This is a genomic window from Ornithinibacillus scapharcae TW25, assembly GCF_000190475.1.
Classification (GTDB): Bacteria; Bacillota; Bacilli; order Bacillales; family Amphibacillaceae; genus Ornithinibacillus; species Ornithinibacillus scapharcae.
Genome location: NZ_AEWH01000050.1, coordinates 1 through 115343 on the forward strand (window position 1 = coordinate 1; position 115343 = coordinate 115343).

The following is a 115343-nucleotide window of genomic DNA, read 5'->3' on the forward strand; positions in this document are numbered from 1 at the left end:
GCAAAATCTTAGTAGCTGTTTTTGCAACAGCTTTTATATAATATCATGTCGTTCGTTTATCGTCAACAACTTTTTTAAAAACTTTTTTCATGTAAGTTGCTTCTTAAATTAGCGACTTGATTAATATATCATGTTTGACCGTTTCGTGTCAACAACATTTTCAATATATTTTTATAGAACTTTTGTCGTTAAATAAACAAGGTTATTTAAGCAACGTATTACACTTTATCACGGTAACAACATTATGTCAACACCTAAATTCTATAAAAAATACTCTGTCGCTTAATCATGCATATCGACTGACTCTATATTCACATCATGCAAGGTTTGTTTCTACTATATATGAATATGTACATCTAAATGAAAACGATTCTACTGATAAGATAAATTATGCTATACTATCTTTGTAAAGATTAAGGAGGACAAGTAAGCATGGCTCAACTAGTTTATTCCAGTAAGATTAATAAGATACGTTCATTTGCTCTAATACTGATTTTCGCTGGAATCGGTTTAATGTACATAGGTTTACTTTTAAAGAAAATTGAATGGTTAATGGTAATCTTCTTTCTCCTAGGAGTTATCTCTATAGTACTAAGTACTGTAGTTTATTTTTGGATTGGAATGCTTTCCACCAAAGCCATTCCAATTATTTGTCCATCATGTGAGAAACCTACAAAGATGTTAGGACGTGTGGACGCATGTATGCATTGTAAACAACCATTGACACTAGATAAGAATCTAGAAGGTAAGGAATTTGACGAAAAATATAATTCTCGTAAATACCGCAGAGAACTAAAAGACAACCAAGATAATCAGTAAACAAAAAACATCTGCCTTAAGGTAGATGTTTTTTTCTGCAATAAAATCAAGAAAAGAGGAATTTGCAATGATTCTAGTTATAGATAATTATGATTCATTTACTTTTAATTTGGTTCAGTACCTATATCAACTTAATAAAAAAATAATCGTCAAACGTAATGACGAAATTAGTATAGAAGAAATTCGTGTGATAAATCCAACTCATATACTACTTTCCCCTGGACCTGGTAACCCTGAAACAGCTGGAATCTGCCTTAAGGTTGTACATACACTCTATCAAGAATATCCTATCCTAGGAGTCTGTTTAGGTCATCAAGTCATCGCGCAATCTTTTGGGGGGAATATTGTGAAAGCAAAAGAACCAACCCATGGGAAAGTATCTTTTATAAAGCATGATGGTCAAGGAATGTTTCATGATTTACCTAATCCATTACCAATCACCAGGTACCATTCTCTTATGGTGAGTCATCAGGGTTTACCAGAATGCCTAGAGGTTAGTGCAATAACTGAAGCTGGTGATATCGCTGCAATTAGACATAGAGAATATCAGGTTGAAGGAATACAAGGACATCCAGAAGCGATATTATCAGAAAATGGACCTCAGTTATTAGGAAACTTCTTTCAGGAGAAAGGGGGTTGTATAAATGACATACCTTCAATTTGACTTTCATAAGAAGACAAAGATATTTGCAAGTCCTGACCGGATTATTCAAGCATATACAATAGAAGATGTAATTCCTGCACTAACTGAAGTTCAAGAAGCTGTTCATTTAGGTTATTATGCAGCTGGTTATCTCTCTTATGAATCCGCACCCGCTTTCGAGAATGTGATGGTTGCTCATTCTAATAATAAAATGCCGCTCCTTTGGTTTGGTATTTATTCAGAAGTGAAGATGGGATCAAAATATCATAAAATGGATTCTTTCCATAAATCAAACTGGTATATGGATACTGAAAAGCATCATTATGACAATGCTATCAAGTTTATAAAAAACCAGATCGAGCTAGGGAACACCTACCAGGTTAACTACACCATTCGTATGCATTCTGAATTTAAAGGCGATCCTTTCTCGTATTATCAACAGTTAGCAAATTCACAATCTGCTTATTACAGTGCTTACTTGGATCTCGGGGAACACAAGATACTTTCTGCTTCACCAGAATTATTCTTTCATCTAAAGGAAGGTAAAATCAAAACAAAACCGATGAAAGGTACTATCGCAAGAGGCAAATCCGACATGGAGGATCAAGAAAATAGTAGATGGCTTTATCACTCCGAGAAGAATCGTGCAGAGAATGTGATGATTGTTGATTTACTTCGTAATGATTTAGGTATAATTTCTAAACCTGGTTCCGTAAAGGTGCCTGAGTTATTCTCAATTGAACAATATCCAACCGTCTACCAAATGACCTCAACGGTTACTGGTGAAATTGCTGATAATAAAGATATTGTAGATATTTTTAAAGCACTGTTTCCATGTGGATCTATAACAGGAGCACCAAAAATTAACACGATGAAAATCATCAATCAATTGGAAACCTCACCTCGCGAAGTATACTGTGGTGCAATTGGTTATATTACACCTGATCAGGAAGCAATTTTTAATGTTCCGATTAGAACAGTTATAATCGGCGAAGACGGGAAAGCAAGTTATGGAGTTGGGGGAGGTATTACGTGGGATTCGGATGCAGAGGATGAATATCATGAAGTGTTAACGAAGGCGAAAATTCTCTCTAATAGTAGGAAGGAGTTCCAATTAATTGAAACAATAGGATTAAAAAGCGGGAAGCTGATTGTTTTAGACGAACATTTAGAACGCCTAAAGAATTCCGCAAATTATTTTGGGTTTAAAGTAGATGTTAATAAATTGCGATATGACTTACTAAGACTAGGAGAACAACACAGTGAAGGAGATGGGAAAATCAGAGTACTCCTGGATTCAAACGGCAATATAGTAAAGGAAGTATTACCATTACAGCCCATATCGATTGAAAAACAAAAAGTGTCTCTAGCTAAAATTCCTGTTTGTAAGCAGGATATCTTCCTTTATCATAAAACTACCAATCGTGCAGTTTATGAGCAAAGACTACAAGAAAGCCCGGATGTTTTTGACGTTCTATTATGGAACGAACAGGAAGAAGTAACAGAGTTTACGCGCGGAAATATCGTTGTTGAATTAGATGGTGAACGATACACACCTCCTGTTTCATCGGGGTTATTGGCTGGAACCTATCGAAAATCATTACTTCAACAAGGAAAAATTAAAGAACGTATCATACCCAAGAATCAATTGCCTAGGTATGACCGTATCTGGTTTATTAATAGTGTAAGAGAATGGATAGAAGTTGAGTTCATATAAGAGTACACGAAACAAAAACCCTGTTACATCTAAATGCAACAGGGTTTTCCTTTAATGTCTACTACTTTCTTGTTGTTGACAACTTTCACATGTTCCATATACTTCCATACGATGATGACTTACTTCAAATCCAGTAACCTTCTGTGCTAAGGATTCCACTTCATCTAAAGAAGGATAGTGGAAATCGACAATCTTCCCACAAGATTCACAGATAATGTGGTAGTGATCGGAAAAATTACATTCAAACCGACTGGATGAATCACCATATGTTAATTCACGAACTAAGCCATTTTCACGCAGTACACGTAGGTTATTATAAACAGTCGCGACACTCATATTGGGAAATTTTCCTTCTAGTGCCTTATAGATTTCGTCTGCAGTAGGATGTATAACTGCATTCATTAAATAATCAAGCACCGCATGACGCTGTGGTGTTATTCTTACCCCTGACTCTTTTAGCGTATCAATTGCTTTTTGTAGTCTATTTTCAGCCACGTCATGCACCTCGCTTTCATGGTAATTTCAAAAACTGATACAATTATTAGATTATAATCTTTATAATTAGTTTACGCTTATCCATTGATTCTTGTCAATCTTAGTATATTACTATATAGGAATTATTATAACTTAGCCCACTACTACAGTACCCATCCATATATTAAACATCTGTATTCAATGGTAACTCTTGACCATTCATCGCTTTATTAACATATCGAGCGGCGACAAATAAGAAATCCGATAATCGATTAAGATAAGAAACGACTAATGGGTTAGGTAATTCCTCTACTAATCCTACTGCTAGCCTTTCCGCTCTACGTGTTACTGTTCTCGCAACATGGAGTGCACTAGATGCCGGATGGCCAGATGGCAAGATAAACTGTTTTAATGGTTCTAAGTGCTGGTCCCATGCATCAATTTGCTTCTCTAATTCTTCGATATGTTCTTTCGTTAATTTCCAAGCAACTTCTTTATCAGATGGCGTTGCAAGCTCTGCTCCAACATGAAATAATATCGTTTGGACCCGATGGATTTGTTCTAGAAATCTCTCCTTATCCGCCCAGTTCTCTCCAGCCACTAAACTAGAAGCTAGGCCAATCATAGAGTTTGCTTCATCACAAGTTCCATATGCTTCTACTCGTAAATCATTTTTTGGTACACGTTTTCCATATACTAAAGACGTTAAACCTTTATCACCCGATCTTGTATAAATCCTCACAACTAATACCCCCTCTTTGGATCTACTATATTCTGATAATCCGTTTCACCTTTTTGGAATTTATCCAAGTTATCTTGAAAAATATCAAGTGCTCGCGACATATAGTTAGGTGAGCTACCAGAGATATGTGGTGTCACGGTAATATTAGATTCTTTCCAAAATGGACTATCTGCCGGTAGTGGTTCTTGTTCAAAAACATCTAATATAGCATGTGCTATTTGTTTTTCTTGAATAGCGTATAATAGGACATTGCTGTCTACAAGGTCACCACGTCCAATATTGACAAAGACTGCACTATCTTTCATTCGTATAAAGTGCTCTTCTTTAAGTAAATATCTTGTTTCGTAAGTACTAGGAAGGACCGAAACCAGAAAATCCGCTTCTGGTAATTTCTTATTTAATTCCTCCATTGTATGTACTTCATCAAAGTACTCTACTGGTCTACCGCTTCTGGACACCCCAATTGTTTTCATCTGAAAAGCTTTTGCAATCCGGGCTATCTCCTGACCAATAGCACCAGTTCCAAGTACTACTAATGTCCGACCAAATATTTCATTCGGGCGAACTGACTTATCCCATTTACTATGTTTTTCCGATTCTATAAAATGCTTTTCTTGCCTATACACTTGAAGAAGCATCGAGATCGTATATTCCGCCATCTGGATTTTATGAATACCCCGAGAATTCGTAACGAGAATATTTCTTTCTGCAATTTGTTTAAATGGTAATCTCTCTACACCAGCAGAAAGGACCATAATCCAATTTAAATTAGTTGCTTTAGCCAAATTATCATCATTTAAATCCTCACCATAGGTCACAAGTATAGATGCCTGTCCAAGATGTGCTTCTGCTTGTTCCATACTTTCCGTAAAAATAAACAACTGATTTGGATAGTTTTCTTGTAAAGCCTGTTGATGCTTATCAGATACTTTGGCAGAGAATAATATAGTCAAAACAATGCCCCCTTTGTATTGTTCGAAAAATACCTATCTCCATAATAAACACAATCAAAGAATTCAACAACTGAAAGTGCCAGATATACGATACATGACGTAGTATATCTGGCACTTTTATTACGTTCTACTTTTCAGTGTTTGTTTCGATGCCTGAAATAAGATTTTGGCATCTAATTTATAGGAACAATTTTGTGTGTAATATAAATCATAAGTGATCTTCTTCCCATGATTATCATTAGTAATGCCTTTTATTTGCGCATAACCTGTTATACCAGGTTTTACCTTTAACCGGTTCATCTGGTGTCGATTATAGTAATCTGCTATTTCTGGACGTTCTGGGCTTGGCCCTACTAAGCTCATATCTCCTCGAAGCACATTCCATAATTGTGGAATTTTCTCCAATCCGTATTTTATTAACCAAAGTCCTGTATCTGTATAGGTAACTGTCTTATCTTGGGTTAGTTTGAAATAATCTGGCACACCTTTTTCCCATGTACTTGGAAATGGATATGGCGGCAACCGACGTATAACCCTTGATCCATTGGTCATCGTACGGAACGAAATCATGGTAAAGATACTATTATTTTTGCCTACCCTAAGCTCGCGATAAAAAATCGGATTACCTTCCTTCCTAGCTATCCGGTAGCAAATGAATAGGAAGAGTGGTGCTAGCAGAATCAGTAATACGACACTTAGCAAAAGGTCTAGCATTCTTTTAAAGAAAAAATAAAGATTGATATGAAAAAAGTAATTCGATTTTGATTTAGCAGACTCTAGCATTCCCATATGATATACACCTCTTTTAAGTTGTACATACTTAATTACTTCATATTATTCAAGTTATTGGGTGTATATAACTACGTAACAAAAAAGTAATATTACGTTGCCCTGTCTCATAAGGTATAACCCCTTCTAAATTCCAATAAAAAGACCAAACACTTTAGATTTCCACCTAAAGTGTTTGGTCTTTTTCACTTATACTAGATTTTCACGAATGAACTGTAACGCATCTTCCACATGTCCGTCCACTTTTACTTTTCGGTATTCTTTCTGTAGATTTCCTTCCTTATCGATAATAAAAGTAGAACGTTCCACACCGTAATATTCCTTACCAAAGTTCTTCTTCAACTTCCATACATCATAGGCTTCTGCAACTTCATGATTCTCGTCTGCTAACAGCAAGAATGGTAAGTCATGTTTATTTATAAATTTTTGGTGACTTTCAACTGGATCAGGGCTAATGCCAATAATCACTACATCAAGTTCTGCAAAGCTTTCATGGTTATCACGGAAATCACATGCTTCTGTCGTACAGCCTGGTGTCATATCCTTTGGATAGAAATACAGAACGACATGTTTTCCTTTATAATCTTCTAAACTTACTTCCTTTCCCTCCTGATTCGGAAGTGTGAAGGAAGGAGCTAGTTTTCCTAGTTCGAGACTCATCGTATTACCTCCAAACATTTATGTTACCTTCACTATATCATTACAAAAGCTAAGATTGCTAATCTCTTGCCCTATCCTGTTGATTCGTAACAATTTGAATCACGAAAGCGGTTGGTAACACATAACCAATTAACGCCTCTATTAATGCTATCAGTCTTCCGATTCCAATAGGTGTAATGTCACCATAGCCTATCGTTAACATGGTTACTCCACTGAAATAGAAAGAATGAATCATCGAACCAACTGGATTAACCTGTCTGAGTTCTCCACCCTCTACTAGATAGATACCTTCAAACGATAGAATAAAATAGATTAAACCAAATCCAATAATAACGATTGTATAGGTGATCAATAAAGAGGAGAACATTTCCATCGAAAATCGTCTCTCCTGCATTCGGACTCCTAAAATTTTTCTTTCCCCTAAAACAAAGCCATAGATGCTTCTAGCAATAATATAACTAACTACCAGAACCAATAGCCATGGTATGATTCTCATAATATCTTCCCTTTTCTAAATAGTCATTATTATAGCTTATGCACTTCTTTGTGAGTGCTTGTCATTTTATTTTTTATTCGCATACGGTACAATAGGTATCGGTATTTAGAAAGCAAAGACGCTTTTTTACATAGGAGGAAATGACATGAACTTTTCAAAATCAGAAGCGCTTCATGAAGAAGCACAACAGCATATTGTCGGTGGTGTAAATTCACCTTCACGCGCATATAAGGCGGTAGGTGGTGGTGCACCAGTTTATATGGAACGGGCCAAAGGTGCTTATTTCTGGGATGTTGACGGGAATAAATATATTGATTACCTTGCTGCATATGGTCCGATTATTACCGGTCATGCACATCCACATATCACATCAGCTATCCAAAAAGCTGCTGAGAACGGGGTGCTATACGGTACTCCTACACCACTTGAAAATAAATTCGCCAAAATGCTGAAAGAAGCTATTCCATCATTGGAGAAAGTCCGCTTCACCAATTCCGGCACAGAAGCTGTTATGACAACCATTCGTGTTGCAAGAGCATATACTGGCCGTACAAAAGTAATTAAATTTGCTGGAAGCTATCATGGACATTTTGACGCGGTACTAGTTCAAGCTGGTTCTGGACCTTCAACATTAGGTACTCCAGACTCTGCCGGTATCCCAGAATCTGTTGCTCAAGATGTTATCACTGTCCCATTTAATGATATTGAAGCATACAAACATGCTTTAGATCATTGGGGTGACCAAGTTGCTTGTGTTCTCGTTGAACCGATTGTTGGTAACTTCGGAATAGTTGAACCAAAAGAAGGTTTCCTACAAGCTGTTAATGACTTAACTCATGAATACGGGGCACTAGTAATCTATGATGAGGTCATTACTGCTTTCCGCTTCACTTATGGAAGTGCGCAAAAGGTGTATGGAATCGAGCCAGATATGACTGCTATGGGTAAAATTATCGGTGGTGGACTGCCAATCGGTGCTTATGGTGGTCGTAAAGATATTATGGAACAAGTTGCTCCATTAGGACCTGCATACCAGGCTGGTACAATGGCTGGAAATCCAGCATCCATGGCTTCTGGAATTGCTTGCTTAGAAGTACTGAAGCAAGATGGTGTATATGAAAAACTTGATCAATTAGGAGAACGCTTGGAAAAGGGCATCTGGGAAAAGGCAAAAGAACATGGTATCACCATTTCCATTAACAGATTACGAGGTGCTCTAACTGTTTACTTTGGAAGCGATGATAAAGTTACAGATTATGCTGGGGCCGAAAATAGTGATGGTGAATTATTCGGTAAGTTCTTCAAACTAATGTTAAACCAAGGTATTAACCTTGCTCCATCTAAATATGAAGCTTGGTTTATCACGACCGAGCATACGGAAGCTGATATTGACCAAACAATTGAAGCTGTAGGTCATGCGTTTGAGGAAATGAGTAAATAATCCATTATTGGTAAACAAAAAGGTTACGTTGCAGATGATAACGTAACCTTTTGTTATTTAGTTAATCAGCGGAATCAAATAATCAAATGTTTTTCCTTCCATACTAGTATATCTCTCTAGTTTATTAGCTTCAGGACGAAGACCATACCGAATAACCATTTGTAGATAGGAAAAACAAAGAAGTGAATCTTCAACATTGCAATCATACTTTATTGCGAATATAGTAGGTGGTAGCTCTTCATATCGTAAGCCAACAATTCCTCTCATACAATGCTTGTCTAAAATTTCGAATCCAACTTCCCCTATTATTTTATTTCCATTGATACGTTCTGTTCTAACATAAACTTCTTTCGAATGTTGAATTCCTATTTCATCCAGCCTTTTTCTCGTTATCTGGAAACAATCTTTAAAAGGATGTGGTTTCCTTTCTACCTCAAATTTTTCCCATATGAAGCTTTTGGGCTTTTCCCATTTTGATAACATAATGGTTGGAGGTTCTTCTGGACTTAATCCTCTTATATAACTCCTAGCTGCAGTAAGTACCTTTAATTGTTTATCTAATTCTAATTTCCATCCATCCAACAGGAGATTTCTTTCTGAAAAAGTAGCTTCTTGAAATTGTTTAATTTCCTGAATCTTTATGTTAGCCTGCCTTAGCGAATCTATCATTTTTGCATCGTATATCTGTTCGATTGAATAGGCTCTATATCCATTTTCTAACCTAGCGGAAGGTACTAAAACTCCTTTTTTATCATAAAATCGTAATCTACTAGGAGATAGTCCAGTCCTTTTTGAAAAATTTTGAATGGTAAGGTGCATATATACCTCCATTGAACTTAATTAGATTTATATGACCAAACATTTATCCGATTATGATCTGGATCATAGAAATGGAACCCGCCCCAGCCATTTATTGGATCACCTGCTATCTCAGAAGGTTTTATTCCACTTTTTATTAGTTTGTTATATTCTTCAAAGAAAGTCTCTGGGCGTATATCATAATACGTTCTTGCTTTATTATCGTTTGGAATATTTACGGACTGTGAACTGCTCAATAACCAAATATTATCGAGAAAACGTTCACCTAGAACATTTCTGTCATATGCATCCTCAGTTTGTAAATGAGCATAACCATTATCCTCACTAATTTCAACAATTTCAAATCCTAAATAGTTCTCATACCATTTAGCAGAGATTGCAGGGTCTTTCACATGAATAATGGTATTCACCTTTCCAAAACCAATAATTCCAGAAGCAGGGTATACGTTATCATCACCTTCATTCGGTTCCTCTACAATCGTTAATTTTGTTTTATCAAAGGCTATTATTTCACAAAACCTTTGTCCATTTGGTAATTGTTTTGTTTCTGTGAGCTGTACATCTACTCCTTCCAGATATTTTTGTGTCTTATGTAAATCATACGTTACAAAAACTAATTTAACATTCCCCTCTACCTCTGATGGCTCGAAATGTTCGTATTCCCCTTCAAAAGATTTAATTGTAACCATGCCAGACCTTGGAAGTTTCATAAATGCCTTTCTACCAACCCAAGTAGTAATTCGATCTACACAATCCCACCCTAAAATATCTTGATACCATTGAACCCCTATTTCAAATTTTTCTGGATCAACCATGATAAATCCTCCATCCCAACGATACATACAAACACTCCCTATGAATTTATTTACAACTAAAATAATAAAGGTTAAACCTAGTTTAAGGTCAATACATTTTATACTATTTTAAAAATTATATTATTAAAATAGTATACTATATTATGTTCAGCATTTAACATGCTATAATTTACATATAAAAGGAAATTGTTTCCACCTCAAACAATTGGAGGGAAATTTATGGTGATACAAGATGACAAGAAATTAAGTAAGATTGCTTTCTATGTAATTCAAAAGCTTTCTGCCGCTGGTTTGCTAATTAGTATCTTTGCAATTTTTATCCTGACTTCTAGTATGGAATTATATGATTTTAGTGAAAGTATGTCTTACTGGTTTTTGTGGACAATGATATTTGGATATGGAATACTTTCTTCCATGGTTATTGACTGTGTAAAGATTATATTTCACAATGTACCAGTATTCATAGAAATACTTCTATATTTAATAGCAGGTTTTGTACCTTTTATTTTCATCATGGAACCTCCATACATCCTATTCGCTGGGGGTGTTGGGTCCTTTAGTGCGCTACTATTTCTAGCTGGCCTTCAATTTATAAAACGCAAAGTAACGAAGGTATTATTTGCTTTTATCATTCCGATAACCTTCCTAGTTATGGCAAACATTGATTTTACCTCTAAACAGAATTGGCGTGAGGAAACTACAGATTCTTCTTATAGCGTAACTTTCGATTACTTTAACGGAAAACACCATATACCAATTGAAGCTAAGTCCGGAGAGAAAATCATCTTTTCTGTGGACTTCACCAATGTAAACTATGGTGGATATGGATATTCCATACTTAATGAAAACAAGGATTTAATTGGTATGGTAGAACATACAGAGAATAGAGGAACAGCAATTGTACCTGAAGACGGAATATACTTTATCGAGATTAGAGGAGATAACCTGAAAGGAAAAATAGAAGTTGATTGGAAAAGACATAGATAATGCATATCTGTACAATAAGTAAAGCCGCCTAGAAATCATTTCTTAGGCGGCTTTTATTTTAATTACTTTGTTCTTTCTTATGAGCTAGGTAAATCTTTTTAGAGATTAATGTCTGAATAATTACCATTACACCTCCAACTGTCCAATACAACGGTAAGGCAGCCAATGTGTTCCATGATATAATACCAATCATGATTGGTGACATTAATCCAAGCAAAGCCATTTGCTTTTTCATTTTTGGATCTAGTCCAATTTGCGAAACCTTATATTGGATAAAATAAACCAACACAGCAATTCCCACTAGCAATAAGTCTGTCTCTCCAAGGTTAAACCATAAAAAGGCATGGCTAGCAATTTCCGGTGTTTGGCGAATAGCTAAATAAAATCCTATTAAAAAAGGAAACTGAATTAACATCGGTAAACAGCCACTGAGGGAAGCAAATGGATTAAAGTTATGCTTTTGATAAAATTGCATCAGTTCCTGTTGCATTGCTTTTTGGGATTCAGGATCTTTTTTATCCTTATACTTAGCTTGAATCTTATCCATTTCTGGTTTTAGTTCTTTCATCTTATCTTGAACTACCAGACTATTTTTCGATTGTTTTATCATAAATGGCATGATGATTATCCGAAGTAGAATCGTAATGATAATAATCGATAGTCCATAATTATCATTAAAAAATACAGCTATACTTTTGATAAGAGCGGAAAAGCTATCAACAAATATTGAATCGAACCATCCAGATGATTCTGTTGAACTCCCTCCTGAACATCCAGCTAGAAGTATCGTTAAAATAAAAGTTCCAAATAGACTCGTTCTCTTAAAGCGTGTGAATACAGATTTTTTTTGCATGTTGTTCCTCCTCGTTTTTTCAATAAGCGTTTAAAAAACGAGAAAGATGCTTCTTCTTCATCATCTGGTACTTCCACACGCTTGGCTATTACTGCTAACCAATTACGTTTTTCTACCATTTCTATGTTTGCATCTTGAATTGGTACGTGAATTCTTTCCAGCCTTTGTAGTCTTATATCAAACTTTCTTTTGGAATAGATTTCAAATTGTGATACGTAACGAATCAAACAAAAACCAGAAAATAAAATACTTACGTACATATATACCGGGGTTAAATCGGTAAGGAAATCATATAAAAATTCCAGTAACATCTGTATTCACCCCCTTTGACGTTCAATATATTTTATATACGATGATGAACCAATAAAGGTTTCACTTTAATCATCTAAATGTTGAACTTGATACAAGTCGTAATAGCTGCCTTTCTTCTCCATTAACTCATTATGGGAACCAACTTCTGTGATTTCGCCATTTTCAATGACGACAATTCTATCCGCATGGGTAATGGTCGCAAGTCTATGTGCCACAATAAACGTTGTCCGATCTGAAGCAAGCTTTTCCATTGCTTCTTGAATCATATGTTCACTTTCTAAATCAAGTGCTGATGTAGCTTCATCAAAGATTAAGACTGGTGGGTTCTTTAAGAATACACGAGCAATGGCAACACGCTGTTTCTGTCCCCCGGAAAGTTTTACACCACGTTCGCCAACTAATGTATGATATCCTTCAGGCAATTCCATGATGAAATCATGGGCATTAGCTGCTTTAGCCGCTTCGATCACTTCTTCATCAGTGGCTTCAGGATTTCCCATACGAATGTTCATAGCCACGGTATCTCCAAATAAAATATTATCTTGTAATACCATTCCTATATTGTCCCGAAGTGAATGCAATTGAAAATCTCTTATATCAATACCGTCTAGTTTAATGGAACCACCAGTTACATCATAGAAACGTGGTATTAGACTTATTAGTGTCGATTTTCCTCCACCACTCATTCCAACAAAAGCAATGGTCTCCCCCTGCTTCACATTTAGATTGATATGTTTTAGTACATCTAGCCCGTCATCATACTGGAATGAAACATCTTGAAAATGAATCTCTCCATTAACTCGTTCAGGTTTAATTGCAGTTGGTTTATCAACAATGTCATATGGCTCGTTCATAAACTCAAACACACGGTCAATCGATGCAATAGATTGCACTAGTACAGTTGAGGAGTTAATTAATCTTCTGAGCGGACTATATACTCTCTCTAAATAGGCAAAAAAAGCAACCATGGTTCCAAGTGTTAGGTTTCCACTTATTACTTGGTAACCCGAGTAAGTGATGACTAGTAATGGTGCAAGATCTGTAATAGTATTAGTTGCTGCGAATGTTTTAGCATTCCAAATCGTATGTTCAATCGCTTTATCTAAAAACTTTTTATTTTGCTGATTAAAGTGAATTTGTTCATGTTCCTCTAAAGCAAAACTTTTAGTGACAGAGATTCCTTGGACACGTTCGTGTAAATGTCCTTGTACTTCGGCTAGTGCTTGTGAGCGTTCCTTGGTAAGAGATCGCAACCTCCCAAAGAAGTATTTAATAGTGAATCCAAATAGCGGAAATAGGATAATAGAAACAATTGATAGCCAAAAGTCCATCGACATCATGATCCCAATTGCGATTAATATCGTAATTAAGTCGAGCCAAATGTTCATTAACCCTGTAATAACGAAATTCTTAGTTTGTTCGACATCATTTATTACCCGGGAAATTATTTCGCCGGTTTTTGTCGTTGAGTAATACCTTAAGCTCAATTTTTGCATATGTTCAAACAGCCTAGCCCTTATATCATAAAGGATTTTATTGCCGACCCATTGAGCAAGGTACTGTCGAATATATTCAATTGGCGGGCGTAAAATAAGGAATACGAGAAATGATATACCCATTATCCAAAACAGATGGGTTATTTTTTCTTCACTATTCCATGTATCATGTCCAATTATGTCATCTATTACATATTTTAAAATCAATGGTATCAATAAAGGTATAGCAAATTTGATAATACCGATAATAATTGTCCAGAAAATCTTCCATTTATACGGTTTTACGTATTCCATGTACTGTTTAATACTACTCATTTACATCAACTTTCTATCTGTTTTTTGCTAGCTATATTATTCCCTATGCACCCTTTATATTTCCTCATGTTGAGGAAAGTTCCCATACTGTCCACCTGTTAAAAAAGTAAAAGCCTTGCTACACTTGTAACAAGGTTAGAGCTTCTCCACTACCACCGATAGGTCAAGAACCGTTCATACCACTGATCAACAAATCCAGGGGAAAAAGGTCCTTTACGTTGTTGAACCCATCGTTGCAAATCCGAAATATTATTATACAAAATCCTATCTAATACTCCTGGATATTTCATTTCATCACGATGAATCTCGTATTCATCTTCATCTAATAAATCATAAGTCATATCTGGATAGACTTTTAAATCTAGATCATAATCGATATACTTGATGGAATTTTCTTCATACACGAATGGCGAGCTGATATTGCAGTAATAATGGATTCCATCGTCTCGAAGCATTCCAATTACATTAAACCAGTGTTTTGCATGAAAATAACAAATGGCAGGTTCTCTTGTTATCCAAGTTCTCCCATCACTTTCTTGAACTACTGTTTTATCATTTGCCCCGATTACAACCTGTTCTGTTCCTTTTAACACAATTGTACTTTCCCATGTACGGTGCAAATTCCCATTGTGTTTATAGCTTTGTATTTTTATATTTGTTCCAGCGTTCGGAGCAACCATTAAATCCCTTCCCATTCTATTATGAGACGTTCGTTTCGAATGTCTAATTTGCACTATGTAGATATGGTTTTCATTTATATTTGTCTACAAATAACGACATTATTGTCCAATTGTTTTTATCTATTATAAGGGGAAAATATTAAAATATAAAGAGTTATGCAACTAAATATACCTAAAATAACAAAAAGAAGAGCTCCCGGGAGAAAGGGAGCTCTTCCATAATTCGAGGGTAGGTAGTTTATTTTTTCTTAGCCTGAGATTGTTGGTTTTGCTGTCTTACTTCTTGTACATTTGTTTCAGAAGCAAATTCTGTACCAAATTGACCTTGACCAGCTTGAGACTGAGCGTTTTGCTTTCTTACTTCTTGTACATTTGTTTCAGAAGCAAATTCTGTACCAAACTGACCTTGTCCAGCTTGAGACTGAGCGTTTTGTTGTCTTACTTCTTGTACATTTGTTTCAGAAGCAAACTCTGTACCAAACTGACCTTGTCCAGCTTTGGACTGAGCATTTTGTTGCTTAACTTCTTGAATGTTAGTTCCCGCAACAGTTTTGTTAGCGTTTTTAGCCATTGTTATCACCTCCGACAGTTATAATTTCTCCATTTAGCAAGTTGTTATCCTCTTTATTTAATATGAAAAACTAGCATTTAATGGAAAACTATGGAAGTGAGGTTCCTTACAAATACTGCATCATCTTTTGATGAGAAACAGGAAATGGATATGCCGCTAGCTCTTTGTCATCCACAAACTTTAATTTACCCTCGGGAATTTCCTGTTCGCCATTTAAAACTGCTTGGTATATATCCAGTTCCCAGGTAATATGAGAAAACACATGTTTTAGTGCACCACTCTTTTGTCCAAGTATGATGTTAAGATTATAGGCCGATGAAAACCAGCTTTCCACCAAGTCTATAGCCAAATCCTCTGTGGGTACCATTGGAAACTGAAAAAGGTTAGCTAATAATCCTTCCTCTGGCCTTTTTTCAATCGCAATTTTTCCGTTCTCGTTTCGAAGGAGAAGAACGACATATTTCATTTTTTTATTCTTTTTGCCCTTTGATTTAATTGGTAGTTGTTGTTCGACACCCAATTCAAAGGCTTGGCAATGTTCTTTAACTGGACAAATTAAACAAGCAGGTGATTTTGGCGTACAAATTGTAGCACCCAAATCCATAATAGCTTGATTAAATGCTGAAGGATCTTCATGAGATATTACTTCTCTTGTAATGGTTTCAAACAATTTCTTTGTCTTTGGTTGCGCAATATCTTCATCGACATTCATCACACGCGAGAAAACTCGCATCACATTACCATCCACAGCTGGTTCTGGCTGATTAAAGGCAATGGAAAGTATTGCCCCTTTTGTGTAGGAACCAATCCCTTTTAACTTTTCTAATTCTTTTGGAGAATTCGGGACCTGACCCCCGTATTGTTCAACTACTTCCCTTACAGCATATTGAAGGTTTCGAGCTCGGGAATAATAGCCTAATCCTTCCCATGCCTTTAAAACTTCTTGTTCTTCTGCTGCTGCTAAATCATAAACCGTAGGAAACTTCTTGAGAAAGTTATAAAAATATGGGATAACCGTGTCCACTTTTGTTTGTTGGAGCATGATTTCAGAAACCCATATTTTATATGGATCTTGGTCCTTTCTCCAAGGCAAATCTCGCTTATTTGCTTCGTACCAATCAAGCAAGTCCGATTGAAACTTAGAAATATTAAAATTCTGTAACGTTCTATTATAATCCGTCATATAAACACTTCCTTTATGGTACACTAAGTACACACTTAAAAACATGGAGGAGGTTTCCTCCACCTAACAACTTCTATATTAAAATACTTAGGAGGAATTCAATTAATGGATACTGGAACCCACATCGTTATGGGGGTTGCAATTGCAGGCCTATCCACATTGGATCCGGTAGTCGCTAATGACCCAGTATTATTCAATGCTGTTTTAGTAGGTACCGTTTTAGGCTCCCATGCACCTGATTTTGATACGATTCTAAAATTACGGAACAACGCAACCTATATTAGACATCATCGCGGGGTAACCCACTCTGTCCCAGCAGTGATATTCTGGGGAGTGTTAATTGCCAGTTTAATTCATCTATTTGTTCCTACCGTTGATTTCTGGCATTTATGGGGCTGGATTGCTTTTGCAGTGGTACTCCATGTTTTTGTAGACATTTTTAATGCCTATGGAACGCAAGCATATCGCCCTTTCACAAATAAGTGGGTAGCTCACGGATTTATAAACACATTTGACCCGTATATTTTCACACTGCACTTGGCTGGGATTGTTGCTTGGATATTAGGTGCGCATCCAGGATATACTTGGCTTACCATCTATGCAGTAATCTTATTATATTACATCAAACGCTATATGGATAAGAAAGAGATTGTGAATAGTATCAAGGAATATTTTCCGGACACCTGTGAAGTAGCAACATCTCCTACCATCAAACAAAATTACTGGAGAGTCGCCATTACAACAAGTGACCGATTCTATGTAGGAACAGTAGTAAACGGACATATTGAAATTGTCGACGAGTTTAAAAAGATTCCACTTCCTAAATCGCCGATAATCGATATTGCTACAAAAGATAAAAATATCTCTGCTTTCTTATCGTTCTCTCCCGTTTATAGATGGGAAATAAATGAATTCGATGACTATACGGAAGTTCGTTTTATTGATTTGCGTTACCGTTCGAAAACTTTTTACCCATTTGTTGCAGTTGTGCAAATCAACCCTGACATGGAAATTATCAGCTCCTATACAGGGTGGATATTTTCAGAACACAAATTGCAAAGTAAGCTATATGTTGGAGATAATTTAGTATAAATGAGTTCGAAACAGACAAAAAACTAGAGAGGCTATTTGCGCTTCTCTAGTTTTTTTTCCAGAATTCAATCTCATCTTTACTTGTTATCCAACTTTTACTTGTTCTGAAGCTTTCTTTTTTGAAGACTTCACATTGGGATTGGTGCTGTTTTTTGTAAAGAATGAGCTAATAAACCCTAATACAGCTATTGCTGTAATGAAATAGAAGGCAAACTTTACTCCAGCTGCAAGTACCTCTCCTTCAGAAGCACCAGGAAAATCAGTCATATGACCATTTTGCCCCATAGTAAAAATGGTCATTGCAATGGCGGTACCAGTTGCACCAGCAACCTGATTCAATGTGTTCATCGCAGCTGAACCGTCTGCATACATATGGCGTGGCAATTCGTTCATGGCATTTGTCTGTGAAGGCATTGTAACCATGGTTAAACCAACAAATAATATCATAAAGGCAACTACTATTTGCCATACAGGTGTTGTAGAAGAAATTACAGTTACAAACATGATATTTCCTAATATAACGAATACCGAACCTATCATGACAAAATAACGCGCGCCCCATTTATCAAATAAAGTACCAACGATTGGAGATAAAATAAGATTAACCGCATTACCTGGTAGTAGCATAAGTCCAGCAGCTGCTGCACTTAGTAATAATACATCTTTTAAATATAATGGTAATAAAATTGCTGTGGATAAAATGACTAATATACTTAAAAACATCATGAATGTTCCTAATGTAAACATTGGATATTTAAACACACGTAAATTGATCATTGGTTCTTCCATCTTGAATTGGCGAACGCCAAATAATATAAGTGCAACAATTCCTGCTAAAAGTGGTGCCCATACTATTGTAGCCGTGATGGATTCTTCAGCCATTGTACTAAATGCATAAATGATTCCACCGAATCCTATTGTTGATAATAAAATTGATAAGATATCGATTTTTGGTTTTGTATTTTCCGATACATTTGAAATTACCATGATAGCTCCAATTACTAAAAACACATATAGTACGGCACTAATCCAAAATATAAATGGCCATCCTAGTGTCGAAATAATTACCCCTGAAAGAGTTGGTCCTACAGCCGGGGCAGTAGTGATTACTAAACCTACGATCCCCATGACTACTCCCCGCTTTTGAATAGGGAATATTAGCAATACAACCGTAAGCATGATTGGAAGAATAAGACCTGTACCAACGGCTTGTACTATCCGACCTGCTAGTAACATTGGGAAGTTAATCGATAATGCTGCTAGTATTGCTCCAGCAAGTGATATAACTATCCCACTGATTACTAATTGTCTCGTCGTAAACCATTTCATAATTAGTGCTGTTATTGGTACTAGAATACCTAATGTTAATAAATACCCTGTTGTAAGCCACTGGGCTGTAGCAGGTTTAATTGTAAATTCATCCATGATATTGGTTAATGCCATATTTAACGCTGTTTCTCCAAATAATCCTAAAAAAGCACCTAACATTAATATAAATGCCATTGCCTTAGGTTTTCTAACTTGAATTTGTGTTTCCATAACTTCTCCTTCTAACAACCTAAACTAACCTTGGTAAAACCTGTGTAATATTTATTAACGGATCACTCGATTGTATTGTTGAGCTAAGCATAATGGCTCCTTCAATACTAGCTGTCATCAGCCATGACATGGAATTAGCTTCATCTGTGGATATACCATCCTCTTGTAATTTAATAGAATAAATCTTCTGTATTTCCGCATAAAGACTCGAACAGGCAGTACGAACAGGTTCACTCATAGAATCCATCCCGCTTACGATGCTACTAAATGTATAACCGGTAATCGTACCTTTTTGGTTAAAGTCGACTACTAATTTCTCTATCATCGCTTCGGCTGCTTCTTGAGTAGTTTGATGTTTTTTAAATATTTCTTTGATGCTTTTCGTAATCGCCTCATTCATGGTGTTTAGACAAGCGATTAATAATTCCTCTTTTCCATTTGGAAAGTGATAATAGAGTGCACCTTTTGTCAGATTACATGATTTTAGAATTTCACTTATGCCTACACCCTGATATCCTTTTTGTTGAAAAAGATTCGTCGCTATTTCGATTATTTGCGATCTAGTATCCATTTCCGTAGCACACCTCCACATACCGACCGGTTTGTTTACTATACCAAAAATTTTTACAGGATTTCTAGTGTTTTTTTTATTAATTTTTAGGAGTTTTCCATAAATCCCATAACCATCATGATTAAAACGATTACACTGTTCGTGTTTTAAATAAAACAAAAAGAGCTAGTTTTAGAAACTCGCTCTTCCCCAAAAATGTTTATTGTTCTAATTTTTTTCCAAGCAAAGAGATTGGAATAGCTTCTTCCTTCTCATAAACTTCATCAAGTAGATTAATTCGATGTCCCCAAGCAAAAACACCTTCTAAATAGTTGATTTTAAATCGGTGACCAGGGTCATGTCGAAATTCGTACGTACTACCTGGTCTAAAGTCTCCAGGATTTAATGTATATGCTAGAGCTAACTGCATCTTTCGTTCGTATATTTCAACTTCACTAATATTTCCTAACTGCTCAGCTTTTTGTGCTTTCTCTTTAAATTCAGCAACTAGGTTAAGTAATTGTTCCACAGATAAATCACTATACCGATAGTTCATGTGCTAGTCCCCCTTCAACTCACTTTACATTTTATCAACAATCGTGGACAATTAAAATGATTACACATGAAAAATTGACAAAAGGTGGTACTAGATTTATGCCTACAGTTGCGATTACAGGTGCTGGAACTGGTCTTGGTAAAGCATTAGCATTAGAATATGCCGAAAATGGCTATAAAGTATATTTATTAGGAAGAAGAAACGATCCTTTACAACTCGTACAGCATCAAATATCCCAAAAAGGGGGACAAGCAGAGGTTGTACTATGTGATGTAAGAGAAATAGCATCGGTTCAAATCGCGTTCCAACGTATCGGAGAATTAAACGTCTTCATTAACAATGCTGGGATTGGTACATTTGGCCCTGTCGATAAATATTCCGTGGAGGATATTGATCACATTTTAGACACCAATGTGAAAGGAACCATACTTACGGTACAATCTGCCCTTCCGTTAATTCGTGAAAGTAATGGAAGAATTTTAACAATCATCTCCACTGCTGGATTACGTGGTAAAGTGAATGAATCGCTATATTGTGCTAGCAAATTTGCTGTACGCGGGTTCACTGAATCCTTACAACAAGAATATGCCAATGAAGATTTCACCATAACTGCAGTATATATGGGTGGTATGAACACACCATTTTGGAATAACACTAGTCATGTTGATGATCCATCTCGTCTTAAAGGACCTGATGTTGTGGCCAAACAAATTTTCGCAGAAGATGATGGTCGTAAGGAAATTGTCATTGATCGATAGAATTAGGGGATGCGCTTTTAGATGAGCGTGTCTTTTTTTTGTGCTGTGATTGTGAGTTATCCAGGGTTTTCTTCAAGCCAGGGTATATGTTCTTTCCGCGGGGACTATGTTCTCCATACCCAGAACAATACTTTCTGGATAAGGGATTCTCCACACCTAGGATCTTGTTCTCCGGCTACAACACTATATTTTGCTGGCAGTCTACAATGCCCCATAATCTTCTCCCTATACTTCCCGCTCTAATCCCCTGCAACATCCTCTATAAACTTATTAATCAAGTCAATTTGAAATCCCTTCCTGTACAAGGCTTCCTTTACTTTCATATTCAATTCATATCCATTGTATTTAGAAGAATATTTTCTAAAAAACTTCTCCCCTTGGTATACCACTGATTCCCATTCTGCAGAATCATCCCGATTATCGGATACAGATGCTAGAACGTCGCTTATTACATCTGAAGTAAAACCTTTTTGCATTAAGGTTATCCTTAGTTGTTCCAGTTTCTTATTAAATGAATCCTTTTTGCTTGAGCCTAGTTTTTTATTAACCCATTTCAATGCTTTTTCAAATTGTGTATCATAGGTATATAGAGCAATAGCGTTATCAGCAATATTAGCTGATACTCCTTTTTCTATTAACTCTCGTTTAACTAATTGAGGTCCTTTGGATGTAGTATTAATTCTTGTATTGGTAAAAGCTTCGGCAAACTGTTCATCGTTGATTAAACCCTCTCGCGTTAGTCGGTCAATAATAACATCAATATGCTCATGCTCTACTTCTTTCTTTACCAGATAATCATAGATTTCTTTCCTAGTTCGCATACGGTAACTTAAGTAATTGATTGCGGATAAATATGATTTTTGTATCGTATCTTTCTGAATTAAGAGCTCGACCGTTGCTTGATCTAACTCAAGACCCTTGCGTAGTCCAAATTCTACCAAAATTGCTTCATCAACACTAAAGGCATAGCGATCACTTTCACCCTCGACTACATAAATATTGTATCGTTGATTACTTTTTTTCTGTGTAGTAATTCGACTAATCCTTGTTAGCAACTTCTTCACTCCTTTTGTCCATCATACATGATATATAAAAATTAGATTACCAGAATAGAGGCGATTTTTCATGAATTACCTTATAACAGGCGGAACTGGATTTATTGGAAAAGAGCTAGTTAAAAAGCTAACTTCCCAGCTGCACCATGTATACATCTTAACACGAACTCCATCAATCTACTTTAACTCAGAATTCGTAACTTATCTTAGCTTTAACGAAATCAATAATCTACCGAAACTCGATGCGATTATTAATCTCGCAGGTGAGTCAATCTTCGGGTATTGGACTCAGAAGAAAAAACAGAGAATATTAAAAAGCAGATTAGAAATTACACAATTGTTAATTGAGTATATGAAAAAATTAGAGCAACGACCAAGTGTTTTTATTAGCAGTTCGGGAATTAGTTACTATGGTTTTTCCGATGAAGAAATATTTACCGAGGCAACCACTACTCCTGGGAATGATTTTTTAGCGAATGTCGTTATGGATTGGGAGAGCATCGCAAACCAAGCAGAGGCATTAGGAGTTAGAACCGTACTTACTCGTTTTGGTTTGATTTTAGGAAGTAATGGCGGTGCACTTCCCCTCATGTCTCTTCCTTCAAAATTGTTTGTCGGTGGTCCACTTGGAAAGGGCGAACAGTGGACATCCTGGATTCATATTGATGATGTAGTTGAATTGTTAGTATTCGCTATCCAAAATCCTAAGATTACTGGAGTGCTAAACGTTACCGCACCAAAACCTATTCGGAATAAGGATTTTAATCAAATCTTAGCAAATACCTTGAATCGCCCATATTGGTTTCCAACGCCAAGTCTTTTAATTAGAGTTGCAACTGGAGAAATGAGTCAACTCGTATTAAAAGGTCAATATGTACTACCAAATAAAGCACTTGAGAATGGTTTTACGTTTACTTATCCAACGTTGGAAAGCGCGCTGGAACAGTGTTTTCCCCATGTAAAGAAATTTTAACTTTTTTGTCGATTATTTTGTAAAAAAAGTAGTTCCATTTTGAAGAAAAACATAGTATTATATGTATTGTTACAAATGACAAGTCAAAAAATCAAATAGGGAAGGCAAATGGTGCGCCACCAGTTTTACTGGTTCTAGTGGGTTCGATTCCCACCCCGAATTTTTGTTGATCTTAATAAAAATTCGCGGGTAGGGCTTCCTACTAGTTTCCTATGTTTACGGAACCCTCCTGCGCAAATAAGGAGGGTTTTTTATGCTAAAGAAGCGTGATTTACATGAGGTGCCAGTATTGTTTGAACTGATGTCACACCCAGAAGTATTTCCATATGTAAGACACAAAGCATCTACAACAGATGAGTTTTATTTCCTTACGAAGAAAACAATTGAAGCAGAAGAAAATGGTGAGTTAATCTCTAGGACGATTCTAGATGAATACCAGCAGCCAATCGGTACCATAAACCTATTTGATATCGAAGAAAATCACGGTTTTTTGGCAACTTGGATTGGCCAACCTTATTTTGGAAAAGGATATAACAGACTGGCTAAGGAGCAATTCTTTGATGAGTTATTCTACACTCATGGTATCGAAACGATCTTCATGAAAGTTAGAAAAACCAACATCCGTTCCACGAAAGCCGTCCTTAAACTTCCTTATGTTGCGCTTGGCAACACTATTTACCCAGAAATCTACCAAAAAGTGAATCAATCCGAAGAAATTTACGATATTTTTGCGATTTCAAAAGAACATTATCTTTCTTATCAACAATTTGCCACTATTAAAGCAGATGCTGATAATGAAGTAGTATAATATTGTTTAAATATGACAGGTTTGGTTATCCTAAACAGTAGAGTAATCCTTGGGGTTGCATACCCCCTACCTACGTTAAAAAGTGAGGGATAATTATGTCAAAGGAAAAACGCGAAGTCAGGGATAAGTATTTAAATAAAACACAAGAGGTCCTTTACCAAAAGGAATTCAAACGTGCAGATCGTGCAAGACAGCGAACAGATCGAAGCTAAATGCTTCGGTCTTTTTTTTTTGGCAGTTAACGGAAATATCTAATATAACATCCATAATTTATTAACACTTATCTGTTAGTAACTATTCACAACCGCCTGTGGATATTGTGGATAAAAACTATTAATCCTATTCTTAAAGCCTAAGGGTTGTGGACAAATATGTGATTTAATATGCTATTGACTTCTTGTTCTAACTGTTATACTATGAATATAACAGTTAGAACAATGAAAGGGGTGTACGATATGCTTATTAATTTAGATTTCGAATCCGATGAACCAATTTATCAACAGCTAGTTCATCAAATTATTGATGGCATTGCTCGAAAAGAATTGCAACCTGGCGATAGTTTACCCTCTGTACGCTCGCTTGCTTCTGATATCGGCATCAACCTTCATACCGTAAATAAAGCCTATCAACAATTAAAACAAGAAGGTTTTATCCAGATTCACCGACAAAAGGGTGTTGTTATTCATCCAGAGGGCGTTCCTAAGGCTGATGAAGATTATAAGAAACGACTTATCCACCATTTACGCCCTTATGTTGCAGAATCTATCTGCCGTGAAGTTAGTGAGGCAGAATTTGTCGAACTTTGTAAATCGATTTATAAAACTTATCAAGGAGGTCACTCGTAGATGAATATGATCCTTTTATTTACCATTTTACTTCCAGCATTTATCTCAACTATGTTTATCCCCTACTGGACAAGAAGAACAGAAAGCTTTGGTGTAACAATCCCAGAAGCAATCTATTATACCGACAAGCTTAAGCAATTGAGAAAGCGCTATGTATCAATAACAGGATTAGCTAGTATAATCGTGGCTATTCTATTCTTTCTGTTTAACTCGTTCCATTATAATGACAATGTAATTGCCATCCTTTTTTCCGCTCTTATATTTCTGTATATCCTGGCAACATTTTTCGTTTATCTATACTTTCACCAAGTAATGAAAAGGTTAAAGCTGCGTGAAAACTGGGGAAAGGAAAAGTCTCAGCAAGTATTTGTATCAACAGATTTCCGAAAACAAAAACTCACGCATTCAAATCTTTGGTTTGGAGTATCATTTCTTATTACATTTGCTACTATCGCTATTACACTTAGATACTTTGATCATATTCCTAATCAAATTCCAATTCAATATAACTTTGATGGTCTAGTTACGAACTGGGCAACAAAGTCCGTTCGTTCAGCACTCGCTATGCCAATAATAAGTCTATACTTAAGCCTATTATTTATGTTTTTAAACGCAATGATTGCCAAAGCAAAACAACAAATAAGTGCTGAGAAACCTGAAGAGTCCATGCAACAAAATATTGTTTTTCGAAGAAGATGGTCTGCCTATTTAATTGGTACTGGAATAGGCGTTACCTTACTATTCTCATTCATTCAACTAACCATTATTTTCTCTATAAATTCGCAGTTAATTAATTTAGTTACAGCAATATTTGTCATTGTATTAGTAGGTTGGGCGATTATTCTGTCCATTACGACCGGACAGGGTGGAAGTCGTGTTAAAGTTGCAACTGGTTCAAATGGAGAAATAATAGACCGTGATGATGATAAGCACTGGAAACTTGGTATGTTTTACTTTAATAAGCAAGATCCTGCAATGTTTTTAGAAAAACGCTTTGGAGTTGGTTGGACAATTAATTTGGCAAGACCACTAGCTTGGATTATCTTTATTGTGATTATTTTATTAGCGGTTGGAATACCCACACTTCTTGGCATTTAAATTATGATTGGAGTGGTTTTATGTTAGATATTAATTGGGCATTATTGGCCCCTTTACTCATTATTCAATTCATACTTGTAGTTGTAGCACTAGTGGACTTAATAAAAGCGAGCGATACAAACGGCCCAAAATGGCTTTGGGCATTTATAATAGTCCTTGGTAACATTCTTGGACCTGTTCTCTACTTTATTATTGGAAGGAGGAAGGATTAATGACATTAGTAACTGTTAAGAACCTAACGAAAAAATACGGATCAAAAATAGTAGTAAATAATATTAGCTTTGATTTTGGATATCAAAAATGTATTGCATTGATTGGTCCAAACGGCGCTGGGAAGACAACAACATTAAGAACGCTTGCGGGACTTTTAAAGCCAACAGAAGGTACCATTCAATTCGAATCTAGTACGACAAATCAGGATATTCGAAAGTGGATAGGCTATCTCCCCCAATATCCTGCCTTCCATTCTTGGATGACTGGTAGAGAATTTTTAATCTACAGCGGAAAATTAGCGAAACTAACGAAAGAAGAAGCGACGAAGCGAGCAGCTGAACTATTAGAGGTGGTTAACATTGCAAAGGAATCACAAGATGAACGAATTTCTCGTTATTCTGGTGGAATGAAGCAGCGACTAGGTATCGCTCAAGCAATCATCCACAAACCAAAACTACTAATCTTAGATGAACCAGTTGCTTCCCTTGATCCAATTGGTCGTCGAGAGGTACTAGGTCTTCTAGAAAAATTAAAGCAGGAAATCACAATATTGTTCTCCACCCACATACTTAATGACGCAGAGGAAGTTAGCGATGAACTACTTCTGCTCCATAAAGGTCAGATTATTGAATCAGGCTCATTACAGGAGTTACGAAATAAATATCAAACTACTGTTATGGCGTTACAAGTAGAAGATGAGATTCATGATTATCAGACTATAGTGGCTAACTTGAATCATGTTAGAAATACAAAAATCGAAAGAGGTACCCTTTATATTACCTCGGATAATGTAAAAAAAGTCCGAGAGGCCATTTTATCTTTAGCAGATCAGGAGAGATGGCCGATAACCTCATTCTCTATTGACCAAGCATCGTTAGAGGATATGTTTATGAAGGTGGTGAATAACTAATGCAGTGGATGACATTATTTCAAAAAGAGTTACTGGAAAACTGGCGAAATAAAAAGTGGATTTGGGTACCTTTAGTGATTATATTGTTATCTATAATGGACCCTTTGACAACCTATTACTTGCCCTACATCATTGAGGCTACAGGTGGTATGCCAAGTGGCGTTGTTATAGAAGAATTACCTGAGTATGCTCCATCAGAGGTTTTATTAATGACTCTTTCACAGCTTAGTATGTTAGGTGTTTTAGTAATTGTTCTTATTTCAATGGGTACGATATCCGGTGAAAGAAAAAGCGGGGTATCAGAACTTGTCTTAGTAAAGCCTGTTTCTTACATGAATTACATCACTGCTAAATGGGTTTCCTATTTATTATTAGTATGGGTATCTTTATTTCTTGGCATCTTAGTAAGCTGGTATTATATAAACATTCTTTTTGGCACGCTAAGCTTTGGTGATTTCGTAACAACATTTTTCTTTTATGGTATCTGGCTTACATTCGTTGTTTCTTTGACCATCTTTTATAATACGTTGTTTAAATCGAGTGGTTTGGTTGCATTCTTTTCCATTCTATCGATTATGGTGATGAGTATGATTACAAAGATTTTTCACCATATTCTAGATTGGAGTCCAAATAATATAACAGAATATATCATAGATACTATTTCAACTGGTGAGATTAGCAAAGATTTAATCCTTACTGGAATTATTACAACGGCACTGTCCTTAACCTTAATACTCCTTTCCAGTCAATTTCTCAAGCGAAAAGAAATGGCTGGTTAATTATTAAAAGGACATCTTCCGATTATGGAGGATGTCCTTCTCTCTTTAATGACGTCTTTCAATTGTAATCTTTCTTATAAATACAAAGGAGAATAGATATAAGAGCAATCCAATTCCGAACACTTGATAAAAGAATAGGATATCAAACTGTTTCACGATATCAATAATAAAGTTATAAATCCAGCCCTTTGCAACACCAATTAGGAAAGCTACAGCTAGAATCCCTGCTACGATACCTCCACCTGCAAAACCAAACTTATAGAATAGTAGACCCATTACAAACATAAATGTTAATAGGAAGAACATAACAAACGTATCAATAATAACCCGATTGATCCAATTATCGTCGACCAACATTGCAAAGTGTAAGAATATAAAACTATCTATGCCGATAATCTTATTAACTGATAATACAATTTCTTGTACAGTACTGGAAACCACGGCCTTTACAACAGAAAGACCTAAGAAAAAATGGCGATAGCAATATATATGTTTTTTCTGGTTGCACCCATTTTAATTGCAAATGGAATACTTTCCTTAACTGTAACAAAACCAGTGATAATACAGAAGAAATAAGTTGCAAAAGGAAATCCAAAAGCCATTTTCCCATCTTCAAACCCCAACAGAAAGTAAGCAAAAGTAACACTAACAACTAAAATGGATAATAAAATTGCCCAAAAGATTTTCATAGAATGACGAATATCAGTTACCAAATAATACAATAGCCCATTCATTTGCTTATTCATCCTTACGCTCCCTCCTTTTCCGTTAGATAGATCATTAAGTCTTGAATTGGTACTCCCTCAACAGACAACCCTGCAATTCTTGCTTCTTCCATGTGCCCGAACACATAAGCTGTCATCATACCAGCTAGCTGTTTTGTTGTAATAACTTCCTTGTCTAGAATAAATTTTTCTACTGCTTCTACTGTTCCCGATACAGCACAAGCCTTATTCCGTAACACCTCTGCATCTTCCTGAAGAGCTAATTTACCACCTTGTAGAATGATTACCTCCTCAAACATTAAGCTTACTTCATCGATTAGGTGGGTAGAGAAAATGATCGTACGAGGATTTTCCTCATACTCCCTTAACAAGATTTCATAAAACTTTTTACGAGCGGCAGCGTCTAGCCCAATATATGGTTCATCAAAGATTGTAATTGGTGCCTTGCTTGCTAGCCCAACTATGATTCCAAGAGCAGATTCCATCCCTTTCGATAAAGTCTTAACCTTCGCTTTAATATTGAGATTATATTCTTCAACAAGGCTCTGGGCTAAATCATCATCCCAAGTTGGATAGAAATAAGAACTGATTTTTAAGACATTTTTAATCGTTAATTCCCTTTTAAAGTTTTGTCCCTCTTTAATTAAACAGATTGATTCTGTCAGTTTTACATTATCAAATGGAGGCTCGCCATCAATTAAGATTTCCCCTTCTGTTGCTAATATCTGGCCAGCTAGGATTTCCATAAATGTGGTTTTTCCTGCCCCATTTCTACCAAGCAATCCATAAATTCTTGGCTCCTCTAACGAAAAGGTCACTGAATCTAATGCAAGTTTATTACCATAACGCTTCGACAAATCTTTAACCTCTATTATCATCCCCATCATCCCCTTTTAGCATATTCATTAAATCTGTATCACTAATTCTGAGTTTTTTTGCTTCCTCTTTTAAAGGCAAAATGAAATTATCAAAAAAAGTTTTCTGGCGCTTTTCAATTAAAATTTCTTTTGCATCCTCTGCAACAAACATCCCAACACCCCTTCGTTTATATAAGACTCCTTCCGCTACTAGCTCATTTATTCCTTTTCCGGCTGTAGCTGGATTAATATTATAAAACGTTGCAAATTCATTTGTGGATGGTACTCTTTCATTCGCCTTAATGGAGTCATTAATAATAGAGTCCTCTAGCTGCTCCTTTATTTGGAGGAATATAGGTTTGTTATCATCTAGATTATTTTTCATTTTTAACCTCCTTTGTTAAGTGGTTAATTACTTATGTAACTAACCATATAACAAGCTATTAATATTGTCAATAGAAAAAAATAAAAAAGAGTCCCAAATAGGACTCTTCGCTCAATTTTATCTCTCTAATATTCCTTGTAATGGAGACTTTTGCGGAAAGATTGAATAATGTTTGCCTTCCGTAGATATGACTAAATCACCATAGACAGCGGTTGAAAAAATATGTGTATCCATCTGAAAAAGCTTTTCAATAACACGGTTAACTGGATGACCATATTTGTTATATTTACTGTACGTAATAATCGCCACATCAGGATCAACCTGCTCCAGAAATTGACTAGAACTACTTGTTTTTGAGCCATGATGCGCCACTTTGACAATTTCTGCTCGTACATCATACGTTTTAGCTATCTTCTCCTCTTGGGCATCCTCAATATCTCCTAAAAATAAAAAGTCGACGTCATTATAACTTAACTTTAATGCGATGGAGGATTGATTATTGGTTTTATGTGCACTATAAGCGTTTAATATTCGAATATCCAATATTGTATCAACACGTATTTCTTTTCCTACCTTAGCAATGGTCATTGGAATCTCTTGATCTTTGACCGATTTAATATAGCTTGCATATGCTCTTGTCACATGTAACTTTCCGGAGTCGAGTAATTTTTTTACTTTGAATTCCTTTAGTACCGCTGGAAATCCACCAATATGATCACGGTCCGGATGTGTAGCAATGACTAGATCAAGTTTCTTAATCCCAAGCCCCTTTAGGTAACGGACTACTTTTTTTCCAGCTTTAGGCGGACCTGCATCGATTAATATATTTTTGTTATTTGGAGTGATGATAAAGATACTATCTCCTTGCCCTACATTTATAAAATGTACATCCATATGTTTGGATTGCTGACCATATGCAGGTGTAGTGTCAAGCGCCGCAAACATAACGAAAATTAATATCAGAAATAATACAATAGATTTGTATTGCAGCATGACGGATACATCCTTTATAGAAATCTTAATCAAATTCCAGTTAGAATAAATGGTTCTCAGTGAAACCTATATCTTATCTTTTCACGGTTTAGAGGAAATATTTATGGCACTTTTTTTGAAACCTTTTCAGTTAATTTACGTATATAATCTCCAAAGTTAACTTTAGGGGATGTTATATTTGTTTAAACGACTTACAGCATTTGGAAAGATATACTTTGGCTTCGGTATTATTTTCCTAGTGCTTGGAATCTTTCTATTTGTTGAAAACAATGTACCGATAAAAGAACAATATATATCGATTAGTTTCTTTTCCCTTGGGATTGCATCTATTTTAGCTGCCTACCTAGCAAAAAAACAATAAATTCTGTTACAAAGAGGGGACGACCTTTGAAATAGCGCAACCGTGTATACACCTGTGAATTAATACTAAAGAACATAAAATAAAGCCGCTGATTATTCAGCGGCTTGAATTATATTAACCTTTACTTACGACAACCTCACCATTTTTGACACAAACATGTACCTTGTTAACATGTTCTGATTCTAACAGTAAATCTGTTAGTGGATCTTCAATCTTATCTTGTATAACACGACGTAATGGACGTGCACCGAATTTTGGATCATATCCTTGTTTAACCAGTGCTTTTTTCGCATCATTTGTAATCGTAATTTCTATGCTACTTTCTTTAATTGTTTCTGTTAATTCTCCTAGCATTAAGTCAATGATGCGCATTAAGTTATCTTCAGTTAATTCGTTAAAGGTAATAATCGCGTCAAAACGATTTAAAAACTCTGGCTTAAAGTATGCACTTAAATTTTCTAATGTGGATACAGATTCATGTTTACCGTTATTGAATCCTACCGTAATCGGTTTAAATCCAGTTCCAGCATTACTTGTCATGATAATAACCGTATCTTTAAAGCTTACCTTTCTACCTTGTGAATCGGTTAAATGACCATCTTCCATGATTTGTAGGAACATATTTTGTACATCTGGATGTGCTTTTTCGATCTCATCCAATAATATAATGGAGTATGGACTACGACGGACACGTTCAGTTAATTGACCAGCTTCGTCGTGACCAACATATCCTGGAGGAGCACCGATAATTTTAGAGACAGAATGTTTCTCCATATATTCACTCATATCAAGACGAATCATCGCCTCACGAGTTCCAAATAATTCTTCTGCTAGTGCTTTCGTTAACTCTGTTTTACCTACACCAGTTGGCCCTACGAATAAGAAGGAACCAATTGGACGATGTTTGGACTTTAATCCTGCACGGCTACGTCGGATTGCTTTTGCTACCTTTCCAACTGCTTCATTCTGACCAATTACTTTCTTACCTAGATTCTCAGTAAGATTCTTCATTTTTTCTTGTTCATCGGCATGTAGTTTGGTGACAGGTATACCTGTTTTTTCTTCTACAATTAGTTGTATATCAGTAATATCTACATCAATTACTTGTTCTTCACCTTTTGCTTTCTCAAGCTGTTTTTGTAATTGAATTTCTTGGTAGCGTAGATTTGCTGCACGTTCATAGTCCTCTTCCTCTGCAGCCGCTTCTTTTTCCTTCACAATTTCATCAATACGACTTTGAATTGAGATGGAGTCATTTTGTGAATTAGCAAGATTTAAGCGGGAACCTACTTCATCCATCAAATCAATCGCCTTATCGGGTAAGAAACGATCTTGTATATAACGAGCAGACAAAGTAACAAACTCCTTAATTGCTTCCTCAGAATAGCGAACCTCATGGAATTTCTCGTAACGGTCTTTTATACCATTTAGAATCTGAATAGATTCTTCAATAGTAGGCTCTTTGACCATAATTGGTTGGAAGCGACGCTCCAATGCAGCGTCTTTTTCAATTTGGCGATACTCTTTTAATGTTGTCGCACCAATAATTTGTAGTTCTCCTCGTGCTAATGCAGGTTTTAAGATGTTTCCTGCATCCATTTGAGAACTCTCCGCAGTGCCAGCCCCTACTAATAGATGAATTTCGTCAATAAAGAGTATGGTATCTTGGCGATTCTGTAACTCTTTAATCAATTGTTTCATACGTTCTTCAAATTGACCTCTAATACCAGTGTTTGCTACAAGTGAAGCAACATCAAGAATATAGACTTCCTTGTTTATTAGTTTTGCAGGTACTTGACCTTCCACTATTTTTAGAGCAAGTCCTTCTGCAATTGCTGTCTTACCTACACCTGGCTCCCCAATTAGGACTGGATTGTTTTTTGTTCTTCTATTTAAGGTTTCGATCACTCGTTTCACTTCTTGATTACGACCTATTACTGGATCAATTTCACCAGTGCGCGCGGCATCTGTTAGATTTCTACCTAGTTGGTCTAGTAAACCTTTACGTTTCGTTTTCTTCGTTTGCGTTTTTGTCGTTGTATTTGAATTGGCTGAGCCATTCGCAAAGCCATGAAAAATGTCTTCCGTATTTTCTCCATCAAATGGATTAGAGAAAAATCCATTGGCGTTCATCATATTTTCTTGGATTTCACGGAAACATGAATTGCAAAGGTGCATCTGCATCTTTTCATGATTCATTTGCATTGCCATATTAATATTAGCTTCATTCACACCACATTTTTGACATTTCATTTTCCATTCCTCCTACTATTTAATAGTCAAACCTTTTAGTTTGACTTTGACTATCTTTGACCTTGTGATTTTATTATACTCTGACCTTTTTTGACTTTCAAGTGTTTTGATTAATTTTTTTGGGAAGGATTATTTTCTTTCGCATTGGGACTATTTCCTCCCGAACAGGGACTATATCCTCTACGCTAGCTAACTCTACCTTGATTATATGACAAAAAAAAGACAGCTTATCAGCTGCCTTTCACCTTTTATTAACTATTACTTCACATTCTTTGCCAATTCTTTGTTACGTAACTCCACCCTTCTGATCTTTCCAGATATAGTTTTTGGAAGTTCATCAATAAATTCTATTTCACGAGGGTATTTATATGGAGCAGTTAGGTTCTTCACATGATTTTGCAATTCCTGTATTATTTCCTGTTCTTCTCCTTTCGCATTGTCTTTTAATACAACAAAGGCTTTTACAATACTCCCACGTATTTCATCTGGACTTGCCACCACAGCACATTCTTGTACGAAAGGATGTTTTACCAATGCATCTTCAACCTCAAATGGGCCTATGGTATAACCGGAGCTGATAATAATATCGTCACTACGACCTTCAAACCAGAAGTACCCATCTTCATCTTTCCGCGCTTGATCTCCAGTGATATAATAATCTCCTCGTTTTGCTTTATTGGTCCGCTCTGGGTCCTTGTAGTACTCCTTAAACAAAGCAGGACTGTTTAACCGAACCGCTATATCTCCAATTTCTCCTGTCTCAACTGGTTCACCATATTGATCTATTATTTCTACATCATTACCCGGTGTAGGTCTTCCCATGGATCCTGGTTTTACTTCCATGTTTTTCATGACACCTAATAATAATGTATTTTCCGTTTGACCATATCCATCACGGACTGTTACATGAAAGTACTTACGGAACGTATCGATAACCTCTACATTCAATGGCTCGCCGGCTGACACAGCACTTTGTAGATGTGGAAGCTTATACTGACTCAAATCATCCACTTTTGCCATTAGTCGATATTCTGTTGGTGTACAGCATAAAACATTGATTTGATGTTCTTCTAGTAACTGAAGATATTTTTCCGCATGAAACTTTCCATAATATATAAAGCCTGTTGCCCCCATCCCAAGAACTGATAAAAACGGACTCCATATCCATTTTTGCCAACCTGGTCCTGCAGTTGCCCAAACTTTATCTCCTTTATTGACACATAACCAGTTCTCTGGCGCTGTTTTTAAATGCGCAAAGCCCCAGCCATGTGTATGCACAACCCCCTTAGGATTACCTGTCGTACCAGATGTATAGGAAATAAATGCAATGTCTTCACGGGTGGTGGCCGCTACTTCTAGTAACACCGACGCATCCTCCATTAATCCATCTAAATAATACCAGCCATCAACTGGCCTTCCGACTGCAAATTTTAGAAGTTTGTCATATTCATGTATATCCTTAAATTGTTCGGAGAAATCATGAAAACTAACCACCCCTTTGACTTCTCCATGACTAATGCGATATTGTAAATCTTTTGTTTTTAACATTTCAGAGCTAGGTATTACAATTATTCCTATTTTCAATGCCGCTAAATAAACTTCATATGCTTCAATACGTCGCGGAATCATCACAAGAAGCTTATCTCCCTTTTTTAAACCACTTTCTAGGAAAACGCTTCCAATTTTATTTACATTGCGCATTAATTGACCATATGTAATGTCTCTTCTTCTACCGACTTCGTCTTCCCAAATAAGTGCTTTACGTGACTCTTCATCTGTGACGTGTTTTTCGATTTCCATAACGATGTTGTAGTCTTTAGGAGCAATTAGGTCTTCTCGTTTCATCCTTTCAACTCCCTTACTATATTTAGCACTTATTATATCAATAATTAAAAAATTTTAGAATATACTTACGAGAAAATAGTCCCAAAAGAAGATAATATCCTCCTTTGAGACTACTTTTTAAAAACCGTAGATTGGTTGTCCCATTTTATCCTTTATGACAAAGTCATCCAAACTCTTGAAGGTGTAACCCTCTTTCTTTAAATCCTGGATAATCTTCTCTAATGCTGTTGCATTATCTTCTGAAACAGCATGTAATAAAATAATCGCACCCGGATGGATTTGGTTCATGACTTGGTCATACGCGTACTGCCAGCCCTTCTGAGCACCGGTATTCCAATCAATAATAGCAAGAGACCAGAATACATGAATATAGCCTAAATCATTTGCCCATTGAAGTGTCTGTTGATTAAACATCCCTTTAGGCGGGCGAACATACTTAATATCATCTTGCTTAGAAGCTTTTGCGACTGCATTCTCTAATGTCTCTAATTCTCGTTTCATGACATCCTTTGTTAGGATTGTAAAGTCAGGATGATGGTACGAATGATTCCCAATAATATGACCTTCATCAACCATCCGTTTAATTAGATCTGGAGCACTATTGACATAATGACCAGTCACAAAAAAAGTAGCAGGCACCTTTTCTTTTTTTAAGACATCCAATATCTCATCTGTAAAGCCCTGCTCATAGCCATTGTCAAACGTTAAGTATAGTGTTTTGTCTCCTGAATCATCTACATAGTAAGCACCGTTTTCCTTTAAGATTTCACGGTATTTACCGACATCTGGAATCTCATGATTCAGATTTTTTTTATATCCCCAACCAAAAGCTTCTACCTTTTCAGCTGAAAAACACAAAAAGGTAAGAGAAAAAATAATGGTAGTTGATAAAAGGAAAAACAATCGTTGCATATTACCCCACCTATTTTTTTCTTACCTTTTGCTAAATTAACCTTTTTTATTCACTTAGAGGAAAAGTGCAGCAGCCCAACCAAATATAAATAAAGGAATATTAAAGTGAATAAAGGTCGGTACACATGTATCCCATATGTGATTGTGCTTACCATCTGCGTTCAAACCTGAAGTTGGTCCAAGAGTACTGTCAGATGCAGGAGAACCAGCATCCCCAAGTGCACCAGCAGTACCAATTAATGCTGCCGTTGCTAGTGGAGAAAATCCTGCTGATAGACAGATTGGAACAAATAACGCTGCAATTATCGGAATCGTTCCGAACGATGAACCAATCCCAATCGTCACCAATAAGCCTACTAGTAATAATACAAATGCAATAAGTGCTTTATTATCTCCCAAAAAGCTAGAAGAAACTTCAACTAATGCATCAACTGCACCAGTTTCCTTTAAAATGTTTCCATAACCAGAAGCGACTAACATTACAAATGCAATGGTACTCATCATACTAACACCATCTGTAATAACCTTGTCGGTCTTTGAGAATGGAACAACAAGCAGTACTACCATTAGAATTAAACCTGTTAGTGCACCAATTACTAAATTCCCGGTAATAATTTGAACTACTAGTGCACCAATAATAGAAACTAATGTGAAAAGATGTTTCAGATTAAATGTTATTTCTTTTTCTTCTGCTTCTCCAACATTCTTGACACCATCTACATCTGGTAAAGGTGCTTTATCCTTACGATACGTAACAAAGATAGCAAACAGTAATCCAGCTACCATCCCTAGTCCAGGGATAATCATAGAAAGGGCAATTTCTCCCATTGTAATTTCAGCACCGTTTTGCACCATACCATCATAAATAATTCCATGGAAGATTAACCCGAACCCAGCAGGAATCATAATATATGGTGCCTTTAATCCAAAGGTTAATGCTACCGCTACTCCGCGTCGATCCACACGCATTTGATCAAATAACTTCAACAGTGGCGGGATTAATATCGGGATAAAAGCGATATGCACCGGCACAACATTTTGTGATAGAGATGCCACACCAGCGATGGCAAGTAATAACATCGTCTTTTTACCAGTTAAAATACGTATTAAGAAATTCACTAATATGGTTGTTATACCGGTATAACTAATTGCTACAGCAAATGCCCCAAGCAAAATATAACTTAAAGCTGTGTTCGCTTGACCACCCATTCCGAGCACAAGCATCTCAATAGATTCCACTATATCTAGTCCAGCCATTAAACCTGCTGCAACTGCTGCAATGATAATGGACACGATGACATTGACACGTAATAAACTTAAAATTGTCAGTAATAATACCGAAACAACGACAACCCATTCCATTTTTCTTCCCCCTAACCAACTTTAACACTTTACTATAATAAAGTATTAAAGCAATAAAATCAACCCTTTATTATTTTATTCTTATATTTTGTTATTCAAATTTATGTTAGAAAAACTCGTGTAATAAATTTTTCTTATACTAGCGAGATAGAATCTAACACTATCTTACCTGCCTAAAAAGCCCCAAAATCCGTATGATTTTAGGGCTTTAGAAACTATTTCAATTCGAATGAAAATGAGACATGATCCTGAATTGGAATCCATGCACCAATTCCTTGTTTTGTCACATTCTTAACAACAAGGTATTTCTTTGTTCCTTTTAATTGGATGTAAACTTCTCCAAACGTTACCTTTCCTTTTTCATTTACAGCTGGTGCAAAAGCGTGTAAATAACCGTACTTCTGACTAGGAACACTATAAGAATTTTCCTTTTTCGTTCCTGCGCCGATTGTAGTTGTATAAGAAAGTGGCAGTTTTGTTGCTTGTTTGGCAGTCATAATCATCATTTGCTTTACATCATCTGGGTTGGCGATTTTATTGGTTAAAGCTCCTTTTATTTCTTTTTGAGCCTGTTGATTATAGTTTAGCTTTTGATTTTCTTTACCACCAAAGTTATTTAATTCATTTACATTAATCTTCTGATACTCCCAATTAATATTTGTATCATCCGATTCATAATGAAGTGGCCATCTCCCTAGAAAAACCATTCCTCGATAACCAATACCGATTGGAGAAGGGTCTAAGGAAGTCTCATTCAACATCTTAATTAAATTCGGGTTTGAGATTGGCACATCCGTACTTTCCATTAATTCTTGGGTTAGCTCACTAGGCTCAATTACTTCCTCATCTTCTGTAGAATTTGGAAAGGTATTTTCTTTCGCTATATCCAGCACATGACTGGGTACTTCGTATTTGTCTTTGGCTTCCTTTTTCTCTGCCTCTTTTTCACCAAAGACAATAATCGGAGCTAGAATTGCGATTAGAAATGTAATTAATGCTATGATATATTTGTTGTTCATCTACCCATTCCTCTCTTTTTGTCTTATTTTTTGATTGGGTATTTAATTTTATACATAGGATTATTCACTTCTTCAGGGGGAAATGAAAATGATTTTAGATCGCTTCCGATTTTGGATACTAATATTACTAGTTATGATTTCAGGTTTATCGCAAGGAATGCTTATGCCATTACTAGCCATTATCTTGGAGCAGGCAGGGATTTCTTCCTCTATGAATGGATTACATGCAACCGGGCTATATATCGGTGTCCTAATAGCATCACCTTTTATGGAAAAGCCAATGCAAAAATATGGGTTTAAGCCCATTATCCTAGTTGGTGGTATATTGGTTATTATTTCTCTTGCATTATTTCCATTATGGGAGGCACTTTGGTTTTGGTTTATTTTACGTGTTGCCATTGGTATAGGCGATAATATGCTACACTTTGGTACACAAACATGGATAACCACAACTGTAGACCAGAAAACACGTGGGAGAAGTATCTCTTTATATGGGATGTCATTTGGGTTGGGATTTGCTCTTGGACCCTTATTTACAAGATTATTGGAAATTAATCAGGCTCTACCATTTATCTTATCTGCATTATTGAGTACATTAGTCTGGTCACTCATGTTGTTTGTCCGCAATAAATGGCCAAATGATGAAAGTGAAGTTGTTACTACTACGGCTTCGAATAATAGCTCTATTAAACGATTTATCCTGACAACAAAAATTGCCTGGATTGCTCTCCTTCCACCATTAGCTTATGGATTTTTAGAGGCAACCTTACATGCAACATTTCCAATCTATGGCCTTCGTATTGGACATGATGTTAATATGCTTTCCCTTATCATTCCTTGTTTCGCTGGAGGAAGTTTACTTTCCCAACTTCCACTTGGAATCCTTAGTGATAAAGTTGGCCGTAGAAAGATATTACTCGTTATAATGACACTTGGACTATTTTGTTTTATTGGAGCCGCTTTGTTAGAAGCATCCGTTACCGCGTTATTTATTTGCTTTACACTAGCTGGAGTTTTCGTAGGTTCTTTATACTCGTTAGGCATATCATACATGACCGACTTACTCCCTACTACCTTGCTACCTGCAGGTAATTTGCTTTGTAGTATAGCATTTAGTATCGGGAGCCTTGGCGGACCATATGTTGGTGGAATATTTATCGAGGTATTACCAGAGGTATCATTCTTCTATATGGTTGCCATTGTACTTGCTCTATTAGTGTTTGCGATGGTGCTAAAACGGGATTCAGTAAGGAATGAGGTTGGCGTTTAAAGACTTGTAAATGAGGCAGTTTTTTGTTCTGGATATATATCAGCTACATTTTCGCGGGTTTATTTGTTATTTTGCCTTTGAGAAGAGCTGTCAGCTACAGTTTAACGTGTTTCCGCCGCTATCATCCGGAGAAATGCAACTTGTTACAATACTGTGATTTCCGATACTTTATACAAAAAACAGGAGACCTGGTACCTACCGGGTCTCCTGTTTTATATATTTGCCGTATCTGACCTCTAGTCTATCTTGTAATATCGATATTGCAATTCCTATCGGCCAGTAGATTAATGCTGCTAGGATGTACATTGTCATGGAATCAAACGTACGGCCTGCAACGATTTGGGCATGTTGAAATAGTTCTGGCACCGTGATTATCGCTGCTAATGACGTGCCAAGCATAACACTTAAGAACACATTAGCCAATGGAGGAATGGCAATTCGAATCGCTTGTGGCAAGATAATAATTCGCATTGCTTTCCAGTAGCCAATATTTAGTGCTTTTGCTGCTTCCCATTGACCACGGTCGACACCGGATAGAGCTGCGCGGTAGATCTCTGCTATGTATGCTGCACTATTCAGACCGAAAGCAATACATGCAGCTAACACAGCAGTAAGGTTAATCCCTATAATCGGTAATCCATAATAAATTAAAAAGAGGAAAACGATAATCGGTGTACTTCGCATAAATGATATATACACACGAGATGGCCAGCGAAGTACAATATTATCCGAATTTCTTCCTAATGCTATAAAAAACCCTAGGATTAAACCTATTATCATACCAATAACTGCTAACATGATGGTCATTGGAACACCTTGAAGTAAGAAAGGTAGGCTCTCCCACGCTAACTGGAAGTCAAATAAATTCTGCAACTGCACATGATCTATTTGAAACATTCAATCACCTTATTCAACGCCTTCGATTTCTATGACTTCCTCTTCAGGTTCTTTTGAAACATCAAGACCTCCAAAGAATTCAGCTGAAATCTCTGTTAACGTACCGTCTTCCTTCATTTCTTTTATGACTTCATTCACTTTCTCTAATAGAACAGTAGCTTCCTTCTGCATTACAACATTATTAGTTGTTGGATGGAATCTTAATTCTGGATGTAATGTTATATTAAACTCTGGGAATGCAGTGATTGCTAATTTCTGTAAATAATAATCATTAATAACAACATCTGTACGTCCATTATGAACATCTCGTAAATAGGCGTCATTGGTAACATTTCCATAAGTAATTACTTCCGCACCAAATTTTCGTGCAATATCACTATATACGGTTGTTGCAGCTCCACCTGCTTTTTTGCCTTTTAAATCCTCTAGGGTATGAATACCAGATAAGTCATCTGCTCTAACTATCATCGTTGCATAGGAATATTTTACAGGCTCTGAAAAAGCAAACTTCTCTTTACTAGCTTCTCTAGGTCCTGCTTGAATGATATCGACACGACCACTTTGTAGTGCTGAAAGCATGGAATCAAAGCCCATTACCTCGAACTTAACATCCACATCTAGACGCTTAGCAATTTCTCGAAAAACCTCTACATTATAGCCTGTTAATTCTTCTGATCCTTCTGGATAGTAAGAGGCAGGGAAAAGAGTTCCAGCTGTTCCGACAACTATTTCGCCAGATTCCTGGATAGAAGCCCAAATTTCATCCTCAACCTTTTTCTCACCGTCAGCCTCGGAATCGCTTCCACAAGCACTTAATGTAAGAATCGCACAAACTAAAATAGCTAAAATACCATATCTTTTCAAGAAGATATCCCCCTTTTAATCTGTTATATTTTTCAAACAATATAAATTGTAACAGTCTTATAAAATATAATCAAATAAAGATTACTGAAGGTATTAACTGTTATTGAATTAATATAGAACTTTATGCAACAATATAAATTTACATCGAATATTAGCCATGACAGTAATCCTTATTTTAACCTACAAAAAAGGAGAGAAACTCCCTCCTTTTGTCTACCATATCTTACTTATTGTCGCATTTAATATCCCACCTACTATGACAATAAATGCTGAAAGATAAAACCATATCATTAAAGTAATAACTGCACCCAAACTTCCATATGTAGCAGAATAATGACCTAATTCCGATACATAGTAAGAAAAAGCATAAGATGTTAATTGCCATGCTACCGTTGAAAATAAAGCTCCCCAGAATGCATCGCGAAATCTTAATTTTACGTTCGGCGCAATTTTATATAAAAATATAAACACAATAAAGAATACAATCGATGTAAACACCCACCGAAGCATTTCCCATACATGCAAGAAATCCTCTGATAAGCCAAAGAAAGAAAATAAATAAACACCTATCATTCTTCCTAAAATCGGTAATAAAAGCGCCAGTACTAGTACCCCTAGCATTGCAATTGTTAATACAATAGCAATCAAGCGAGAGACAATGAATAACCGGTCCTCCTCAACCTCATATGCATTATTTAACACTCGCATGATGGCATTTATCCCATTAGAAGCGGCCCATAATGTCCCGATTATACCAATCGATAGAAGTTGTCCATTTTGTTGAGAAACTAATTGCTCGACGTTCTGTTCGATTAGTGCCATCGAATCTGTAGGGGCCACTTGAGAAAGCATGCGAATGAGGATATTAGAATCTATAGGAAGATAACCCACCAAGGTAATCGCGACTACTAATAAAGGAAAAAGTGATAAGAGAAAAAAATAAGCTAATTGTGCAGATAAGCCAAAAGCTTCCTCTTCAAGTATTCGCCCAATCAGCTTCTTTAAAAATAATTTTATTTGGTCCAAGCTCGAACCCCCTTAGAAGAATCGCATGGACTCCTCCTGTGATGAGCCCACGCGGATTGGCTGTTTGTGCCGGACTTCTTTTTCGTTTACAATCATTGTCCTACTCGCTCAATTCGAATATCGCTAACTGATAATATTGCTGTTCCCTTCCAATCTTTTCGTTTTTGAAGTAACCTTAGCTAACGTATTTTCAACTTGTTCTAATGCATTCGCAGCATTTTCCGTTTGATATGCTAAGCTTTCACTAAATTCCTCCATAGCAATTCTTGCGTTATGAATAGAAACAGTTGGATTTTTAACTATATCTACCGATTTTTCCTTCATATTAGTTAGTTTATGCTTCGTATAGTTTCTTGTATCCCAGTCAAATAATGCGGCAATGCCACCTGCTGCCGCACCAATTGCAATACTTGTGATTAAACGCTTTTTTCCCATGAGTAACGCTCCTTTACATGCTATGTTTTTGTTTAATATGTGACAGTAAATTAGAACAACCTTCCAACACTAACTCATATGTGTAATCAAAGTCTCCCGTATAATATGGATCAGGGACGTTATTTTCCTTTGCTTCCTCAACAAAATCCATTAACTTTGCTATGACAATATTACTTTCTTGTGGATTTAGTTTTCGTAGGTCTTTTATATTTTGGTCATCCATTGCAATAATATAATCAAAATCGTCCCAGTCATTTTTGGAAACCTGTCTTGCTTTTATACCTTTATAGGATATTTTCTCTCTATCAAGCACTTCTCTCGTACCTGAATGCGGAGGTTCCCCAGTATGCCAATTCCCTGTCCCACTAGAATCTACTCTTATTTTGTCTTGTAAATTATTTTTAACCACCAAATCACGAAACACTGCTTCCGCCATAGGAGAGCGGCATATATTACCAAGACAAACGAACAATACTTGTATCATATAATCCACAACCTTTTTACCTTTATTATAATCCAACAATTGATATCCATAAAACGAGTTGTAATTTTTATTGAATCTTCTAAATATTATATCTATAATAGGACAAAAGGGAGGGAGATTCATGGATAAAATCATTGATCAAATTAGTAGTTTTGTCTGGGGACCGCCAATACTTATTTTGATAGTTGGAACCGGTATTTATTTAACATTACGTTTAGGTTTTCTGCAGTTTCGCGCGCTCCCCTATGCACTCAGGCTGGCATTCAGCCCCAAGAGACAGGATAAAGCATCAAAAGGTGATATCAGTCATTACGAGGCTTTAACAACCGCTATGGCCGCAACGATTGGTACAGGGAATATTGTAGGGGTTGCTACTGCTGTTGTATTAGGTGGACCTGGTGCTGTCTTTTGGATGTGGGCTACAGCTCTATTTGGGATGGCAACAAAATACGCAGAAGCAATTTTAGCTGTTAAATACCGAGTAGAAAACAGCAAAGGTGAAATGTCTGGTGGACCAATGTATTACTTAGAAAAAGGTTTAAATGCTAAGTGGCTCGGAATTCTCTTCGCTATCTTCGGAGCAATTGCTGCATTTGGAATTGGGAATATGGTTCAGTCTAATTCAGTATCGGATGCATTGGAAAGTTCTTTTAGTATTCCTACATGGGTAACTGGAATTACGTTAACGGTTTTAGCAGGGTTGGTTATCCTAGGTGGAATTAAAAGCATTGGAAAAGTTACGGCTTTTTTTGTACCAATAATGGCTTTATTTTATGTACTGGGTGGACTAGTTATTATTGTGATGAACTTTGATATTGTCCCTTCTGCAATTGGATTAATCTTTACAGATGCCTTCACAGGTAGTGCCGTTACAGGTGGTATACTTGGTACTGTCATTCGTTACGGGGTAGCACGAGGGGTATTCTCTAATGAAGCTGGTCTTGGATCAGCACCTATTGCTGCAGCTGCAGCCAAAACGGATTACCCTGGTCGACAAGCTTTAGTTTCTATGACTCAAGTTTTTATCGATACGATTATTGTATGTTCTATCACTGGAATCACGATTGTAATGGCTGACTTAGCAGGCAGTGGCTTAGAGGGTGGGCCATTAACATCCGCTTCCTTTGCATTATTCCTTGGAGAGACAGGTGAATTTATCGTCACAATTGGAATTGTACTATTTGCCTTCTCTACACTTGTCGGTTGGGCTTACTATGGGGAAAAGTGCTTTTCATACTTATTTAATGACAAAGCAGTTCCAATCTACCGTGCGATATTCGTAGCTGCCATCTTCTTAGGTGCCGTACAATCACTCGATCTTGTATGGGGTATCTCAGACATCATGAACGCATTGATGGCAGTTCCGAACTTAATTGGGATATTAGGGCTTTCTGGTGTCGTTGTATATGAGACGAAGAAATTCCTGGAAGTTGCAAAGAAGGAAAAGGAGCAAGAACGACTCGGAAAAGCATCCTAATCACGTTTCTAATCAATATTGCGATGGGGCAGTTCCCCTAACAAGGGAATTGTCCCTTTTTACTATCTATAAACCTAGCTTTCCAATAATATTCCTAATTTTCTTAATGCCTCACAGGCCTCTTCAATCTGCACTTCTTCTTCTGCCTCGATTGTATGTAAATGTACCCCTTCTGTTAATTTAGATAAGAGTGTTGCACCTGTGCTATTTAATTTTTTTAAAAATTCTTTCGCTTCTCGTCTATTTTTAATCATTAGTGACCCTGTCAGATCACCATATATTGGGTGTTCTACCATGACATTTCGTACGGTTACACCATAATCAACAAGTGTAAAAAGCTCATCTGCAGTTTGTTCCACAGTATGCTTTACAACGATAGTACGTCTCACATGCCCCAAATTATTATTCTCTTTCAAATAAACATATCCCCTTGCAGTTGCCATAATCGGTTCACCTGTCGCCTTTAATAGAGAGATATCTTGAACAATTACTTGCCTGCTTACTTTTGTCCGCTCTGACAGTTCCTTACCTGTAATAGGTTCCTGATTATTTATTAACCATTCTAAGATTAAGCTTCTTCTTTTATCACCTAAAATTTTATTTGTTTCTCCTTTCACTTTACAACCCTCCGTATAATATTTCTTCTGTATTACACAATAACGTTACAGCTTTTTATCTATTATACCCTACGACTACATTTATGTAATTTGAAAAAATAGTGACGAAAAAACAATTGCTTTTTCTTTTTCAGTGTGTAAATATATGTGTAAAGACACCTGTAAAAAAATGTTACATAACAGGTATATTTCGCATTGCTCGCCACTTGCATACTAGAGCTGATAAGAACTTTTTTCTTTCCTGTTCGCGAACAAAATCTACTAACTTATCAAATGAAGGAGATGGACTATGAAACGTTTTTGGGGATTCTTAATTGTTTTTATAATCATATTAGCCTACATTATCCCGTATACAATTCTATCGGAATTACATTCATGGCAAGGTAGTTTTCTTTTTTGGACAATAACCGGTATTGTAATTATCATTGCTAATGTTATGGCAACAAGGGATTGGAGTGAATAATCATGAATACAAGCTACGTCATTTGGGGAATTATTATTTACACTATTGTGGCTTCTATCATTGCCTTATTATCTAGAAAAGGCAACCTTTCTGGAATGAGTGGATATTTTATCGGAAATCGGAAAATGAATGGTTTCTTATCCGCACTTAGTTACAGCGCTACGACTTATAGTGCTTTTATGATGGTAGGACTAGCTGGCCTTACCTATCAAGGTGGTGTAGGTGCACTTGGATTCGAAATTGTTTATTTTACTGGAGTATCGTTAATTCTAATTTTCGGCCCAAGATTTTGGTTAGCAGGAAAGAAAAATGGTTATGTAACGCCTTCTGAAATGCTTGGTGATCGTTATCAAAGTAAAGCAGTAGCTGCGTCAATTGCTATAATGAGCTGTGTATTCTTAATTCCTTATAGTGCTGTTCAGTTAGCCGGAGTAGGTTATCTATTAGCGGGAATGACAGATAATGCTATACCGTTTTCTGCAGGTGTCATTATCGCTATTGTGTTAGCTTTATTTTTCTCCTATACTGCAGGAATTAAGTCTGTTGTTTGGACAGATTCTCTACAAGCAATTTTCATGATTATTACGTCAACGATAGTCGTTATTCTGATTGTTAATTCACTTGGTGGATTTAATCAGTTCTTTGAAAATATCGAGACAACCAAACCTGAAATGTTAGCCGTACCTGGCAATGGCTATTTTAACTTTTTAACTTTCTTAGGGTTAACAATTCCTTGGTTTTTCTTTAGCATTTCTAACCCACAGGTGAGTCAGCGTTTATTTATGCCTAATTCATTCAAGGGGTTACGACAAATGTTAATCGGATTTCTTGTTTTTGGACTGATTTATACGTTGGTATCTGTTCTTTGGGGATTCTCAGCTATGCAACTGTTCCCTGATTTGGAGAAAGCCGACTTAGCTACCCCAAGTCTACTATCGTCTGATATCATTCCTCCATTATTAGGGATATTTGTTATGGTTGGAATTCTTGCTGCAGCAGTTTCGACGATAGATTCGATTATGCTTACACTTTCTTCTATGTTCGCACGAGATGTCTATGGAAATATCAAAAGCCGACCAGACGATGCTAAACAGTTAAAAGTTGGTAAGATCGTTATTCCTTTTATCGGGGTATTGGCTTATGCTTTTGCAGAGCTAGAGCTGAACTTAATTGCCGTATTATCAGTTGCCGCCTCCTCTGGATTAATTGTGGTCGTCCCCGCTACGATCGGAACTTTCTTCTGGAAACGCGGTACTGCTGCAGGAGTAATCTCTAGTGTCGTCATAAGTTCGATTATCGTTCTAATCCTAGAGGCCACAGGCACAAAGTTATTTAATTTAGGGGCTGGCATTTGGGGATTAATCCTTTCAACTGTACTTTTTATTGGAATAAGCCTGGTAACATCTGCACCGAAAGAAAAAGCAGAAGAGTTTGTCAACCTCATGAAAGAGCATCGAAAAGCAAAACAAGCTTAATATGTGTTAGAAAAGTCCTTGAACCCTATATCGTTCAAGGACTCTTTATGTAAAGATAATAAGTTGACATAATGTTTTGCGAGGACTCCCTAAGCTTTAGCGAATTCCTCTATATCTTTAGTATTTCTCCCTAAATCAATATATTAATCCGCTAATGGTGCAATACAAGATTCATCATTATTTTTAGCGATATTCACATAGCTTGATACGTTATATGCAGTTAGTTCTTCTGGCTGCAATTGATAAAGAAATTCTTGGGCTTCGATCGGCTTTAATGTTTCCGGTGTAATCCATTGATCTTCGGATGCTTTTGGAAGAATTATCGGCATACGATGATGGATGTCTTGCATAAATGAATTTGCTTCACGTGTTAGGATGGTACATGTAAATAGACTTTTCCCTTCATGATTCCACTTGTCCCATAAACCAGCAAAGGCAAACAATTTTCGATTAGCAAGATGAATTCGCTTTGGCTGCTTACCATTTTCCGAAACCTGCCATTCGTAAAAACTATCCGCTACAACTAAACATCGCTTTCGGGCCATCAATTTTTTAAAACTAGGTTTTTCATGTGCTGACTCACTTCTGGCATTAATCATCTTATAACCAATCTTCTCATCATTTGCCCATGATGGAACAAGTCCCCAACGTAGGTGGCCCGCACGCTTTTCATTCCCATCATGTATAATCGCCAAAACATCTTGACCTGGTGCAATATTATAACTAGGATGATAATTCTCGATTCCTCGTTCAATCCCAAACTCCTCCAGTATTTCGAGTTCGTCAGCAAGCAAGGTATATCTTCCACACATACAAATCCTCCGTTCAACACTATTAAAATATACTCAAATCCCACTGGGAAGCAATGTGTTTCAGAAGTTTGATTCCTGCGATGCTATTGCCTCTTGCTTCTAAAGCGGGACCATAGACACCAATACCACAACCCTCCATAAACGGAAAATCCCCTTGCCTAACTCTTGGTGGGGCAACAGCGACAATACCTCCAGAAACACCGCTTTTTGCTGGAATGCCTACATAGGTAGCAAATTTTCCTGAGGCATCATACATCCCACATGTTAGCATTAACGCTTTTGCTATCCGAGCGATTTGTCGAGGAATAATTTCTTCATCGTTATTCGGATCCTGTCCATCATTCGCAAGAATTAACCCAATTTGTGCTAAATCGGCAACCTTTATTTCTATTGAACACTGTTTGAAATATGTTTCTAGTGTCACTTCGAGATCCGATTCTAAAAATCCAGTCTCGAGCAAATAGTACCCTATAGCTCTATTACGGGCAGAAGTCTCGTCTTCAGACCGGAAAACTTCCTCATTAATCATTGGACGGTATCCAATCATTCTCTCTAATAGTGTTAGAATTGGTGAAAGTTTTTCATCTGGTGAATGACCAGTTAGCATAGAGGTTACGGTTAGTGCACCTGCATTAACAAAAGGGTTAAATGGTTTATTTAAGCTTTTCATCTCTAAGTGCATAATAGAATTAAAAGCTTCCCCAGTAGGCTCGACATCCACTCGGTCTAATACGTAACTAACCCCTCTTTCCATACATGCAACAATAAAACTGATAACCTTGGAGATACTTTGCAATGTAAAATGAATACCGACATCTCCCGAGGTAATATTAATTCCATTCTTACCATGAATAGCAATGCCCAAGTGCTTTGGATTTGCCTCTGCTAAAATGGGGATATAGGATGCCACTTCCCCTTCCTTCGCTGCTTTCCTGTAAAATGCAACCCAATCATCCACGTACTCCTGCAACCATTTTTTATCTGAACGTGTATTCCAATTGACAGTACCTTGAACCACTATAATTCACCTCACCCTTCAATTCATTGCCTTTATTTAGTATGTATCGTTACGGAATAAAAACAGTGGGCAATTTCTACCACACTGTTTTTTATCCAATCTTATTCTTATTCATTTCCTAATAAGTTCTTTTTCTTCATTTTTTTTCGCAAATGGTAATGCACTTTCCACTGTCTCTTGAAGCTTCTTGGCTAAATCTGCACTTTTTAACGGCTCATAGTCTTCTGGTAGAATTGGATCATGAATAACCATGCTAACCGAAGAGCCTTGTATTTTACCTTTTCCTTCCTCTAGCATTCGATATGTCCCATTAATCGTAACGGGAACAATTGGCACTTGAGCTTTAGTTGCTAGACGTAGACTACCAGGCTTAAATTCATGTAGTGATTCTCCGCGACTTCTAGTCCCTTCCGGAAAAACAACTAGTGAATAACCTTCCTTTAAATTCTCTATCCCTTGATTAATCGCCTTTATCGACTGCCTTCTATCTTCACGATCAATGAAAACACAATGGATTAAACTCATCCATTTTCTTATGATAGGTAATTTATTTATTTCTTTTTTAGCGATAAATCCCACTGGTTTCCCAAGATATCCCAAAAACGCTAAAATATCAAACAACCCCTGATGATTAGCTACATATAAAACGGCACCTTCAGGAATCTTTTCTCTACCTGTTACCTGAACAGTAGTTCCTGTACTTTTAATCACTTTTTCAGATACTTTCTGTGGTGTTTTAAATATCTCATAACGAACCGCACTCGTTGTTGGTCTTTGATATAATTTTTTAGCTTTTTGTAAACTAAACAAACTACCAATGATTAATATAACAGCATAAGTATAAATTCTAATAGACAATAACATGTTAGTTTCCCCCTACTTGTACATTATTATTATACTTCGAAAAGGAATTGGTTCAAGGAATATTCATCCAACCGTTTTTATCTTCGTTTTACATATGGGCGAGAAAGACTATTATACTTTCCTACCTGCAAAAAAGCATGAATAGCGATTAACTAATCGCTATTCATGCTTGGAATTAATTTTGACCAATAAACTGCTGGGTCCAAATAAAGTTATCCTTCGAAAATCCTACTCCAATATGAGTAAACTCAGGATTCAATATATTGGCTTTATGCCCCTCACTATCCATCCATGTCTGTACCACTTGCTCTGGTGTGGATTGTCCCTTGGCTATGTTTTCCCCAGCTGTTTGGTAGGATATCCCAAATTGATCCATCATGTCAAATGGGGTTCCATAGGTTGGACTAATATGGTCAAAATAATTATTTTTGGCCATATCCAGTGCTTTAGCCTTGGCAGTATCTGCTAATTTTGAATTCATTATTAGTGGTGATAATCCATGTTTTTTCCGCTCTTGATTAGTCAAATCAATAACACGTTGCTCAAAAGTCTTTTGACTTACGGAACTGTCTATCCGTTTAATAAATTGCTGTGTCCAATAATAGCCTTTTCCAATAAATCCAACACCAATATGAGTAAAGTCCGGATGAAGAATATTTTCTCTATGTCCTTTACTATCCATCCATGCCTTCACAACCTCTTCTGGTGTTGTCTGTCCTCTGGCAATATTCTCACCAGCGGAATAATAAATCACTCCAAATTCTTTTAACATATCGAAAGGTGAACCATAGGTAGGACTTACATGATCAAAATAGTTGTTAGAAGCCATATCCTTTGACTTCGCCCTAGCAACTTTAGCTACCTTCTCATCTAACTTTAAAGATTGTAAACCATGTTTTTTTCGTTCTATATTCGTTAAGCGAATTACCTCTTGTTCAAAAGCCTCTTGGTTTATATAGATCTTTTTCGATGGTTCTTCGACTTTGTTTCCCTTCTCGGGGACCTGACTATTCTTTTGATTTACTCTCGAAGATTCTATTGCATGAGATTCCTTTTTGATTTCCTTCTGCTTTCTTTCTTTTAACAATTCAAGATTTAGAGTACGCCAATCTATAGTAGAAAGTTGATTTTTTTCATTAAACATGCCAAGCTGGAAATAGTCGTCTAAAGTTAGAACTTCTTGTTTATAAAATGTATTATCGATAAAATAATAACGCAGGAATTCTCTATTTTCTGCATGGGCAAATCCCGGTATGACATAAAGTATGAATAAAAGGAATATTATTCCTAAGCGGATAATTTTCTGTTTCATTTGCAATACACTCCATTAAAACACCTATATTTTCTATGAATCGACATTTAACAAAATCATTATCTCACGATTAACCGCCAAAAGATTTTCCATTTTTATTACAATCGACAAAAAATGTAAAACAATTGAAACTTGAGTTTATCTCCGTTATATCTTATTTTAATATAGTAACGCTTTTATAAAATGAAACATTGCATATACAGCCAATAATTGTTAATAATGTTGTCTTGTTTGCAAATAATAAATTATATTGGCAATCTACACCCATAAATTTTTTGTCGAATTAGAACGTTATAACGTAATAAATTCGTCATTACTGGAGGAAGTTTACTATGTTTTCAAACGCAGAGATCGGAATTGATTTAGGAACTGCAAATATACTTATTTACGCAAAGAATAAAGGTATTATTTTAAATGAACCATCGGTTGTTGCAATCGATATTAATACAAAACAAGTTGTTGCTGTAGGAGCAGAAGCAAAGGAAATGATAGGTAAAACACCGAGAAATATTGTGCCAATTCGTCCCTTAAAAGACGGTGTTATTGCGGATTATGATATTACTGCACAAATGTTAAAGGCATTTTTAAAGAAGGTCAGTAAACAACTTGGTATGTCCATGAGAAAACCAATTGTGGTTGTATGTACACCTACTGGTAGTACAACCGTTGAAAGACGCGCCATCCATAATGCAGTAACAAGCTATGGAGCAAAACAAGTTCATTTAATTGAAGAGCCAGTAGCTGCAGCTATCGGAGCTGATTTACCTGTTGACGAGCCCATCGCAAACGTTATCGTTGATATTGGTGGAGGTACTGCTGAGATTGGAATTATATCTCTTGGTGGAGTCGTTTCTTCTAGCTCTGTTCGAGTTGGTGGGGATAAGATGGACGATGAAATTATCCAATATATCCGTAAGAAATATAATATTTTAATTGGGGAAAGAACAGCCGAAAATGTAAAAATGGAAATCGCTTATGCTCATCCAAATCATAAAGAGGAATTTATGGATATCCGTGGCCGTGATATGGTCACTGGTTTACCAAAGACTGTTGAGATTTCATCTAAAGAAGTTTATGCTGCAATTAAAGAATCATTAGAACAAATTCTACAAGCAATTCGAGTGACACTGGAGAATTGTCCTCCAGAATTAAGTGGAGATATTGTTGACCACGGTATCGTGATCACTGGTGGAGGAGCTTTATTAAAAGGTATGCAAGAATGGTTAGCACATGAATTATCCGTGCCAGTTCTACTTGCATCCAACCCATTAGAATCAGTTGCGGTAGGTACCGGAAAAGCGATAAAAATGATATCTAAATTAGAAAAAGCTGCGAAATAGTTAAAAGGAGTTCATTAGTGAACTCCTTTTTTATGTGGAGCTATAGTTTGGTATTTGGAATTCATGTTTGCAATCTCAGGGACTATGTTCTCGGCGCGTGAGACTATATTTCTCGGCGCTCAAGAAAAAGCTTTCCTCCCGCTTCATATCTCCATTGCCTCAAAATTACCATAAAACCCATTTACATATTTTTCTGAATATAATAAACTAAATGTAAGAGTCATGCTTAAACGTTTGCCACGTTATATCACATGACCTTTCCATGTATTCTATTATTTAACCTTACTGCCTAGCTTGTTCACAGCTCAATTTCTGATCTGTTTCAACAAGCCCTAAGCCAGTTCATGATGGATTACAGCTATCTTGCTGTATTCATTTTGAATTGGCTTTTTTAATGCCCACGAAAGGAGTGTAGTCGTGTCAGAAGCCTTAAAAAATGTTCGAATTCTTGACTTAACTCGGGTTCTTGCAGGTCCTTATTGCACCATGATTCTCGGCGATCTTGGAGCGGAAATTATCAAAGTAGAAGCTCCCGGTGGTAGTGATGAAACTAGAAAATGGGGCCCGCCTTTTCAACATGATGTTAGTGCTTATTATCTTTGTGCAAATCGAAACAAAAAGAGTATTACTATTGATTTAAAAACTACGGAAGGAATTCAAACCATTTACGAGTTAGTAAAAGAGTCTGATGTAATCATTCATAACTTTAAAACGGGCACTATGGAAAGGTTTGGAATTGGCTATGATGACCTTTCGAAAGTAAATCCTAGAATTGTTTACTGCTCCATTACAGGATTTGGAGAAAGTGGTCCTTATAAAGATTTACCTGGTTATGACTTTATCATCCAAGCTATGAGTGGATTAATGAGCATTACCGGTGATGAAAGTTCTGGACCGCAAAAAGTTGGAATCGCCATCACGGATATCTTAACAGGTTTATACGCTGTAATCGGTATCCAAGCTGCATTATTAGAGAGAACCCAATCTGGTAAAGGACAAAGCTTAGACCTTTCTTTATATGATACAGCAGTTAGTGCGCTTATCAACATTGGAAGTAATTATTTAATGTCTAGAAAGATACCAACTAGGCTCGGGAATCACCATGCCAATATTGTTCCATATCAAACCTTCCAGACGATGGACAGCGAGATGGTGATTGCCATTGGAAATGACAATCAGTTTAGAGCATTTTGTACTATTTTAGGAAAAAGTCAATATAGTGAGGATGAGCGTTTTAAAACAAACCCTGCACGTGTGAAGAATCGGGACATATTGGTCCCATTAATTCAAGACATTCTAATTACAAAACCTACTAGCTACTGGTTAGATAAATGCCATGGGACCAATATTCCTTGTGGGCCAATTCAAAACCTTCAAGAGGTTACAGAAGACCCACAATTACTTGCTAGAGATATGTTCTGGGAAATGGAACATCCAACAGCGGGACTCATCAAAATGATTGGAAGTCCTTTAAAATTTTCCCGAACCCCTGTCACGTTACGGCACCATCCACCTAATGCAGGTGAACATAACGATGAAATTTTGCAAAACTATAAAACTAATTTGGAAAAATAGGAGTGGTAAACATGAATTTTAACTTTACAGAGGAACAAAATATGTTGCGTGAAACGGTGAGAAGTTTTGTCGATAAAGAAATTATGCCAAATATTGCGGATTGGGATCGTGACGGACAGTTTGATCCAACTATTTACAAAAGATTAGCAGAGCTTGGTCTCATGGGAGTGTGTATTCCAGAAGAATATGGTGGGAGTGGTATGGATTATAATTCCCTAGCAATCGTATGTGAGGAATTAGAACGTGGGGATACCGCTTTCCGTACAGCCGTTTCTGTTCATACAGGCCTAAACTCTATGACTTTATTACAATGGGGTACTGACGAACAAAAACAAAAGTATCTTACCCCACAGGCTAAAGGTGAAAAAATTGGTGCTTTTGGCTTAACTGAACCAGGAGCGGGTTCAGACGTAGCATCCCTACAATCTACCGCAATGAAAGATGGGGATTATTATATTTTAAATGGGCAAAAGACTTGGATTTCACTATGTGATGTTGCCGATCATTTCTTAGTATTTGCATACACTGACAAATCGAAGAAGCATCACGGGATTTCTGCCTTTATTGTGGAAAGAACATGGGACGGATTTAGCTCCAAAGCCATTAAAGGAAAGCATGGAATTCGCTCTGGTAATACTGGGGAGCTATTCTTCGATAATGTTAAGGTTCCCGCAGAAAACTTACTAGGCGAAGAAGGAGAAGGTTTTAAAATTGCAATGTCTGCACTTGACAATGGCCGCTTCACCGTCGCAGCAGGTGCAGTAGGCCAAATCATGGCTTGCCTTGAATCAAGCGTCAAATATTGCCATGAACGCGAAACATTTGGAAAACCGATTGGGCAGCATCAATTGGTACAACAAATGATTGCCAAAATGGAAGCTGGATTACAAATGAGCCGTTTACTTGTATATCGTGCTGGAGAATTAAAAAATGAGGGGAAACGAAACACAAGAGAAACTTCTTTAGCCAAGTGGCAAGCATGTGATTTTGCCAACCAAGCTGCAGATGACGCCATGCAAATACATGGAGCGTACGGTTATTCAGACGAGTACCCAGTTGAGCGATACTTACGTAATTCAAAAGCACCAGTTATTTATGAAGGAACAAGAGAAATCCACACCATCATGCAGGCAGAGTATGTTCTCGGTTATCGTAAAGATAAACCTTTAAACAAAACATTACCAGCTTGGAATCCAGATAAAGAACTGGTGTAAAAATAAACTTCGAAACTCGTACCTGTAGATTGATAGAAATTTGCAGGTGCGATATGCTTATTAATAGAATCATCGGTTGTTACTGAAATGCTAAAGATGAGTGCATTTTAGCTAAAGTTTTGGTTTATATCGCTGAAGATGGTTGGGATTTCGCTAAACATCAGCGAGTCCTCACTAAAGACTATATTGACCATCAATGGTATTTACAGCAACAGCCAATTACTATATGGGGAGGATGGAGTATGATTTCTACATTAACAAAGAGTATTTACATTAATGGAGAATGGCGTGAAGTAGACAAGTCAAAAACTGAGACAGTATACAATCCTGCAACCCTAGAGCCAATAACAGAAGTAGCATATGGTGGTCAATCTGAAACAAAAGAAGCAATTGAAGCTGCCTCAAAGGCTTTCCCGATTTGGAGCGAAATGACAGGTAGACAGCGTTCTCGCGTTCTTTATAAAGCAGCTGAACTAATGCGTAAAGATGCAAAACGCTTAGGAGAAATTCTAACTATGGAGCAAGGAAAACCTTTACCAGAGGCCATTGGAGAAGTAAAAGGTGCGGCAGGATTTTTACTATGGTATGCGGAGGAAGCTTCCCGTGGATATGGAGAATGGATTCCATCTTCTGTTAAAACCAAACGAATGTTAGTTATTCCAAAACCAATTGGCGTAGTAGGTGCCATTACACCTTGGAACTTTCCATCGTCCATGATTACACGAAAATTAGGTCCAGCTCTAGCTGCAGGATGTACTGCTGTGTTAAAACCATCTCCAGAGACTCCGCTATCAGCTATTGAGATTGTAAAGATTTTTGAAGAAGCAGGTATGCCTCCAGGTGTTGTAAATCTCGTAACTGGAGATGCACAAGCTATTGGACAAGAAATGCTAACGAATAAAGAGGTAAAGCTTATTACATTTACCGGCTCAACTGCCGTTGGAAAATACTTAATGCGTGAAGCTGCCGATCAAGTAAAAAAGGTTTCTCTTGAACTTGGTGGTCATGCACCAATCATCGCATTTGAGGATGCAGATTTGGATAAGGCAACAACACTATCTTTAGCAAGTAAATTCCGTAATAACGGGCAAACGTGTATTTGTGCAAATCGCCTGTATGTCCATGAATCCATTGCCGATGAATTCACTGCTTTATTAAAAGAAAAGCTTGAGAAGATGAAAGTTGGCTACGGAATGGATGAAGGTGTGGAGCTTGGTCCACTAATTAGTGATCAAGCCCGCCAAAAGGTTGAGGCACATCTAAATGATGCATTAGAAAAAGGCGCGGAAATTGTGGCTGGAGGAAATAAATGGGATGGTGAGTTAAAAGGATATTTCTGTCCGCCGACTATCGTCAAAAATGCAACAGATGATATGAAGGTAATGCGTGAAGAAACCTTTGGCCCACTCTTCCCTATCCAAACTTTTACGGACGAAGCAGAAGTAATTAAAAAAGCCAACGATACAGACTATGGCTTAGCTGCTTATATTTTCACTGAAAATACTAGCCGTACTTTACGAGTGGCAGAAAAACTAGATTACGGAATGATTGGTGTTAACGACGTATTCCCGTCTGTTCCAGAAGCACCATTCGGTGGTATTAAGCAATCTGGTAGTGGTGGTAAAGAAGGCGGTCATCATGGAATGGATGAGTTTTTAGAGAAGAAATTAGTTTCGATTGCGATTGATTAAAAAATAAAGAATCGGTATTAGCAACTGCTAGTACCGATTCTTTATCTTTCCCCTCTATTCCTTAACAAATAGCACGAAATACTTTTAATATGGATTCCTAAAACTATAGCGAATACAAACTTCAAAGAAAGGGGCTATAGTTATTACTAACCTATTATTCTATTGTCTCTTTCACAAATCTCGCATATTCCTCCTCTTCCTCGGAAAACGGATTATGATTACTCTCTTCAAATATCATTAGATTGGCTTCCGGAATCAGTTCTGCAATTTCAACACCAAACCTCATCGGGCATTGAGAATCATATTTCCCCGCATAGATATAACTTGGTATGTTAATTTGCTTTATTTCTTCTCGAATATCATAAGTTGGATATTCTACTTTTCTGAAATAATCTAGTCTGGGACCCACAGTTTTCCCACTATTGGGCTTATTCAAGGCTTCTTGTAACTTCTCCTCTGAATGATATGACATCAGCGCCCATTCATATCCTAATTTCCTTCTAGTCTCAATAGGTGTACTAGCATTTTCTAGTAATTTCATAATCTCTACGATTCTATTAAAATTTGGGTTTTTGCGGCAATAGATAGAATCAGGGTCTGCACCATATTCATAACTTGCAGCCGCACCACCAGCAATTATCTTAGTTAGAGAATTCGGGGCAAGTATGGCATATTTTAATGCCAGCATACCACCCGTTGAATGCCCTGCAAAACCCCATTTTCGAAATCCAAGAGCCTCCCGTATAGCTTCCAAGTCTAAGACGGCTTCATCCATACTGTATTCGCTCTCTGTCTTCACCTGAGCTGAGTTACCTGCTCCCTTCAAATTAATGAGGTATACAGAGTAATGCTCTGTGAAAGGATTTGCGAAGGAATTACCCCTCTCATCATAAGCGCTATAATGATGGGTTACCGCTAATGGCTCACCCACCCCGTTCACGAAAAGCTCAAATACTCCTCTGCTTGTTTCCACTAATCTTTTCTGCCACATAACTGTCCCTCATCTCTTTATAATGCTTTGAATAAGAAGATACCTAGACTTATCATCGCAATGGCTTGGCACGCTACAGCTGTATATTTGGATTGTTTCGCAACTCTTGCCTCCCCGTTCTGCAAGTTCTCTATAAATGATAATTTGAAATAATAGCTTAATGTAAAAAATACTACAAGGATGATTATTAGCATTGCTCTCTCCTTAAATGCCTTTTTAGGCTTTATTCACTATATTTAATTTGCTTAAAAAATCTTCAATAATTGGTCTCTCTGGTGGATTAAGATTCGCAGGAAGCTCGTCCAATTCATAGAATTTTAATTCTGCAACCTCATGCTCGTCTACTATTATCTCGCCATGATAGTCTCGACAAACATATGCTGTAATAACATTGTATACCTCATCCCCATGTGGGTATTTGTAATAAAATTCTTCTCCGGAATAGATATTAAGTAAATCTAATCCATTAGCCATAAGTCCCGTTTCTTCAAATAACTCTCTTCTAGCCACCTGTTCTAACGTTTCACCTGGTTCCATAGCACCACCTGCTAGCCCCCAGCAATGATTATCTTGCCGTAATTGTAGTAGAATTCTACTCCTTGAATCGATTACTAAAACACAAGCACCAACCATAATAATAGGCTGTGTTCCGATTACTTTTCTCAAATCCATGATGTATCCCATATTTTCCCCCCACGCTAGTCTAGACTAATTAATAGCTTCTCTATTTCCTCTGCAAACTTCATTTGCACCTGGACAATTCGTGTATATTTTTCTATTGCCGCCCGATCTATATTCTGTACTTTTAACTTCAGTAATTTAGGCACTTCCCATGCACTTCTAAACGCCACGCCCGTAGCAAATCCATATCGAGCATATCTTTCATCACCATTCCAACCCGCTTCTCTAAGCCCCTGCAAATAATGATTAAATAAATGCCCTTGATATTCCCACGCTTTTTTAACAGGAATATCCTCCTGACTCATGGCAACACCAAATAATTTCCCCAAATCCTCACCTATGGCTGAATTACTCATATATTGCCAATCTATTAAAATCAATTCTCTCTTTTCATCTTTGCTTCTGATATACATGTTTTGCTGACTCATATCTTGATGAGAAAGCGTTCTTGGAAGTGTATGTAATGCACGGAGATATTTTTTCTCTTGTTGTCTTAGCGATGTATATTTTTTCATGATTGTATCCAAATCGATGTCGTTGCCTTTCAAGCTTGGGTAAAAATCATCAGGATTCACTGCATATTGATCACAACCTTTTACCCATGACTGTAACCAATTCTGACAAACCCACTCATGATTTGGCAGAGAGAATGTATCTGTTGTATAAGCACCATGAAACCTCCCTAATTGATGGGCAATAAATGAAAAATCATCTAATGACCATTTTCCATTATTATCTTCTTTCACTTCTTCCATCCAAATCCAGACTTCCGTTTCCGACTTCTCCTCCACCATGTAACACTCCGGCACCTGAATAGAATTGGGAATATGGTTTAATAAGCCAGATTGAAATACTAATCCTTCTCGCTTCCAATAATTATGGTGCTGAGGATGGTTCATTTCTTCCGCTTCTGGTTGAATAATCTTCAACACTAAGGACCAAGGTATTCCCTTATCCCCTTTCGTAGCAGTACCATGAAGCCGATAAATTCCTTCTGTAGTAAAGTTCGATTTCCTGACTGCTAATGGCTCTACTTGCCAATTTGCTACGGTTACATTTCTTTCCTTCAACGCACTTCTAACACAATGATGTAGTACGCTATGGTTAATTTCCCAGGTCGTTTCCATTGTTGACTCCATTACATTTCCCTCCTTTCAATACTAAAAGGCAGTTAATGAAGTACTCTTATCATTATCCTCCGTGATAATAGCAATATTTTTGTAGCCAGAATCCATTGTTTTACGATATAAATGATTGATGATATCTAGTTCCTTTGCATATATTCTTACAAAGGACGAATCGACAACAAGCAGGACAAATTGACATTCACTTAATAAAAATTCCTCAAAGGTCGTAATATCAATCATGGTATCTTCATTCGGAAATGCTTTTAAATCAACAAAAATCAGGTATTGATCGCCTTGTAACACGAGATCATACAGTTCATCACCAGCTAATTTAGTAGTTTGAAAGAGTGGAGTTCCTAGTTGACCCTGTTCAATTACATAAGATTCAACCGGATCAATCTTCCATATGTATTCCTTCAAAGGTAGGTCATGTAAAATATCGTGTAAAAACGTCCCATATGTATTGGGTATTTCAAAGGAGATTCCTCTTACCACTCTCTCTCCTCCCTTAAAGTAAGCCAATTCCCTATCTCCTGAAAGAACGTTTCGTTCTTCCATAAACGTAATGTTTGTACCTCACCTATCCGTCGAACAAAATCCTGAAATAGACAATCCGCTATATAGTATCCAAGTCTTGAATATCCAAAAGTTTCCCCACCATTAATAGAGAACCATTCTTTAAAAATCTCCTGGTTCGGTTTACCACGTTGTAAATCCAGAGTAAATTTCTCTATGATCTCTTGAACATTATTTCTTGCAAATTCTAACCACTCATTTTCACCATATTTATAGGAAAAATAGATAGATTCCTCTAAATCGGGAATAATTTTTCTAGAAAAATGTGTTGCTGCACCTTCTTGTAAAAGCCAAGTAAATGGATGGTTCCACTGAACACTTTTCCAATCCATGTTATGATTATTAGAGATAATATTATGAGCGGCATGGCCAAATTCATGAGCAATTAAGACTTGTAAAGGATCCTCTTCATAGGTAACACGTTCTAAAGCAAAGGTTATATCCGGTATGATTTTGTGATTAGTATATCCGTTTGAGCCATACGCACCTACAATCAAATTCACAGAGATTGGGAAATCTAAATCATAAAGGCTCTTATAGCGTTGGACAACCTTCACCACTAGACTACCAATCTTTTCTTGTACCTTTTCAATAGATGGCCAATCATTTGAGTATTTTACGAGCGCTTGATTAAGCCTTTCGTTGCTATTTTTGCAATGGAATTGAAAATAAAAGTCAAAGATAGATGGGTACTTTTGATAATACTCTCGCAAACTATCTAATGTACAATTTGTCGGAAATGCTTCTAGTGTATTTAATATTTGCATTTCATTCTCCTTTTACGTCTTCCGAATCATTACCTTAGCTTCTTTATTCTCTTCATGGTCCCATTCCACATGAATCTCGAAAGTTCCTTCACGAAAAAAGTAAGGTATTCTTCTCCGAATGGAATGTTGCATAGGTAGTTCATCTAATTTATCGATATCCACCCATGCTGCATTTCCTTCAAGACCGTCCTCAATCGATTCTCCTGAAAAATCCTGTGTGATGTAATTAAATATAATATACCGGTCTTTCGCAACCGGGTTTACATACTCATATAGTATTTTAAGTTGTAAGTTACTAACCTCTAATCCTGTTTCCTCTTTTACTTCCCGAATAGCAGCATCAACGAAGCTTTCCGGAAATTCCACCTTACCACCTGGTGGAATAAAACCTGTGAAATCGTCATGCTGTCTATCGAGTAAAAGAACCTTATTACCATCCTGAATCATACATACTGTCCAAAATTTGTAGTTGATTGTATCCATTATCTGATCACCTAGTTTTGTATTGTATACTATTATTCTATCAAAAATTCAGAATTATTATTAGACAAAAAAGAATAACGTATAATCTCCTATTAAACCGTTCTATTTTAGTTATCTTTACTCATTAATAATCCACTAAACTAGTGTTACAATTAATATTAATATAGGCTATATTGCCAATCATTCAAACAGTTTGTGTAGTATTTGTTCAAAGAAAATTATTAAAGGGGATGAGTTCCTTAACTGGCATAAAAATATACGTCCCTTTAGTAATTGTTATGCTTATAATTGCTAAGGGCAATACAACATTATTTCATATATTAAATCTCTTTAGTCTTCTTATATCCATATTAGGACAAAGGCACTTAGAAAAGAGAATAAATAAAAAGAAAAAGGAAGATTAGCACTTAGTGTTAATCTTCCTTTTATATTGAAAAACAATTAGCATTTGCACACCTAATCCGTTAGTCTCCTATGCGCTTAACTACTTCCTTTTTTCTTTTCTAAATACAAATTATACTGTTTATATAAATCTCTCACAGCAGATATAATTGCATTTCCTGCCTTGCCCATGTAATGTTCTCTTATGGCATGGATTGGCTCTTCACAGCCGTCCTGCAAACTATAACCTCTTAGTAAGTGTTGTACGAAGTCACGACCATGCTCGGTTGCTAATGTGCAGCTTGCCGCTACGATAACACCATATTTACGATCAATCTCTGCTGTTATGGTTAATGTCTCATACATATTCTGAGCTGCCATCCCAGAAGGTAATCTAGCATGCCCGGCTATAAAAATCGTATTCATATTAATCCACTACTCCTTTAACAAAGCCTCTAAATCCTAGCCTTCTAGATACGATAGACGCTGTTTCTTCTGTTTTGACTTTAATATCTACTAAATTATTTCCTTCGAAATAGGTAGACAATCCACTTACAGTAAGTGCTGCAATAACTCGGTTCCGATAATCATAAATTGGGTAAGAAATACCAATCGTATTTTCATCTTGTTCCCCGATGCTATACGAATATCCCTCCATTCTAATTCTCTCGAGCTCCTCTATGAACTTACCACGGTCAATGCCATGAACCGCCTCTGCTTGTAATAAAATCTCTTCTTGTTCGTCATTAGATAAATGTGCTAACAGTAATTTTGGACCAGATCCAATATACAGAGGTGAATTTTTTCCAATCCTTGTATACAATCGAATCGCTTTCCTACTTTCTACCTTTTCAATATATGTTGCCTCATGATGATTTTTAATGACAAGGTGTACCGCTTCCTGAATATCGTGTGCTAGGCGTTCCATATATGGATATGCAATTTTCCTAACCTCTAATCGATCTGACACTAACTGACCTAGTTCCAATAGCTTTAATCCTAATCGATATCGACTATCGTGTTCATTATCTTTAAGCTTGTATACATAATTCATAGATTCCAGAGCAGATAACATACGATATGCTGTTGGCTTAGGTAACTTAGAGCGCTCAGATATTTCTTTTAACGTTAATTCATCATTATCTTCATCAAATAAATTTAGTAGACTAAGTGCCTTTTTTACACTTTGGTTCATCTTCATTCTCCTTGCTTATAGAAAAAGGCCCCTCCGCTTTACGCAGAGGGATAACCTTTTAGCCTAAAATCTTAGAATTTTGCGTTACTTCGGATTCTATGATGTTGACGCCGCGTTTCGCCATTTCTTCGATGTATACCTCGCCCGGAACAATTTGCTCTGGTGGCAGTACACCTCTCTTAGTTATAACGCCTTTCCCAATTAATTGGGCTACAACAGATATGGTGTTAGCAGTAGCTCTTGCCATAGCTGTCACATTATTCTCCCGATCCTTAAACGTAGCCATCTCATATTGGTACGTTGTTGGCTCTCCGTCCTTCACTCCTGACACTACAACACGAAGTAACACAGCATCATCCCGGTCACCTAATTCGACAATGGGATCGAGTACTTTTAACAGAACCTCTCTCGGTTTGATAGACTGACCATTTAATTCGACTTCATAGTCATTTCGCGTTAAATTCAAATCAACCAGGAGCTTGAATTTTTCCGCATGACCTGGAAAACGAATGGTTTTATATTCTAGTGTTTCCAGATGTGGGTACGAGAAAGATAATGTTGACGTGCCACCAGATGTATGGAAAGCCTCTAGTGGGCCAAATTTTTCAAAATATAGGCGTTCCACTTCGGATAGCGATGGGACTTCCTGCTTCATCCCATTACGGATAATAAGCGACGGATCCGTATAATGGTCAAATAACCCTTCCATCGAGAATACATGATAATACTCTAATGGTGGTTCCGGTTTAACAGGAATTCCACCTACATATAGTTTAAGAGATTTTAATTCATCTAACTTACTTGCTCCATAACCGGACAAAATATTAATCATTCCTGGTGCTACCCCGAGGTCTGGGATAATCGTGACATTGGCAACTTCTGCATCCTCATCTAGTTCTAATACTTTATCCGTGATGTGTCCAATGTGCCCTCCTAAGTCAACTGAGCTAACCCCAACTTGAATAGCTGTTTTTGCGACAATCTCATTAAATGAATAAAATAACGCATTGATGATGACGTCATACTGACGCATAAATGCTGCTAGTTCTTTCTCATCGGAGGCATTGACTTGATGTGCTGATAGTTTTGGAGAATCTAGTTGGTCTACTACTTTTTGTGCCCGATCAATATCAATATCAGCTAAGCCAATTGCTTCTACTCCCTCACTTGACACTAGGTCACGTGCTGCTTCTTTTCCCATTAACCCTGATCCTAATACTCCTATTTTCATCCAATCACTCCTTTTCTTGTCAACCAATTGTTTTACTCTACATCTATTTGTGCTCGTTGTAATTTCCCACTAAAGTCTACATAAACAGATTTCCACTCTGTATATACATCTAAAGCCTGAATTCCAGAATCACGATGGCCGTTACCTGTACCCTTTGTTCCTCCAAATGGCAAGTGAATCTCTGCCCCTGTAGTCCCTGCGTTAACATAGACAATACCTGTATCTAAATCACGTTGTGCTTTAAACACACGGTTTACATCTCTTGTGAAGATTGAACTAGATAGTCCGAATGTGACGCCATTATTCACTTCAATAGCTTCTTCAAAACTCTTAACCGGAATTAGCGAAACCACCGGGCCAAAGATTTCCTCTTGTGCAATTCTCATTGAGGCTGTTGCATCAGTAAATAGGGTTGGTGCGAAATAATTTCCATTAGCTAGATCTCCATCTGTTAATTCATAGCCACCAGCAAGAAGCTTTGCCCCTTCTCCCTTTCCAATTTCAATATACTTCTTGATTTTTTCAATACCTGGCTTATTAATAATTGGACCAACTCGATTAGAAGTATCTAACCCATTACCAATCGTTAACTTTTCCATCGCCGCTAATAGGCGCTCTTCTAGTGCCGTTTTTACATTTTCATGAACAATCACTCTACTACAAGCAGTACAACGTTGGCCACTAGTTCCAAATGCACTCCAAAGAATTCCCTCTACTGCTAAATCAAGGTCAGCATCTTCCATTACAATAACGGCATTTTTTCCGCCCATCTCTAGTGATACCTTCTTTAGCTGTCGTCCACATTCTGCTGCTATGTTACGTCCTACCTCATTAGAACCTGTAAAGGAAATAACGCGAATATCATCGTGATTTACCATCGCATTTCCTACCTCAGTACCACTACCAAATACAACATTAATAACGCCTTTCGGTAGCCCTGCCTCTTCAAATACTCTTGCTAGTTCATAAGCCATAATAGGGGTTTCCGTTGCAGGCTTCCAAACAACTGCATTACCCGCAACAATAGCCGGGAACGACTTCCAAGTTGCTATTGCAATGGGAAAGTTCCATGGCGTAATAATTCCCACTACACCAATTGGAGCACGAACACTCATGGCAAATTTATCTTTTAACTCCGCGGGAGTTGTTTGACCAAATAGGCGTCTACCTTCCCCAGCCATGTAAAAAGCCATATCAATTCCTTCTTGCACTTCTCCTCGAGCTTCCTCAATTACCTTTCCATTCTCCATCGTTAAGAGCTGCGCTAATTCTTCTTTTCTTTCTTTCAAAATATAACCAACTCGATATAGTACTTCTGCACGTTGAGGTGCAGGAACTAAAGCCCACTCTTTTTGGGCACTCTTTGCTGCTTCAACCGCTTTATTTACACTGGCTGAATCGGATAAAGGTACATCCAAAATCGTTTCACCTGTTGCTGGATTGATAACTGGGGCAGTCTTCTCTACATCGATCCATTCCCCATTAATAAAGTTTGCTAGTTTTTTTGTTTTCACTTCTACCATTTTCTATTTCCTCCTTTAATAGTCTCTACGTATTACTCCCTTTACCATCGTTGTATTTTACGACTTTAGGGATTTTTCTCTTATGGATGTTATCGTTGAAGAAATGGAGATATTCTCCACATCTGTGATAATCTCAATGACAGTAGGTGCATCGCTTTCTATTGCAAGATTTAGTGCATGGCTGAATTCACCGATGGTAGAAACGGTATAACCTTCTGCACCAACTGCGTTTGCTAGTGCTGAGAAGGATACCTTATTCAGATTTGTACCAATTACTCTCTCTGGATAGTGAATCTCTTGATGCATACGAATGGTACCATAACTACTATTGTTAAATACGAGTGCAATAACTGGAACTTGCTCTCTTACTGCTGTTTCTAATTCTTGGAAGGTCATCATAAACCCACCATCACCAGATAATGACACAACAGTTCTATCCGGACGAGCTAACTTTGCGCCAATTGCTGCTGGAAGCCCATATCCCATCGCTCCAGATGTTGGGCCAACATAGGTATGCTTTTCTGTAAATGGATACAATCCATGTAGCCAGCCAGCAAAATTACCGGCGTCATTCGTAATAATTGTATCTTTTGGTAATGCATCTACCATGGCATGAATGACTTGTTTATTTATAACGTCAGTCTCCTTTCCTTCTAAACTACTATTCTCCTGAAAGCGGAGCTTACTCTCTACCGCCCATGAAGACCAAGACTGCGTTAACTTCATGTCATCAAAGGACTTTAATGCCTCCCTCATATCTGCAATAATGGATATATCTGGTGAATATACCTTCCCAATTACTTCCGGTTCAATATCGACATGGATTAATTTTTGTTCCGGAGATAATAAGGAATAATCCTGTGTTGTTACTTCTGAGAGTCTCGTTCCAAAAGCTAAAATAACATCTGCTTGTTTGACCGTTTCAAGAACAGGCCTTGGTGTCCCCAGTCCTAAGTGTCCGGCATACAATTCATGCTTATTCGGAAAAACATCATGCCGACGAAAAGCCGCGAGGACAGGTATCTGATAACGCTCCGCAAAGGCTAGTAACTCCTCTTCAGCCTGCGAAAGTTTGACACCCCCACCAGCAATGATTAGTGGCTTTTTCGCTTGTTGTAGCATGTTCTCAACTAATGACACTTCAGCTTGTGAGGGTGCAGGCCTTGATATCATTATTTCCGGACCAAATTGCATTTCACCTACTGCTGGCAGGACATCTTCCGGTAATGAAACAACTACTGGCCCCGGTCGTCCTGACCTAGCAATTCGAAATGCTCTACTGACTAACTCAGGCATTCTTTCCGGATCCTTTACTTCGACTGCCCATTTCGAGATTGGTTGAAAGAATTGGTCTAAGTCTACTTCTTGAAACCCCTCTCTCCCTCGAAATTTACTATGTACTTGCCCTAAGAACACGACCATTGGAGTGGAATCCTGATAAGCGGTATGAACGCCAATCGAAAGATTAGCCGCACCTACACCTCTTGTCGCAAGTACTACGCCAGGTTTTAACGAGGCTTTTGCATATCCCTCTGCCATAAAAGCTGCCCCACCTTCATGCCTAGCCGAAACGAGATCAATCGAGTCTTCATCATAAAGTGTATCCAGTAATGGCAAATAGCTTTCACCTGGGACACAGAATATTTTTTCGATACCTTCTCTTTTCATACATTCCACTATCGCCTTAGCTGCTGTCATCTTTACTTTCATTTCAATGCTCATGACGGGACCACGCCTTTACAATTAAATTCCTTCATTCTTCTAATCACTTCATCAATTCGTTCCACCTGAACAGATAATGATAGGCGAATATAGCCTTCTCCAGATGGTCCAAATGCTGTACCAGGGGTTACAATTATCCCTACTTCTTCTAATAAACGCTCAGCAAATTCTGCTGAAGTGAAGCCTTTTGGTATCTTAGGCCAAATAAATATAGACCCCCTAGGCTTCTCTACTTCAAAACCTAGCTCTTGCAGCCCTTGATACATTCGTTCCATTCTAGTTTTGAATATTTCACTATGCTTCTTAACATGCGATAAATCACTTCTTAACGCATGGGCAGCAGCTTTTTGAATTGCAAGAAATTGACTCGTATCAATGTTACTTTTATACGTGTGAAGGGCCTTTATTAACTCTTTATTTCCTACTACATACCCAATCCTCCAGCCGGTCATATTGAAACTTTTAGAGAGAGAACCGAATTCAACAGCAAGTTCTTTTGCATGGGGAACTTGGAGAATACTTGGTGCTTTATAGCCATCAAATGTAACAAGATCATAAGCTGCATCGTGAACAACGGCTATTTGATTACTCCTCGCAAATGTAATCGCTTCCACTAATGTATCTAATTCAATGGTTGCAGCAGTCGGATTGCTAGGGTAATTTAAAAACATTAGTTTAGATGCTTTCTTTTCCGGATCAGACAGCTCGTTAAATTTTGGTACATAGTCATTTTGTGCATCCAACGGAAGATATGTACTTTTACCACCTGCTAAGTGTACCGCTGTCTTGTAGACTGGATAACCAGGATCAGGTATCAAAACTGTATCACCAGGGTTAATTACAGCATGGATTAAATTAGCAATACCTTCTTTCGTACCAATAACTGCTAAAATCTCTGTTTCTGGATCAAGCTCAACTCCATAATGATCCTTATAAAAATAGGCAACCGCTTCTCGAAATTCCCTACTACCATCATATGGGGAATATTTATGATTAATAGGATTTTGTACCTCTTCACAAAGCTTATCGATAATAAACTTTGGTGTAGGTAAATCAGGTGCTCCAATTCCTAAATCAATCACATCTATTCCTTGTTCTCTCAGTTCTTCCTTTCTTTTTTGAAACCTTGAAAACAGATACGGTGGCAATTCCTTAATTTTATCCGACACATACATGGTTCTACCCATCCTTCCGTTTCAATATACGAAATGCTATTTCATATATCCGACATCAGTATAATCTTATTAATTAAAATTTTCAATTATTATTAAAAAACTAAATATTTTTGATACAATAATCCTAGAAAGCGCTTACGAAATATTATATATGAGGTGACGACAATGAATACCAGTAAAGAATACGCTATATCCTTGGATAAATTAGATATCTTAAAGCATTTCAAGGATGAGTTTTATGTACCAAGAGATAAGATTTACTTAGACGGAAATTCGTTAGGTCTTCTATCAAAACGATCTGAAAAAGCAGTAATAGAAATATTAAATGCTTGGAAGCAATATGCTATTGACGGATGGACGGAAGGAAACTACCCTTGGTTCTATTTGTCAGAGGAAATTGGGAAGCTTTTCGCATCACTCGTCGGAGCAAAGCCTGAGGAGCTCATTGCAACCGGATCGACTACGACTAATCTCCATCAACTTCTAGCAAGCTTCTATCATCCAAATGGAAGGAAGACAAAGATTCTAGCAGATGAATTAAACTTTCCTTCTGATATCTATGCGATCAAAAGCCAGCTTAAATTAAAGGGCTATGCACCTGATGAACATTTGGTGCAAGTATCTAGTAAAGATGGGAACACGCTTCAAACAGATGACATTATTCAAGCGATGACAGAAGATATTGCAATTGCAATTCTCCCGGGTGTTCTTTACCGCAGTGGTCAAATTTTAGATATAGAAAAAATCACCAAGGCTGCCCATGAACGTGGAATCATTGTTGGGTTCGACTTGTGCCATTCCATAGGCTCCATACCGCATAAACTAGGTAAGTGGGAAGTAGATTTTGCCTTTTGGTGTACATACAAGCATTTAAATGGTGGTCCAGGTAGTGTTGCTGGCATATATGTGAATGAAAAACATCTTGGGAGAGAACCGGGGCTTGCTGGTTGGTTTAGCTCTGCAAAGGATAAACAATTTGACCTTGAGCATGACTTAACACCAGCACATCATGCAGGTGCTTTTCAAATTGGAACTCCACATCTTTTAAGCCTTGCTCCTCTTATTGGTTCATTAGAGATATTCCAAGAAGCTACCATTGAGTCCATTCGTACGAAGTCACTTCAATTGACTGATTATTTAATGGCGCTAATAGAAAAAGAATTACATGGTTATTCATTTGAGATAGCTTCACCAGTTGATCATGCATCCCGTGGTGGGCATGTATACTTAACACACCCTAGTGCAGCAAGTATTTGTAAGGCATTAAAGAATAATGGAATTATTCCAGACTTTCGTGCACCTAACGGAATTCGACTGGCACCTGTTGCACTATACAATACATTTGAGGATGTATGGCAAAGTGTACAAATATTAAAAGAGATCATGGAAGATAAACAGTACAAACAATACGAAAACAAAAGAGGAGTAATTGCATAATGACGAACTGGATAGATATTACACAACCGTTAACGAATGATATGGCGCATTGGCCAGGAGACCAGCCATTCCTATATAACGTTTCCGCAACGAAAGAACAAACAGGTTCCGCAAATGTTGGAAAGATAACAACTAGTGTACATATGGGGACGCATGTGGATGCACCTTTTCACTTTGATAACGTTGGGCATACGATAGACCAAATCCCCATAGGGACTTATATCGGTAAGGCAAGAGTTGTCGATGTAAGTCAGTTTCATTCTGTTACACCTTCTGTTCTACAGAAGATAAATTTAGATGGGATTGAAAGGCTATTACTCAAATCCTCCTTACCAAATAATCCTATGGTTTTCCCAGAGAACCTACCATTACTTGAACCAGATATTGCAAAATATTTAGCAGAAAAAGGTATTCGATTATTAGGCATTGATATGCCATCTGTTGATCCGATTACGAGCAAATCTTTAGATACTCATCATGCTTTGCATAAATATGGCGTTCATATTTTAGAAAACTTAATGTTGGATCATGTGAAAGTTGGGGATTATGAATTAATCGCGCTACCACTTCGAATAGTAGGTGCAGATGGAAGTCCTGTTCGTGCGGTCTTACGTCCATTGAAGGAGGATCAATAGTATGCCAGATAACCATGTAAAGGGTATCTCATCAGAATCTAATCATCCATATACCGACTTCAAGGAAAAAATGACATATGGCGACTATTTACAGCTCGAAACATTATTAGACAGTCAAAAACGACTTTCTGAACACCATGATGAAATGTTATTTATCATTATCCATCAAGTAAGTGAGCTATGGCTAAAATTGATGATTCATGAAGTCGAAGCAGCTACAGAAGCGATTCAGAAGGGAGAATATCAAGGGGCATTCAAAATGCTTGCACGTGTATCAAAAACCCAATCACAGATTATCCAGGCATGGGATGTTCTTTCTACCTTAACACCTGCGGAATATATGGAATTTCGTGAATTTCTGGGAAATGCGTCTGGTTTCCAATCCTATCAATATCGATTAGTAGAATTTGTCTTAGGATATAAAACACCACATATCATTAAAATTTATGAAAAAGATCCCCCATTACATGCTCGATTACAGACTGCTTTTGAAGCACCAGGGCTATATGACGTTGCTATCCAAGCTTTAGCAAAGCAGGGATTTAGCATCAGCCAATCTATCTTAGAACGGGATTTCTCAAAAAAATACGAACAGGATCCAACAGTTGCAGATGCATGGTTAGAAGTATATCGAAATAAAGATATGTATTGGGACCTTTATCAACTAGCCGAAAAACTGGTTGATATTGAAGACTGGTTTCAACAATGGCGATTCCGACATATGAAGACAGTGGAGAGAATTATCGGTCATAAGACCGGGACAGGTGGTACTGCTGGAGTTGGCTATCTTAAGAAAGTGTTAGACCATTATTTCTTTCCAGAGTTGTGGGAGGTTCGTACTAGGTTATAACAGCAATATTAGAAAACTCGTATTCGCTCGACTATTTGCGAATAAATTAGTCTTACTTATGTTGGCGAGTGATTTTTATGCTTACTTACCTATTAAAATAAGAGGATGACAAAACAAAATTAGACGGAATTAAAAGCGAACAATAACCTAATTAAGCACCGGAAATATACGGAGACTCCTGCGGGAAGAAAGGCATAGGTGAGACCCCACAGTGTGTTAGCACGAGGAGGCTCACCGCCACCCGCGGAACGCGAAGTATATTTCCGGTGCGGTTTTTTCCACTATCAATTGTATTGTTCGTATTCTAATTAGGCTAAAATACTTTTGTCCCAGCCTCCACTATATTAATTATTTCCGTTTCCTTTACCATTTCCTTGACCATTGTTACCTGGTGCTTTATTGCCTCCATTATTCCCTTTGCCTTGATTACCTTTGTCTTCGTGTTTTTCTGCTTTATCTTGGAATTTTTCAGCCTTCTTCTCAGCTTTTTCTAATTCCTTTTTAGCCTTTTCTTCAGCTTTCTCTATTGTTTTTTCTGCTTTTTGCTGTGCTTTTTCAGCTTTTTTCCCAGCCTTACTGTTATCTTTCTTCACAACAGATTCTTTTAGCGTCTCTACTTCATTTGATGTATCTTCTTTAGATAGTTCTGACTTTTCATCTGTCACTGGTGCTTCTACAGTAAGTGTTGCCTTTTCTTCTGTTTTGCCTAGTTCAGTAGTTTCTTCTTCTACTTCTATATTCTCAGCTACTTTACTTGCTCTCTTTTCAATCTTCTTCGCAAGTTTTGCAAATGATTTTTCAATATTTTTCATAATTGCTGCTTGCGCTTTTGGATTTTCAATTTTTGCAAGAACAGCAGAAAGAGCAGTAATATTGTTTGCTAGTTTAATTTTCACCTGAGCAACATCTTCGTTAGATTCTTCTTCCTCTATTTCCGTCACTTCTTCTGTTACTTCGGTAGACTCTTCAACAGTTTCTTCTTGCCCTGTTTCTGTTCCTTCTTCCGTTTCCGTTCCTGTCTCCTCAGACTTTTCTCCATCCGTGTCAGCTTCTAGTTTACCTTCCGCTTCCTCTTGATATTCTAGTGCCGTACGAATCAGTTCACCAGCTTCTTCATATTTCTCTTGCTGTATCAGTGAATTTGCTTCTGCTATACGTTCAGCAGCAAATTCAGCTAATAATTGACTTTTTTCAAAGTCATTAAATGTTAAGGATAATTTAATTTTTCTTGCATTAGTTCTACAAAATAAAAGAAGTTCCCAGGAATTAGTCCAGCTTCTACTTCTGCTTCATCCTCGACAGTTACCGTTTCTTCCTCTGTGACAACCTCATCTTCCGCAACCACTTCTTCCTCTGGGATAACTTCTTCTGCAGAATCTTCTTTCGTTGCCAGTTCCTCCTGAGTTTCTGTGATGATTAAATCTTCTCCACTATCCTCAGCAAGGGCAGTCGTTGCACCTGTTGTAATAACGACAGATGCTAATACAGTACTCGTAATGATGCTTGTCAACCTTTGTGAAATTCTCAATTGTTTTTCCTCCCCATTTTCTAATAAATGATTTCATTAAGAAATTTCGCAGTTAAGGACAAGTTTATGTCTCTTTTTGTAAAAAAAATAAAGATAATACTCTCAAAATAAAAAAGCTCCTTAAATATAGGAGCTTTACCATTAATTATCCTCTAAAATACGGAATACAACTTTATATTTTTCTTCATCAAAGAGATCGGTAATATGGACCTTCTTTCCATGTCCAAAAGTAACTTCTGTATCGGTCATTGCAATGACCATTGCTTTCGTATTCATTTCAACATCAAAAAAGACGTCACCGACTATCGGTTTAACTACATCGTCATCACTATCAGATAGATAAGTAATGGATTCGTCCTGGAGTTGTTGTTCCTCTGGGACAAGACTCTTATCATAATAAGCAATTTCTTGACTCGCATCTTTTCTCCCTGGAACAAGAACGACATACTCATGGTGCTTTACTCCGTTATCACGTGTCGTAATGACGCCCATCTCTTCCACACTAGATACTTTTTCAATTGAATTAAGGGAATAGTGATCTAGAAAATCAGGAGCAGGTTTTGTAATTAAGATATAGTCACCAGGGTTAGGTTTCGTATTTTCATCAATCGTGTAGCGCTTCCCATAAAAAATAAAGGTATCATTATGCTGAGGTTTATAAAACGTTATCTCATTAGCACTTGTTAAGACCTGTTTCATATCCTTTAAACGATAGAGATGGATAGATTTTTTGAACATTGGTTTCACCGTATAAACCTTATGTAGCTCATTTTGGTAGAAAACAAATTGACCCTTCCGTACTTGAAAAAGCTTCACCGAAATGCCTCCTAGGAAATTAATAATGATCAGATCAATGGTTGGAACATATACATCCCGTTCCACTTATTTAAGATTGTTAATTATATCATCTGTAACATCGGAGAAAAATAAACAAGTTTATTTTCACCGTACATTCTTATCCATATGCACAAAGGGTAAGTCTGTATTTACGTTTCCTAATATTCGTTTCAATTGAAGATTCTCTCCAGCTAACCACTTACTAAAATCAACTATCACTGGGTCACGATCTCCACCAAGAGCAAACCAAGCTTTTAACTCTTTTGGAAAATAACCCGAAGTGTGTATCGTACCTGCCCAATTTTTATATTGATCAGAGAACACACCCTTATCCGAGTCATTCATCATACGGAACGCTTGATAAGCATCTGTTACATGGTGCTTCTGTTTTTCAATAGCCTCCATTCGTTTAAAGGAGTCATCTAAATGATAGCGATTCTCGTCTTTTAGCACTTCAAAATGGTTCGTACATACATTAGACTGTCTCACATGTGTTCCTCGAGGGGTGGCCTCTACAATATATGTCTCACCAGACTGATCTAAAACAATATAACTAAACGAATGACGATGTGGGACTTCTTGGAGCATTTGTACTGCTTCATCAACATTAGCGCAGTTTTCCAAAACCATTCTTCCAATCATATTACATATAAAGCCATCACCAGGTTTCTTCCGATGCATAAAGTTATACCCCATCGCAAGTCCCTTTTCATTCATCCCATCCATCCTACCAGTTATCCGCTGGGAAGGGCCCACAACCGCATAACCTTGATCGGTTGGTGCAAATAGTGTAAATCGACCTTCATATGTTTTGGGATGATAATCATAATTTCGGATCATATATTCAGAATCGGTGAAAATAGAACAACCACTTCGCATATAATGAAGACGATATCCACCAAACTCCTGTAAAACCTCTTGCATCTCCCATTTTAGAGCATCTTGTAGACCTAGCAGTTCTTCCCATATTGCAGGCGCGAATGGGAGTATTGCATGTTTTACTTCTTGCTCTTCAATATAAAAATGCGGTCTCCTTATTTTCCAAATACGCTTACGGTTTTCGATAGTAAGAGAATCACGTAGCATTTCTCCTTGCATAAAACCAAATTCATAATGGGAACCACGAAATTGAATTACGTCACTATAAATTTCTTTCATTTTTCTCATTCCTTCATATCGAAGTAAAAGGACAGAATCACAATACTGATTCTATCCTTTTTTAGCTTTTGTCTTATTTACTTTCCAATTCCTCCACTAATATAGAAAGCTCTTCCCAACGTTCCATCTTGGCTTCTAGTACAGCCTCGACTCTTTGTTGTTCGGCAAATAACTTTTGTACCTTTTCTGAATCACTTCCCGCTTCAACTATACCAGTCTCAAGCTCTGAAATTTTCCCTTCTAATGCCGCTATTTCATCCTCAATTGAATCCCATTCCTTCTGTTCCATGTAGGAGAGCTTCTTTTTTTGCTTTGGCTTCGGATGTATTTCTATTTGCTTTTGAATTTTCTTTTCAGTAGGTTGATGTGCCTCTTTATATTCACTATAATTCCCGAAGAATGGAGATATTTTTCCATTTCCTTCAAAGACTAGTAATTTCTCTACTACCCTATCTAGAAAATAACGATCATGAGATACCGTTATTACGACACCAGGGAAATTGTCCAAATACTCTTCTAGAACACCTAATGTTTGTGTATCCAAGTCATTTGTTGGTTCATCCAGGAATAAAACGTTTGGCTCTTCCATTAAAATTTTCAATAGATAAAGTCGTCGACGCTCACCACCTGAAAGCTTACGAATATAATTGTATTGCTCATAGCGTGGGAATAAGAACCGCTCTAGCATTTGTTCTGCGGTAATGACATCCCCTTCTATTGTATGGATTACTTCAGCTACCTCTTTAATGTAATCCACTACACGCATATCCCCATCTAATTCCTCATCACCTTGCGTATAATAGCCTATCTTCACTGTTTCCCCAACAATCACTTCTCCACAATCCGGTAAAATTCGTTTAGCCATAATATTCAACAAGGTGGTTTTTCCTGAACCATTTGGTCCAATAATTCCAATTCTATCTCCTGGAATGATTAGCTGACTAAAATCCTGAATCAATTTGCGCTCTTCAAATGATTGATGAATTCCTTGGATTTCAATTACTTTTTTGCCAAGTCTTGTAGAGCCAATTTGGAACTCTACGTTTTTATTGTCCGTATGGAAGGTCTTTTCCTTCATTTCATGTACTCGGTCTATTCTTGCTTTTTGTTTCGTAGTTCTAGCTTTTACACCAGCTCTTAACCAAGCCAATTCCCTTTTTAACGTATTGGCGTGTTTCTGCTGATTACTCCGTTCCAATTCTTCGCGCTCGGCCTTTTTCTCTAGGAACACTTCATAATTGCCTTCATAGACATATAGATTTCCTTTATCAAGTTCAAAAATTTTATTCGTTACACGATTTAAGAAATAACGGTCATGCGTAACGAGTAATAGAGCACCTTTAAAACTTTGTAAATACTTTTCTAGCCACTCTACAGTCTCGTTATCTAGATGGTTAGTTGGTTCATCTAAGATAAGCAAGTCAGCAGGTTGTATAAGGGCTTTAGCTATAGCAATTCTTTTTCGTTGACCACCGGATAGTTCGGTAATTTTTTGATTAAAATTGGTAATACCTAGCTTTGTTAAGATTGTCTTAGCAGCAGTATTAGCTTCCCAAGCCTCATGTTCATCCATCTTCTGTTGAACTTTCATTAAGGCTTCTTGAATTTTAGTATTTTCTGGTTCTTGCTCTAATTTCTGAAGCGTGCTCTCATATTCACGCATTACCTTCATAATTACTGCGTCACCATAATATATCTGTTCAATAACAGATAGCTGTGGATTTAATTCAGCCTCTTGTGCTAAGTACTCTATACGATAATCCTTCGGGGCTTGAATATTTCCAGATTCTGGTGAATCGATTCCTGCAATTACCTTCAAAAAACTCGATTTCCCTGTCCCATTTACACCAATTAAACCGATTCTATCGTTCTCGGTAATGGTACAAGTTAGTTCCTTAAACAGAATCTTCTCGCCATATGATTTATATAAATTTTCGACTGTTAGCATGACACATTGACCTTTCCTTAAAACACCGAATTTAGTTTGATTCTTTTCTACTTTGAATGAATTGCTTTACGAATAAAACAATTAATAGTAATAACCACGATGTTACTAGATAAAAGATGAAACGACTCATTTGATTCATATCGGAATAGAAGAATAGCATTCCTATCCAAATTACTGCAATGATTAATATTTGATAAAGCCACGGTTTCATTTCAATTCCTCCTGTAAATCATTCCAATTATAGTTTACATGACTGTCGTGTATTTTACCATTTGTTCGCTATTTGAGTGGATGCTCGAACATTTCTTTTTTACAGGTAGTAATTATCCATGTGTTAACGTATATACTAATAGGTAAGTACTTAAGTTGGGGGAATTAAATATGCCATTACAGAAAGGGAAGAATAACTGTATTACAGATGTAGCTGAGGTTCAAGTAGGCCATCATACTATATACCAGAAATTGGATGAGGAAGATACGATTTGTACTGGCGTAACAGCCATTCTTCCACATCCTCGGAATCTCTTCTATGAAAAAGTACGTGCAGCATGTCATGTTTTCAATGGCTTTGGAAAAACAGCAGGACTAATTCAAATCGAAGAATTGGGTTTGCTCGAATCTCCAATTATGCTAACCAACACGTTAAGTGTTGGACCGGTTATGGAGGGCACCATTCGCTATATGCTTGAGAAGAATAAAGAAATTGGTGCTTCTGCAGGAACATTAAATGTAGTGGTCGGAGAATGCAATGATAGCTACTTAAATTCTATGAGGTTACAGGCAGTTCGACCGGAACACGCTATCAAAGCAATTGAAAATGCGAGTAATAGTAAGGTAGAACAAGGAGCAGTTGGAGCTGGAAAAGGAATGATTTGCTTCGGCTATAAAGGCGGTATTGGAACTGCATCTCGAGTGGTCACTGCATCAAATGAAAAATATACAGTGGGTTGCTTGGTATTAAGTAACTTCGGTAATAGTGAAGATGCCTTATTTGCTAATTTTCCTGTCAAAAAGAAAAATCCAAACAGTACAGATGGGTCCATTATGATTATAATCGCTACGGATGCCCCACTATATGATCGCCAGTTAAAACGATTAGCAAGAAGAACTGCGGCGGGTCTAGGGCGTGTAGGAAGTCATATGGATAATGGAAGTGGGGATATTGCGATAGCTTTTACGACTGCAAATACATATCAACACAATATCAATGGTCATCTTGAATCTATTACGTATTTAAGGGATGACGATAAAGCAATGAGTCAACTATTTCAGGCAGTAGTTGAAGCTACTGAAGAAGCGATTATTAATTCGTTAAAGTATGCTGAAACAACGGTTGGGAAAAATGGACGTACGATTGAAAAAGCGCCTCTTTAAACAATTATTTGAACGGCTATATATAAAAAACAAGCGGAGTTCAAACTACCGCTTGTTTTTGTATGTTATCTATCCAATATACTTTTCTATCTAGATTTCGTTAAAAATTGCTTTGGTACGTCTGCTTTAAATAGCATTAGCTTTCCACTTACCGGATGGGTAAATGATAATGTTTTTGCGTGTAAACCAAGTCGACCAATAACATTTGTTTTGGCACCATACTTTTTATCTCCTACAACAGGATGACCCATATCACTCAAATGAACACGAATCTGATTCTTTCGTCCTGTCTCTAATTGCGCTTCGACTAATGAAAATTCTTCATTCGACTGAACGAGTCGATAATGCGTAATCGCAAGTTGACCACCTTTATCCTGAACGGAGTACATTTTATGTGTGGAGCTTTCTTTTAAATACGTTTTAATTGTACCTTCTGCTTGCTTCATCCTACCTTCCACCAAGGCAATATATGTACGTTCCTTTACAATCTTTTTCCAATTGTCTTGTAGTTGTCTCTTTATCTTCTCGCTTTTCGCGAACATCATGACACCAGATGTTTCTTTATCAAGACGGTGAACAACAAATACTCTATTCATTGGATTTTCCAGTTTTACATGATTCATTAATTGATGTAATGCTGTTCTTTTCTTTTCCTTCTCTGTCGCAATGGATAATAGTCCTGCATCTTTATTAATGACGATAATGGAATCATCTTCATAGAGAATATTCATCCCTATTAATACACTTTCTTTTACTGCCACCTTATTCTTTAATACACTTACGACTTGACCTGGTACTAGCGGATAATTGTGCTTCGTTTCAATATGATCATCCACTTTTACCTGACCACGGGTAAGAATCGATTTTACTGAATTTCTACTTCGACCTGACATCTGCTGTAGTAAAAATGGTAATAACTCTGTTGACTCGTTCACCTCAAAAAGTAACAATCCATTGCGTGATGATTGGTTTCCTCGCTTTTGCATAGTTATTTCTCCTAATCTTCATCTTTTACATCGATGTCTTCTGGTATTGGCTCATTTAAATATTCCTGAATCATCAATTTATATTTTTCAACTTGTTCAAAATGTGTTGTAAACTGGCTTTTATTCACGAGATACTGTTCCCCGTCATGAATTGCTCTTATTTTACCTTGCAAAATCAATGACTCCACCCTAGCTTCATTCATGGATAAATATTCTGCTAGTACTGGTATTGTAACATACATGAAGAACACCATCCTTTTCTTAATAAAGACCTAGGCTACAAATACAGCCTATCTCCTCTAGTAAAATAGTCCTATATATACTATAATTAATATAGGATTTACAATACTATACAGGAGAATCACGCCATAATGCAAATGGAATTAGATACTATCCGAATTCATTATAAGTTATATAATTCCCCAAAACAAAATACAGAAACTATTGTATTGATACATGGCTTAGGTTTAGATTTAACGATATGGGAGTCAATTATTCCATGTCTACAAGATCATTTCCATATCTTAACATTTGATATAAGAGGTCATGGAGAAACAAGTCATGGAGAAATGAATATAACCTGGGATCTGTTAGTGAACGACTTCTATAGTCTTGTATCTAATTTAAATATTTCTAAGTTTCATTTAGTAGGACTAGGCTTTGGGGGGAACTTAGCAATAAAATTTCTAGCTAAATATCCAAAAATGGTTTCTAAACTTATTCTAACTTCTATTTATATGTACTTTCCAGAGGATTCAACCAGGAAAGAAATCGCGAAAAGAAAACAATTAGTAACTAACGGGGACATGACAGAGCTAACCAAGAATTTGGTTCACCGAATTTGTTATAATCTTACACCTAAACGAGAACTTTTATTAACTAGAGCATTTAACAAAATTAATCCTAATACTTATTTTCATCTGTTCGAGTTACTCAGCAAGACTGTTTCGGTTGAAGAGTTAGAGAAAATTGATTGCGAAGTCTTACTTATCCAAGGAGATAGAGACCCACTTTACCCTATTCAACAAACAAACATATACCAAACCTATCTTAAAAATTCTGTAAGCTATGTTGTTCCGAATTCTTCCAATGTTGTACCTGTAGACAACCCATATACATATGGAATGATTGTCGGTCACTTTATTGAAAAAGGGATATCCAGTTCTTTTATCAGCATACTGGAACAGGTATTGACAAAGAATATCCATGATTTCCAACCTACACCTTTCAGGACATTAGAAATCAAAATCATGAATGGCTTTACTGTCACTTATAAAGGACAGGAAATAGAAGATAAATGGAATCAACGTAAAGCGAAAAATATACTCGCTTACCTAGCTTATCATAATCCATCCACACGTGATGAACTGATAAACGCTTTTTGGGGAGAAAGTGATTTGGTTAGTGCAAAAAACAACCTCCGTGTGTCATTAAATCATCTGAAGAAAATATTGAGTGACCACGACCTCGATGATTTTCTACATATTGAGCGGGAGAACATTAGTCTAACCGGCGATATTTCACTCGATTTATCTGACTATATTCGTTCTCTGCGGATATGCCTTAAGGAAAATGACTTGAAGCGTAAAATAGCTTTATACGAAGAGTTGATTCCAAAATATAAGGAAAGAATGTTTATCGATTTATATGATGATTGGCTCCTTGAGGTTCAATTAGAAATTGAAGGTCTTATTCATACCATTTCGGAAAGCATACGACAAAAGAGGCTCTCCTGAGCCTCTTCTGTAAAGAATGAACTCACCTTAAAGTAGATCGACGTTCTCTATATGCTTCAAACTCTTGCTTTTGAATGTCTAAAGCATTACACAATAGTTCAACAGGATATTTTCCTTCTAATGCTTCAATTGCCCTATATTTTTCTTCTTCCCCTTGCATGAGGATTTCTATATATTTCTTCAATGCTTCTACTTCTACCTTGAGTTCCTCTACTTGTTCCTCAATAGGCGATTTAATCACATGTTGAACGGTATTCGGTAGTGACCTATCAAATGCACTTGGACCATCTTTTCTATATTTCTTGATCCATTCATATACATTATCACGATGTCTTATCCCCAAGTCCGCAATAACATCTTGAACAGGTTGTTCCTCTTCAATTACACGTTTAATTGCTTCTAGTTTTAATTGCTTACTATACCGGCTGTATGGTTGTCTATTTCTGGTCATCCCGTTCCCCCCTAACAGTCCTATGTCTTTACCCTATTAAAACAACTTCATCATACAATATGAACCATTACACTATCATTACAGTAATAGATGAACGTATTCGAAATAATTTACCCCTATTCCAAATTAAACATTTCATCCTATAATACGTATTCCTTCTCTATTTCGTTTCAAAAATCTTCTCCCAATGAAATAACTTACCTGGATCACTTTTTCTTCCAGGAGCATATTCTTCATGTCCAATCACATGAAAACGATCTCTTCCTATTGATGGATATTTTTGATGTAATTGTGCTAATAACCAGGATAGCGATTGATATTGTTCCTCTGTATAACCAATAAGATTTTTATCTAACGCATCATATAGCGCTTCTGGAACAATTGATAACATCTCATCCTTTGTACCAATCCCCATTAACTCAATCCCAATGGAAAATTGATTCATATTATGGGGAAAGAATGGAAGATAAGGAAAACTGCTTCTTCCAGCATGATATGCAACCCGGTAATCTGGTACGAGCTGAAATATCTCCCCACTCCTATCGATTATATAGTGAGTAGATAATCCATACTCCTTTAATAGCTGATATACATCCGTAATTCGATAAGGAGAATCCGGATTTGCTAACACATTGCTTATAGAGTGAATGACAATGGTGGTAACTTCTTCATTTCTTGGTTCCGAATTATCGATTGGTAAATACATTTGATGAACTAACAAGTCATGCCCAGAATGGTATATTTCTTTAGCGGATATCCTAGGAGAAGGGATTACAATCAGGATTATTAGATACAATATGGCGGAATGTATAACTATCTTCATCTTAATTCTCCAATCTTTCAGTTAAATACGTTCCTTTTGTGATTCCTACTAAAAAAGCTTACAATGTTCAGAAGGAAGGGAGAAAAATCATACATGAATAAAAACATTAGATATCCATTACCTGAAAATATAGAAAGTCTTTTAAATGAACGGTTAAACCGTTCCAAAAATTTCCCTGAATTGATTCGTGAAGGCGGGTATATGCCACCCTCTATGGACTTACTTGTAGACGCCATTACTGCCCTTAGTATGGGTAAAAACCTATTACTGAAAGGACCAACAGGTGCAGGGAAGACTAAATTTGCTGAGACGCTATCTAATTTATTTCAGCAGCCTATGTTTAGTGTGAACTGTTCGGTTGATTTAGATGCAGAAAGTCTACTTGGTTTTAAAACCTTATCTTATGAAGGACAAAAACAAGTAATTGAATTTGTTCCAGGACCTGTCATCAATGCGATGACTAATGGAACATTTCTCTATATCGACGAAGTAAATATGGCTAAGCCAGAAACATTACCATTAATTAATGGGGTACTTGATTACCGCCGAACTATTACAAATCCATTTACAAATGAGATGATTACAGCTCAGGATGGATTTGGAGTAATAGCGGCGATCAACGAAGGATATATTGGAACGGTTCCGCTCAATGAAGCCTTAAAGAACCGTTTCATCGTTTTAGAAATTCCTTATATCGAAGGTGAACAGCTTGATCATTTAATCCATGCTAATTCAACGTTGAAAGATGAAACGCTAATTGCTCTTTTCGTTAAATTATCGGCCGATCTGATACAAGCAGTCACACAAGGAAAGCTTTCTGAGGATGCCGCATCGATTCGTGCGCTGTTGGACGCTTGTGACATGAGTGCAGTTATCCCACCAAAACGTGCCATCTTACGTGCCATTGTCGATAAATTGGATGAGGAACGAGAAAAAGAATTTGTAAAGAACTTAGCGGAGACATATTTTAGTTAGGAGAATGAATAATGCAGGTCTTTAATGATGCAAGGGTCGATACTAGTCTTTTCTTACAACTACAAGACCTTGCAACAGTATTATCAGGAGATGCCAATCTAAAATTTGAGTATAGCTATGGTTCAATCGTTGATATTACGGAGTATAAGCTAACAGCTAGTCGTTTTTGGGACAATACAAGTGACATAATTAAATCTGCTGGCTTAAAAACAGATGTCTACTTACGAGCTATTGGAACATTACGATATTCAACGATTCCAGAACTAAAGGAGTTCTTGGAAAATACAGAGGAAAATTCGATTCCAAGGTTCACCAATCAGCTTTTTGCTTTATTGGAAGATCTTCGTCTCGAAGAATTAATCAAACAAGAGCGTCCCGGAACAAGAGGAGCTTTTTCTATACGCAGGGAAGCTTACCAGCATTATTTTGGAACACAATTAGTTGTAAATGCTACTAGAAACTTTCCATTAGACGAGCTTTTCTGTTTAATCTATTTACAGTTAGTGGCTGATAATGCTTTTCCTTCTTTCCCGAAGGCAACAGCGACACAGCTTACACAATTAGAAGCACTAAAGCCAATACTATTTAATGTCTTTGAAGCGAGAAGCACTGCTGACACGACCAGGATCACGGAACAAATTGTGTACAGACTACAAGAGTACAAGGATACACTAAACGAATACTTTGTATTTCCAGTAAACCATATCGAACATGTTGAAAAAAACACGTTGTTTGACGAGTTAACAAGAACAGATCCACTCGTAAATTGTGACTTCGAGGAAGTTGACCAAGACGAGAGTGAATACTTTGATCAAGAGTTTTCGACCTGGCACCGGGAAAATAAGAACGATAACCGGAAGCAAAATTTCCTACAATTTGAGCTAGAACAAGGAACTAAAACCAGTATCCTCGGGGGCGGTGCTCGTGAGACTGAAGACGGTGACCAAGCAATGGCCTCCATACAAGGTGCATCCAGTCAAAGTAAACAAAACGACTACTCTGAAATGGAAACATTAGAAAAAGAGGAATCTGCTCAAAAGGGTGGAAAGTCTGAAGAATTCGGCGAAGAGAATAAAGATGCAGTTAAGCTAGATAAAATGGCAACCGATCCCTCTAAAGAAGACATAGAGACTTACAAAGAATTCGTTTCTGATATCGAACCTTTTAAACGAAAACTTGCCAAGACAATTGAGAAAACCATTGAGCATAAAAAAAATCAGCCGAGGCAGGACCTTGTTTTTGGCCGACTTTCTAAAAAGCTATTACCAATTGTTCTAGATGAAAGTCCAAGAGTTTTCTACAAAAAGAACGAGGATTCAAAGGAATTTGATGCTGTTTTCACACTCCTTGTGGATTGTTCAGCTTCTATGCATAACAAAATGGATGAAACAAAACGTGGGATTGTTCTATTCCACGAGGTACTAAAGCATTTGAAAGTCCCACATTCTATTATTGGTTTTTGGGAAGATGCTAATGAAGTAAAAGAAGATTATCAGCCGAATTACTTTCACCGGATTCACTCCTTTACCGATTCATTCTATCAACAAAACGGACCAAAAATTATGCAATTGGAACCGGAAGAAGATAATAGAGATGGCTTTAGTATACGAGTGATTACAAAAGAACTGGAATCTAGAAGGGAAAAGCATAAGTTTCTTCTTGTTTTCTCCGATGGTGAACCCGCCGCTGCCAATTATGATCAAAATGGAGTGGTTGATACCAATATTGCTGTATCTGATGCCCGTAAAAAAGGCATAGAGGTTATTGGGATGTTCCTAGCGAATGGTGAGATACTAGAACGTGAGGACTCAATCATGGAGAATATATATGGTAGAGAACGTGTCATGATTCCTAGTGTTGCAGAGCTACCAGAACACTTTGCTCCGCTACTGAAGAAATTGTTGTTGAAGATCGTATAGATACAAGGACAAAAGCACATGGCTAGAAATTTAGCTATGTGCTTTTATTACAAGAAAAATAACTATATTATTTGAATCATCTAAGCAAACTCTCCATTAATAACGTTATGGCTTCCTCTATTTTAGCTTCTGATATTCCTGCAAAGCCTAGTATAATTCTTGGTCGGGTGGAATAACTTTTTTCCATTTGATAGTTCGATAGTGGATAAATCCTTACGTTAGCATCCTTGGCTTTTTGCATCAACTCTTCTTCTGTTAGGTTGTTATCTATTTCTAAAACAACATGAAATCCTGATACATCCCCTATCACGTTGACCTCAGCTTGATATGGTTTTAATAATTCGATTGTTTTTTCCATTTTTCTACGGTAGATTTTCCGCATTCTGTTGAGATGCTTTTCAAAATCCCCTTTTTTCATGAAAGAGGCTAAAATATGTTGATCTATCCTCGAAACGCTACATTGAAAGAATGATAACTCTTTTTGATAGCGCTGCATTAACCCTTTGGGAAGTACCATATAACTTATCCGAATGGATGGTATCAATGATTTAGAAAAAGTTCCTAAATAAATAACCTTTCCCGTTTGATCCATACTCTGTAACGATGGGATGGATTTACCACTATACCGAAATTCACTATCATAATCATCCTCTATGATATAACGCTCTGTATCACCATTTGCCCAATTTAATAATTTAATTCTTCTATTAGCAGATAGTACAGAACCATAAGGGAAATGGTGTGATGGGGTGACATACACAATATCAATTGCTTTACCTCTTAGCGATTCAACTTTAACTCCTCTATCATCTACCTCTAATGGATAAACCTCATTAGGGTAATTTCGTAGAATATGCGAGATGACATGATAACCAGGGTCCTCTACACCGTATGAGGCCTCATTCCCAAATAATAAGATTAGTTGCTGTAACAAAATCTCTATCCCAGCCCCAATAATAATTTCATCTGGGGTGCAATGAACGCCTCTTGCTTGATAGAGATAATTCGCAATTTCTTCCCTTAGTGTATATTCCCCTTGTTTATCTCCCATTAAAAGAAGTTCCTGATTCTCTTGGTCGATAATATTTTTAGCATATTTTCGCCACGTTGCAAATGGAAAGCTTTCTGTATCAATTTGACTAGGATGGAAGTTAAAAAGAGCAGCTGGCTCCTCTTCCTTTGGTGGTAATGGCATGCGATTCTCAACTTGAACATATTCCATATCTTCATATGCCAAAACAAAATATCCTTTTCTCGCTTTCCCATCCACATATCCCTCTGCAACTAGTTGCTCATACGCTTTTTCCACCGTGTTTTGACTAATCTTCAAAAATTCAGAGAGCTTTCTCTTGGATGGAAGTTTCGTACCAAAAGGTATTCTTCCCTCCATAATTTCATCTTTTATAAATGTATACAATTGCTCATACAACGGGATTTGACTTTCCCGATTTAAATTACACGACAACATTTCCATTTAATTCGACCCCAAATCTGACCTTATCAAAAACTGTAAAACTGACACTTTTAACAATGCCAACTAACTCTTATAATAAGGGAAAATCTACATAAATCAAAATAAAAAGCGACTTGGAGTGAATAAGATGAGTAAATTAGTTGGTACGGAAACAGTTAAACGAGGAATGGCACAAATGCAAAAAGGTGGCGTCATAATGGACGTTGTCAATGCAGAACAAGCCAAAATAGCAGAGGCAAGTGGTGCGGTAGCGGTTATGGCATTAGAACGCGTTCCATCTGATATTCGTGCTGCAGGTGGAGTTGCTAGAATGGCAGATCCTAGAATTGTAGAAGAAGTAATGAATGGGGTGACCATTCCCGTTATGGCAAAAGCTCGTATTGGGCATATCGTAGAAGCACGGGTATTAGAAGCAATGGGTGTAGACTATATTGATGAAAGTGAAGTTCTTACACCAGCTGATGAGGAATTTCATCTTTTGAAAAGCGATTTCACTGTGCCTTTCGTATGTGGCTGCCGTGACTTAGGTGAGGCTGCACGCAGAATTGGAGAAGGTGCAGCGATGCTACGCACAAAAGGTGAACCAGGTACTGGAAATATCGTAGAGGCAGTACGCCATATGCGTAAAGTCCAAGCACAGGTTCGTAAAGTAACCTTAATGAGTGATGATGAATTAATGACCGAAGCGAAAAACCTTGGAGCACCATATGAAGTTTTACGTCAAATCAAGGAATCTGGTAGTCTACCAGTTGTGAACTTTGCTGCTGGTGGGATTGCAACACCAGCAGATGCAGCTTTAATGATGGAATTAGGTGCTGATGGTGTCTTTGTTGGATCAGGAATTTTCAAATCTGAAAATCCAGAGAAGTTCGCAAGTGCCATCGTACAGGCAACGACACACTACAATGACTATGACTTAATTGGTAAACTTTCAAAAGAATTAGGGGCTGCTATGAAAGGTATCGAAATTTCTAAATTAAATCAACAAGATAGAATGCAAGAGCGCGGCTGGTAACATTATCTGGACCAGCATTTAGAAAGGAAGTGCATGGGTTTGAACAAAAAAAAATCGGTGTTCTTGGACTACAGGGAGCCGTTCAAGAACATATCATGCAAGTAGAAGAATTAGGGCATAACGGAATGATCATTAAGAAACCTGAACAACTCGACGAAATTGATGGATTAATACTCCCTGGTGGAGAAAGCACGACGATGAGAAGACTAATTGAACGTTATGATTTTTTGGAACCAATTCAAACGTTCCATTCTCAGAATAAACCTATCTTTGGAACTTGTGCTGGAATGGTATTGGTAGCTAAAGAGATATCCGATTCATCCGATACTCACCTGAAATTAATGGACATACGAGTGAAGCGTAATGCCTTTGGAAGACAAAAGGACAGCTTTGAAGCAGAACTCCCGATTAAAGGAATGTCTGAATCTTTTAAAGCGGTATTTATTCGTGCACCATATATAGATAGTGTGGGGGAAGATGTTGAGATACTAGCGACCTATAATAACCACATTGTAGCTGCAATGCAAAAAAAGATACTAGTAAGTTCCTTTCATCCAGAATTAACAGATGATACGCGTTTTCTGCAAATGTTTGTAGACATGTTTTAAATGCCTTTACACGCACAAGATGAGTTAACCTCAATCTTGTGCTTTTTGCTTTTCTTCTGAAACCCCCCCTCTCTTTTTCCAATAATATCGAAACCTTCTACCGGAACATACGTAAGTAAGTTATAATTTTTTCTAGGGGGGATATTCATGACAGAATTTGGTCCTATGGATACAATGGATACAGGTTTTGACTTTTTTTCTTTATTTCCGGTCTTTTTTATTATTATTTTTGTTATTGTAATTGGAACGTTCATCGTGAATGCTGCAAAGGGAGTATCACAATGGAAGAAAAATGAGGATTCTCCACAACTATCTGTTTATGCAACAGTTAAAGGCAAGCGGACGCATGTCCGCGGTACACATCATGGGGATGATCATCATAGCCATACAAGCACCACCTATTATGCGACATTTGAATTTGATAGTGGAGATCGAAAGGAATTTCACTTATCTGCTTCAGATTATGCACAATTAGCTGATGAAGATCAGGGGACACTAACCTTTAAAGGGAGCAGGTTTTTAGGCTTTGAGAGATATTAATTGGGCCTTAGCTGTTATCCAGATAAGGATATATTTTTTGATGAAGGAGTACGGAAACGATGCAAACACCGGATATTATTGTCACGGGAAATAACGTATTTACTGGCACCACAACACTTCCTATTGCAGCTGCTATATTAATACATAATAATACAATCCTAGATGTTGTCGAAAAGGATTCGATTAGTGAATTTACTTCAAAAGAAACCAAAATCTATGACTTTGGAGATAAACTAATCATGCCTGGATTCCATGATTTCCATATTCATCTTCTTTTAGGAAGTATGTTGGAAAATAGTGTCCAGTTACAGAATGTTCACTCTGCCAAGGAAGCAGCAAAGCTTGTCCAAGAGTATCAGGCAAAACATACCGATTCACCACTCATCATAGGTAGTGGTTGGGATGATAATAGCTGGACAAATAAAGAGCCTGTCCATCGAAAGTATCTTGATGAAGTGGTTTCTGACGTCCCTGTTATTCTCTATCAAGCTGAATTTCATAGTGCATGGGTCAATACCGCTATGCTTGAGTTGGCTGGGATAACTCGTGACACTGAAAATCCTGAATTTGGTGAGGTTGTGAAGGATGAAAATGGGGAACCAACAGGCTTATTACTAGAACATGCTGTTGGACTAGTTACAAAGGTAATGCCAATGGATTTGGAGCATAAAGAACAACTGCTAGAGCAATTTTTAAAAGAAGCTGCTCGTTATGGTGTTACTTCTGTTCATGACTTACTTCGCTTACCAGAGATGAGCACAGAGGAAGCAGAAATCTACGCAGACTTCGAGAATAAAAATAAACTGACAGCCCGAGTTCACTTTGTCGCACCACTAAATGGCGACTTAAATGAAGCAAGAAGGCTTCGCGATCATTATCATTCGAATATGGTTCAGTTTACTGGTTTTAAACAATTCATTGATGGTGTTTTGACAAGTTATACCGCTTATTTACAAGAGCCATATTCCAATAAACCAGGCCTAATAGGGAGTACGGTTTATCCGGAAGAATTAATTAGAAAGTGGACGGTTGAAGCTGATAAAGAGAACTTCCGTGTGCGTTTTCATTGTATTGGGGATAAAGCAGTAAAACTCGCACTAGATACGTTTGAAGAAGCACAGCAACAAAACGGCAAAAGGGATTCTCGTCATGCTATAGAGCATATCGAAATGATTCGCGAAGAAGATATTCCTCGTTTTCATGAATTAGGTGTACTTGCATCTATTCAGCCTGAACATATTAATGGATCGTCATACGAGGTATTCACAGAGCTGATTGGCGAGGAACGAATGCAATTATATATGTTACAAAAGACACTTAAAGATGCTGGCGCTACCTTAGTTTATGGTAGTGATTATCCTGTTGTAGGGTTGAATCCTTTAACTGCGATATACCGTGCTGTTACTCGTTTAGATGATGATGGTGTAGTATGGAGTAAGGATGAAAAAATCACTCTATCTGAAGCACTAAAAGCATATACTTATGCACCAGCTTATGGTGCATTTCGTGAAAACGAATTGGGTACATTAGAAGCTGGTAAACTTGCAGACTTAATTGTTCTTGATCGCGATTTATTTTCTGTTTCGATAGAGAAAATCAAGACAGCAAGTGTCCTATTTACCATGGTAGACGGTAAAGTCATATTTGAAAGATAGGGTAGAGTCGCTCACACGTATGAGCGACTCTTCTTTCGATATTAAAAGATATTTTCCAAGACTACTTGAACAATAATGGCTAGCGTAACAATACGTAGAATCGGTTTCATATATCGCGGCTTTATTTTCTCTGCTAATCGAATACCAATCTGTGCTCCTATCACTGACCCACATAACAATGTTAGTGTAAGTCCCCAAAGTATTTTTCCAGAAGAGATATACATAGCAGCGGCACCGATACAGCTTGAAAAAGTAGCAAGTCTAACGTACCCAACCGCTTTTAAATAATCGACCTTTAAAAATGCAAACAAATAGAACATTAACGTTCCCTGGCCCGGTCCAAATAATCCATCATATATTCCAATACCGTAAAGTCCAGGTATACTTATTTTTGTTGGTTTTAGTACATTTCCTCCTGTAAAATTACGCTTCCCGATCATGGAGGTTAATAGAGCAAATAATAAGAGAACAATCGCTATGATATAAAGACTTCTGGAAGATAATGCATTTGCAATGAATCCACCACTGACCCCACCTAGTACACTTATTGGAATGATCCAATAGCAATCCTTCCAAGTTATCTTTCTTTGGCGTAACAAATGATAAAAACTAGAAAATGAACTAACCGTATTTGATACCTTATTCGCACCAATTGCTGAATGGATAGGCATTCCCATTAACAGCATGGTCGGTAAACTAATTAAACCTCCCCCACCTGCTACAGTACCAAGTGTAGTTGAGATAATACCTGTTAAAAATATGATGAGATACTCCATGCATACCACCTCCTACGCTTAGTATAGCTCTGTATTTAGATAAGTAAAAATACTAATATTTTATCCTTATTGATAATTATTACTTATATAGATAAACGAAGTTCATTTTCCCTTTTGCTTCAAAATAATAAAGCGCCAGAAATAATTATATTTCAGACGCTTTTATGACTATCTATTGTTTGTTAACAAGCTCTTTTAACTGCTTACTTAATTCACTTATTTCGGATACGGCTGTGTTAATGGAAGTAATTAAACTATGTTCCGTTTCCAAAGTTGACACGATTTCCTGTGTGGAGGATGCATTTTCCTCTGATATATTCGCGACATTCTCCAGTTGCTCTTGAATGCTGTTAAAGTTACCTGTAGCAGCTTTAATTTCATTCATCCCCCTGGATAGCTCAGAGTTTGTCCGTTTAAAGGTATTCATTAATTCTGTGAAGAAGTTCGAAACCTCATCTAATAGCTTCATTCCTTCTGCAGCAGCATGTTCCCCTTCTGTCGCTTTCTCTTGAGCCTCTTGTGACTTCTCAAATAGACTACTTGTTACTTCTGTAATGTTAACCGTTATATTCGCACTTTGTTCCGCTAATTTACGAACTTCATCTGCTACGACAGCAAAGCCTTTACCGTGCTCACCAGCCCGTGCTGATTCAATAGCAGCATTTAAAGCAAGTAGATTTGTTTGCTCGGCAATATCTTTAATCCCTTGAAGTAACTCGTTCACCTTACCTAGACTCTCTTGTAACTCTGCCACAGTTACGGTAGTCGTGCCAATCGTGTCGTTCACCGTTCGAATATGTGTATTTGCTTGTTGAATTTTTTCCCAACCAACTTGTACTTCTCCATTCATTAGGTCTGACTTTTCAACAATACCTTGCGAGATTTGAATCGTTTGATTTGTTTTTTCCAGTGAGGATCCCATTGATTCATTCACAATGCTAACACTTTCTGCTTCATCTTGAATTGCAGCAGCCATTTGTTGTACGGAATCAATAACCGCCTCACTAGATGCATAGATGGTTGAAATGTCCTTATTGAATTGACCAATTGTTTGATCAAGTGTATTCGCACTCTTTTCAATAGTACTGAACGTACTATTCAGTTGTTCCAGTAACTGATTTGCCTCTAGTTCCTTTCTAGTAGATTCGTCTACTAAGTTTCTCCCCCATTTGGTTAATAGATATAAAGCTACTAAGATACCATTAACGATGGCTATAACGGTGATAAAGCCTTTTAAATTACCATCTACTCCTAATAAATCTGCCGGACTTATAATATATAAAGCAATAATGCTAATATTAACCACTCCGCCAAACAGGAGAATTAATTCCTTTCTAAAGTACATTGCAATCATACCGATTGTTAAAAAGATTAGATAGTGCTTATTCAGTGCATACCCGTCCGATAGCAATAGCGCTACCACGACTAGGTTAGGAAGTAATCCAAAAATAAACCCTTTCACATAGGTCGGTATCGGTAAAAAGTAATTGATAATAGTAAGTATAATAACACCCAATCCCGCGATAATAATTCCGACACTATCTCCAACACCCTCTGCGATAACGACTGGTATAACTAATAGAAGAGCAATAGCAATTAAAATAAATAGATTAACTTTATGAACCCTTTTCGTATTATATGTATCTTGTTGCACAGACGAGTTCCCCCTCTTTTTAATAGATATAGGTATATCATACTATATCGGTAATTATTTCCATAGGGTTAAATTTTTAAATTTATAATCAAGTGTCGTTATTAATTGCTTTCTGTATTCTGTCATTAGTATAATTTACCTATAACTTATATAGTAGACAGATATTCAGGAGGGGTTTATATGAGAATTGGAATTATGGGAGCAGGTTCTTTAGGAACTATTATAGGGGCACTTATCTCCAAAGGTTCTGATGAAGTAGAGTTAATAGATGTTTACCAGGAACATGTCAACACATTGAATGAGGTTGGAGCAACCATAACTGGGACAATGAATGAAACAATTCGCGTAAAAGCGATTACACCGAAGGAAATGTCAGGAACATATGACTTAGTCTTACTACTTACGAAACAGGTTTTCAACCAGGATGTTGTAACCAATCTAAAAGGTTATTTACATAACGACAGTGTCGTATTATCGCTACAAAATGGTGTTCCCGAAGAGGATCTAGTATCCATACTTGGGGAAAAACATGTGATTGGCGGATCGGTTGAATTCGGTGCTACGTTTATCGAACCTGGTGTTTCTGAACTAACAACAGCGACAGAAGCGTTCAAAGGTAATGCATTCCAAATAGGTGAATTAGACGGTTCGATTTCAGAAAGAATCCAAGAGATTAAAAAGATATTGGATTTAGTCGGCGGGACTCATGTAACCGATAATCTTGTTGGGACGAAGTGGGCAAAACTACTTGTGAATGTTGCATTAAGTGGAATGTCAGCAGCACTAGGCTGTACTTTTGGGGAAGTCATCAAAGACGAGGCTGCCGTTTACAGTGCTGTGCGCCTTGCAGACGAAACGATCCGTGTTGCAGAAGCAGCTGGTGTTACACTAGCGCCACTATCTGGATTTGATTTAGGTATCTTCAAGCTTGTTGAAGATGAAAGTAACTTACCTATGGCAATTGGTTTTGCTAGAAAAGCTTTCGAACCTCAGGCACTATTAAGAGCTAGTATGCTTCAAGACCTCGAAAAACAAAGAAAGACGGAAATTGATTACATCAATGGTTTCGTAGTAACGAAAGGTAAAGATCTTGGTGTGGCAACACCTTATAACGATTTAGTCGTGCGACTAGTTCAAAAAGCAGAGGAAGAAAAAGCCGTAACATCATTTGAAGTAAATATTCCATTCTTCAAAGAGCTTATGCAAGGATAACTTATAAAGGGAACGATATGTATATTAGTACATATCGCTCCCCTTTTTTATCTATTCCAATGACGATGCATAGCAACTGCCTTTATAAAACGTTCCGCAAAGTCAGTAGCAGATCCATTTGTAATGACACCGGGTTTATTCGTATAGTTATTTACATCCAGCCACTTCTCCCCTTCTCCAATCGCTCCAATTGTCTTTTTATGACGAAAAGCTTCATCAAGGAAATACGCAGCCTTTTCGTTAAATGCCTTGTCTGTACTGCTCCCCCGCACCATAAAGACGGCATCATAAAGTACGGACTGTGCTGTATAAACATTTTGAGTCGCTTCTAAGGTCACACCGTTGGTTCCTTTGACCATTCCAAGGTCTTCACTAATGATTTCTGGTACTAACCCTGCTGTTATCCAAGCCCCTAACACCGTTTTTACATATGGACCATCAAAACCATCCGATAGGATAACAGCCACTTTCCTAGTTTTAGCAGACATTGGTGTATTTAATTGACTTAATGCAGGGGAAGCCTTAGTTACCGTTGAACCTCCTTGTGCTGGTGGTTCTACTCCAATATTTCTGGCAATAATCTGAGCTAACTCTAGATTAACATTCGCAAACAACTCAACATTCTGCTTTCGAACCGATTTGCTTTTTACCTTTCCTAATTCAAAGCTAAATGCATCAATGATATGCTGTTTTTCAGGAGCACTCATACTATTCCAGAACATCGTTGCCTGAGAGAAGAAGTCGGTAAAGCTTTTACTTCTGGCTCTTATTTTCTTACCTTCTACTTTTTCTTCATAGTGCTTATATCCGCCTTCTTCTGGTGATGCAGGTGCTGGCGTATTATTCGCTAAAGAATTGCGGTGGTAATTCACCCTTCCAACATTTATCGTTTGGCGATGATACCCATCACGCTGATTATTATGAAATGGACATATTGGACGATTAATAGGGATCTCATGAAAATTCGGTCCACCGAGTCGGATTAATTGTGTATCCACATAAGAAAATAAGCGTGCTTGTAATAAAGGATCATTGGTAAAATCAATTCCAGGTACAACATTCGCCGGATGAAAGGCGACTTGTTCCGTTTCAGCAAAAAAGTTATCAACATTTTTGGTAAGCTTCATTTTCCCGATGATTTTTACAGGGACCTCTTCTTCAGGAATCAGCTTCGTTGCATCTAACAAATCAAAATCAAATTTGAATTCATCTTCCTGTGGAACGATTTGCACACCAAGCTCGTATTCCGGGTAATCTCCTCTTTCAATCGCATCCCATAAGTCATTCCGGTGGTAATCTGGGTCAATTCCCATTAGCTTTTGCGCTTCATCCCAAATAAGAGAATGTGTTCCTAGTACTGGTTTCCAATGGAATTTCACAAAAAACGCCTCGCCATTCTTGTTCACGAATCGAAATGTATTAACACCGAATCCTTCCATCATACGAAAACTCCTTGGAATAGCCCTGTCAGACATAATCCACATGACCATATGTGCGTTTTCCGGATTATTCGCTACAAAATCCCAAAAATTATCATGTGCGGTGGATGCTTGAGGAATATCGTTATGAGGTTCTGGTTTAAAGGAGTGGACAACATCTGGAAACTTAATCCCGTCCTGAATAAAGAATACTGGTATATTATTAGCTACTAGGTCATAATTTCCTTCATCTGTATAAAACTTAGTTGCAAAACCACGCGCATCCCTAGCCGTATCCGCTGAACCTCTAGCTCCGTTTACTGTTGAAAATCTAACAAATGTCGGTGTCTTCTTAGAAGTGTCCGTAAATATTTTTGCCTTTGTATATTTCTCCATGCTTTCATATAATTCAAACTCACCATGTGCAGCAAATCCCCTGGCATGTACGACTCTCTCAGGAATCCTTTCATGGTCAAAATGCGTCATCTTTTCCCTAAAATGAAAATCCTCCATAATAGTCGGTCCACGGACTCCTGCAGTTAACGAAAGTTCATCCTCAGATACTTTGAGCCCTTGGTTCGTTGTCATGTACTTGCCCTTGTCTACTACTCGAAAAACATCTAGCTGCTCATCCTTTTCATTGGAGTTTCTTTTATCCGCCATTCTCCATACCTCCCCATTCATTGATATGATGAAATTACAAAAGATATCCATATGAATTGAACGGTACAAGTTAGAGAAATAATAACTAAAAAAGGAGTTGAATGTTGATGGGTGCTATTGAGCGCAGTGGTTACCGGTTTGAACCAGAATTTAGCGTGATCGAACAAAACGGTGCGATTCATGTATATCATAAAGGTGAATTTGTTGAGGAAATTAAGTTTAACTTCACAGGGAAATATCCTTTAGTTGATAAAATTGAGGAGCTGGTAGACGAATATTGTCAAGAACGAGGGTTGTAAGGGGGCTTTTCGTGTTATGTAACACTTTCGCTCACTAGCCTATTATTGTGGAGGGAGCAGTAACCAGCTAAGTGTCCAGCGAATCAGGAGCAAGTTTCAGCGGTTTCATTAGGTACTTCGGCGAGACCAGCCAAGTGTACGGCGATTTTCCTCACATTTTCGGCGATAACAGTGAAAATATCGGCGATTTGCTAGAATCAGATTCCGGATTCAAAAATAGATAAAAAGCCCACCTCACTGGTGGGCTTATGATACGATTTTATAGTTTTTATGGTTTATTACGGTTTTAATAGGCTCGTCCCGCACTTTATTATGTCCAATCTCTACAATAACCGAGTTTTCACGAACGATGAGAACCTCTCCTTTTTTCCCTTTATGTTCTCCATTCATAATCTCGATTTTGTCACCTACATTTGCTTTGTTTTCTGCCATGTCAAATACTCCTTTATATTGCTGTTTACACTGTTACTAGTATGACACATCATCGTGCATCAGATTCATCATTAAAATAAATACATTCCAACTAACCCGCATAAGACACCTACGATGACAACTGCTCCCGCAACGAATAGTAAGACTTTTGTTGGAAAGGACTTACCAACCATAATCATGGATGGTAGACTGATTGCCGGTAACGTTACTAATAGTGCCGCCGCTGGTCCGCCTCCTAGCCCAAATGCCATAAACGTTTGAATGATTGGGATTTCGGCAGCAGTCGGGATAACAAATAACATTCCTGCCATAGCAAATAAAATGATGGCAATTAGTCCATTTGCCGCTTCTGAACTAATTTCTGGAAATAACCAAGTTCGTGCTGCTCCTAATAAAAGAACAGATAAGATATAGGCCGGAACAATGTATAAAATCATGTTGCCCATCGACTTTATCCACCTCGATAAGAACGAACCTGTTTCCTCTTCTTCTACTTCTTCCATCATCTTATCAATCTCTACAGCGTCTACTTTTGGTGCAAAGCGATTTGCTAAGTAACTGATACCAAATACTATAATTATCCCAAATACTACCCGTAATAAGGTAAATTTCCATGACAGCACAAAAGTCATAAACACTAATGTGGCAGGGTTCAAAGTCGGATTACCCATCCAAAAGGCAAGACTTGCACCGATGGATGCTTTCCTTTTCCGTAGCCCAACTGCAACAGGTGCTGCACAACACGTACACATCATTCCAGGTAGAGACGCCACTCCCCCAACTGCAGTGCTACTGAAGTTTGTTTTACCAAGAACTTTTATTAGCCAATTAGTAGGTAATAATACCTGTATCAACGAGCCAAGTATAATCCCTAGAACAGCCGCCTTCCATACCGATTTAAAATAAGCTGCTGCATATTCTAAACCGCTTTGCCAGGAAACTTCATCCGTCATACCGCTAAAAATTGATTCTCCAATAGAATGAGTGGTTGCCGCCAAATCGGCTTTATGATAATAGGGAACCCATTTTACATACATCAATCCTAAAACAGCTATAAGTAAAAATACGAGTACAAATAACATTGTTTTCTTTCGACCCATTCTAGTTGAATGCGTGTTTTCTGCCTGAGTCATTTTCCTTACCTCCAAATGCACTAGCATCACGAAGATATAATTTTACCACATTAATTATAAAAACAGGTCTAATATTGCTTCTAGCGTGTCACTCTCGACAAGTACGTTGAGCCCAATCCCAATGAATACCACAGGAATTAGAATTCGTTCATATCGTTTTACGAGTTCATAAACATTTTTCATAGAGCCTAGTTTTTGACAAATTGCACACCATATCGGAACCATGATGACAAATGTAATTAGAGCTAGTAATAATCCCTGTGATTCAAGCGATGTAAAGTAAGGAATATAAATCGCTAATTCTTCAGCTCCTCCTGCAATTGCTATTAGAGTAACTCTAAGTGTGAGATTACTAAAAATTGCGGACTTCTGTAGGACCTCCCCACTTTCATCATCGTCATCTCTTTCCACTAACTCCATGATTCCCATGATTATTGGAAGCAATCCGATTAGGCCTGTCCATTTCCCAGTGAAAAGAGAAGTGATTCCGTACAACGCTAATAGTGCAACTACGATGATAAAAGTCATCCCAATTTGCTGACCGATATATACCTGCCTTATTTGATTATGATTTCTTGCATGAGCAAATATCAAGATTAAAATTATCATTTCATCGATTCCCGTAGCGATAAATGTCGTGATCATCGTTAGAATCGTAATCAAACTATCTCCCCCTGGTAAAGCTTGTACTATTAGTATAAGCAGTGGGAATCTTTCGTAGACCAACAATAGGAAAGGAACCTTAACGCGGTCGATTGTTAAAATTAGAAAGTAAAGCTACCCGAGAATATTTCGGGTAGCTTTAGGCTATTATTAGTTATTATCCCTACCAAAAGCTTTCGTCTTAATCTCCTTCTTCTCAAGGAAGTCTTCTATTGTTTTCTGCTCCCTTCCATTGACAACGTCCATTTTAGTCATGATGGACAAAATATCTACTTTAGGAAACTCCCCTTTATTCCCGTCATCACTGAAATCACGGAGGATTTCATCTAATTCATAAAGGACCTCATTGTAAGCTGTAATATACTGGCTAATTCTTTCAGCCTCGACTTGATAATCTTCCGGTAATGTATTATTGGACAGGTAGTTAGTAAAATTTTCATCATTTTCTTTTGTAAGCTTGGTTATTTGAGCAAATTTCTCTAATTCCTCCTCATTTAATTCCTTCCCCTCATAAATAATATCTTGAAATGGAGAACTGGCATTGTCTAATTCCTCATGGCTATCAAGGTATGTTTTTATGCTCTGTTTCATTTCCTCTTCGTCAATTACACTATTTTGTTTTTCAGAGGTGAAGATCTCACTGGGAACCTCTACGTGCTGGCTAGATAGAGATTTATCTTCTTTTGTGTCGATATCTTCTTCGTGTGAGCATGCACTTATAATAAAAAGAAACATCAAACTAACAATAATCTTTCTCAGCTTTTCTCCCTCCTTTGTTATGAATATGTGATCATGCCAATATTGAATTCTATCCGCTGCACCTCATAATGGTTTACATAAACACCATTACTGGTTATTAGAGTATCATGTGTGCCTGACGTTGCCTACCAGAAGTCCACTTTCAAAAAGGTACCTCATTAGGAAATTTTATCTAATTAGGATTATACTACTTTTACTAAAAATTAGAAATTTCTTAAACAAACACAAAAAAGGTAGTTGTCCAAATACATAAGACAACTACCTTTTAATTATTAAATTAAATCATTGGTTAATTCAATGAATTCTTTCGCATCTTGTCCCATCAATTCAATACCAGCTGCCCAGAAATCTTCGTTCGTAATATCTACATTCAAATGTTTTTGAGCAAGGTCTTCTACCTTCATTGAACCAGTATCCCGAAGTAATGCAATGTATTTGTCTTCAAAGCCTTCTGGATTCTTCAGATATTCTGCATAAATTCCTAAACTGAATAAATATCCGAATGTGTATGGGAAGTTATAAAATGGTACGCTATCGATAAAGAAATGAAGCTTACTACACCAGAAGTGCGGATGATAGCTTGATAAGCTATCTTCATATGCTTCTTTTTGTGCCGCTACCATTAATTCATTCAAACGTTTCTCCGATACAATGCCTTTTGCACGTTCTTCGTAGAATGCATTTTCAAAAAGATATCGTGCATGAATATTTAGGAACATTGCTGTTGCGTTTTCTAACTTAGAGTTTAATAAGGCAATTTTCTCTTCTTTTGATTTTGCATTTTCTACTGTCGCGTTTCCGATAATCGTTTCTGCAAAAGTACTAGCAGTTTCTGCCACATTCATCGCATACTGACGATTTAATGTTGGAAGATCTTTCATGACATGGCTATGGAAAGCATGTCCTAATTCGTGTGCTAATGTACTTGTATCAGATGAAGAACCTGTAAATGTCATGAATATACGTGACTCACCAAATTCTGGTAGGCCTGTGCAATAACCACCTGGACGTTTATTCGGTCTATCTTCTGCTTCCACCCAACGATTTTCTAGTGCATGCTTTGTAAACTCTGTAAGTTTAGGACCGAATGAAGCAAAATTTTCGATGATAAAATCACATGCTTCATCATAGGTAAAACTGGTAGAATTCATATCACCCAATGCTATCGGAGCATCAACATCCTGCCATCCCAATTTTTCCATCCCTAACAGTTTCGCCTTTTGATTAAGGAATTCAATAAAGGCACCTTTGTTATTAGAAACAGCTGACCACATAGCATTTAGCGTTTTATCTGTCATACGGTTGTATTCTAAAGGTTCTTCTAAATGATTATCGTATTGATGCTTCTTTTGTAATGTAATTCGATATCCATCAAGATGATTTAATGTATCCGCAAAAATCGGCCCATATTTTGTCCATGCCGCTTCCCAGTTATCAAATAGCTGTTTTCTCACTTCAGGGTCTGGATCAGCATACATTCTATTCATAGCCTGCCCCACAGATAGCTCGGTTGTTTTCCCTTCTTTATCCGTAAATGGAATCGTAATGATTGATACAACTGTATCATATAGATTACTCCAAGCTGCTAAACCATCTTTATTTAGCTCCGCAATCAATTCCTCTTCCGCTTCCGATAATAAGCGTTTCCCATCATCACGGGTTTCATTTAACGAGAAGGACACTTCTGCTAAATCCTTGTCTTCTAATAGATTATTCCAGTCTGTATCAGGAATCTCTACTAGCTTCTTCGTGAATGTATTGGATAGCTTTTGAACATCACTAAAAAGATTCATTATTTGTCCTTTAACAACATTCGCATGTTCATCATTTGTATAAGCATCATGCCACATTTGAACAAATGTAGAAGATTGACCAAGACCTTTTCCAATCGTTTCTTGTTTGGATAATATCGTTTTAAACGCATCTACTGATTGGGTTTGATAATCCCAATCACGTAAGAGTATTTGATATTCGTTGATTTGCTTCTCTATATCTTTTAATTTAACTTGTAATTCCTCTGATTTTGTACCGCCAGGGAAAATGCTTTCTAAATCCCAAGTATCTACATATTTCATTATTTTCACACTCCTCTTTCTACTATTGTAATCTTTTTAAAATTAATTGAAAACTATTTAAGCTATACTATATTTTGAAGACCTACCTCATGAATCTCTGTAAATCCTCAATGGTTGCGAACTCGTGACCGCTAATAGTAGAATGAACAGATATATTTCATCTCTAAAGGAAGTTGGTTATTAAAATGAAAGTAGTCGACAATATTGCACAATTAATCGGTGAAACTCCCATCGTAAAGCTAAATAGAGTAGTACCTGAAGATGCTGCAGATGTTTACGTTAAACTGGAGATGTACAATCCAAGTAAAAGCGTAAAGGACCGTGCTGCCTTTAACATGATACGTACCGCTGAAGAAAAAGGGCTCATCAAACCTGGCGATACCATTATCGAACCTACAAGTGGTAATACGGGGATTGGATTAGCGATGAATGCTGCTGCTAGGGGCTATAGAGCAATTTTAATAATGCCTGATAATAGCACTTTAGAAAGGAGAAGTTTATTACAAGCTTATGGAGCAAAAATTGTCTTAACACCTAGCGAAGAAAAAATGCCCGGTTGTATTCGAAAAGCATTGGAATTACAGAAAGAAATTCCGAATAGCTTTATCCCACAACAATTTGAAAATGAGGCGAATCCTGACATCCATCGTACAACGACTGCTTTAGAAATTTTAGACCAGATGGATGGCAAGCTCGATGCATTTGTTTGTACGGCGGGAACTGGTGGAACGGTTACCGGTACTGGTGAAACGTTAAAAGAAAAGTTACCCAAAATTCATATTGCTGTTGTAGAGCCAAAAGGTTCCCCTGTCTTATCGGGAGGAAAACCCGGCAAGCACAAACTAGTAGGGACAAGTCCTGGCTTTATTCCGAGAATATTAAATACAGAAGTGTATGATGAAATTATTCAAATAGATGACGAAGAGGCAATTACTATGCTGCGTCAATTGGCAACCATGGAAGGTGTTTTTATTGGGCCTTCTGGAGCAGCAGCCGTATATGCCGCAATAGAGGTTGCGAAAAGATTAGGGAAAGAGAAAAAAATAGTATGTATTGCACCAGACACGGGTGAACGTTATCTAAGTATGAATCTTTTTGATGAATAGAAAAAAAACACGGGAAGTATTTACTCTTCCCGTGTTTTAAAACTGATTATGAATTATTTAGCAAGCTCATAGATAGCTTGCGCATAGATTGCTGTCGCTAATAATAAATCATCTACAATCGCATATTCATCTTTTTGATGCATCACATCTTCGCGTCCTGGGAAGAGTGCCCCAAAGGCAACACCGTGATCCAATGCTCTAGCATAAGTTCCGCCACCAATTGCAAGCAGGTCGGCTTTTTCTCCTGTTTGTTCCTCGTAAACCTTTTGTAATGTCTTAATTAATGGGTCATCCTTTTTCACATAAGTGGGCTTAGAATCACTATACTTGTCCAGCATTAATCCTTTTTCTTCCAAAACCGAGGAAATCTTAGATTTACCATCTTCTATATTAAACGTCACAGGATAACGCATATTCAAGCCAATTCGCCCGCCGTTCTTTTGATCATAAGTCATCACACCGACATTGATGGTTAAGTCCCCAGAATCCTCATCCTCATAGGCAATTCCAAATACTTCTCCTCTAGACTTCTCATTAAATTCTGCTACAGTTGTCACGTAGGTTTTACCAGCATCATCTAAGTCTAAATTTTGTAAAAATCTAGCCATGTATATCCCTGCATTAATTCCATTACGTGGTTCAGCACCATGTGCACTCTTACCAACTAATGTCAGGATAAACATATCATTATCAGCTATTGCATCCCCTTCTAACTTTTCTTGTGTTAAATATGCTAAAAAGTCTTGAATAATATTAACCTGTTCGTCTTGTACTTTTATCTCCACTTTGGCATGATCAGGAACCATATTATATCTACGACCAGATTCAAATGATAATAATTCATATATTGATGTACGTTGCTCGGCTGTAGGAGATTGTACGATATCAAAGTCAGCTATCCCTTTTTCCGCAAAAATAATCGGAAAATCGGCATCCGGTACAAATCCAGTTGTCGGCATTTCTTCATGCTCAAAGTAGTGGTCTACACAACGCCAATCACTTTCTTCATCTGTACCTATAATAAGACGGACTCGCTTATTGATTGGGAGGCCCAGTTCTTTCACTATTTTCATCCCATAATATGCCGCAATCGTCGGTCCTTTATCATCACTTGAACCACGTGCATATATCTTTCCATCCTTTACAATTCCACCATATGGATCCATACTCCAGCCGTCCCCTTCTGGAACAACGTCAACATGGCCGAGAACACCAATTAGTTCGTCACCTTGCCCCATTTCTAAATGACCTGCTAGGTTACCAACATTTTTAGAAGTAAAACCATCCTTTTCTCCAAGGTCTAGCATGTATTGCAAAGCATCTTTTATCCCCTGTCCTAATGGAGCGTTTGCTGTAGCTTTTTCCTCATCTAATACACTTTTAATTTGCAAAAGTCCTTGCAAATCTTTGATAAAGTCGTCTTTTCTCTTCGTTACTTCATCCATCCAATTGACCTTACTCATCAATCCTTCACTCCTTTAATCATTTTTCAAACAAACGTTTGATACATTTTGTATTTTGTTTTCATATCTATTATTGTACATCTTCACACAGCATTTACATAATCGAAATACTCGTATCAACCAGATATAACTATAAATTTTCCTAAGATGAATTGTCATGCAGAATCATATTACAATTGTAACTATTTATTCCATACCACTTTCATTTATAATGAAGCTTAGTTAAATAGATTTATATAATGATTATTAAGGGGAGCTAGAAAGATGTATCTACTAAAGGGTTTGAGATATATTAATATACTTAAAATCGCTAGCCTCATGATATTCATCTCCATTATCTTTCCCCCAATCGCCGAAGCCAATAATGAGCTGGATAACTATTGGGAAATTCCTCTCCACCATATTCAATACGCAGAGGAATCATCTGGGGATAGCAAGAACACCAATCTAGTCTTTATACCAATGCATGGAACATGGTCCACAGATTTTCATCAGCAGAATAATAAAAACGGGTTCACTTGGCTTCGCTTTTCACCATCTGAGCTAAATCAATCTAGTAATCTAGGAGATAATCTCCACTTACTCGTCTATCCTAGTCCTTACTATTTTGAGGTCTATCAAAACGATTTATTAATCTATCAATTTGGTGAAATAGCAAATAATGATCTTCGTGAACGAGTACCACGTTTCGAAAAGATACCATTAGAAAATAGTACAGATGACGTGTATATACGCTTCAAAGGGAATTCACCATACCTCTACACGATAGGAACAGATGCAGGACTAGTAAACTACATCATGAAGGCTGATGCAATCAATATCATCAGTATTATTGGTTTCTTCTTTACTGGCCTTTTTGCACTACTTTTATATCTATATAATAGAAAAATCCGCATCATGCTTTATTATGGTTTATTTATTATCGTTCATTTTTCAATATGGCCAACCGCAAATTATCTATTATCGAAGCAATTGTTCATTCCGATGCCAACAGTTGTCCAGTTTTACCTAACCGTCCTAGGACAGATTATCGCTTTTTCACTATTGCTTTTCCTATTCCGAGAGATTGTATATCCAAAATATCGGAAATGGGTCCTTTGGTCTAATTGCCTATTTATAGGGACTGGTATTTCGGGCGTTCTAATTACAACTTTTTTTACTAACTTTGTAGCAATTCTCTTCCCATTACTAGGTATACTTATTGGGATTAATATGTTGATGATATTAATCGTTTCCATTTTATCTATTAAACAACAGAAGAATTCTGAGCTAGTGGTTTTCTCGATTGGACTTGTTCTATTTATAATCCTTGAGATTGTTATTAATATCGCATCAGCAACTAGCATGACAGGCATTGTAACAGTCGTAAAAATGATTAGACCATTTACGATTGTGTTACCAGGCGTACTCATTATTATGAATAGATATCGCCAAGCTGATAAGAAAGCACAGGAATATGCAGCTAGCTTAAAAGAGTTAACGCATAGGTTAGAAGTAGATAATCTAACTTTGGAAAATAGGGTTCAAGAAAGAACGAAGGAACTAGAAAGAGCACATCACCAATTAGTTGAAAGCATGCAGGAAGGTGCTATTGCTGCGGTAGAAATTGCAGCATTAGAAGAAAGAAATCGTATTGCACAAGAAATTCACGATATCGTCGGACACACATTAACAACTACTATTGTACAAATTGAAGCAGGTAAGAGATTACTAGAAAAACAGCCTTCTCAGGCGAAAGAAAGAATGGAAACCTCACAGTTATTAATTCGTAAAGGGTTAGATGAGATTCGTAGTTCTGTTCGGTTGCTAAAGGATGCGGAATGGAATTATAACTTAACGAATGCATTAAAACAGATTATGAAGGAATCAACTGAGTATGGTGGAGTTAACTTTGAATGTCATATCGATGTACCTCCAGAACTAACTATTATTCAAAAGAATTTTATTTATATGGCACTAAAGGAAGGCATTACAAATGGAATCAAGCATGGAGACTGTAAGTCGTTTTATTTTACTCTAAGGGAAGAGCATGATCAGATAGTCTTCCAATTAAAAAATGATGGTAAACCTTTCTCTCAGGATCAATTAGGCTTTGGCTTATCCACGATGAAAAAAAGGGTAGAAAGTCTGAAGGGAACCCTAACCATACGTTCCGAAGCAGAATGGAATTATGTTATCGAGATAAAATTTCCAATGTAGTCATCATCACAACAAAAGAGGCCGAGACGTGTTAACTACTATTATCTCCGGCCTCTTGATATACGACCCTAAAGTTCAACTTCTTTAATTACTCTTGCTGGATTTCCACCAACTACTACATTATCAGGTACATCCTTTGTAACGACAGCACCTGAAGCAATAACAGCGTTATTCCCTATCGTTACACCTGGATTAATTACTGCACTCCCACCAATCCATACATTGTTCCCTATCGTAATTGGCTTGGCATATTCTTTACCGGAGTATCGTTCCACTGGATGAAGTGGATGTGTTGCCGTATAGATTTGTACGCCAGGTGCAAGCATGCAATTATCTCCTATCCTCACCTCTGATACATCTAATATCGTACAATCAAAATTCGCATAGAAGTTTTCTCCAACATGTGTGTTATATCCATAATCAAAACGAATATTAGGTTCCATATATAGATTTTCCCCAGTTGAACCGAGTAAGTCCTTTAATAACCTTGTTCGTATTTCACCCTCCGTTTCTAATGTTTGATTGTATATTCTAACCTTTCGTCTTGCATCCTCACGATCCTTCAATAATACTGGATCTGCTGGATCATACATTTCTCCTGTTATCATCTTTTCTTTTTCCGTTTTCATATTGATACCCTACTTTCCATCATTATATATTTAAACTGCCGTTGAACCTGTATTTTTAGTGTTTGTTAGATTTTTGTTCTTTAATATGCTATTTAATCTCTCTGAACTTAGTAGCATTGCTGCCACGAAAATAACGATACAAATCGGGAAAATCCCTATCGTAGTAATAGATGCTACATACCCCAATAGTGGTGGCAGAAACGTCGTGCCAGTATAAGCAACTGCCATTTGATAGCCCATAATAACTTGGGAATGTTTCTTCCCAAAACGAGCTGGCGTTTCATGAAGCATACATGGAAAAATCGGTGCTAGTCCTAATCCAACAATAACAAAGCCTATTAGGGAGAAAATAGATGGCAATGGCAAAAGTAACATAACAGTGCCCACTAATGCTATTGTCTGTCCCGCTCGAATAAGCGTACGGTTAGTAGTTTTAAAGGTAATAAAACCGGTAATGAACCGACCAATGGTTATACCCGCGAAATAAAAGGAAACCCACCCTGCTGCAGTTGCTGGACTCAGTCCTTTAACATTAACCAAGAAACTACTTCCCCATAGATTCATCGTTGCTTCAACCCCACAATAAAAAAGGAAGGAAACTAGAGCAAGTTTTACCCCCTTCACTTTTAATGGTTTTACATCTGGACCGTCATCGTTTTCATTGTCCTCTTCTTGTTTCACATCATGATTACCAGCTGCTTTCTTCCATAATGGTAGTGTGAAGATGAGAATCATAACCAAAGCGAACTGGATACCAAATATAGCGAAATATCCATTTCTCCAAGCATTATCTCCCATGATAAACTGAGCCATAATGATTGGACCAAGCGTTGCTCCAACTCCCCAAAAGCTATGTAACCAGCTCATATGATGTGCCTTATAATGTGTAGCAACATAATCGTTTAGTCCCGCATCAACTGCTCCTGCTCCTAATCCTAGTGGAATCGCAAACACAATTAACCAAGCAAACGATGGTGCAAAATAAAACCCGAGTAAAGCACCAGCAGTCATCAAAACACTAATCAATGTGACATGTCCAGTCCCAAATCGTTTTAATACCTTTCCACTACATAAACTAGAAATAATGGTGCCTGCTGCAATCGTCATAAACAAAATTCCACCTGTTTCCAGTGGAGCCTTGAGATCAGATTGCATCACGGGCCATGCCGCTCCCAATAATGAATCAGGTAGACCTAAGCTGATAAAAGCTAAATAAATAATGATTAATAGTAATGTGATCATCGTTAAACCTCGCCCTATCGTTATTATCCTTATTCTTCCCCATTTGTACCTTGCAACAATAGATCCAGTCCTAGTCGTTGCAGTCCGAATAAATAATCGTATTTCCAATTACTCAACATGAGCTTTGGCAGATGCTCAGAAGGAACATAAACAGAGCTTTTCATATGTATATTATTCAATATTTCATCGTCAACTTCTTTATCATTGAAAATGATAGTATCTGGATTGATAATTGCTACAAATGAAGCTACTAATCTACTGATCGCATCAATCTCCATGTCCCGACTTATTTTACCTTTCTCTAATGCTTTACCGAAATTTAGATTGTCATACTGTGGGACAAATGAAACCTCCCCCGAGAAAAAGGTACTACCACGAACGACATCACCATTGATTAGGATCCCTGCGCCTGGACCATTTTGCCCGGAATACAAATATACTAACGCTTCTTTATCCTGTATCCTCATCCTATCGCGATAACCAAGTACAGCTGCATTCATATCATTCTCTAGTAAGACAGGTAGCAAAAAACGTTCTTCTAAAAGCCCTTTAAGGTCTAAATGCTGTAAATGCTCATAACCTGGTATGTAGAAAATCCGTCCATTATCAACAGATCCAGGTACACCAATTGCAATTGAGCCTATTTTCGGATGTTTTTCTACTATTCTCTCTATACAATCGGTTAGCTGATTTAAGTCCGTATTCACCAACAGGCTAGATGTTTTTCCGGTCTCTTTCATTCCCCCTAGACAGTTAAAAACCGTATAATTTGTTTCTGTTTTTTCCAAATAGATAGCCAATCCTAGCATATAATCCGAATTATATGTATACCTCTTAGCCCTTCTCCCCCCACTAGATTCATCCAATCCTACAAGGCTAATCTCTCCGTCCTTTTCCATCTCCCTTAGAAATTTACTTATCGTAGGAAAACTAACCCCTAAACTTTCGCTAAGTTCCGCTTTTGTCGCACTCCCAAGTTCTATCAAAGTCTTACGTATACCTTGTAGAATTACTTTGCTAATTGTTATTGAGTTTGTGTCCATTTATTTCACCCCCAAATAAGAACTTTATAAATCAGTTTAATAAGTATCTAAAAAACACTTATTAAAGAACTTATTTAATCCCTTTAATAAGTTATATATATAACTATAGCATATTAAAAAATCGTCCACAATGGAATTCCCTAACCTATACATGCCGAACTAGTTTGCACGAATTAATCTTCTATCAATCAAACCCGATTATACAGATTATTTAGGCGTTCCTTTTCCGTTACATATAGATTCCTTTGATCTGCTGCAATCTTAATCGATGTAATTTTCAGGGCAAGTTTAGACGACATGTTGTTTATATAGGCATTACTTGCTTCTGCTAGGAACTGGACAAATTTAATCGATTGATACTTTGCAAAAATATGATCCAAGGTCTTTCTTGCACCAATCATAAAAGTCAGTGTTTGCCGATACGTAGGATGAAGTAGGACATGCTCGATAAATAAAACTTCATTACTTTCGTCCACATGGTAAACGAGACACCCAATCACCGTATTCTGTTGTTGATTAAGTACTAAAATTATTTTGGAATTCACGAAGGCATCGCAAATGATTTGAATGATTAGATGGATATCGTATGTGGAATAGATGTCCTTTCTATACGTCATAAAGAACTCGGCAAACATGTCAAACTGTTCATCTTGCTGACACTCCACTATTTTTAGCCCCATGAAAATACCACCCTTCTAATCCTAGCATAAGGGCATTCTGTCATCTAGTTTAGTTGCAGTTGTCACAAGATTTGTCACTTTTTGTATGAAATTGCATAGCCAATTAATCCAATACTTTTGATCTACCACATAAAAAGAAACCAGCTAAAACCGAGTTTAGCTGGCGTCTTTCCTACTTCGATTTATTCTTATTCATTAGATCCTTCAATAACAGCATCGCTTTGCTTCGTTCACTTGTTCCTAGTTTTGAATATAAAGTACTAATATAATTCCTTACGGTCCCCTCACTCATAAAAAGACGATTGGCTATTTCTTTATTCGTATAACCCTTGACCATTAATCCAGCGATATCTTTTTCACGCTCTGTGAGACCCTCGATAATTTGCTCAGACATCTGCTTACGGCCATATGGAGTATCTACGATTGCAGATGATTGATGAAGACGATTAGCAAGCTTTGTTGCAATCGAGGCAGGAAGAATAAACTGGCCTTCCACAGCACTTCGTATACTCGATAGAATCGTATCCGCCTGGAGATCTTTCAGCAAATAACCACATGCTCCGTGTGCAAGTCCCTCCACAATGTAATGGTCCTCTGCAAACGTGGAGAGAATTAGAATTTTAATGTTTGAGAGTTGTTCTGTTATTTGTCGTGTACTTTCAATCCCATTCATGACTGGCATCTCAACATCCATTAAAACAACATCGGGTTTTAGTTGAATGGCCAATTCAAATGCCTCTTGTCCGTTATTTGCTACCCCGACAACCACCATATCTTCTTCTAAATTAATAATGGTTTGTATGCCTTCTCGAAACAGTGTCTGATCATCGGCAATTAATATCCGTAGGCTACTTATCTTCCCCACCTCACATTCAATCGAGCGACTTTCTCTAATTATTATTCTATCACACTTTTCTGAAATCAATATGGGAAACTCATCCAGGGGCTACTTGTTACAGGGATAATGACACCTGTAACTTCAGTAAATGACTGAGACACAACTATGATGAAGATAAGAAAATAAAGAGGGGGAATTTAAGTGAAGTATCTTGTACTAATTCATGTATTGTCTGCTGTAATTGGCGTTGGACCTACTTATTTTGGACATATCTTTTTAAGAAAGGGGCAAACAATTGGGGAACTCAAGCAATCTTTAAAGCTCTCGAAGAAACTGGAATATTTCCCGAAAATAGGAGGATCCATCGCTGTTCTGTCTGGAATAGCACTTGTTCTAATGTCAAACCTATCATTTACGGAATTATGGATTATTACATCTATTATCTTATATGTGGGAATTCAAGTCATAGTAGTTGGAATTGTAGCACCTGTATTAAAAGAACTGTTGCTGTTCCTTCAAGAAAACACTGCTCCAGATCATGAGCGACTTCCGACAAAACCTTCAGCTACCTTATTAAAAGCTAACCGTTTATACTACTTAGCTACTGGGATGGGGACAATGATATTTATTTTAATGATTTTAAAACCAATGCTATAAATTGTAATTCTAAGAGAGGGAAGGACTGGGACATAAGTATTTCCCAATCTCTTCCCTCTACTTTTATCCCACCCGCTTTATCAGCAAGTAAATAAAATAAGGTGCTCCGATCAAAGCTGTCATAACCCCGGCGGGAATAGCCTCATCTGGTAAAACATTTCTTCCGATTAAATCTGCAAGTAATAATAGAAAGCCACCTATTAGTATTGCCACAGGAATATACAATTGATTTCTTGGTCCAATTAGGGACTTCGCTATATGTGGAGCCATTAAACCAATAAAAGCTATCCCACCAGTAACAGATACCGCTGCAGCTGCTAAAGCCACCGCTATCAAGAGGAGGACGAAACGCTCTCTTTTTAATGATACACCAACACCTATTGCTACCGGTTCATCTAGAGCAAGTAGGTTTAGACGGTTTGCCTTGTAGAGAGTATACGGCACTAGAATAATCACCCATGGAAGTAAAGCCAGTATAAATGGCCAATCAGTTCCCCATATGTTGCCGGCTAACCATTTCGAAATAAAGTCCACTTTCACCCGATCCGCAGATGAGATGATCACAATCATAACTCCAGAAAGAGCTGTTGCAAATCCAACTCCAACCAAGACTAATCTGATGGGTTGAAATCCACTATGCCTTTTATAAGATAACAAATAAATTAAAATAGCCGTTAAAAAAGCACCAATAAAAGCAATAATGGGTAGAAGATAGACAAAGTTCCCGACCTCAATCGGAAAGTACAAAAAGAATAAAGCTATCGCAACTCCAGCTCCTGCATTGATACCAATAATACCTGGGTCTGCTAAATCATTTCTAGTGATGCCTTGTAAAATAGCACCTGAAACCGCCAAGGCCATTCCAGCTAACACCGTTATAAAAATACGAGGTAATCGGACTTCAAAAATGACAAAGCTCTCCTTAAATTCTCCATATCCAAGTATAGTAGGAATTATTCGATCAAACGAAACAGAGGAATAGCCTATTCCCATGGAGACTACTCCAGTCACAATAATAAGAATGACCAATGCTACTAATATAAGACGTTGCTTTTTTAAGAGTTTTGAGCGTATCATGAGAAAGCCTTTCCTCCTCTATGAATAATCAATAAGAAAAACGGCAGGCCAAGTATAGCCATGATAGCTGCTACAGGAGTTTCATATGGTGCGTTAATGATTCTCCCGGTTAAATCCGCTAACATCATAAAGGCCGCACCTGTAATTGCTGTAAACGGTAGAATCACTCGATAGTCTGTCCCAACAATGGCACGTACGATATGCGGTATCATTAACCCGATAAAAACCATATTCCCAACTAATGCAACAGCAGCTCCTGTCAGAAAAATAATCACGATAAAAAGTACTACTTTTACTCGTCCAATCTTTTGACCAAGCCCTACAGCTACTTCTTCATTTAAACTTAATACCGTTAATTGGCGCGAATAGAGGATCGCAACTAAAATGCCAACCACTATAAAGGGAAAAATAATAGAAAGCTGCTCCCATGTCGTACCGATTAAACCACCCGAAGTCCACATCGAGACATCTTTGGATACTTTAAAATAGATACCAATTGCATCTGCAATTGCTGTTAGAAAGGCAGTAACAGCAGCACCAGCCAACACAATACGAAATGGAGATAACCCGCCTTTTTTCGCCGTTCCGATTCCAAACACTAACAATGCTCCTACAGCAGCTCCCACAAAACAAATTAGCATCGTAGTAAAATAATTTGTCGAAGGTATGAATGCTAACGCTACAGCTAAAGCCAAATTCGCTCCAGCAGTTAATCCTAATAAACCTGGGTCTGCTAGTGGGTTTCTAGTGATTCCTTGCATAATTGCACCCGCTACGGATAAAGCTGCCCCTACAACCATCGCCGCAACGACTCGAGGAATACGTAATTCTCGCAAAATCGTTATGGTATCCGATGTATCATCTGTCGTAAATGCAAGCCATACACTTTGCAAACTAGTATCTGCCGCCCCTAAAACTATAGCGGCTAGGAAAGAACCTATGAAAATAACCATGACGGAGAAATATTTTATTATTAAAAATTGCTTGTTCACATTTATCCCATACTTTCCTTAACAAAATCTAAAAAATAGCGATACTTAATGTTATTCTTTCTCATCTATAAAAAGAGAGAGACCCGTGCCTGAATCCCTCTCCATACATTACTTACTTTTCTAAGAAAGCATCCTCAAATATTTCTAATTGATACTCAAGTGTCAGTGCATCATTAAAGAAGATTGCATTTGCATCCGCTTCAATGACATTTCCGTTTTTGACAGCTGGTATGTTTTGATACGTTTCCGTTTCTAAAAATGCATTTTCTTGATCTGCAAATTTACTTACTACAACATAATCACCGATGTATTCTGGAAGAACCTCAGGAGATATCGCATTATAGCCAGGCTCTAACGCAGTTTCTTTTACTTTTTCTGGCATTTTTAGTCCCATTTCCTGGTATAATATTTCCGTTCCACGGCCCCAGCTATCCCCATAAATATAAATTTGTTTATCATATCCTTCAATCACCGTAACGGTTGCATCTTCACCAATTTTCGCGCGGATTTCATCGCCAGCAGCACGTGCTCGTTCACGGAAATCTTCAACCCATTTAACTGCTTCATCCTCTTTATTTAATAGTTTTCCAATTTCAATATGCTGTGTTAGATAATCAACATTGTTATAAGTATAGGTAACAGTAGGAGCTATTTCTTTCAATTTATCAATATTTTTCGTATTCGATAGTCCAATAATTAAATCAGGCTCTAATTCAATAATCTTCTCTAGGTCTTCGTCTGTTACCTGTTCTACACCCTTAAGCTCCTCTTCAAATTCGGGATTCATTTTAGCCCAAGCATCAACACCAACTAAATTAACTCCTAATGCCATCACATTACCCGCATATGAGCCTAAAACAATAACACGTTCTGGATTAGCTGGAACTTCAACCGGGCCATTTTCAGATTCATAGATTATCGTATCAGAAGAACTCTCTTCTGCTGTATTAGTTTCATTTGGTTCACTTTTATGATCATGATCCGTATTCGAGGATTCCTTTCCACATGCACTAAGAATGAATACGAACAAGATTGGTATCATGTA

General features: G+C 37.2%; 120 protein-coding genes and 1 pseudogene (2 of these 121 only partly in view). 40 read left to right on the forward strand and 81 right to left on the reverse strand.

What is annotated here, in order from left to right:
• Nucleotides 1-432: 432 nt before the first annotated feature.
• The 3 genes from G5W_RS0112555 (at nt 433) to pabB (ending at nt 3179) form a co-directional block, all read left to right on the forward strand.
• Entirely contained in the window at nt 433-819 is a 387-nt protein-coding gene (locus tag G5W_RS0112555; RefSeq protein WP_010097145.1) for a YgzB family protein, read from the forward strand.
• 67 nt (nt 820-886) lie between these two features.
• Nucleotides 887-1483, forward strand: a complete 597-nt coding sequence (locus tag G5W_RS0112560; protein WP_010097147.1) for an anthranilate synthase component II — start codon at nt 887-889, stop codon at nt 1481-1483.
• On the forward strand, nt 1464-3179 hold the full coding sequence (gene pabB / locus G5W_RS0112565) for an aminodeoxychorismate synthase component I (protein WP_010097148.1): 1716 nt from the start codon (nt 1464-1466) through the stop codon (nt 3177-3179). The genes G5W_RS0112560 and pabB overlap by 20 nt, the downstream gene beginning before the upstream one ends.
• Nucleotides 3180-3230: 51 nt before the next feature.
• Here pabB and perR read toward each other — a convergent pair whose 3' ends face one another.
• The 6 genes from perR to G5W_RS0112595 all read right to left on the reverse strand — a co-directional run bounded on the left by perR (nt 3231) and on the right by G5W_RS0112595 (nt 7293).
• Complete coding sequence (gene perR / locus G5W_RS0112570) at nt 3231-3674, reverse strand: peroxide-responsive transcriptional repressor PerR (RefSeq protein WP_010097149.1); 444 nt, start codon at nt 3672-3674, stop codon at nt 3231-3233.
• A 163-nt stretch (nt 3675-3837) separates the two neighbouring features.
• Nucleotides 3838-4395 (reverse strand): cob(I)yrinic acid a,c-diamide adenosyltransferase, encoded by a 558-nt coding sequence (locus G5W_RS0112575; protein ID WP_010097150.1) that lies wholly within the window; start codon nt 4393-4395, stop codon nt 3838-3840.
• Nucleotides 4396-4397: 2 nt separating this feature from the next.
• The gene (locus G5W_RS0112580; RefSeq protein ID WP_010097151.1) at nt 4398-5348 is read right to left on the reverse strand and encodes a D-2-hydroxyacid dehydrogenase; all 951 of its coding nucleotides are present in this window, start codon (nt 5346-5348) and stop codon (nt 4398-4400) included.
• 120 nt (nt 5349-5468) lie between these two features.
• Nucleotides 5469-6137, reverse strand: a complete 669-nt coding sequence (locus tag G5W_RS0112585) for a sugar transferase (protein WP_010097152.1) — start codon at nt 6135-6137, stop codon at nt 5469-5471.
• A 189-nt stretch (nt 6138-6326) separates the two neighbouring features.
• Nucleotides 6327-6797 (reverse strand): thioredoxin-dependent thiol peroxidase, encoded by a 471-nt coding sequence (gene bcp / locus G5W_RS0112590; protein WP_010097153.1) that lies wholly within the window; start codon nt 6795-6797, stop codon nt 6327-6329.
• 58 nt (nt 6798-6855) lie between these two features.
• Nucleotides 6856-7293, reverse strand: a complete 438-nt coding sequence (locus G5W_RS0112595; protein ID WP_010097155.1) for a potassium channel family protein — start codon at nt 7291-7293, stop codon at nt 6856-6858.
• A 145-nt stretch (nt 7294-7438) separates the two neighbouring features.
• Here G5W_RS0112595 and G5W_RS0112600 point away from each other — a divergent pair, with 145 nt between their 5' ends.
• The gene (locus G5W_RS0112600; RefSeq protein WP_010097157.1) at nt 7439-8734 is read left to right on the forward strand and encodes a glutamate-1-semialdehyde 2,1-aminomutase; all 1296 of its coding nucleotides are present in this window, start codon (nt 7439-7441) and stop codon (nt 8732-8734) included.
• 57 nt (nt 8735-8791) lie between these two features.
• Here G5W_RS0112600 and G5W_RS0112605 read toward each other — a convergent pair whose 3' ends face one another.
• Nucleotides 8792-9553, reverse strand: coding sequence for a MerR family transcriptional regulator (locus G5W_RS0112605; protein WP_010097158.1), 762 nt, complete (start codon nt 9551-9553; stop codon nt 8792-8794).
• Between the two features lie 17 nt (nt 9554-9570).
• The gene (locus G5W_RS0112610; protein ID WP_010097159.1) at nt 9571-10395 is read right to left on the reverse strand and encodes a VOC family protein; all 825 of its coding nucleotides are present in this window, start codon (nt 10393-10395) and stop codon (nt 9571-9573) included.
• Between the two features lie 192 nt (nt 10396-10587).
• On the opposite strand from G5W_RS0112610, the gene G5W_RS0112615 reads away from it, so the two are divergent.
• Nucleotides 10588-11355, forward strand: coding sequence for a hypothetical protein (locus G5W_RS0112615; RefSeq protein WP_010097160.1), 768 nt, complete (start codon nt 10588-10590; stop codon nt 11353-11355).
• Nucleotides 11356-11413: 58 nt separating this feature from the next.
• Here G5W_RS0112615 and yidC read toward each other — a convergent pair whose 3' ends face one another.
• The 6 genes from yidC to mutY all read right to left on the reverse strand — a co-directional run bounded on the left by yidC (nt 11414) and on the right by mutY (nt 16765).
• The gene (gene yidC / locus G5W_RS0112620) at nt 11414-12208 is read right to left on the reverse strand and encodes a membrane protein insertase YidC (protein WP_010097161.1); all 795 of its coding nucleotides are present in this window, start codon (nt 12206-12208) and stop codon (nt 11414-11416) included.
• Nucleotides 12145-12519 carry a hypothetical protein gene (locus G5W_RS0112625; protein WP_010097163.1) on the reverse strand — a complete coding sequence of 125 codons (375 nt, stop codon included), beginning with the start codon at nt 12517-12519 and terminating at the stop codon, nt 12145-12147. The genes yidC and G5W_RS0112625 overlap by 64 nt, the downstream gene beginning before the upstream one ends.
• A 66-nt stretch (nt 12520-12585) precedes the next feature.
• Complete coding sequence (locus G5W_RS0112630) at nt 12586-14331, reverse strand: ABC transporter ATP-binding protein (protein WP_010097165.1); 1746 nt, start codon at nt 14329-14331, stop codon at nt 12586-12588.
• A gap of 149 nt (nt 14332-14480) precedes the next feature.
• The gene (ntdP, locus tag G5W_RS0112640; protein WP_010097167.1) at nt 14481-15011 is read right to left on the reverse strand and encodes a nucleoside tri-diphosphate phosphatase; all 531 of its coding nucleotides are present in this window, start codon (nt 15009-15011) and stop codon (nt 14481-14483) included.
• Between the two features lie 238 nt (nt 15012-15249).
• A complete protein-coding gene (locus G5W_RS0112645; RefSeq protein WP_010097169.1) occupies nt 15250-15582 on the reverse strand; it encodes a gamma-type small acid-soluble spore protein in 333 nt (110 codons plus the stop codon).
• A gap of 106 nt (nt 15583-15688) precedes the next feature.
• The gene (gene mutY, locus G5W_RS0112650; protein ID WP_029191120.1) at nt 15689-16765 is read right to left on the reverse strand and encodes an A/G-specific adenine glycosylase; all 1077 of its coding nucleotides are present in this window, start codon (nt 16763-16765) and stop codon (nt 15689-15691) included.
• Nucleotides 16766-16870: 105 nt separating this feature from the next.
• Here mutY and G5W_RS0112655 point away from each other — a divergent pair, with 105 nt between their 5' ends.
• Nucleotides 16871-17857, forward strand: a complete 987-nt coding sequence (locus G5W_RS0112655) for a metal-dependent hydrolase (RefSeq protein ID WP_010097171.1) — start codon at nt 16871-16873, stop codon at nt 17855-17857.
• An 84-nt stretch (nt 17858-17941) separates the two neighbouring features.
• On the opposite strand, the gene G5W_RS0112660 is transcribed toward G5W_RS0112655, so the two are convergent.
• The 3 genes from G5W_RS0112660 to G5W_RS0112670 all read right to left on the reverse strand — a co-directional run bounded on the left by G5W_RS0112660 (nt 17942) and on the right by G5W_RS0112670 (nt 20502).
• Nucleotides 17942-19396, reverse strand: a complete 1455-nt coding sequence (locus G5W_RS0112660) for a DHA2 family efflux MFS transporter permease subunit (protein ID WP_010097172.1) — start codon at nt 19394-19396, stop codon at nt 17942-17944.
• Nucleotides 19397-19415: 19 nt separating this feature from the next.
• The gene (locus G5W_RS0112665; RefSeq protein WP_010097173.1) at nt 19416-19967 is read right to left on the reverse strand and encodes a TetR/AcrR family transcriptional regulator; all 552 of its coding nucleotides are present in this window, start codon (nt 19965-19967) and stop codon (nt 19416-19418) included.
• A 199-nt stretch (nt 19968-20166) separates the two neighbouring features.
• A complete protein-coding gene (locus G5W_RS0112670) occupies nt 20167-20502 on the reverse strand; it encodes a YfhH family protein (protein ID WP_010097174.1) in 336 nt (111 codons plus the stop codon).
• A 98-nt stretch (nt 20503-20600) separates the two neighbouring features.
• On the opposite strand from G5W_RS0112670, the gene G5W_RS0112675 reads away from it, so the two are divergent.
• Nucleotides 20601-21260: an SDR family NAD(P)-dependent oxidoreductase gene (locus G5W_RS0112675; protein WP_010097176.1), complete on the forward strand. Its 660-nt coding sequence runs from the start codon at nt 20601-20603 to the stop codon at nt 21258-21260.
• Between the two features lie 239 nt (nt 21261-21499).
• Here G5W_RS0112675 and recX read toward each other — a convergent pair whose 3' ends face one another.
• Nucleotides 21500-22315 carry a recombination regulator RecX gene (recX, locus tag G5W_RS0112680; protein ID WP_010097178.1) on the reverse strand — a complete coding sequence of 272 codons (816 nt, stop codon included), beginning with the start codon at nt 22313-22315 and terminating at the stop codon, nt 21500-21502.
• Nucleotides 22316-22385: 70 nt separating this feature from the next.
• On the opposite strand from recX, the gene G5W_RS0112685 reads away from it, so the two are divergent.
• The 8 genes from G5W_RS0112685 to G5W_RS0112720 all read left to right on the forward strand — a co-directional run bounded on the left by G5W_RS0112685 (nt 22386) and on the right by G5W_RS0112720 (nt 27941).
• On the forward strand, nt 22386-23288 hold the full coding sequence (locus G5W_RS0112685; RefSeq protein WP_010097180.1) for a TIGR01777 family oxidoreductase: 903 nt from the start codon (nt 22386-22388) through the stop codon (nt 23286-23288).
• Nucleotides 23289-23541: 253 nt separating this feature from the next.
• The gene (locus G5W_RS0112690) at nt 23542-24096 is read left to right on the forward strand and encodes a GNAT family N-acetyltransferase (RefSeq protein ID WP_010097181.1); all 555 of its coding nucleotides are present in this window, start codon (nt 23542-23544) and stop codon (nt 24094-24096) included.
• A 95-nt stretch (nt 24097-24191) separates the two neighbouring features.
• Nucleotides 24192-24308, forward strand: a complete 117-nt coding sequence (locus G5W_RS23340; RefSeq protein ID WP_010097182.1) for a YfhE family protein — start codon at nt 24192-24194, stop codon at nt 24306-24308.
• 243 nt (nt 24309-24551) lie between these two features.
• Nucleotides 24552-24941, forward strand: a complete 390-nt coding sequence (locus G5W_RS0112700; RefSeq protein WP_010097183.1) for a GntR family transcriptional regulator — start codon at nt 24552-24554, stop codon at nt 24939-24941.
• Nucleotides 24942-26039: a DUF1648 domain-containing protein gene (locus G5W_RS0112705; RefSeq protein WP_010097184.1), complete on the forward strand. Its 1098-nt coding sequence runs from the start codon at nt 24942-24944 to the stop codon at nt 26037-26039.
• A 20-nt stretch (nt 26040-26059) separates the two neighbouring features.
• Nucleotides 26060-26251 carry a PLD nuclease N-terminal domain-containing protein gene (locus G5W_RS0112710; protein WP_010097185.1) on the forward strand — a complete coding sequence of 64 codons (192 nt, stop codon included), beginning with the start codon at nt 26060-26062 and terminating at the stop codon, nt 26249-26251.
• Nucleotides 26251-27162, forward strand: coding sequence for an ABC transporter ATP-binding protein (locus G5W_RS0112715; RefSeq protein ID WP_010097187.1), 912 nt, complete (start codon nt 26251-26253; stop codon nt 27160-27162). The genes G5W_RS0112710 and G5W_RS0112715 overlap by 1 nt, the downstream gene beginning before the upstream one ends.
• Nucleotides 27162-27941 (forward strand): ABC transporter permease, encoded by a 780-nt coding sequence (locus G5W_RS0112720; protein WP_010097189.1) that lies wholly within the window; start codon nt 27162-27164, stop codon nt 27939-27941. The genes G5W_RS0112715 and G5W_RS0112720 overlap by 1 nt, the downstream gene beginning before the upstream one ends.
• Nucleotides 27942-27986: 45 nt before the next feature.
• Here G5W_RS0112720 and G5W_RS24300 read toward each other — a convergent pair whose 3' ends face one another.
• The 5 genes from G5W_RS24300 to G5W_RS0112740 all read right to left on the reverse strand — a co-directional run bounded on the left by G5W_RS24300 (nt 27987) and on the right by G5W_RS0112740 (nt 30901).
• The gene (locus tag G5W_RS24300; RefSeq protein ID WP_010097191.1) at nt 27987-28382 is read right to left on the reverse strand and encodes a hypothetical protein; all 396 of its coding nucleotides are present in this window, start codon (nt 28380-28382) and stop codon (nt 27987-27989) included.
• Between the two features lie 20 nt (nt 28383-28402).
• Nucleotides 28403-28687, reverse strand: a complete 285-nt coding sequence (locus tag G5W_RS24305; RefSeq protein ID WP_010097193.1) for a hypothetical protein — start codon at nt 28685-28687, stop codon at nt 28403-28405.
• A 2-nt stretch (nt 28688-28689) separates the two neighbouring features.
• Complete coding sequence (locus tag G5W_RS0112730) at nt 28690-29544, reverse strand: ABC transporter ATP-binding protein (RefSeq protein ID WP_010097195.1); 855 nt, start codon at nt 29542-29544, stop codon at nt 28690-28692.
• Nucleotides 29528-29908, reverse strand: a complete 381-nt coding sequence (locus G5W_RS0112735) for a GntR family transcriptional regulator (protein WP_010097197.1) — start codon at nt 29906-29908, stop codon at nt 29528-29530. The genes G5W_RS0112730 and G5W_RS0112735 overlap by 17 nt, the downstream gene beginning before the upstream one ends.
• Nucleotides 29909-30025: 117 nt before the next feature.
• Nucleotides 30026-30901, reverse strand: coding sequence for a ComEC/Rec2 family competence protein (locus tag G5W_RS0112740; RefSeq protein WP_010097199.1), 876 nt, complete (start codon nt 30899-30901; stop codon nt 30026-30028).
• Nucleotides 30902-31079: 178 nt separating this feature from the next.
• Here G5W_RS0112740 and G5W_RS0112745 point away from each other — a divergent pair, with 178 nt between their 5' ends.
• Nucleotides 31080-31262 carry a hypothetical protein gene (locus G5W_RS0112745; RefSeq protein ID WP_010097201.1) on the forward strand — a complete coding sequence of 61 codons (183 nt, stop codon included), beginning with the start codon at nt 31080-31082 and terminating at the stop codon, nt 31260-31262.
• Between the two features lie 114 nt (nt 31263-31376).
• Here G5W_RS0112745 and G5W_RS0112750 read toward each other — a convergent pair whose 3' ends face one another.
• From G5W_RS0112750 to G5W_RS0112770, 5 genes are all read right to left on the reverse strand, one after another.
• Nucleotides 31377-33515 carry an ATP-dependent Clp protease ATP-binding subunit gene (locus G5W_RS0112750; RefSeq protein ID WP_010097203.1) on the reverse strand — a complete coding sequence of 713 codons (2139 nt, stop codon included), beginning with the start codon at nt 33513-33515 and terminating at the stop codon, nt 31377-31379.
• Between the two features lie 258 nt (nt 33516-33773).
• Nucleotides 33774-35360, reverse strand: coding sequence for an acyl-CoA synthetase MbcS (gene mbcS / locus G5W_RS0112755; protein WP_010097205.1), 1587 nt, complete (start codon nt 35358-35360; stop codon nt 33774-33776).
• A gap of 117 nt (nt 35361-35477) precedes the next feature.
• Entirely contained in the window at nt 35478-36272 is a 795-nt protein-coding gene (gene pdaA / locus G5W_RS0112760; RefSeq protein WP_010097207.1) for a delta-lactam-biosynthetic de-N-acetylase, read from the reverse strand.
• Nucleotides 36273-36326: 54 nt separating this feature from the next.
• The gene (locus G5W_RS0112765) at nt 36327-37634 is read right to left on the reverse strand and encodes a Na+/H+ antiporter family protein (protein ID WP_010097209.1); all 1308 of its coding nucleotides are present in this window, start codon (nt 37632-37634) and stop codon (nt 36327-36329) included.
• Between the two features lie 215 nt (nt 37635-37849).
• Nucleotides 37850-38653, reverse strand: coding sequence for a YfkD famly protein (locus G5W_RS0112770; RefSeq protein ID WP_010097211.1), 804 nt, complete (start codon nt 38651-38653; stop codon nt 37850-37852).
• 88 nt (nt 38654-38741) lie between these two features.
• On the opposite strand from G5W_RS0112770, the gene G5W_RS0112775 reads away from it, so the two are divergent.
• Nucleotides 38742-39923, forward strand: coding sequence for an MFS transporter (locus G5W_RS0112775; RefSeq protein WP_010097213.1), 1182 nt, complete (start codon nt 38742-38744; stop codon nt 39921-39923).
• A gap of 195 nt (nt 39924-40118) precedes the next feature.
• Here G5W_RS0112775 and G5W_RS0112780 read toward each other — a convergent pair whose 3' ends face one another.
• The 5 genes from G5W_RS0112780 to G5W_RS0112800 all read right to left on the reverse strand — a co-directional run bounded on the left by G5W_RS0112780 (nt 40119) and on the right by G5W_RS0112800 (nt 43629).
• The gene (locus tag G5W_RS0112780) at nt 40119-40820 is read right to left on the reverse strand and encodes an amino acid ABC transporter permease (protein ID WP_010097215.1); all 702 of its coding nucleotides are present in this window, start codon (nt 40818-40820) and stop codon (nt 40119-40121) included.
• Between the two features lie 9 nt (nt 40821-40829).
• Nucleotides 40830-41684: a transporter substrate-binding domain-containing protein gene (locus G5W_RS0112785; RefSeq protein WP_010097217.1), complete on the reverse strand. Its 855-nt coding sequence runs from the start codon at nt 41682-41684 to the stop codon at nt 40830-40832.
• A 213-nt stretch (nt 41685-41897) separates the two neighbouring features.
• Complete coding sequence (locus tag G5W_RS0112790) at nt 41898-42710, reverse strand: YihY/virulence factor BrkB family protein (RefSeq protein WP_010097219.1); 813 nt, start codon at nt 42708-42710, stop codon at nt 41898-41900.
• 123 nt (nt 42711-42833) lie between these two features.
• Complete coding sequence (locus G5W_RS0112795; protein ID WP_010097221.1) at nt 42834-43145, reverse strand: hypothetical protein; 312 nt, start codon at nt 43143-43145, stop codon at nt 42834-42836.
• Between the two features lie 13 nt (nt 43146-43158).
• On the reverse strand, nt 43159-43629 hold the full coding sequence (locus tag G5W_RS0112800) for a low molecular weight protein-tyrosine-phosphatase (RefSeq protein WP_010097223.1): 471 nt from the start codon (nt 43627-43629) through the stop codon (nt 43159-43161).
• Nucleotides 43630-43750: 121 nt separating this feature from the next.
• Between G5W_RS0112800 and G5W_RS0112805 the strand changes: the two genes are divergently transcribed.
• Nucleotides 43751-45106 (forward strand): alanine/glycine:cation symporter family protein, encoded by a 1356-nt coding sequence (locus G5W_RS0112805; protein WP_010097225.1) that lies wholly within the window; start codon nt 43751-43753, stop codon nt 45104-45106.
• A gap of 74 nt (nt 45107-45180) precedes the next feature.
• On the opposite strand, the gene G5W_RS0112810 is transcribed toward G5W_RS0112805, so the two are convergent.
• Nucleotides 45181-45723, reverse strand: a complete 543-nt coding sequence (locus G5W_RS0112810; RefSeq protein WP_010097227.1) for a transcription repressor NadR — start codon at nt 45721-45723, stop codon at nt 45181-45183.
• Between the two features lie 289 nt (nt 45724-46012).
• Here G5W_RS0112810 and G5W_RS23975 point away from each other — a divergent pair, with 289 nt between their 5' ends.
• Both G5W_RS23975 and G5W_RS0112820 read left to right on the forward strand, forming a co-directional pair.
• On the forward strand, nt 46013-46186 hold the full coding sequence (locus G5W_RS23975; protein WP_010097229.1) for a hypothetical protein: 174 nt from the start codon (nt 46013-46015) through the stop codon (nt 46184-46186).
• Between the two features lie 2 nt (nt 46187-46188).
• Nucleotides 46189-47661, forward strand: coding sequence for a sodium:solute symporter family protein (locus G5W_RS0112820; RefSeq protein ID WP_010097231.1), 1473 nt, complete (start codon nt 46189-46191; stop codon nt 47659-47661).
• A gap of 143 nt (nt 47662-47804) precedes the next feature.
• Here G5W_RS0112820 and G5W_RS0112825 read toward each other — a convergent pair whose 3' ends face one another.
• The 4 genes from G5W_RS0112825 to G5W_RS24895 all read right to left on the reverse strand — a co-directional run bounded on the left by G5W_RS0112825 (nt 47805) and on the right by G5W_RS24895 (nt 51667).
• Nucleotides 47805-48473 (reverse strand): SOS response-associated peptidase, encoded by a 669-nt coding sequence (locus G5W_RS0112825; protein WP_010097233.1) that lies wholly within the window; start codon nt 48471-48473, stop codon nt 47805-47807.
• A gap of 22 nt (nt 48474-48495) precedes the next feature.
• Nucleotides 48496-49491, reverse strand: coding sequence for a glutaminase (locus G5W_RS0112830; protein ID WP_010097235.1), 996 nt, complete (start codon nt 49489-49491; stop codon nt 48496-48498).
• Nucleotides 49492-49602: 111 nt separating this feature from the next.
• Nucleotides 49603-50355, reverse strand: a complete 753-nt coding sequence (locus tag G5W_RS0112835; protein WP_010097237.1) for a lysophospholipid acyltransferase family protein — start codon at nt 50353-50355, stop codon at nt 49603-49605.
• Between the two features lie 175 nt (nt 50356-50530).
• Nucleotides 50531-51667, reverse strand: coding sequence for a CAP domain-containing protein (locus tag G5W_RS24895; protein WP_010097239.1), 1137 nt, complete (start codon nt 51665-51667; stop codon nt 50531-50533).
• A 332-nt stretch (nt 51668-51999) separates the two neighbouring features.
• Between G5W_RS24895 and mreBH the strand changes: the two genes are divergently transcribed.
• The 4 genes from mreBH to G5W_RS0112860 all read left to right on the forward strand — a co-directional run bounded on the left by mreBH (nt 52000) and on the right by G5W_RS0112860 (nt 57487).
• Nucleotides 52000-53007, forward strand: a complete 1008-nt coding sequence (gene mreBH / locus G5W_RS0112845) for a rod-share determining protein MreBH (RefSeq protein ID WP_010097241.1) — start codon at nt 52000-52002, stop codon at nt 53005-53007.
• A 417-nt stretch (nt 53008-53424) separates the two neighbouring features.
• On the forward strand, nt 53425-54582 hold the full coding sequence (locus G5W_RS0112850; RefSeq protein WP_010097243.1) for a CaiB/BaiF CoA transferase family protein: 1158 nt from the start codon (nt 53425-53427) through the stop codon (nt 54580-54582).
• An 11-nt stretch (nt 54583-54593) separates the two neighbouring features.
• Nucleotides 54594-55796, forward strand: a complete 1203-nt coding sequence (locus G5W_RS0112855) for an acyl-CoA dehydrogenase family protein (RefSeq protein WP_010097245.1) — start codon at nt 54594-54596, stop codon at nt 55794-55796.
• Nucleotides 55797-56038: 242 nt separating this feature from the next.
• Nucleotides 56039-57487, forward strand: a complete 1449-nt coding sequence (locus tag G5W_RS0112860) for an NAD-dependent succinate-semialdehyde dehydrogenase (protein WP_010097247.1) — start codon at nt 56039-56041, stop codon at nt 57485-57487.
• A gap of 154 nt (nt 57488-57641) precedes the next feature.
• Here G5W_RS0112860 and G5W_RS0112865 read toward each other — a convergent pair whose 3' ends face one another.
• The 13 genes from G5W_RS0112865 to G5W_RS0112925 form a co-directional block, all read right to left on the reverse strand.
• On the reverse strand, nt 57642-58478 hold the full coding sequence (locus tag G5W_RS0112865; RefSeq protein WP_010097249.1) for an alpha/beta fold hydrolase: 837 nt from the start codon (nt 58476-58478) through the stop codon (nt 57642-57644).
• A 17-nt stretch (nt 58479-58495) separates the two neighbouring features.
• Nucleotides 58496-58672 (reverse strand): hypothetical protein, encoded by a 177-nt coding sequence (locus G5W_RS23790; RefSeq protein WP_010097250.1) that lies wholly within the window; start codon nt 58670-58672, stop codon nt 58496-58498.
• A 22-nt stretch (nt 58673-58694) separates the two neighbouring features.
• Complete coding sequence (locus G5W_RS0112875) at nt 58695-59162, reverse strand: NUDIX hydrolase (protein WP_010097251.1); 468 nt, start codon at nt 59160-59162, stop codon at nt 58695-58697.
• Between the two features lie 14 nt (nt 59163-59176).
• Entirely contained in the window at nt 59177-60298 is a 1122-nt protein-coding gene (locus tag G5W_RS0112880; RefSeq protein WP_010097252.1) for a protein kinase family protein, read from the reverse strand.
• 21 nt (nt 60299-60319) lie between these two features.
• Nucleotides 60320-60781: a DUF2691 family protein gene (locus G5W_RS0112885; protein ID WP_010097253.1), complete on the reverse strand. Its 462-nt coding sequence runs from the start codon at nt 60779-60781 to the stop codon at nt 60320-60322.
• The gene (locus G5W_RS0112890; protein ID WP_010097254.1) at nt 60775-61629 is read right to left on the reverse strand and encodes a DUF5700 domain-containing putative Zn-dependent protease; all 855 of its coding nucleotides are present in this window, start codon (nt 61627-61629) and stop codon (nt 60775-60777) included. Before G5W_RS0112890 ends, G5W_RS0112885 begins: the two co-directional genes overlap by 7 nt.
• 12 nt (nt 61630-61641) lie before the next feature.
• A complete protein-coding gene (locus tag G5W_RS0112895) occupies nt 61642-62112 on the reverse strand; it encodes an 8-oxo-dGTP diphosphatase (protein WP_010097256.1) in 471 nt (156 codons plus the stop codon).
• A gap of 480 nt (nt 62113-62592) precedes the next feature.
• The gene (locus G5W_RS0112900) at nt 62593-62919 is read right to left on the reverse strand and encodes a DUF3870 domain-containing protein (protein WP_010097257.1); all 327 of its coding nucleotides are present in this window, start codon (nt 62917-62919) and stop codon (nt 62593-62595) included.
• Between the two features lies 1 nt (nt 62920).
• A complete protein-coding gene (locus G5W_RS0112905; protein WP_010097258.1) occupies nt 62921-63688 on the reverse strand; it encodes an IclR family transcriptional regulator in 768 nt (255 codons plus the stop codon).
• A 58-nt stretch (nt 63689-63746) separates the two neighbouring features.
• Entirely contained in the window at nt 63747-64919 is a 1173-nt protein-coding gene (locus G5W_RS0112910) for a saccharopine dehydrogenase family protein (protein WP_010097259.1), read from the reverse strand.
• A 32-nt stretch (nt 64920-64951) separates the two neighbouring features.
• Complete coding sequence (locus G5W_RS0112915) at nt 64952-66442, reverse strand: aldehyde dehydrogenase family protein (protein WP_010097260.1); 1491 nt, start codon at nt 66440-66442, stop codon at nt 64952-64954.
• 57 nt (nt 66443-66499) lie between these two features.
• Nucleotides 66500-68164 carry a thiamine pyrophosphate-dependent enzyme gene (locus tag G5W_RS0112920; protein ID WP_010097262.1) on the reverse strand — a complete coding sequence of 555 codons (1665 nt, stop codon included), beginning with the start codon at nt 68162-68164 and terminating at the stop codon, nt 66500-66502.
• Nucleotides 68161-69339, reverse strand: a complete 1179-nt coding sequence (locus tag G5W_RS0112925) for an LL-diaminopimelate aminotransferase (protein WP_010097264.1) — start codon at nt 69337-69339, stop codon at nt 68161-68163. Before G5W_RS0112925 ends, G5W_RS0112920 begins: the two co-directional genes overlap by 4 nt.
• Before the next feature lie 165 nt (nt 69340-69504).
• Here G5W_RS0112925 and kynU point away from each other — a divergent pair, with 165 nt between their 5' ends.
• From kynU to kynA, 3 genes are read left to right on the forward strand one after another with little or no spacing between them, the layout of a single operon-like run.
• Nucleotides 69505-70776, forward strand: coding sequence for a kynureninase (gene kynU / locus G5W_RS0112930; protein WP_010097265.1), 1272 nt, complete (start codon nt 69505-69507; stop codon nt 70774-70776).
• Nucleotides 70776-71411, forward strand: coding sequence for an arylformamidase (gene kynB, locus G5W_RS0112935; RefSeq protein ID WP_010097266.1), 636 nt, complete (start codon nt 70776-70778; stop codon nt 71409-71411). Before kynU ends, kynB begins: the two co-directional genes overlap by 1 nt.
• Before the next feature lies 1 nt (nt 71412).
• Nucleotides 71413-72261, forward strand: coding sequence for a tryptophan 2,3-dioxygenase (gene kynA / locus G5W_RS0112940; RefSeq protein WP_010097267.1), 849 nt, complete (start codon nt 71413-71415; stop codon nt 72259-72261).
• A gap of 344 nt (nt 72262-72605) precedes the next feature.
• Here the strand turns inward: kynA and G5W_RS22875 are convergent, their stop codons facing one another.
• The 7 genes and pseudogenes from G5W_RS22875 to G5W_RS0112970 form a co-directional block, all read right to left on the reverse strand.
• Nucleotides 72606-73202 carry a hypothetical protein gene (locus G5W_RS22875; RefSeq protein ID WP_010097268.1) on the reverse strand — a complete coding sequence of 199 codons (597 nt, stop codon included), beginning with the start codon at nt 73200-73202 and terminating at the stop codon, nt 72606-72608.
• Nucleotides 73203-73265: 63 nt separating this feature from the next.
• Nucleotides 73266-73484 (reverse strand): annotated as a pseudogene (locus tag G5W_RS24985) (DUF5667 domain-containing protein); the annotation flags it as partial.
• Nucleotides 73469-73789 carry a hypothetical protein gene (locus G5W_RS0112950; protein ID WP_010097269.1) on the reverse strand — a complete coding sequence of 107 codons (321 nt, stop codon included), beginning with the start codon at nt 73787-73789 and terminating at the stop codon, nt 73469-73471. The gene G5W_RS0112950 and the pseudogene G5W_RS24985, both read right to left, overlap by 16 nt.
• Nucleotides 73790-73930: 141 nt before the next feature.
• Complete coding sequence (locus tag G5W_RS0112955; protein WP_010097271.1) at nt 73931-74605, reverse strand: hypothetical protein; 675 nt, start codon at nt 74603-74605, stop codon at nt 73931-73933.
• A gap of 126 nt (nt 74606-74731) precedes the next feature.
• Nucleotides 74732-75784 carry a C45 family autoproteolytic acyltransferase/hydrolase gene (locus G5W_RS0112960; RefSeq protein WP_010097273.1) on the reverse strand — a complete coding sequence of 351 codons (1053 nt, stop codon included), beginning with the start codon at nt 75782-75784 and terminating at the stop codon, nt 74732-74734.
• 73 nt (nt 75785-75857) lie between these two features.
• Nucleotides 75858-77732: an ABC-F family ATP-binding cassette domain-containing protein gene (locus G5W_RS0112965; RefSeq protein ID WP_010097275.1), complete on the reverse strand. Its 1875-nt coding sequence runs from the start codon at nt 77730-77732 to the stop codon at nt 75858-75860.
• 31 nt (nt 77733-77763) lie between these two features.
• Nucleotides 77764-77943, reverse strand: a complete 180-nt coding sequence (locus G5W_RS0112970) for a hypothetical protein (protein WP_010097277.1) — start codon at nt 77941-77943, stop codon at nt 77764-77766.
• Nucleotides 77944-78113: 170 nt separating this feature from the next.
• Between G5W_RS0112970 and G5W_RS0112975 the strand changes: the two genes are divergently transcribed.
• Nucleotides 78114-79106, forward strand: coding sequence for a P1 family peptidase (locus G5W_RS0112975; protein ID WP_010097279.1), 993 nt, complete (start codon nt 78114-78116; stop codon nt 79104-79106).
• 86 nt (nt 79107-79192) lie between these two features.
• Here G5W_RS0112975 and G5W_RS0112980 read toward each other — a convergent pair whose 3' ends face one another.
• Nucleotides 79193-80092, reverse strand: coding sequence for an RluA family pseudouridine synthase (locus G5W_RS0112980; protein WP_010097280.1), 900 nt, complete (start codon nt 80090-80092; stop codon nt 79193-79195).
• Between the two features lie 11 nt (nt 80093-80103).
• A complete protein-coding gene (locus G5W_RS0112985; protein WP_029191124.1) occupies nt 80104-80334 on the reverse strand; it encodes a MerR family transcriptional regulator in 231 nt (76 codons plus the stop codon).
• 129 nt (nt 80335-80463) lie between these two features.
• Here G5W_RS0112985 and G5W_RS0112990 point away from each other — a divergent pair, with 129 nt between their 5' ends.
• Nucleotides 80464-81828 carry an alpha/beta hydrolase gene (locus G5W_RS0112990; RefSeq protein WP_010097282.1) on the forward strand — a complete coding sequence of 455 codons (1365 nt, stop codon included), beginning with the start codon at nt 80464-80466 and terminating at the stop codon, nt 81826-81828.
• Nucleotides 81829-81850: 22 nt separating this feature from the next.
• Here the strand turns inward: G5W_RS0112990 and G5W_RS0112995 are convergent, their stop codons facing one another.
• Together G5W_RS0112995 and G5W_RS0113000 are read right to left on the reverse strand one after the other, a co-directional pair.
• Nucleotides 81851-82279: a transposase gene (locus tag G5W_RS0112995; RefSeq protein ID WP_010097283.1), complete on the reverse strand. Its 429-nt coding sequence runs from the start codon at nt 82277-82279 to the stop codon at nt 81851-81853.
• A gap of 160 nt (nt 82280-82439) precedes the next feature.
• Nucleotides 82440-83102 (reverse strand): N-acetylmuramoyl-L-alanine amidase, encoded by a 663-nt coding sequence (locus tag G5W_RS0113000; protein WP_010097285.1) that lies wholly within the window; start codon nt 83100-83102, stop codon nt 82440-82442.
• A gap of 93 nt (nt 83103-83195) precedes the next feature.
• Between G5W_RS0113000 and G5W_RS0113005 the strand changes: the two genes are divergently transcribed.
• Both G5W_RS0113005 and G5W_RS0113010 read left to right on the forward strand, forming a co-directional pair.
• Nucleotides 83196-84077 carry an AAA family ATPase gene (locus G5W_RS0113005; RefSeq protein ID WP_010097290.1) on the forward strand — a complete coding sequence of 294 codons (882 nt, stop codon included), beginning with the start codon at nt 83196-83198 and terminating at the stop codon, nt 84075-84077.
• An 11-nt stretch (nt 84078-84088) separates the two neighbouring features.
• Nucleotides 84089-85996 carry a vWA domain-containing protein gene (locus G5W_RS0113010; protein WP_010097292.1) on the forward strand — a complete coding sequence of 636 codons (1908 nt, stop codon included), beginning with the start codon at nt 84089-84091 and terminating at the stop codon, nt 85994-85996.
• Between the two features lie 76 nt (nt 85997-86072).
• Here G5W_RS0113010 and pdxR read toward each other — a convergent pair whose 3' ends face one another.
• Entirely contained in the window at nt 86073-87470 is a 1398-nt protein-coding gene (gene pdxR / locus G5W_RS0113015) for a MocR-like pyridoxine biosynthesis transcription factor PdxR (protein WP_010097293.1), read from the reverse strand.
• Between the two features lie 127 nt (nt 87471-87597).
• Between pdxR and pdxS the strand changes: the two genes are divergently transcribed.
• From pdxS to G5W_RS0113040, 4 genes are all read left to right on the forward strand, one after another.
• Nucleotides 87598-88485, forward strand: a complete 888-nt coding sequence (gene pdxS, locus G5W_RS0113020; protein WP_010097294.1) for a pyridoxal 5'-phosphate synthase lyase subunit PdxS — start codon at nt 87598-87600, stop codon at nt 88483-88485.
• A gap of 29 nt (nt 88486-88514) precedes the next feature.
• Nucleotides 88515-89093 carry a pyridoxal 5'-phosphate synthase glutaminase subunit PdxT gene (pdxT, locus tag G5W_RS0113025; RefSeq protein WP_010097296.1) on the forward strand — a complete coding sequence of 193 codons (579 nt, stop codon included), beginning with the start codon at nt 88515-88517 and terminating at the stop codon, nt 89091-89093.
• A 147-nt stretch (nt 89094-89240) separates the two neighbouring features.
• Nucleotides 89241-89633, forward strand: coding sequence for a DUF2500 domain-containing protein (locus tag G5W_RS0113035; RefSeq protein WP_010097299.1), 393 nt, complete (start codon nt 89241-89243; stop codon nt 89631-89633).
• A 59-nt stretch (nt 89634-89692) separates the two neighbouring features.
• Nucleotides 89693-91288, forward strand: a complete 1596-nt coding sequence (locus G5W_RS0113040) for an amidohydrolase (RefSeq protein WP_010097301.1) — start codon at nt 89693-89695, stop codon at nt 91286-91288.
• Nucleotides 91289-91329: 41 nt separating this feature from the next.
• Here G5W_RS0113040 and G5W_RS0113045 read toward each other — a convergent pair whose 3' ends face one another.
• Both G5W_RS0113045 and G5W_RS0113050 read right to left on the reverse strand, forming a co-directional pair.
• Nucleotides 91330-92064 (reverse strand): sulfite exporter TauE/SafE family protein, encoded by a 735-nt coding sequence (locus tag G5W_RS0113045; protein WP_010097303.1) that lies wholly within the window; start codon nt 92062-92064, stop codon nt 91330-91332.
• 172 nt (nt 92065-92236) lie between these two features.
• Nucleotides 92237-93718, reverse strand: coding sequence for a methyl-accepting chemotaxis protein (locus G5W_RS0113050; RefSeq protein WP_010097304.1), 1482 nt, complete (start codon nt 93716-93718; stop codon nt 92237-92239).
• 180 nt (nt 93719-93898) lie between these two features.
• Between G5W_RS0113050 and G5W_RS0113055 the strand changes: the two genes are divergently transcribed.
• Entirely contained in the window at nt 93899-94930 is a 1032-nt protein-coding gene (locus G5W_RS0113055; protein WP_010097306.1) for a ketopantoate reductase family protein, read from the forward strand.
• Nucleotides 94931-94977: 47 nt separating this feature from the next.
• Here G5W_RS0113055 and G5W_RS0113060 read toward each other — a convergent pair whose 3' ends face one another.
• Complete coding sequence (locus G5W_RS0113060) at nt 94978-97011, reverse strand: catalase (protein ID WP_010097308.1); 2034 nt, start codon at nt 97009-97011, stop codon at nt 94978-94980.
• Between the two features lie 107 nt (nt 97012-97118).
• On the opposite strand from G5W_RS0113060, the gene G5W_RS0113065 reads away from it, so the two are divergent.
• Nucleotides 97119-97310, forward strand: coding sequence for a YbxH family protein (locus tag G5W_RS0113065; RefSeq protein WP_010097309.1), 192 nt, complete (start codon nt 97119-97121; stop codon nt 97308-97310).
• A 246-nt stretch (nt 97311-97556) separates the two neighbouring features.
• Here the strand turns inward: G5W_RS0113065 and G5W_RS0113070 are convergent, their stop codons facing one another.
• From G5W_RS0113070 to G5W_RS0113090, 5 genes are all read right to left on the reverse strand, one after another.
• On the reverse strand, nt 97557-97742 hold the full coding sequence (locus G5W_RS0113070; RefSeq protein ID WP_010097310.1) for a DUF2187 family protein: 186 nt from the start codon (nt 97740-97742) through the stop codon (nt 97557-97559).
• 71 nt (nt 97743-97813) lie between these two features.
• The gene (locus tag G5W_RS0113075; protein ID WP_010097312.1) at nt 97814-98875 is read right to left on the reverse strand and encodes a permease; all 1062 of its coding nucleotides are present in this window, start codon (nt 98873-98875) and stop codon (nt 97814-97816) included.
• A 54-nt stretch (nt 98876-98929) separates the two neighbouring features.
• On the reverse strand, nt 98930-99538 hold the full coding sequence (locus G5W_RS0113080; RefSeq protein ID WP_010097314.1) for a cadmium resistance transporter: 609 nt from the start codon (nt 99536-99538) through the stop codon (nt 98930-98932).
• Between the two features lie 150 nt (nt 99539-99688).
• Nucleotides 99689-100345 (reverse strand): NDxxF motif lipoprotein, encoded by a 657-nt coding sequence (locus tag G5W_RS0113085; RefSeq protein WP_337445671.1) that lies wholly within the window; start codon nt 100343-100345, stop codon nt 99689-99691.
• A gap of 224 nt (nt 100346-100569) precedes the next feature.
• Nucleotides 100570-102372 (reverse strand): M3 family oligoendopeptidase, encoded by a 1803-nt coding sequence (locus G5W_RS0113090; protein WP_010097318.1) that lies wholly within the window; start codon nt 102370-102372, stop codon nt 100570-100572.
• 185 nt (nt 102373-102557) lie between these two features.
• On the opposite strand from G5W_RS0113090, the gene cysK reads away from it, so the two are divergent.
• The gene (cysK, locus tag G5W_RS0113095; RefSeq protein ID WP_010097321.1) at nt 102558-103478 is read left to right on the forward strand and encodes a cysteine synthase A; all 921 of its coding nucleotides are present in this window, start codon (nt 102558-102560) and stop codon (nt 103476-103478) included.
• Between the two features lie 53 nt (nt 103479-103531).
• Here the strand turns inward: cysK and pepV are convergent, their stop codons facing one another.
• A complete protein-coding gene (gene pepV, locus G5W_RS0113100; RefSeq protein WP_010097322.1) occupies nt 103532-104941 on the reverse strand; it encodes a dipeptidase PepV in 1410 nt (469 codons plus the stop codon).
• Between the two features lie 264 nt (nt 104942-105205).
• Here pepV and G5W_RS0113105 point away from each other — a divergent pair, with 264 nt between their 5' ends.
• Nucleotides 105206-107140, forward strand: coding sequence for a sensor histidine kinase (locus G5W_RS0113105; RefSeq protein WP_010097324.1), 1935 nt, complete (start codon nt 105206-105208; stop codon nt 107138-107140).
• Between the two features lie 68 nt (nt 107141-107208).
• On the opposite strand, the gene G5W_RS0113110 is transcribed toward G5W_RS0113105, so the two are convergent.
• The 5 genes from G5W_RS0113110 to G5W_RS0113130 form a co-directional block, all read right to left on the reverse strand.
• The gene (locus tag G5W_RS0113110) at nt 107209-107769 is read right to left on the reverse strand and encodes a sugar O-acetyltransferase (protein WP_010097326.1); all 561 of its coding nucleotides are present in this window, start codon (nt 107767-107769) and stop codon (nt 107209-107211) included.
• Nucleotides 107770-107799: 30 nt separating this feature from the next.
• Entirely contained in the window at nt 107800-109011 is a 1212-nt protein-coding gene (locus G5W_RS0113115; RefSeq protein WP_010097327.1) for an MFS transporter, read from the reverse strand.
• Between the two features lie 29 nt (nt 109012-109040).
• Nucleotides 109041-110054 (reverse strand): ROK family transcriptional regulator, encoded by a 1014-nt coding sequence (locus tag G5W_RS0113120; RefSeq protein ID WP_010097328.1) that lies wholly within the window; start codon nt 110052-110054, stop codon nt 109041-109043.
• 188 nt (nt 110055-110242) lie between these two features.
• Entirely contained in the window at nt 110243-110734 is a 492-nt protein-coding gene (locus G5W_RS0113125; RefSeq protein ID WP_010097331.1) for a hypothetical protein, read from the reverse strand.
• A 172-nt stretch (nt 110735-110906) separates the two neighbouring features.
• On the reverse strand, nt 110907-111659 hold the full coding sequence (locus tag G5W_RS0113130) for a response regulator (protein ID WP_010097332.1): 753 nt from the start codon (nt 111657-111659) through the stop codon (nt 110907-110909).
• Nucleotides 111660-111773: 114 nt separating this feature from the next.
• On the opposite strand from G5W_RS0113130, the gene G5W_RS0113135 reads away from it, so the two are divergent.
• Nucleotides 111774-112229 (forward strand): DUF2269 family protein, encoded by a 456-nt coding sequence (locus G5W_RS0113135; RefSeq protein WP_010097334.1) that lies wholly within the window; start codon nt 111774-111776, stop codon nt 112227-112229.
• 63 nt (nt 112230-112292) lie between these two features.
• Here G5W_RS0113135 and G5W_RS0113140 read toward each other — a convergent pair whose 3' ends face one another.
• On the reverse strand, nt 112293-113306 hold the full coding sequence (locus G5W_RS0113140; RefSeq protein WP_010097336.1) for a FecCD family ABC transporter permease: 1014 nt from the start codon (nt 113304-113306) through the stop codon (nt 112293-112295).
• Entirely contained in the window at nt 113303-114259 is a 957-nt protein-coding gene (locus G5W_RS0113145) for a FecCD family ABC transporter permease (protein ID WP_081472469.1), read from the reverse strand. Before G5W_RS0113145 ends, G5W_RS0113140 begins: the two co-directional genes overlap by 4 nt.
• A gap of 151 nt (nt 114260-114410) precedes the next feature.
• Nucleotides 114411-115343 carry the 3' portion of an iron-hydroxamate ABC transporter substrate-binding protein gene (locus G5W_RS0113150; protein WP_010097339.1) on the reverse strand. It continues 18 nt past the right edge of the window, so only the last 933 of its 951 coding nucleotides appear in the window; its start codon lies off the right edge, out of view — the gene reads right to left on this strand; its stop codon occupies nt 114411-114413.
• Nucleotides 115309-115343: the 3' portion of an ABC transporter ATP-binding protein gene (locus G5W_RS0113155; protein ID WP_010097340.1), read on the reverse strand. It continues 814 nt past the right edge of the window; the window shows 35 of its 849 coding nt (coding positions 815-849); the start codon falls outside the window, past its right edge; it ends in the stop codon at nt 115309-115311. The genes G5W_RS0113150 and G5W_RS0113155 overlap by 53 nt, the downstream gene beginning before the upstream one ends.

Excerpts from the sequence above, each read along its gene's own strand:
- G5W_RS0112555 (WP_010097145.1), top strand. The coding sequence starts at position 433 with ATGGCTCAACTAGTTTATTCCAGTAAGATTAATAAGATACGTTCATTT.
- G5W_RS0112560 (WP_010097147.1), top strand. The coding sequence starts at position 887 with ATGATTCTAGTTATAGATAATTATGATTCATTTACTTTTAATTTGGTT.
- pabB (WP_010097148.1), top strand. The coding sequence starts at position 1,464 with ATGACATACCTTCAATTTGACTTTCATAAGAAGACAAAGATATTTGCA.
- G5W_RS0112585 (WP_010097152.1), bottom strand. The coding sequence starts at position 6,137 with ATGGGAATGCTAGAGTCTGCTAAATCAAAATCGAATTACTTTTTTCAT.
- bcp (WP_010097153.1), bottom strand. The coding sequence starts at position 6,797 with ATGAGTCTCGAACTAGGAAAACTAGCTCCTTCCTTCACACTTCCGAAT.
- G5W_RS0112595 (WP_010097155.1), bottom strand. The coding sequence starts at position 7,293 with ATGAGAATCATACCATGGCTATTGGTTCTGGTAGTTAGTTATATTATT.
- G5W_RS0112600 (WP_010097157.1), top strand. The coding sequence starts at position 7,439 with ATGAACTTTTCAAAATCAGAAGCGCTTCATGAAGAAGCACAACAGCAT.
- G5W_RS0112605 (WP_010097158.1), bottom strand. The coding sequence starts at position 9,553 with ATGCACCTTACCATTCAAAATTTTTCAAAAAGGACTGGACTATCTCCT.
- G5W_RS0112610 (WP_010097159.1), bottom strand. The coding sequence starts at position 10,395 with ATGTATCGTTGGGATGGAGGATTTATCATGGTTGATCCAGAAAAATTT.
- G5W_RS0112615 (WP_010097160.1), top strand. The coding sequence starts at position 10,588 with ATGGTGATACAAGATGACAAGAAATTAAGTAAGATTGCTTTCTATGTA.
- yidC (WP_010097161.1), bottom strand. The coding sequence starts at position 12,208 with ATGCAAAAAAAATCTGTATTCACACGCTTTAAGAGAACGAGTCTATTT.
- G5W_RS0112625 (WP_010097163.1), bottom strand. The coding sequence starts at position 12,519 with ATGTTACTGGAATTTTTATATGATTTCCTTACCGATTTAACCCCGGTA.
- G5W_RS0112630 (WP_010097165.1), bottom strand. The coding sequence starts at position 14,331 with ATGAGTAGTATTAAACAGTACATGGAATACGTAAAACCGTATAAATGG.
- ntdP (WP_010097167.1), bottom strand. The coding sequence starts at position 15,011 with ATGGTTGCTCCGAACGCTGGAACAAATATAAAAATACAAAGCTATAAA.
- G5W_RS0112645 (WP_010097169.1), bottom strand. The coding sequence starts at position 15,582 with ATGGCTAAAAACGCTAACAAAACTGTTGCGGGAACTAACATTCAAGAA.
- mutY (WP_029191120.1), bottom strand. The coding sequence starts at position 16,765 with ATGACGGATTATAATAGAACGTTACAGAATTTTAATATTTCTAAGTTT.
- G5W_RS0112655 (WP_010097171.1), top strand. The coding sequence starts at position 16,871 with ATGGATACTGGAACCCACATCGTTATGGGGGTTGCAATTGCAGGCCTA.
- G5W_RS0112660 (WP_010097172.1), bottom strand. The coding sequence starts at position 19,396 with ATGGAAACACAAATTCAAGTTAGAAAACCTAAGGCAATGGCATTTATA.
- G5W_RS0112665 (WP_010097173.1), bottom strand. The coding sequence starts at position 19,967 with ATGGATACTAGATCGCAAATAATCGAAATAGCGACGAATCTTTTTCAA.
- G5W_RS0112670 (WP_010097174.1), bottom strand. The coding sequence starts at position 20,502 with ATGAACTATCGGTATAGTGATTTATCTGTGGAACAATTACTTAACCTA.
- G5W_RS0112675 (WP_010097176.1), top strand. The coding sequence starts at position 20,601 with ATGCCTACAGTTGCGATTACAGGTGCTGGAACTGGTCTTGGTAAAGCA.
- G5W_RS0112685 (WP_010097180.1), top strand. The coding sequence starts at position 22,386 with ATGAATTACCTTATAACAGGCGGAACTGGATTTATTGGAAAAGAGCTA.
- G5W_RS0112690 (WP_010097181.1), top strand. The coding sequence starts at position 23,542 with ATGCTAAAGAAGCGTGATTTACATGAGGTGCCAGTATTGTTTGAACTG.
- G5W_RS23340 (WP_010097182.1), top strand. The coding sequence starts at position 24,192 with ATGTCAAAGGAAAAACGCGAAGTCAGGGATAAGTATTTAAATAAAACA.
- G5W_RS0112700 (WP_010097183.1), top strand. The coding sequence starts at position 24,552 with ATGCTTATTAATTTAGATTTCGAATCCGATGAACCAATTTATCAACAG.
- G5W_RS0112705 (WP_010097184.1), top strand. The coding sequence starts at position 24,942 with ATGAATATGATCCTTTTATTTACCATTTTACTTCCAGCATTTATCTCA.
- G5W_RS0112710 (WP_010097185.1), top strand. The coding sequence starts at position 26,060 with ATGTTAGATATTAATTGGGCATTATTGGCCCCTTTACTCATTATTCAA.
- G5W_RS0112715 (WP_010097187.1), top strand. The coding sequence starts at position 26,251 with ATGACATTAGTAACTGTTAAGAACCTAACGAAAAAATACGGATCAAAA.
- G5W_RS0112720 (WP_010097189.1), top strand. The coding sequence starts at position 27,162 with ATGCAGTGGATGACATTATTTCAAAAAGAGTTACTGGAAAACTGGCGA.
- G5W_RS24305 (WP_010097193.1), bottom strand. The coding sequence starts at position 28,687 with ATGAATAAGCAAATGAATGGGCTATTGTATTATTTGGTAACTGATATT.
- G5W_RS0112730 (WP_010097195.1), bottom strand. The coding sequence starts at position 29,544 with ATGATAATAGAGGTTAAAGATTTGTCGAAGCGTTATGGTAATAAACTT.
- G5W_RS0112735 (WP_010097197.1), bottom strand. The coding sequence starts at position 29,908 with ATGAAAAATAATCTAGATGATAACAAACCTATATTCCTCCAAATAAAG.
- G5W_RS0112740 (WP_010097199.1), bottom strand. The coding sequence starts at position 30,901 with ATGCTGCAATACAAATCTATTGTATTATTTCTGATATTAATTTTCGTT.
- G5W_RS0112750 (WP_010097203.1), bottom strand. The coding sequence starts at position 33,515 with ATGAAATGTCAAAAATGTGGTGTGAATGAAGCTAATATTAATATGGCA.
- mbcS (WP_010097205.1), bottom strand. The coding sequence starts at position 35,360 with ATGAAACGAGAAGACCTAATTGCTCCTAAAGACTACAACATCGTTATG.
- pdaA (WP_010097207.1), bottom strand. The coding sequence starts at position 36,272 with ATGCAACGATTGTTTTTCCTTTTATCAACTACCATTATTTTTTCTCTT.
- G5W_RS0112765 (WP_010097209.1), bottom strand. The coding sequence starts at position 37,634 with ATGGAATGGGTTGTCGTTGTTTCGGTATTATTACTGACAATTTTAAGT.
- G5W_RS0112770 (WP_010097211.1), bottom strand. The coding sequence starts at position 38,653 with ATGAACAACAAATATATCATAGCATTAATTACATTTCTAATCGCAATT.
- G5W_RS0112775 (WP_010097213.1), top strand. The coding sequence starts at position 38,742 with ATGATTTTAGATCGCTTCCGATTTTGGATACTAATATTACTAGTTATG.
- G5W_RS0112780 (WP_010097215.1), bottom strand. The coding sequence starts at position 40,820 with ATGTTTCAAATAGATCATGTGCAGTTGCAGAATTTATTTGACTTCCAG.
- G5W_RS0112795 (WP_010097221.1), bottom strand. The coding sequence starts at position 43,145 with ATGGGAAAAAAGCGTTTAATCACAAGTATTGCAATTGGTGCGGCAGCA.
- G5W_RS0112800 (WP_010097223.1), bottom strand. The coding sequence starts at position 43,629 with ATGATACAAGTATTGTTCGTTTGTCTTGGTAATATATGCCGCTCTCCT.
- G5W_RS0112805 (WP_010097225.1), top strand. The coding sequence starts at position 43,751 with ATGGATAAAATCATTGATCAAATTAGTAGTTTTGTCTGGGGACCGCCA.
- G5W_RS23975 (WP_010097229.1), top strand. The coding sequence starts at position 46,013 with ATGAAACGTTTTTGGGGATTCTTAATTGTTTTTATAATCATATTAGCC.
- G5W_RS0112820 (WP_010097231.1), top strand. The coding sequence starts at position 46,189 with ATGAATACAAGCTACGTCATTTGGGGAATTATTATTTACACTATTGTG.
- G5W_RS0112825 (WP_010097233.1), bottom strand. The coding sequence starts at position 48,473 with ATGTGTGGAAGATATACCTTGCTTGCTGACGAACTCGAAATACTGGAG.
- G5W_RS0112835 (WP_010097237.1), bottom strand. The coding sequence starts at position 50,355 with ATGTTATTGTCTATTAGAATTTATACTTATGCTGTTATATTAATCATT.
- G5W_RS24895 (WP_010097239.1), bottom strand. The coding sequence starts at position 51,667 with ATGAAACAGAAAATTATCCGCTTAGGAATAATATTCCTTTTATTCATA.
- mreBH (WP_010097241.1), top strand. The coding sequence starts at position 52,000 with ATGTTTTCAAACGCAGAGATCGGAATTGATTTAGGAACTGCAAATATA.
- G5W_RS0112855 (WP_010097245.1), top strand. The coding sequence starts at position 54,594 with ATGAATTTTAACTTTACAGAGGAACAAAATATGTTGCGTGAAACGGTG.
- G5W_RS0112860 (WP_010097247.1), top strand. The coding sequence starts at position 56,039 with ATGATTTCTACATTAACAAAGAGTATTTACATTAATGGAGAATGGCGT.
- G5W_RS0112865 (WP_010097249.1), bottom strand. The coding sequence starts at position 58,478 with ATGTGGCAGAAAAGATTAGTGGAAACAAGCAGAGGAGTATTTGAGCTT.
- G5W_RS23790 (WP_010097250.1), bottom strand. The coding sequence starts at position 58,672 with ATGCTAATAATCATCCTTGTAGTATTTTTTACATTAAGCTATTATTTC.
- G5W_RS0112875 (WP_010097251.1), bottom strand. The coding sequence starts at position 59,162 with ATGGGATACATCATGGATTTGAGAAAAGTAATCGGAACACAGCCTATT.
- G5W_RS0112880 (WP_010097252.1), bottom strand. The coding sequence starts at position 60,298 with ATGGAGTCAACAATGGAAACGACCTGGGAAATTAACCATAGCGTACTA.
- G5W_RS0112890 (WP_010097254.1), bottom strand. The coding sequence starts at position 61,629 with ATGCAAATATTAAATACACTAGAAGCATTTCCGACAAATTGTACATTA.
- G5W_RS0112895 (WP_010097256.1), bottom strand. The coding sequence starts at position 62,112 with ATGGATACAATCAACTACAAATTTTGGACAGTATGTATGATTCAGGAT.
- G5W_RS0112900 (WP_010097257.1), bottom strand. The coding sequence starts at position 62,919 with ATGAATACGATTTTTATAGCCGGGCATGCTAGATTACCTTCTGGGATG.
- G5W_RS0112905 (WP_010097258.1), bottom strand. The coding sequence starts at position 63,688 with ATGAACCAAAGTGTAAAAAAGGCACTTAGTCTACTAAATTTATTTGAT.
- G5W_RS0112910 (WP_010097259.1), bottom strand. The coding sequence starts at position 64,919 with ATGAAAATAGGAGTATTAGGATCAGGGTTAATGGGAAAAGAAGCAGCA.
- G5W_RS0112915 (WP_010097260.1), bottom strand. The coding sequence starts at position 66,442 with ATGGTAGAAGTGAAAACAAAAAAACTAGCAAACTTTATTAATGGGGAA.
- G5W_RS0112920 (WP_010097262.1), bottom strand. The coding sequence starts at position 68,164 with ATGAGCATTGAAATGAAAGTAAAGATGACAGCAGCTAAGGCGATAGTG.
- G5W_RS0112925 (WP_010097264.1), bottom strand. The coding sequence starts at position 69,339 with ATGTATGTGTCGGATAAAATTAAGGAATTGCCACCGTATCTGTTTTCA.
- kynU (WP_010097265.1), top strand. The coding sequence starts at position 69,505 with ATGAATACCAGTAAAGAATACGCTATATCCTTGGATAAATTAGATATC.
- kynB (WP_010097266.1), top strand. The coding sequence starts at position 70,776 with ATGACGAACTGGATAGATATTACACAACCGTTAACGAATGATATGGCG.
- kynA (WP_010097267.1), top strand. The coding sequence starts at position 71,413 with ATGCCAGATAACCATGTAAAGGGTATCTCATCAGAATCTAATCATCCA.
- G5W_RS0112960 (WP_010097273.1), bottom strand. The coding sequence starts at position 75,784 with ATGAAAGAAATTTATAGTGACGTAATTCAATTTCGTGGTTCCCATTAT.
- G5W_RS0112965 (WP_010097275.1), bottom strand. The coding sequence starts at position 77,732 with ATGCTAACAGTCGAAAATTTATATAAATCATATGGCGAGAAGATTCTG.
- G5W_RS0112970 (WP_010097277.1), bottom strand. The coding sequence starts at position 77,943 with ATGAAACCGTGGCTTTATCAAATATTAATCATTGCAGTAATTTGGATA.
- G5W_RS0112975 (WP_010097279.1), top strand. The coding sequence starts at position 78,114 with ATGCCATTACAGAAAGGGAAGAATAACTGTATTACAGATGTAGCTGAG.
- G5W_RS0112980 (WP_010097280.1), bottom strand. The coding sequence starts at position 80,092 with ATGCAAAAGCGAGGAAACCAATCATCACGCAATGGATTGTTACTTTTT.
- G5W_RS0112985 (WP_029191124.1), bottom strand. The coding sequence starts at position 80,334 with ATGTATGTTACAATACCAGTACTAGCAGAATATTTATCCATGAATGAA.
- G5W_RS0112990 (WP_010097282.1), top strand. The coding sequence starts at position 80,464 with ATGCAAATGGAATTAGATACTATCCGAATTCATTATAAGTTATATAAT.
- G5W_RS0112995 (WP_010097283.1), bottom strand. The coding sequence starts at position 82,279 with ATGACCAGAAATAGACAACCATACAGCCGGTATAGTAAGCAATTAAAA.
- G5W_RS0113000 (WP_010097285.1), bottom strand. The coding sequence starts at position 83,102 with ATGAAGATAGTTATACATTCCGCCATATTGTATCTAATAATCCTGATT.
- G5W_RS0113005 (WP_010097290.1), top strand. The coding sequence starts at position 83,196 with ATGAATAAAAACATTAGATATCCATTACCTGAAAATATAGAAAGTCTT.
- G5W_RS0113010 (WP_010097292.1), top strand. The coding sequence starts at position 84,089 with ATGCAGGTCTTTAATGATGCAAGGGTCGATACTAGTCTTTTCTTACAA.
- pdxR (WP_010097293.1), bottom strand. The coding sequence starts at position 87,470 with ATGGAAATGTTGTCGTGTAATTTAAATCGGGAAAGTCAAATCCCGTTG.
- pdxS (WP_010097294.1), top strand. The coding sequence starts at position 87,598 with ATGAGTAAATTAGTTGGTACGGAAACAGTTAAACGAGGAATGGCACAA.
- G5W_RS0113035 (WP_010097299.1), top strand. The coding sequence starts at position 89,241 with ATGACAGAATTTGGTCCTATGGATACAATGGATACAGGTTTTGACTTT.
- G5W_RS0113040 (WP_010097301.1), top strand. The coding sequence starts at position 89,693 with ATGCAAACACCGGATATTATTGTCACGGGAAATAACGTATTTACTGGC.
- G5W_RS0113045 (WP_010097303.1), bottom strand. The coding sequence starts at position 92,064 with ATGGAGTATCTCATCATATTTTTAACAGGTATTATCTCAACTACACTT.
- G5W_RS0113055 (WP_010097306.1), top strand. The coding sequence starts at position 93,899 with ATGAGAATTGGAATTATGGGAGCAGGTTCTTTAGGAACTATTATAGGG.
- G5W_RS0113060 (WP_010097308.1), bottom strand. The coding sequence starts at position 97,011 with ATGGCGGATAAAAGAAACTCCAATGAAAAGGATGAGCAGCTAGATGTT.
- G5W_RS0113065 (WP_010097309.1), top strand. The coding sequence starts at position 97,119 with ATGGGTGCTATTGAGCGCAGTGGTTACCGGTTTGAACCAGAATTTAGC.
- G5W_RS0113070 (WP_010097310.1), bottom strand. The coding sequence starts at position 97,742 with ATGGCAGAAAACAAAGCAAATGTAGGTGACAAAATCGAGATTATGAAT.
- G5W_RS0113075 (WP_010097312.1), bottom strand. The coding sequence starts at position 98,875 with ATGACTCAGGCAGAAAACACGCATTCAACTAGAATGGGTCGAAAGAAA.
- G5W_RS0113090 (WP_010097318.1), bottom strand. The coding sequence starts at position 102,372 with ATGAAATATGTAGATACTTGGGATTTAGAAAGCATTTTCCCTGGCGGT.
- cysK (WP_010097321.1), top strand. The coding sequence starts at position 102,558 with ATGAAAGTAGTCGACAATATTGCACAATTAATCGGTGAAACTCCCATC.
- pepV (WP_010097322.1), bottom strand. The coding sequence starts at position 104,941 with ATGAGTAAGGTCAATTGGATGGATGAAGTAACGAAGAGAAAAGACGAC.
- G5W_RS0113105 (WP_010097324.1), top strand. The coding sequence starts at position 105,206 with ATGTATCTACTAAAGGGTTTGAGATATATTAATATACTTAAAATCGCT.
- G5W_RS0113110 (WP_010097326.1), bottom strand. The coding sequence starts at position 107,769 with ATGAAAACGGAAAAAGAAAAGATGATAACAGGAGAAATGTATGATCCA.
- G5W_RS0113115 (WP_010097327.1), bottom strand. The coding sequence starts at position 109,011 with ATGATCACATTACTATTAATCATTATTTATTTAGCTTTTATCAGCTTA.
- G5W_RS0113120 (WP_010097328.1), bottom strand. The coding sequence starts at position 110,054 with ATGGACACAAACTCAATAACAATTAGCAAAGTAATTCTACAAGGTATA.
- G5W_RS0113125 (WP_010097331.1), bottom strand. The coding sequence starts at position 110,734 with ATGGGGCTAAAAATAGTGGAGTGTCAGCAAGATGAACAGTTTGACATG.
- G5W_RS0113140 (WP_010097336.1), bottom strand. The coding sequence starts at position 113,306 with ATGATACGCTCAAAACTCTTAAAAAAGCAACGTCTTATATTAGTAGCA.
- G5W_RS0113145 (WP_081472469.1), bottom strand. The coding sequence starts at position 114,259 with ATGGTTATTTTCATAGGTTCTTTCCTAGCCGCTATAGTTTTAGGGGCG.